This is a genomic window from Brevibacillus sp. RS1.1 (assembly GCF_013284365.1).
In the GTDB taxonomy this organism is placed as follows: domain Bacteria; phylum Bacillota; class Bacilli; order Brevibacillales; family Brevibacillaceae; genus Brevibacillus; species Brevibacillus brevis_D.
The window spans coordinates 1-112,203 of the sequence record NZ_JABSVA010000012.1 but is presented as its reverse complement, the minus strand read 5'-3'; the positions used below and the strand labels follow the sequence as shown (position 1 = coordinate 112,203).

125 protein-coding genes, 1 pseudogene, 2 riboswitches and 3 other annotated features are annotated in these 112,203 nt (G+C 45.6%); of the genes and pseudogenes, 78 read left to right on the top strand and 48 right to left on the bottom strand.

From position 1 onward, the window contains the following. Nucleotides 1-10 precede the first annotated feature (10 nt). Nucleotides 11-796: a class I SAM-dependent methyltransferase gene (locus HP570_RS26010; protein WP_173627621.1), complete on the bottom strand. Its 786-nt coding sequence runs from the start codon at nt 794-796 to the stop codon at nt 11-13. A gap of 149 nt (nt 797-945) precedes the next feature. Here HP570_RS26010 and HP570_RS26005 point away from each other — a divergent pair, with 149 nt between their 5' ends. Then, complete coding sequence (locus tag HP570_RS26005; protein WP_173627620.1) at nt 946-1,608, top strand: futalosine hydrolase; 663 nt, start codon at nt 946-948, stop codon at nt 1,606-1,608. Continuing rightward, entirely contained in the window at nt 1,605-2,450 is an 846-nt protein-coding gene (locus HP570_RS26000) for a 1,4-dihydroxy-6-naphtoate synthase (RefSeq protein ID WP_173627619.1), read from the top strand. The genes HP570_RS26005 and HP570_RS26000 overlap by 4 nt, the downstream gene beginning before the upstream one ends. A 62-nt stretch (nt 2,451-2,512) precedes the next feature. Here HP570_RS26000 and HP570_RS25995 read toward each other — a convergent pair whose 3' ends face one another. Together HP570_RS25995 and HP570_RS25990 are read right to left on the bottom strand one after the other, a co-directional pair. After that, nucleotides 2,513-3,049 (bottom strand): superoxide dismutase family protein, encoded by a 537-nt coding sequence (locus HP570_RS25995; protein ID WP_173605767.1) that lies wholly within the window; start codon nt 3,047-3,049, stop codon nt 2,513-2,515. A 63-nt stretch (nt 3,050-3,112) separates the two neighbouring features. Continuing rightward, nucleotides 3,113-3,355 (bottom strand): GNAT family N-acetyltransferase, encoded by a 243-nt coding sequence (locus HP570_RS25990; RefSeq protein ID WP_012684688.1) that lies wholly within the window; start codon nt 3,353-3,355, stop codon nt 3,113-3,115. A gap of 262 nt (nt 3,356-3,617) precedes the next feature. Here HP570_RS25990 and HP570_RS25985 point away from each other — a divergent pair, with 262 nt between their 5' ends. The 9 genes from HP570_RS25985 to HP570_RS25945 all read left to right on the top strand — a co-directional run bounded on the left by HP570_RS25985 (nt 3,618) and on the right by HP570_RS25945 (nt 13,866). Further along, nucleotides 3,618-4,295: a response regulator transcription factor gene (locus HP570_RS25985; protein ID WP_173627618.1), complete on the top strand. Its 678-nt coding sequence runs from the start codon at nt 3,618-3,620 to the stop codon at nt 4,293-4,295. Beyond that, the gene (locus tag HP570_RS25980) at nt 4,292-5,695 is read left to right on the top strand and encodes a sensor histidine kinase (RefSeq protein ID WP_173627617.1); all 1,404 of its coding nucleotides are present in this window, start codon (nt 4,292-4,294) and stop codon (nt 5,693-5,695) included. Before HP570_RS25985 ends, HP570_RS25980 begins: the two co-directional genes overlap by 4 nt. 150 nt (nt 5,696-5,845) lie before the next feature. Then, the gene (locus HP570_RS25975; RefSeq protein WP_173627616.1) at nt 5,846-6,934 is read left to right on the top strand and encodes a Fe(3+) ABC transporter substrate-binding protein; all 1,089 of its coding nucleotides are present in this window, start codon (nt 5,846-5,848) and stop codon (nt 6,932-6,934) included. A 2-nt stretch (nt 6,935-6,936) separates the two neighbouring features. Further along, nucleotides 6,937-8,592 carry an ABC transporter permease gene (locus HP570_RS25970; protein ID WP_173627615.1) on the top strand — a complete coding sequence of 552 codons (1,656 nt, stop codon included), beginning with the start codon at nt 6,937-6,939 and terminating at the stop codon, nt 8,590-8,592. After that, nucleotides 8,589-9,230: an ABC transporter ATP-binding protein gene (locus HP570_RS25965; protein WP_142498280.1), complete on the top strand. Its 642-nt coding sequence runs from the start codon at nt 8,589-8,591 to the stop codon at nt 9,228-9,230. Before HP570_RS25970 ends, HP570_RS25965 begins: the two co-directional genes overlap by 4 nt. A 135-nt stretch (nt 9,231-9,365) precedes the next feature. Beyond that, nucleotides 9,366-10,091: a DsbA family oxidoreductase gene (locus HP570_RS25960; protein WP_173627614.1), complete on the top strand. Its 726-nt coding sequence runs from the start codon at nt 9,366-9,368 to the stop codon at nt 10,089-10,091. 161 nt (nt 10,092-10,252) lie between these two features. Then, nucleotides 10,253-11,779, top strand: coding sequence for a YcdB/YcdC domain-containing protein (locus tag HP570_RS25955; protein WP_173627613.1), 1,527 nt, complete (start codon nt 10,253-10,255; stop codon nt 11,777-11,779). Continuing rightward, entirely contained in the window at nt 11,754-12,335 is a 582-nt protein-coding gene (locus tag HP570_RS25950) for an RNA polymerase sigma factor (RefSeq protein WP_173627612.1), read from the top strand. The genes HP570_RS25955 and HP570_RS25950 overlap by 26 nt, the downstream gene beginning before the upstream one ends. Then, nucleotides 12,319-13,866 (top strand): YcdB/YcdC domain-containing protein, encoded by a 1,548-nt coding sequence (locus HP570_RS25945; protein WP_173627611.1) that lies wholly within the window; start codon nt 12,319-12,321, stop codon nt 13,864-13,866. The genes HP570_RS25950 and HP570_RS25945 overlap by 17 nt, the downstream gene beginning before the upstream one ends. 84 nt (nt 13,867-13,950) lie before the next feature. Here the strand turns inward: HP570_RS25945 and HP570_RS30085 are convergent, their stop codons facing one another. Then, nucleotides 13,951-15,339 (bottom strand): aminoglycoside adenylyltransferase domain-containing protein, encoded by a 1,389-nt coding sequence (locus HP570_RS30085; protein WP_375138867.1) that lies wholly within the window; start codon nt 15,337-15,339, stop codon nt 13,951-13,953. A gap of 354 nt (nt 15,340-15,693) precedes the next feature. Here HP570_RS30085 and HP570_RS25930 point away from each other — a divergent pair, with 354 nt between their 5' ends. Both HP570_RS25930 and HP570_RS25925 read left to right on the top strand, forming a co-directional pair. Continuing rightward, on the top strand, nt 15,694-16,620 hold the full coding sequence (locus HP570_RS25930; protein WP_173627610.1) for a GNAT family N-acetyltransferase: 927 nt from the start codon (nt 15,694-15,696) through the stop codon (nt 16,618-16,620). Nucleotides 16,621-16,786: 166 nt separating this feature from the next. Then, nucleotides 16,787-17,530 (top strand): suppressor of fused domain protein, encoded by a 744-nt coding sequence (locus HP570_RS25925; RefSeq protein ID WP_041749266.1) that lies wholly within the window; start codon nt 16,787-16,789, stop codon nt 17,528-17,530. A gap of 533 nt (nt 17,531-18,063) precedes the next feature. On the opposite strand, the gene HP570_RS25920 is transcribed toward HP570_RS25925, so the two are convergent. From HP570_RS25920 to HP570_RS25880, 9 genes are all read right to left on the bottom strand, one after another. Continuing rightward, a complete protein-coding gene (locus tag HP570_RS25920) occupies nt 18,064-19,152 on the bottom strand; it encodes a hypothetical protein (protein WP_173627609.1) in 1,089 nt (362 codons plus the stop codon). Then, nucleotides 19,139-19,669 (bottom strand): RNA polymerase sigma factor, encoded by a 531-nt coding sequence (locus HP570_RS25915; RefSeq protein ID WP_173627608.1) that lies wholly within the window; start codon nt 19,667-19,669, stop codon nt 19,139-19,141. Before HP570_RS25915 ends, HP570_RS25920 begins: the two co-directional genes overlap by 14 nt. Before the next feature lie 478 nt (nt 19,670-20,147). Further along, nucleotides 20,148-20,549 carry a hypothetical protein gene (locus tag HP570_RS25910; RefSeq protein ID WP_173627607.1) on the bottom strand — a complete coding sequence of 134 codons (402 nt, stop codon included), beginning with the start codon at nt 20,547-20,549 and terminating at the stop codon, nt 20,148-20,150. 276 nt (nt 20,550-20,825) lie between these two features. Next, on the bottom strand, nt 20,826-21,626 hold the full coding sequence (locus tag HP570_RS25905) for a TatD family hydrolase (RefSeq protein ID WP_375138866.1): 801 nt from the start codon (nt 21,624-21,626) through the stop codon (nt 20,826-20,828). 148 nt (nt 21,627-21,774) lie between these two features. After that, complete coding sequence (locus tag HP570_RS25900; RefSeq protein WP_173627605.1) at nt 21,775-22,167, bottom strand: DUF1259 domain-containing protein; 393 nt, start codon at nt 22,165-22,167, stop codon at nt 21,775-21,777. Nucleotides 22,168-22,297: 130 nt separating this feature from the next. Next, nucleotides 22,298-22,738 carry a hypothetical protein gene (locus HP570_RS25895; protein ID WP_012684710.1) on the bottom strand — a complete coding sequence of 147 codons (441 nt, stop codon included), beginning with the start codon at nt 22,736-22,738 and terminating at the stop codon, nt 22,298-22,300. Between the two features lie 153 nt (nt 22,739-22,891). Then, nucleotides 22,892-25,216, bottom strand: a complete 2,325-nt coding sequence (locus tag HP570_RS25890) for an ABC transporter permease (protein ID WP_173627628.1) — start codon at nt 25,214-25,216, stop codon at nt 22,892-22,894. 2 nt (nt 25,217-25,218) lie between these two features. Next, entirely contained in the window at nt 25,219-25,923 is a 705-nt protein-coding gene (locus HP570_RS25885) for an ABC transporter ATP-binding protein (RefSeq protein ID WP_016738976.1), read from the bottom strand. A gap of 124 nt (nt 25,924-26,047) precedes the next feature. After that, nucleotides 26,048-26,755 (bottom strand): DNA alkylation repair protein, encoded by a 708-nt coding sequence (locus HP570_RS25880; RefSeq protein ID WP_173627604.1) that lies wholly within the window; start codon nt 26,753-26,755, stop codon nt 26,048-26,050. Between the two features lie 152 nt (nt 26,756-26,907). Between HP570_RS25880 and HP570_RS25875 the strand changes: the two genes are divergently transcribed. The 4 genes from HP570_RS25875 to HP570_RS25860 all read left to right on the top strand — a co-directional run bounded on the left by HP570_RS25875 (nt 26,908) and on the right by HP570_RS25860 (nt 29,552). Then, nucleotides 26,908-27,717, top strand: a complete 810-nt coding sequence (locus HP570_RS25875; protein WP_012684714.1) for a TrmB family transcriptional regulator — start codon at nt 26,908-26,910, stop codon at nt 27,715-27,717. Nucleotides 27,718-27,799: 82 nt separating this feature from the next. Then, complete coding sequence (locus tag HP570_RS25870) at nt 27,800-28,534, top strand: AzlC family ABC transporter permease (protein WP_012684715.1); 735 nt, start codon at nt 27,800-27,802, stop codon at nt 28,532-28,534. After that, nucleotides 28,525-28,857 carry an AzlD domain-containing protein gene (locus HP570_RS25865; protein ID WP_173605791.1) on the top strand — a complete coding sequence of 111 codons (333 nt, stop codon included), beginning with the start codon at nt 28,525-28,527 and terminating at the stop codon, nt 28,855-28,857. The genes HP570_RS25870 and HP570_RS25865 overlap by 10 nt, the downstream gene beginning before the upstream one ends. A gap of 113 nt (nt 28,858-28,970) precedes the next feature. Beyond that, nucleotides 28,971-29,552, top strand: a complete 582-nt coding sequence (locus tag HP570_RS25860; protein ID WP_173627603.1) for a type 1 glutamine amidotransferase family protein — start codon at nt 28,971-28,973, stop codon at nt 29,550-29,552. An 81-nt stretch (nt 29,553-29,633) separates the two neighbouring features. Here HP570_RS25860 and HP570_RS25855 read toward each other — a convergent pair whose 3' ends face one another. Together HP570_RS25855 and HP570_RS25850 are read right to left on the bottom strand one after the other, a co-directional pair. Beyond that, nucleotides 29,634-30,203 (bottom strand): SF0329 family protein, encoded by a 570-nt coding sequence (locus tag HP570_RS25855; RefSeq protein WP_173627602.1) that lies wholly within the window; start codon nt 30,201-30,203, stop codon nt 29,634-29,636. Nucleotides 30,204-30,259: 56 nt separating this feature from the next. Beyond that, nucleotides 30,260-30,481 (bottom strand): annotated as a pseudogene (locus HP570_RS25850) (hypothetical protein); the annotation flags it as partial. Between the two features lie 156 nt (nt 30,482-30,637). Between HP570_RS25850 and tnpA the strand changes: the two are divergent. The 5 genes from tnpA (at nt 30,638) to HP570_RS25825 (ending at nt 35,084) form a co-directional block, all read left to right on the top strand. Beyond that, nucleotides 30,638-31,042, top strand: coding sequence for an IS200/IS605 family transposase (gene tnpA / locus HP570_RS25845; RefSeq protein ID WP_173627601.1), 405 nt, complete (start codon nt 30,638-30,640; stop codon nt 31,040-31,042). 2 nt (nt 31,043-31,044) lie between these two features. After that, the gene (gene tnpB / locus HP570_RS25840) at nt 31,045-32,136 is read left to right on the top strand and encodes an IS200/IS605 family element RNA-guided endonuclease TnpB (RefSeq protein ID WP_173627600.1); all 1,092 of its coding nucleotides are present in this window, start codon (nt 31,045-31,047) and stop codon (nt 32,134-32,136) included. Further along, nucleotides 32,075-32,377: a DUF2992 family protein gene (locus HP570_RS29840; protein ID WP_256436277.1), complete on the top strand. Its 303-nt coding sequence runs from the start codon at nt 32,075-32,077 to the stop codon at nt 32,375-32,377. The genes tnpB and HP570_RS29840 overlap by 62 nt, the downstream gene beginning before the upstream one ends. 254 nt (nt 32,378-32,631) lie before the next feature. Next, nucleotides 32,632-32,901, top strand: a complete 270-nt coding sequence (locus HP570_RS25830) for a hypothetical protein (protein WP_173627599.1) — start codon at nt 32,632-32,634, stop codon at nt 32,899-32,901. Nucleotides 32,902-33,587: 686 nt separating this feature from the next. Then, nucleotides 33,588-35,084, top strand: a complete 1,497-nt coding sequence (locus tag HP570_RS25825) for an ATP-dependent nuclease (RefSeq protein WP_173627598.1) — start codon at nt 33,588-33,590, stop codon at nt 35,082-35,084. A gap of 165 nt (nt 35,085-35,249) precedes the next feature. Here HP570_RS25825 and HP570_RS25820 read toward each other — a convergent pair whose 3' ends face one another. Both HP570_RS25820 and HP570_RS25815 read right to left on the bottom strand, forming a co-directional pair. Continuing rightward, on the bottom strand, nt 35,250-36,041 hold the full coding sequence (locus HP570_RS25820; protein WP_173627597.1) for a LexA family transcriptional regulator: 792 nt from the start codon (nt 36,039-36,041) through the stop codon (nt 35,250-35,252). Nucleotides 36,042-36,306: 265 nt separating this feature from the next. Beyond that, entirely contained in the window at nt 36,307-36,492 is a 186-nt protein-coding gene (locus HP570_RS25815) for a hypothetical protein (RefSeq protein WP_173627596.1), read from the bottom strand. Between the two features lie 81 nt (nt 36,493-36,573). Here HP570_RS25815 and HP570_RS25810 point away from each other — a divergent pair, with 81 nt between their 5' ends. From HP570_RS25810 to HP570_RS25785, 6 genes are all read left to right on the top strand, one after another. Continuing rightward, the gene (locus HP570_RS25810) at nt 36,574-37,641 is read left to right on the top strand and encodes a replication initiation factor (RefSeq protein ID WP_173627595.1); all 1,068 of its coding nucleotides are present in this window, start codon (nt 36,574-36,576) and stop codon (nt 37,639-37,641) included. A gap of 26 nt (nt 37,642-37,667) precedes the next feature. Beyond that, nucleotides 37,668-37,865 carry a helix-turn-helix domain-containing protein gene (locus tag HP570_RS25805; RefSeq protein ID WP_064203026.1) on the top strand — a complete coding sequence of 66 codons (198 nt, stop codon included), beginning with the start codon at nt 37,668-37,670 and terminating at the stop codon, nt 37,863-37,865. Nucleotides 37,866-37,877: 12 nt separating this feature from the next. Further along, nucleotides 37,878-39,029, top strand: a complete 1,152-nt coding sequence (locus HP570_RS25800; protein WP_173627594.1) for a site-specific integrase — start codon at nt 37,878-37,880, stop codon at nt 39,027-39,029. Between the two features lie 107 nt (nt 39,030-39,136). Then, nucleotides 39,137-39,442, top strand: coding sequence for a hypothetical protein (locus tag HP570_RS25795; protein WP_173627593.1), 306 nt, complete (start codon nt 39,137-39,139; stop codon nt 39,440-39,442). Then, entirely contained in the window at nt 39,439-39,693 is a 255-nt protein-coding gene (locus HP570_RS25790) for a hypothetical protein (RefSeq protein WP_137030629.1), read from the top strand. The genes HP570_RS25795 and HP570_RS25790 overlap by 4 nt, the downstream gene beginning before the upstream one ends. Before the next feature lie 181 nt (nt 39,694-39,874). Continuing rightward, nucleotides 39,875-40,156, top strand: coding sequence for a hypothetical protein (locus HP570_RS25785; RefSeq protein WP_173627592.1), 282 nt, complete (start codon nt 39,875-39,877; stop codon nt 40,154-40,156). 384 nt (nt 40,157-40,540) lie between these two features. On the opposite strand, the gene rlmD is transcribed toward HP570_RS25785, so the two are convergent. Then, nucleotides 40,541-41,923: a 23S rRNA (uracil(1939)-C(5))-methyltransferase RlmD gene (rlmD, locus tag HP570_RS25780; RefSeq protein ID WP_173627591.1), complete on the bottom strand. Its 1,383-nt coding sequence runs from the start codon at nt 41,921-41,923 to the stop codon at nt 40,541-40,543. Between the two features lie 171 nt (nt 41,924-42,094). Between rlmD and HP570_RS25775 the strand changes: the two genes are divergently transcribed. From HP570_RS25775 to yhfH, 3 genes are all read left to right on the top strand, one after another. After that, complete coding sequence (locus HP570_RS25775) at nt 42,095-42,436, top strand: hypothetical protein (protein WP_007721585.1); 342 nt, start codon at nt 42,095-42,097, stop codon at nt 42,434-42,436. Nucleotides 42,437-42,588: 152 nt separating this feature from the next. Further along, nucleotides 42,589-42,848, top strand: a binding site (T-box leader). 98 nt (nt 42,849-42,946) lie between these two features. After that, a complete protein-coding gene (gene ilvA, locus HP570_RS25770; protein WP_173627590.1) occupies nt 42,947-44,194 on the top strand; it encodes a threonine ammonia-lyase IlvA in 1,248 nt (415 codons plus the stop codon). Nucleotides 44,195-44,375: 181 nt separating this feature from the next. Next, complete coding sequence (gene yhfH, locus HP570_RS25765) at nt 44,376-44,537, top strand: protein YhfH (RefSeq protein WP_173627589.1); 162 nt, start codon at nt 44,376-44,378, stop codon at nt 44,535-44,537. Nucleotides 44,538-44,626: 89 nt separating this feature from the next. On the opposite strand, the gene HP570_RS25760 is transcribed toward yhfH, so the two are convergent. Beyond that, nucleotides 44,627-44,992 carry a hypothetical protein gene (locus tag HP570_RS25760; protein WP_254495469.1) on the bottom strand — a complete coding sequence of 122 codons (366 nt, stop codon included), beginning with the start codon at nt 44,990-44,992 and terminating at the stop codon, nt 44,627-44,629. A gap of 96 nt (nt 44,993-45,088) precedes the next feature. Between HP570_RS25760 and HP570_RS25755 the strand changes: the two genes are divergently transcribed. The 3 genes from HP570_RS25755 (at nt 45,089) to HP570_RS25745 (ending at nt 47,770) form a co-directional block, all read left to right on the top strand. Continuing rightward, nucleotides 45,089-45,661, top strand: coding sequence for a hypothetical protein (locus HP570_RS25755; protein WP_173627587.1), 573 nt, complete (start codon nt 45,089-45,091; stop codon nt 45,659-45,661). A gap of 94 nt (nt 45,662-45,755) precedes the next feature. Then, nucleotides 45,756-46,319, top strand: a complete 564-nt coding sequence (locus HP570_RS25750; RefSeq protein WP_173627586.1) for a biotin transporter BioY — start codon at nt 45,756-45,758, stop codon at nt 46,317-46,319. Nucleotides 46,320-46,429: 110 nt separating this feature from the next. Further along, complete coding sequence (locus HP570_RS25745) at nt 46,430-47,770, top strand: cytochrome P450 (RefSeq protein WP_173627585.1); 1,341 nt, start codon at nt 46,430-46,432, stop codon at nt 47,768-47,770. 191 nt (nt 47,771-47,961) lie between these two features. On the opposite strand, the gene HP570_RS25740 is transcribed toward HP570_RS25745, so the two are convergent. From HP570_RS25740 to HP570_RS25730, 3 genes are all read right to left on the bottom strand, one after another. Then, nucleotides 47,962-49,347, bottom strand: a complete 1,386-nt coding sequence (locus HP570_RS25740; RefSeq protein ID WP_173627584.1) for a sensor histidine kinase — start codon at nt 49,345-49,347, stop codon at nt 47,962-47,964. Beyond that, the gene (locus HP570_RS25735; protein WP_012684732.1) at nt 49,348-50,067 is read right to left on the bottom strand and encodes a response regulator transcription factor; all 720 of its coding nucleotides are present in this window, start codon (nt 50,065-50,067) and stop codon (nt 49,348-49,350) included. 214 nt (nt 50,068-50,281) lie between these two features. Then, nucleotides 50,282-50,803 carry a C40 family peptidase gene (locus HP570_RS25730; protein ID WP_012684733.1) on the bottom strand — a complete coding sequence of 174 codons (522 nt, stop codon included), beginning with the start codon at nt 50,801-50,803 and terminating at the stop codon, nt 50,282-50,284. A 4-nt stretch (nt 50,804-50,807) separates the two neighbouring features. Then, a riboswitch (cyclic di-AMP (ydaO/yuaA leader) is annotated at nt 50,808-50,947 on the bottom strand. A gap of 319 nt (nt 50,948-51,266) precedes the next feature. Between HP570_RS25730 and HP570_RS25725 the strand changes: the two genes are divergently transcribed. From HP570_RS25725 to prpE, 7 genes are all read left to right on the top strand, one after another. Continuing rightward, on the top strand, nt 51,267-51,671 hold the full coding sequence (locus HP570_RS25725; RefSeq protein WP_012684734.1) for a LiaF transmembrane domain-containing protein: 405 nt from the start codon (nt 51,267-51,269) through the stop codon (nt 51,669-51,671). 64 nt (nt 51,672-51,735) lie between these two features. After that, nucleotides 51,736-52,431 (top strand): PspA/IM30 family protein, encoded by a 696-nt coding sequence (locus HP570_RS25720; RefSeq protein WP_016742807.1) that lies wholly within the window; start codon nt 51,736-51,738, stop codon nt 52,429-52,431. 94 nt (nt 52,432-52,525) lie between these two features. Beyond that, on the top strand, nt 52,526-53,104 hold the full coding sequence (locus HP570_RS25715) for a class I SAM-dependent methyltransferase (protein ID WP_012684736.1): 579 nt from the start codon (nt 52,526-52,528) through the stop codon (nt 53,102-53,104). A 14-nt stretch (nt 53,105-53,118) separates the two neighbouring features. Next, nucleotides 53,119-54,006, top strand: coding sequence for a cell wall-active antibiotics response protein LiaF (gene liaF, locus HP570_RS25710; protein WP_173627583.1), 888 nt, complete (start codon nt 53,119-53,121; stop codon nt 54,004-54,006). 13 nt (nt 54,007-54,019) lie between these two features. Beyond that, nucleotides 54,020-55,168, top strand: coding sequence for a HAMP domain-containing sensor histidine kinase (locus tag HP570_RS25705; RefSeq protein WP_173627582.1), 1,149 nt, complete (start codon nt 54,020-54,022; stop codon nt 55,166-55,168). A 7-nt stretch (nt 55,169-55,175) separates the two neighbouring features. Further along, nucleotides 55,176-55,805 (top strand): response regulator, encoded by a 630-nt coding sequence (locus tag HP570_RS25700; RefSeq protein WP_016742803.1) that lies wholly within the window; start codon nt 55,176-55,178, stop codon nt 55,803-55,805. A gap of 174 nt (nt 55,806-55,979) precedes the next feature. Beyond that, on the top strand, nt 55,980-56,804 hold the full coding sequence (prpE, locus tag HP570_RS25695; RefSeq protein ID WP_173627581.1) for a bis(5'-nucleosyl)-tetraphosphatase PrpE: 825 nt from the start codon (nt 55,980-55,982) through the stop codon (nt 56,802-56,804). Nucleotides 56,805-56,818: 14 nt separating this feature from the next. Here the strand turns inward: prpE and HP570_RS25690 are convergent, their stop codons facing one another. Beyond that, nucleotides 56,819-57,595 carry an N-acetylmuramoyl-L-alanine amidase family protein gene (locus tag HP570_RS25690; RefSeq protein WP_012684741.1) on the bottom strand — a complete coding sequence of 259 codons (777 nt, stop codon included), beginning with the start codon at nt 57,593-57,595 and terminating at the stop codon, nt 56,819-56,821. 161 nt (nt 57,596-57,756) lie between these two features. Here HP570_RS25690 and HP570_RS25685 point away from each other — a divergent pair, with 161 nt between their 5' ends. Continuing rightward, a complete protein-coding gene (locus tag HP570_RS25685) occupies nt 57,757-57,987 on the top strand; it encodes a YneF family protein (RefSeq protein WP_012684742.1) in 231 nt (76 codons plus the stop codon). 21 nt (nt 57,988-58,008) lie between these two features. After that, entirely contained in the window at nt 58,009-58,188 is a 180-nt protein-coding gene (locus HP570_RS25680) for a hypothetical protein (RefSeq protein WP_012684743.1), read from the top strand. A gap of 49 nt (nt 58,189-58,237) precedes the next feature. Here HP570_RS25680 and HP570_RS25675 read toward each other — a convergent pair whose 3' ends face one another. After that, nucleotides 58,238-59,119 carry a LysR family transcriptional regulator gene (locus tag HP570_RS25675; RefSeq protein WP_173627580.1) on the bottom strand — a complete coding sequence of 294 codons (882 nt, stop codon included), beginning with the start codon at nt 59,117-59,119 and terminating at the stop codon, nt 58,238-58,240. 149 nt (nt 59,120-59,268) lie between these two features. On the opposite strand from HP570_RS25675, the gene HP570_RS25670 reads away from it, so the two are divergent. The 5 genes from HP570_RS25670 to HP570_RS25650 all read left to right on the top strand — a co-directional run bounded on the left by HP570_RS25670 (nt 59,269) and on the right by HP570_RS25650 (nt 66,789). Next, a complete protein-coding gene (locus HP570_RS25670; RefSeq protein WP_173627579.1) occupies nt 59,269-60,636 on the top strand; it encodes an MFS transporter in 1,368 nt (455 codons plus the stop codon). Between the two features lie 81 nt (nt 60,637-60,717). Then, nucleotides 60,718-60,987, top strand: a binding site (T-box leader). A 42-nt stretch (nt 60,988-61,029) separates the two neighbouring features. Further along, nucleotides 61,030-61,264: a binding site (T-box leader), on the top strand. A 64-nt stretch (nt 61,265-61,328) separates the two neighbouring features. Continuing rightward, nucleotides 61,329-62,873 (top strand): 2-isopropylmalate synthase, encoded by a 1,545-nt coding sequence (locus HP570_RS25665; RefSeq protein WP_173627578.1) that lies wholly within the window; start codon nt 61,329-61,331, stop codon nt 62,871-62,873. Nucleotides 62,874-63,107: 234 nt separating this feature from the next. Then, on the top strand, nt 63,108-64,637 hold the full coding sequence (locus HP570_RS25660) for a YcdB/YcdC domain-containing protein (RefSeq protein ID WP_173627577.1): 1,530 nt from the start codon (nt 63,108-63,110) through the stop codon (nt 64,635-64,637). Nucleotides 64,638-64,703: 66 nt separating this feature from the next. Next, complete coding sequence (locus tag HP570_RS25655) at nt 64,704-65,261, top strand: RNA polymerase sigma factor (RefSeq protein WP_016742795.1); 558 nt, start codon at nt 64,704-64,706, stop codon at nt 65,259-65,261. Then, on the top strand, nt 65,230-66,789 hold the full coding sequence (locus tag HP570_RS25650; RefSeq protein ID WP_173627576.1) for a hypothetical protein: 1,560 nt from the start codon (nt 65,230-65,232) through the stop codon (nt 66,787-66,789). Before HP570_RS25655 ends, HP570_RS25650 begins: the two co-directional genes overlap by 32 nt. Before the next feature lie 58 nt (nt 66,790-66,847). Here HP570_RS25650 and HP570_RS25645 read toward each other — a convergent pair whose 3' ends face one another. Together HP570_RS25645 and HP570_RS25640 are read right to left on the bottom strand one after the other, a co-directional pair. After that, entirely contained in the window at nt 66,848-67,153 is a 306-nt protein-coding gene (locus HP570_RS25645; protein ID WP_375138868.1) for a c-type cytochrome, read from the bottom strand. 533 nt (nt 67,154-67,686) lie between these two features. Continuing rightward, nucleotides 67,687-68,457, bottom strand: coding sequence for a sulfite exporter TauE/SafE family protein (locus HP570_RS25640; protein WP_173627575.1), 771 nt, complete (start codon nt 68,455-68,457; stop codon nt 67,687-67,689). A gap of 191 nt (nt 68,458-68,648) precedes the next feature. On the opposite strand from HP570_RS25640, the gene HP570_RS25635 reads away from it, so the two are divergent. From HP570_RS25635 to HP570_RS25620, 4 genes are all read left to right on the top strand, one after another. Next, on the top strand, nt 68,649-69,257 hold the full coding sequence (locus HP570_RS25635; protein WP_012684750.1) for a superoxide dismutase: 609 nt from the start codon (nt 68,649-68,651) through the stop codon (nt 69,255-69,257). Between the two features lie 172 nt (nt 69,258-69,429). After that, nucleotides 69,430-70,224 carry a dioxygenase family protein gene (locus HP570_RS25630; protein ID WP_173627574.1) on the top strand — a complete coding sequence of 265 codons (795 nt, stop codon included), beginning with the start codon at nt 69,430-69,432 and terminating at the stop codon, nt 70,222-70,224. Beyond that, nucleotides 70,224-71,111, top strand: coding sequence for an RNA polymerase sigma factor SigJ (sigJ, locus tag HP570_RS25625; protein WP_173627573.1), 888 nt, complete (start codon nt 70,224-70,226; stop codon nt 71,109-71,111). The genes HP570_RS25630 and sigJ overlap by 1 nt, the downstream gene beginning before the upstream one ends. A 72-nt stretch (nt 71,112-71,183) precedes the next feature. Beyond that, nucleotides 71,184-71,630, top strand: coding sequence for a carboxymuconolactone decarboxylase family protein (locus HP570_RS25620; protein ID WP_012684753.1), 447 nt, complete (start codon nt 71,184-71,186; stop codon nt 71,628-71,630). A 57-nt stretch (nt 71,631-71,687) separates the two neighbouring features. Here the strand turns inward: HP570_RS25620 and HP570_RS25615 are convergent, their stop codons facing one another. Both HP570_RS25615 and HP570_RS25610 read right to left on the bottom strand, forming a co-directional pair. Then, nucleotides 71,688-72,233 (bottom strand): pyridoxamine 5'-phosphate oxidase family protein, encoded by a 546-nt coding sequence (locus HP570_RS25615; RefSeq protein WP_064203195.1) that lies wholly within the window; start codon nt 72,231-72,233, stop codon nt 71,688-71,690. 143 nt (nt 72,234-72,376) lie between these two features. Then, nucleotides 72,377-73,366, bottom strand: coding sequence for a metal-dependent hydrolase (locus HP570_RS25610; RefSeq protein ID WP_173627572.1), 990 nt, complete (start codon nt 73,364-73,366; stop codon nt 72,377-72,379). A 159-nt stretch (nt 73,367-73,525) separates the two neighbouring features. Between HP570_RS25610 and HP570_RS25605 the strand changes: the two genes are divergently transcribed. After that, nucleotides 73,526-73,807, top strand: a complete 282-nt coding sequence (locus tag HP570_RS25605; RefSeq protein WP_012684756.1) for an MFS transporter — start codon at nt 73,526-73,528, stop codon at nt 73,805-73,807. A gap of 31 nt (nt 73,808-73,838) precedes the next feature. Further along, the gene (gene mutY / locus HP570_RS25600; protein ID WP_173627571.1) at nt 73,839-74,945 is read left to right on the top strand and encodes an A/G-specific adenine glycosylase; all 1,107 of its coding nucleotides are present in this window, start codon (nt 73,839-73,841) and stop codon (nt 74,943-74,945) included. A gap of 41 nt (nt 74,946-74,986) precedes the next feature. On the opposite strand, the gene HP570_RS25595 is transcribed toward mutY, so the two are convergent. The 3 genes from HP570_RS25595 to HP570_RS25585 all read right to left on the bottom strand — a co-directional run bounded on the left by HP570_RS25595 (nt 74,987) and on the right by HP570_RS25585 (nt 76,331). Further along, the gene (locus tag HP570_RS25595) at nt 74,987-75,763 is read right to left on the bottom strand and encodes a Cof-type HAD-IIB family hydrolase (RefSeq protein ID WP_173627570.1); all 777 of its coding nucleotides are present in this window, start codon (nt 75,761-75,763) and stop codon (nt 74,987-74,989) included. Between the two features lie 119 nt (nt 75,764-75,882). Continuing rightward, nucleotides 75,883-76,041, bottom strand: coding sequence for a hypothetical protein (locus HP570_RS25590; protein ID WP_012684759.1), 159 nt, complete (start codon nt 76,039-76,041; stop codon nt 75,883-75,885). 137 nt (nt 76,042-76,178) lie between these two features. Next, nucleotides 76,179-76,331 carry a hypothetical protein gene (locus HP570_RS25585; protein ID WP_012684760.1) on the bottom strand — a complete coding sequence of 51 codons (153 nt, stop codon included), beginning with the start codon at nt 76,329-76,331 and terminating at the stop codon, nt 76,179-76,181. Nucleotides 76,332-76,369: 38 nt separating this feature from the next. Here HP570_RS25585 and HP570_RS25580 point away from each other — a divergent pair, with 38 nt between their 5' ends. Both HP570_RS25580 and HP570_RS25575 read left to right on the top strand, forming a co-directional pair. Continuing rightward, nucleotides 76,370-76,645 carry a hypothetical protein gene (locus HP570_RS25580; protein ID WP_173607245.1) on the top strand — a complete coding sequence of 92 codons (276 nt, stop codon included), beginning with the start codon at nt 76,370-76,372 and terminating at the stop codon, nt 76,643-76,645. Nucleotides 76,646-76,861: 216 nt separating this feature from the next. Then, nucleotides 76,862-78,829: a methyl-accepting chemotaxis protein gene (locus HP570_RS25575; protein WP_173627569.1), complete on the top strand. Its 1,968-nt coding sequence runs from the start codon at nt 76,862-76,864 to the stop codon at nt 78,827-78,829. Nucleotides 78,830-78,878: 49 nt separating this feature from the next. Here HP570_RS25575 and HP570_RS25570 read toward each other — a convergent pair whose 3' ends face one another. After that, nucleotides 78,879-79,103 carry a hypothetical protein gene (locus HP570_RS25570; RefSeq protein WP_012684762.1) on the bottom strand — a complete coding sequence of 75 codons (225 nt, stop codon included), beginning with the start codon at nt 79,101-79,103 and terminating at the stop codon, nt 78,879-78,881. A gap of 195 nt (nt 79,104-79,298) precedes the next feature. Between HP570_RS25570 and fabL the strand changes: the two genes are divergently transcribed. The 6 genes from fabL to HP570_RS25540 all read left to right on the top strand — a co-directional run bounded on the left by fabL (nt 79,299) and on the right by HP570_RS25540 (nt 85,604). After that, a complete protein-coding gene (gene fabL / locus HP570_RS25565; RefSeq protein ID WP_012684763.1) occupies nt 79,299-80,057 on the top strand; it encodes an enoyl-[acyl-carrier-protein] reductase FabL in 759 nt (252 codons plus the stop codon). Nucleotides 80,058-80,175: 118 nt separating this feature from the next. Continuing rightward, nucleotides 80,176-80,589 carry a GNAT family N-acetyltransferase gene (locus HP570_RS25560; protein ID WP_007729804.1) on the top strand — a complete coding sequence of 138 codons (414 nt, stop codon included), beginning with the start codon at nt 80,176-80,178 and terminating at the stop codon, nt 80,587-80,589. Nucleotides 80,590-80,637: 48 nt separating this feature from the next. Continuing rightward, complete coding sequence (locus HP570_RS25555; protein WP_012684764.1) at nt 80,638-81,174, top strand: DUF402 domain-containing protein; 537 nt, start codon at nt 80,638-80,640, stop codon at nt 81,172-81,174. A 57-nt stretch (nt 81,175-81,231) separates the two neighbouring features. After that, nucleotides 81,232-83,013, top strand: a complete 1,782-nt coding sequence (locus HP570_RS25550) for an ABC transporter ATP-binding protein (protein WP_012684765.1) — start codon at nt 81,232-81,234, stop codon at nt 83,011-83,013. Between the two features lie 24 nt (nt 83,014-83,037). After that, complete coding sequence (locus HP570_RS25545) at nt 83,038-84,258, top strand: MFS transporter (protein WP_012684766.1); 1,221 nt, start codon at nt 83,038-83,040, stop codon at nt 84,256-84,258. A gap of 116 nt (nt 84,259-84,374) precedes the next feature. Continuing rightward, nucleotides 84,375-85,604 carry an MFS transporter gene (locus HP570_RS25540; RefSeq protein WP_173627568.1) on the top strand — a complete coding sequence of 410 codons (1,230 nt, stop codon included), beginning with the start codon at nt 84,375-84,377 and terminating at the stop codon, nt 85,602-85,604. Between the two features lie 272 nt (nt 85,605-85,876). Here HP570_RS25540 and HP570_RS25535 read toward each other — a convergent pair whose 3' ends face one another. From HP570_RS25535 to HP570_RS25520, 4 genes are read right to left on the bottom strand one after another with little or no spacing between them, the layout of a single operon-like run. Further along, on the bottom strand, nt 85,877-86,500 hold the full coding sequence (locus HP570_RS25535; protein ID WP_173627567.1) for a TlpA family protein disulfide reductase: 624 nt from the start codon (nt 86,498-86,500) through the stop codon (nt 85,877-85,879). 34 nt (nt 86,501-86,534) lie between these two features. Further along, the gene (locus HP570_RS25530; RefSeq protein ID WP_254495466.1) at nt 86,535-87,155 is read right to left on the bottom strand and encodes a MauE/DoxX family redox-associated membrane protein; all 621 of its coding nucleotides are present in this window, start codon (nt 87,153-87,155) and stop codon (nt 86,535-86,537) included. After that, a complete protein-coding gene (locus HP570_RS25525) occupies nt 87,112-88,914 on the bottom strand; it encodes an ABC transporter ATP-binding protein (protein ID WP_217364826.1) in 1,803 nt (600 codons plus the stop codon). Before HP570_RS25525 ends, HP570_RS25530 begins: the two co-directional genes overlap by 44 nt. Before the next feature lie 20 nt (nt 88,915-88,934). Then, on the bottom strand, nt 88,935-89,462 hold the full coding sequence (locus tag HP570_RS25520; RefSeq protein WP_173627565.1) for a TlpA family protein disulfide reductase: 528 nt from the start codon (nt 89,460-89,462) through the stop codon (nt 88,935-88,937). 122 nt (nt 89,463-89,584) lie between these two features. Here HP570_RS25520 and HP570_RS25515 point away from each other — a divergent pair, with 122 nt between their 5' ends. Continuing rightward, nucleotides 89,585-89,740 (top strand): hypothetical protein, encoded by a 156-nt coding sequence (locus HP570_RS25515; protein ID WP_173627564.1) that lies wholly within the window; start codon nt 89,585-89,587, stop codon nt 89,738-89,740. Nucleotides 89,741-90,023: 283 nt separating this feature from the next. On the opposite strand, the gene HP570_RS25510 is transcribed toward HP570_RS25515, so the two are convergent. From HP570_RS25510 to HP570_RS25500, 3 genes are all read right to left on the bottom strand, one after another. Further along, complete coding sequence (locus HP570_RS25510; protein ID WP_173627563.1) at nt 90,024-90,377, bottom strand: MoaF-related domain-containing protein; 354 nt, start codon at nt 90,375-90,377, stop codon at nt 90,024-90,026. Nucleotides 90,378-90,526: 149 nt separating this feature from the next. Beyond that, nucleotides 90,527-90,745 carry a hypothetical protein gene (locus HP570_RS25505; protein ID WP_254495465.1) on the bottom strand — a complete coding sequence of 73 codons (219 nt, stop codon included), beginning with the start codon at nt 90,743-90,745 and terminating at the stop codon, nt 90,527-90,529. 40 nt (nt 90,746-90,785) lie between these two features. Then, nucleotides 90,786-91,133, bottom strand: a complete 348-nt coding sequence (locus tag HP570_RS25500; protein WP_012684775.1) for a cupin domain-containing protein — start codon at nt 91,131-91,133, stop codon at nt 90,786-90,788. 166 nt (nt 91,134-91,299) lie between these two features. Here HP570_RS25500 and HP570_RS25495 point away from each other — a divergent pair, with 166 nt between their 5' ends. Continuing rightward, nucleotides 91,300-91,569 (top strand): hypothetical protein, encoded by a 270-nt coding sequence (locus tag HP570_RS25495; RefSeq protein ID WP_483862096.1) that lies wholly within the window; start codon nt 91,300-91,302, stop codon nt 91,567-91,569. Between the two features lie 46 nt (nt 91,570-91,615). On the opposite strand, the gene HP570_RS25490 is transcribed toward HP570_RS25495, so the two are convergent. From HP570_RS25490 to HP570_RS25475, 4 genes are all read right to left on the bottom strand, one after another. Beyond that, entirely contained in the window at nt 91,616-92,431 is an 816-nt protein-coding gene (locus tag HP570_RS25490; protein WP_173627562.1) for a pyrroline-5-carboxylate reductase family protein, read from the bottom strand. Between the two features lie 96 nt (nt 92,432-92,527). Further along, nucleotides 92,528-93,208, bottom strand: a complete 681-nt coding sequence (locus HP570_RS25485) for a zinc metallopeptidase (protein ID WP_173627561.1) — start codon at nt 93,206-93,208, stop codon at nt 92,528-92,530. Nucleotides 93,209-93,431: 223 nt separating this feature from the next. Continuing rightward, entirely contained in the window at nt 93,432-93,572 is a 141-nt protein-coding gene (locus HP570_RS25480; protein WP_012684780.1) for a hypothetical protein, read from the bottom strand. Between the two features lie 79 nt (nt 93,573-93,651). Continuing rightward, nucleotides 93,652-94,938: a glutamate-1-semialdehyde 2,1-aminomutase gene (locus HP570_RS25475; RefSeq protein WP_173627560.1), complete on the bottom strand. Its 1,287-nt coding sequence runs from the start codon at nt 94,936-94,938 to the stop codon at nt 93,652-93,654. Between the two features lie 150 nt (nt 94,939-95,088). Here HP570_RS25475 and HP570_RS25470 point away from each other — a divergent pair, with 150 nt between their 5' ends. The 4 genes from HP570_RS25470 (at nt 95,089) to HP570_RS25455 (ending at nt 98,619) form a co-directional block, all read left to right on the top strand. Next, nucleotides 95,089-95,931: a protein phosphatase 2C domain-containing protein gene (locus tag HP570_RS25470; RefSeq protein WP_254495464.1), complete on the top strand. Its 843-nt coding sequence runs from the start codon at nt 95,089-95,091 to the stop codon at nt 95,929-95,931. Between the two features lie 89 nt (nt 95,932-96,020). Continuing rightward, nucleotides 96,021-97,031, top strand: coding sequence for an ABC transporter ATP-binding protein (locus HP570_RS25465; protein ID WP_012684783.1), 1,011 nt, complete (start codon nt 96,021-96,023; stop codon nt 97,029-97,031). Beyond that, nucleotides 97,024-97,818: an ABC transporter permease gene (locus tag HP570_RS25460; protein WP_012684784.1), complete on the top strand. Its 795-nt coding sequence runs from the start codon at nt 97,024-97,026 to the stop codon at nt 97,816-97,818. The genes HP570_RS25465 and HP570_RS25460 overlap by 8 nt, the downstream gene beginning before the upstream one ends. Before the next feature lie 3 nt (nt 97,819-97,821). Beyond that, a complete protein-coding gene (locus HP570_RS25455; RefSeq protein WP_375138865.1) occupies nt 97,822-98,619 on the top strand; it encodes an ABC transporter permease in 798 nt (265 codons plus the stop codon). A gap of 180 nt (nt 98,620-98,799) precedes the next feature. Here the strand turns inward: HP570_RS25455 and HP570_RS29725 are convergent, their stop codons facing one another. Beyond that, complete coding sequence (locus tag HP570_RS29725; protein ID WP_012684786.1) at nt 98,800-98,895, bottom strand: putative holin-like toxin; 96 nt, start codon at nt 98,893-98,895, stop codon at nt 98,800-98,802. Between the two features lie 138 nt (nt 98,896-99,033). After that, nucleotides 99,034-99,189: riboswitch (FMN riboswitch) on the top strand. Nucleotides 99,190-99,422: 233 nt separating this feature from the next. Here HP570_RS29725 and HP570_RS25450 point away from each other — a divergent pair. Both HP570_RS25450 and proS read left to right on the top strand, forming a co-directional pair. Continuing rightward, nucleotides 99,423-100,034 carry an ECF transporter S component gene (locus tag HP570_RS25450; RefSeq protein WP_012684787.1) on the top strand — a complete coding sequence of 204 codons (612 nt, stop codon included), beginning with the start codon at nt 99,423-99,425 and terminating at the stop codon, nt 100,032-100,034. A 313-nt stretch (nt 100,035-100,347) separates the two neighbouring features. After that, on the top strand, nt 100,348-101,814 hold the full coding sequence (proS, locus tag HP570_RS25445) for a proline--tRNA ligase (RefSeq protein ID WP_173627558.1): 1,467 nt from the start codon (nt 100,348-100,350) through the stop codon (nt 101,812-101,814). Nucleotides 101,815-101,865: 51 nt separating this feature from the next. Here the strand turns inward: proS and HP570_RS25440 are convergent, their stop codons facing one another. Together HP570_RS25440 and HP570_RS25435 are read right to left on the bottom strand one after the other, a co-directional pair. Then, complete coding sequence (locus tag HP570_RS25440) at nt 101,866-102,504, bottom strand: HAD family hydrolase (protein ID WP_173627557.1); 639 nt, start codon at nt 102,502-102,504, stop codon at nt 101,866-101,868. A gap of 63 nt (nt 102,505-102,567) precedes the next feature. Beyond that, nucleotides 102,568-103,185, bottom strand: a complete 618-nt coding sequence (locus HP570_RS25435; RefSeq protein ID WP_173627556.1) for a winged helix-turn-helix domain-containing protein — start codon at nt 103,183-103,185, stop codon at nt 102,568-102,570. 156 nt (nt 103,186-103,341) lie between these two features. On the opposite strand from HP570_RS25435, the gene bcp reads away from it, so the two are divergent. From bcp to HP570_RS25415, 4 genes are read left to right on the top strand one after another with little or no spacing between them, the layout of a single operon-like run. Next, complete coding sequence (bcp, locus tag HP570_RS25430; protein ID WP_048031450.1) at nt 103,342-103,812, top strand: thioredoxin-dependent thiol peroxidase; 471 nt, start codon at nt 103,342-103,344, stop codon at nt 103,810-103,812. A 35-nt stretch (nt 103,813-103,847) separates the two neighbouring features. Beyond that, the gene (locus HP570_RS25425) at nt 103,848-104,900 is read left to right on the top strand and encodes a M42 family metallopeptidase (RefSeq protein ID WP_173627555.1); all 1,053 of its coding nucleotides are present in this window, start codon (nt 103,848-103,850) and stop codon (nt 104,898-104,900) included. A gap of 9 nt (nt 104,901-104,909) precedes the next feature. Beyond that, nucleotides 104,910-105,671: a class I SAM-dependent methyltransferase gene (locus tag HP570_RS25420; RefSeq protein WP_142498337.1), complete on the top strand. Its 762-nt coding sequence runs from the start codon at nt 104,910-104,912 to the stop codon at nt 105,669-105,671. Between the two features lie 25 nt (nt 105,672-105,696). Further along, nucleotides 105,697-106,245, top strand: coding sequence for a cob(I)yrinic acid a,c-diamide adenosyltransferase (locus HP570_RS25415; protein ID WP_007728750.1), 549 nt, complete (start codon nt 105,697-105,699; stop codon nt 106,243-106,245). 39 nt (nt 106,246-106,284) lie between these two features. Here the strand turns inward: HP570_RS25415 and HP570_RS25410 are convergent, their stop codons facing one another. Beyond that, nucleotides 106,285-107,196 (bottom strand): SDR family oxidoreductase, encoded by a 912-nt coding sequence (locus tag HP570_RS25410; protein ID WP_173627554.1) that lies wholly within the window; start codon nt 107,194-107,196, stop codon nt 106,285-106,287. 118 nt (nt 107,197-107,314) lie between these two features. Here HP570_RS25410 and nth point away from each other — a divergent pair, with 118 nt between their 5' ends. From nth to HP570_RS25395, 3 genes are all read left to right on the top strand, one after another. After that, complete coding sequence (nth, locus tag HP570_RS25405; RefSeq protein WP_173627553.1) at nt 107,315-107,998, top strand: endonuclease III; 684 nt, start codon at nt 107,315-107,317, stop codon at nt 107,996-107,998. A 154-nt stretch (nt 107,999-108,152) separates the two neighbouring features. Further along, nucleotides 108,153-108,587, top strand: coding sequence for a peroxide-responsive transcriptional repressor PerR (perR, locus tag HP570_RS25400; RefSeq protein WP_012684796.1), 435 nt, complete (start codon nt 108,153-108,155; stop codon nt 108,585-108,587). 272 nt (nt 108,588-108,859) lie between these two features. After that, entirely contained in the window at nt 108,860-110,593 is a 1,734-nt protein-coding gene (locus HP570_RS25395) for a glycosyl hydrolase family 18 protein (RefSeq protein WP_173627552.1), read from the top strand. A 93-nt stretch (nt 110,594-110,686) separates the two neighbouring features. Here HP570_RS25395 and HP570_RS25390 read toward each other — a convergent pair whose 3' ends face one another. Then, nucleotides 110,687-111,061 carry a YgzB family protein gene (locus tag HP570_RS25390; RefSeq protein ID WP_012684798.1) on the bottom strand — a complete coding sequence of 125 codons (375 nt, stop codon included), beginning with the start codon at nt 111,059-111,061 and terminating at the stop codon, nt 110,687-110,689. Between the two features lie 117 nt (nt 111,062-111,178). On the opposite strand from HP570_RS25390, the gene HP570_RS25385 reads away from it, so the two are divergent. Then, nucleotides 111,179-112,039 carry a hypothetical protein gene (locus tag HP570_RS25385; protein ID WP_012684799.1) on the top strand — a complete coding sequence of 287 codons (861 nt, stop codon included), beginning with the start codon at nt 111,179-111,181 and terminating at the stop codon, nt 112,037-112,039. Nucleotides 112,040-112,203 lie beyond the last annotated feature (164 nt).

Here is a 112,203-nt window from a genome sequence, read left to right as displayed (position 1 = left end):
ATAAGACGAATTAAACAATCGCCCGAACGAGGTAATACATATGCGTAGTGGGCAGACCGTCAGAAGTCGCATAATGGTCAAAAATCGGCAGAACACTGTCCATGTGTTGTTCGATGGCGGACGTGAGAATAGTGGGACTTTGCCCGAAGCAACGCATACGAATGACATCAAGTGGGGTCTGAAAATACTCGGTGGCAATCACCGTCTGAATATCCACTCGCTGGAAAGTAGCTTGTCTAAGTCTCTCCTGCAGATTTTGCAGGATCGGGGTGTCTGCTGGACGTGAACCAAATAAATGAGGAAACCATTCGAATAATTCGGCGAAAAATTGATCGCCCGGATGTAATCCGATGAACGAGCCTCCTCTTTTGACGACACGTGCTATATCTGGATAGGCGGAGGTAGGTCCCTTGCGATTGTAGGCGCAATCGAACGTATCGTCATGGAAGGGGAGGGTATATTTCGTATTGGTAACAACGAAGGAGACGTTTTCGGGTGTTTGCATACGGGCCTTTTGCACAAAGTTTTCTGTCACATCCAAGCCGACGATTTCTTTGGCAGAACGGCTCCAGTGCAGTGTGAATGCACCGTGCCCGCAGCCGATGTCGAGAACGGATTGATTCGGAACCTGACGACTAATTTCTTCCATAAAAAGCGACTCGCCATTCGGTTCCGTAATGGTAGAGCGCCATGGGTATACATATTCACCAGTCATTTTGCTCAACTGCGTGTACCAGGCCAAAGAGTGGGGGGAGAGCCAGTCAGGATGGGTGTTCGGATTCGGTGGATAAAGCATGATCGGTCACCTCTCATCTAGCGAAAATGCACAACAGGATTCATTGTAAGTATTTTCCTGTCTTTTGACAAACTCTTTAAACGGCTTTACACGAACGAAAAGTAGCGATAACGTGGAAGGTGGAAAGCGATTGAAGGGAGACAGGGCAAATGATTTTGTCACAACAATATAGAAGCATTCTGGTCGTGACCTCCGTTGACGCAGAACGGGATGCAGTGATGCGCGGCATTCAAGGAGATGAGCGATTCACTGTCATCGCTGGGGGAGTAGGGCCCGCAGCAGCCGCAGCGAGTACAGCCAGAGAGCTTGCTTGCGCGGATTACGATCTGGTCATTTGTGCAGGAATATGCGGTGGATTCGTAGGGCAAGCAGAGATTGGGTCACTGGTTGTCGCAACAGAGATTATTTGTGCAGATTTAGGGGCAGAAACCCCTGAGGGCTTTTGCAGTGTGGACGAGCTGGGATTTGGATCAGCGAAAGTAAGTGTTGACCAGGAGTTGGTGGAACAGCTGACCAATTCGATGAAAGCGGCAGGCTTGGTTGCCAAAAAAGGCATCGTCCTTACACTATCCACCGTGACGGGAACAGCGGAAACAGCGGCGGCTTTGGCGCAGCGGATGCCAGACGCGCTAGCTGAAGCGATGGAGGGGTATGGCGTTGCAACTGCTGCCCAGGCTGCCAGACGACCTGTTCTGGAAATTCGCACGGTATCGAATGCAATTGGACCGCGGGATAAATCTGCTTGGCGGATAAAAGATGCGTTGGAATCTCTAGAAAAGGGAAGCTCTGTACTACTGGAGGTACTATCATGAAAATTGCATTTTCACCATGTCCGAATGACACTTTTGTTTTTCATGCCTGGGCACATGATTTGATTCCGGGAGCGCCAAAACTCGATATTATGTACGCAGATATCGATATTACGAATACACTTGCTGCACAGGGAGAAGGCCCTGAAGTAATGAAAATCTCCTATGCGGCATTGCCATGGGTGATGGACAATTACTCGCTGCTCCCTTGCGGCGGTGCACTGGGCAGAGGATGCGGGCCACTCGTTTTGACCCAAGGAAATTCTGGCGAGAGTGCGAACGATCCAGCACGCCTGTCCAACAAACGTGTAGCGGTTCCAAGTGAGCGCTCCACAGCTTATTTACTGTTCAGGCTCTGGGCTGCACAAAATGTCCCAGGTGGTGTAGGGGAGATCGTCGTCATGCCGTTTCATGAGATTATGCCTGCTGTACGTGACGGCAAGATCGATGCAGGACTCGTGATCCACGAGGCGCGTTTTACGTATCAAAACTACGGGCTGTCGCTTATGACTGACTTGGGCAACTGGTGGGAAGCTGATACCAGCTTGCCAATTCCGCTGGGTGCCATCATCGCGAAAAAATCAATGGATATCGAGGCTCTGACCAATTGGACGCGCTCCTCTGTGGAATATGCATGGGCGAATCCGACCGCATCACAAGAATATGTCATGTCCCATGCCCAAGAGCTATCGCTGGAGGTAGCGCAAGCGCATATTAACTTGTACGTGAATGAGTTTACGAGAAATTTAGGAAATGATGGTTATGCAGCTGTAGAGGCATTGCTCGGTCGTGCAGCCGAAGAAGGGCTTGTCCCAGCATTTGATTTGTCGACATTACGACGCTAGCTAATTCAATAATGCGAGGGGGCAGCTTTCAGAGTTGCCCCCTTTTTCTGTTCGAGTGAAGCTTATCCAGCGTAGATCAATCCACATGCCAGGCGTTTTCCGCTATTTCCTGCCGGCTGTGAATGGAAATCATCCGGACTTTGATGGATGATCACGCTTCTACCGACCACATCGGCTGCACTGATTTTGTTTGTGAAAAAAGTCATTCGTGCATAGCCGTCATTGGAAAACAGTACGGGGAAGTCACCAACATGGTTGCCATGTGGTTGTTGTGTAGGGTTCCAATGACTGCCTGCAGCCGTAAAGGGATCTTTCGGATTTCCTACCGTGCAGACGCCATGCTCATGCAAATGAAAACCAAATGGCCCAATTTGCGGCTGATTGCCAGTGGCCGGCTGGAAAGCGGGGAGGCCACTGACTTCCACGAATACGTCGGTGCCGTAGGGGACATCGGTAAACACAATGTAGCCGTGCAGATCCGGTGCCAGTGGACCACCCTGAATTTCGGCAAAAGATTGTCCCGTTCTCCGTCCATGTTGTGAGGACACGGCTTGCAAGTCATATTCATAGGGGTATTCATAAGGCTGATATCCGTGCATGCTATACACCACCTTACTTCATGAACCAGTTTGACATATTCTATGTAAGTGGTGGGCGGATGGTTACTGGGCTGGGTAGGAAAACCAAGCGATTTCATAACGATGCGAGAGATGCAGTCCAGCCTTTTCAGCCGTTTTTTGCGAAGCGATATTCGAATCCATACAATCCCACCACACAGTGGCTGCTTCCTGATGAAGCCGATTTTTCAATTGATAAGCCAGCGTACTAGACAAGCCTTTTTGACGATAAGGCTCTAGTGTTTCAACGCCGATGGCATGAGTCGACTGTCGGGATGATCTACCCAAAGCAACCCGGGATGATTGCCTGCGACCACACCTGCAAACATCACATCGTTTTTATCATGGAGAAGCTGCCCTGCCAACTGTTGGTTTCCTTTTACGAGGTACAAGTGAATCCACTTCCTTTTAAAAAGTTCTACATGAGCATAAGTAAGTATTTACCAAACGAAGAGGAAGTTCCTTTTCCCGCCTGAACATTGACGCTGATAATTATTTTCATCTACAATCAGGTGGAATTCCCCAGAATGGGAAAAAGGGTGGGCAAAACGTGAAAAGAGTGTTGCTGATAGAAGATGAGATCAATATGGCCCGATTTATTGAACTGGAGCTTAGCTACGAATCGTTTGCGATTACAGTCGCGCATGATGGACATAAAGGACTCGAGCTCGCTTTACAGGAAGACTGGGATGTCATATTATTGGACGTCATGCTTCCGGGGCTTGATGGTATTGCGGTTTGTCAAAAAATACGCAGCGTGAAAAAAACGCCGATTATTATGCTGACAGCCAGAGACAGTATTACGGACCGCGTCTCGGGCTTGGACAGTGGGGCCGATGATTATATTCCGAAGCCCTTCGCGATCGAGGAGCTGTTGGCACGTATTCGCGTTGTGTTTCGCCGTCAGGAAGAACAGGAGAATGTCCCCCGAACCATGCTCGCGCACAGAGGGCTGGTGGTCCAAATAGAGGGACGTATCGTAACCAAAAATAATCAACCTGTTGAGTTGACCAAAAGAGAGTATGATTTGCTCGTGACGTTCATGAAAAACATCAATCGAGTCCTGCCTCGTGACGTGCTGCTCGATACCGTGTGGGGATTCGAGGCGGCTGTCGAGACCAATGTTGTCGATGTGTACGTTCGATATTTGCGCAATAAAATCGATTCCCCCAATGAGGACAGCTATATCTCGACTGTACGCGGGATTGGCTATGTAATGCGAAAATGAAAGGACCATCGAGATTTTTACAGCTCCCGATCAAATGGAAGCTGACACTCTGGTCGTCGCTTCTGCTTTTTCTTGTATTCATCGGCTATAATAGCTTTCAATATTTTTTTGTAGAGAAGTGGATGTTTAATCAGGAACAGCAGGTTGTGCAACAGACAATGCGAGAATTCCTCAACTACGCGCTGGAAAAAGAGCAATCTTTTGAGGGCGAGGACCTCACAGAGCTGCGCAGCTTCTTGGAGAAAATTAATCAACGAAACCAGATGATTCGCATTCTGGACGAAGAGGGTAAACCGATTGTTGTCGTATCGGAAAATTTTCAAGATATCACACTGCCACCGCTTCCACCTGTTCAGTCGATTCGCACCCAGACCCAAGAAGTGCGTGGTGACCTGTTGATCATGAGCAGTCCGCTTACGATCTTTCAATTTAACGGGACAGTGATGATTCTGAAGAATATGAAAGAGTTTGAGCAGTTGAGTGGTGCGCTCTTTCAGGTCATGGCAATCGGGTGCTTGACCGCTGTGATCATAAGCGGTCTGGGTGGAAGATTGCTCGCGAGGCAGTTACTTAGGCCCCTGCAATCGATGAATGAAACAATGAGCAACGTCCGGCAAAAAGGATTCCATGAACGTGTGCAGTTTCACGATAATCAGGATGAGATTGCGACCCTGATGAAAATGTTCAATAAAATGATGGATCAGGTGGAGCGTTCCTTTTTGCAGCAGAGACAATTCGTCGAAGATGCCTCACATGAGCTGCGGACGCCGATCGCGATTATCGAAGGGCATCTGGGAATGCTCCGGCGCTGGGGCAAAAATGATCCGGCTGTTTTGGAGGAATCCTTGCAAACATCTGTTCAAGAGCTCGCCAGACTAAAAGGACTGGTGCAGGAGCTGCTCGTTTTGACGAGAGCGGAGCATGTGGAGGTAGAAGAGGATGTTGCGCTCCATGATCCGGATCGAGCCGTCTGTCACATGGTCAAGAAATTTGCCATGATTCAGCCGACATTTACGATTGAGCAAGAGCTTGGTCCTTTGGGCGGAGAAACCTTAGCCATATCGGAAGAACACCTGGAGCAAGTGCTACTGATCCTTTTGGATAATGCGGTCAAGTATTCCGGGGAGAGCAGGAGAATCTGTGTGAGGGCCAAGTTGCAAGATAAGGTTGCCTGTATGGAAATCATTGATGAAGGAATCGGCATACCCGAGCGGGACTTGCCGTATGTCTTGGACCGATTGTATCGGGTAGACAAAGCAAGAAATAGCGGGGAGAGCGGGTATGGACTCGGGCTTGCCATCGCCAAACGATTGCTGGCACGTTACAACGGAAGTATAACGATTCAGAGTGTGGAGCAGAAAGGCACGACTGTGACTGTTTTTGTGCCGCTTCGTCGGTGAATTTCAACCGATCCACATCTCGCTAAAAATAATTGGGGATGTTTTTTTATTTTCACAGCATTTTCTCATTTTTGTTCGTTACAATAAGCCTTGTCAATTGGCAATGATATTCATTATCAACAATCAGTGCGATAGAGAGGGAGAATCAAAATGAGAAAAAAATCGATGCTGGCGGTCATGCTGAGTACGATGCTGACGCTGCCAATACTTGCTGCATGCGGAAACGGTGCGAATACTGCCCAGCCGCAAACAGAAGCGCCAAAGGCACAAGAGCCGGCTGCTACAGAGCAAGTCGTCAACGTATTTACTGCGCGCCATTACGATATTGATAGCAAACTGTTCGCAGAATTCACGAAGCAAACAGGCATCAAGGTAAACGAAGTGAAGGGTACAGCAGAAGAGCTGGTTGAGCGTTTGAAGCGTGAAGGAGAGAGCTCCGAAGCGGATTTGTTCATCACGGTTGACGGTGGTGTTCTGAACTACGCGAAGCAAAATGGCGTTCTGCAACCGATTCAATCTGCTGAAGTAGAGAAAAACGTACCGAAAGAGCTGCGTGATCCTGACAATCAATGGATCGGTATGGCTACCCGTGCGCGTGTAATCGTCTATGCAAAGGATCGCGTAAAGCCAGAGCAGCTGTCTACGTATGAAGATTTGGCTACAGATAAATGGAAAGGCAAAGTATTGGTACGCTCTTCTTCCAATCTGTACAACCAGTCACTCGTTGCTTCTTTTATAGAGCTGAATGGCGAGCAGGCTGCTTTGGATTGGGCAAAGGGTCTGGTAAACAACTTCGCGCGCAAGCCTGAAGGTGGAGACCGTGATCAGGCAAAAGCTGTCGTTGCCAAAGTCGGTGACGTTGCGATCATGAACACCTATTATGTTGGACAAATGCTGAATTCTAAAGATACAGAGGAAGTAAAAGTCGCGCAAAACATCGGCGTTTTCTTCCCGAACCAAGAAACGACAGGCACACACTTGAACATCAGTGGTATTGGTTTGACCAAGCACGCGAAAAACAAGGACAATGGCGTGAAATTGATTGAGTTCGTCACAGGGAAAGAGGCTCAAACGATGCTGACAAACGGAAGCTACGAGTTCCCTGTCAATGCAGAGGCTGACAAGCCTGCTCTTTTGAAAGAGTGGGGAGAATTCAAAACGCAAAAGCTCGACTTTGCTAAGCTCGGCGAGTATAACAAAAAAGCGGTAGAACTGCTAAATCAAGCAGGTTGGAAATAAGCATGACGGGAGCACTTTTGCGTAGAAGCCTGAGACGAAAACTGAACGGGTGGGTAACGCTGAGCGTGATAGGGGCCTTTTTGGCCCTTCTCCCGTCTCTTTATATTTTTTTCGGACTCTTTCAAAAACAGAATGAAAACTGGCAGCATATTCAAGAGTATATGTTGCTGGATTACGCGCTGCAGTCGCTATGGCTCGTGCTCGGTACCGGAGCCTGTACGATCATCGTAGGTGTGAGCTTGGCTTGGCTGGTCGCTGCTTACGATTTTCCATTGCGTCGCTTCTTTTCATTTGCTTTTGTACTGCCGCTGGCGATTCCTCCGTATATCGCAGCATACACGTACGGCTCCATGCTCAGCTACACGGGGAGCATTCAGACGACTTTGCGTGAAACATTCGGGTTGACGCTCGATCAACGCTACTTTGACATCATGTCGATGAAGGGCGCTATTTTTATATTTACGCTCTTTTTGTTCCCGTACGTCTATTTGATTACGAAAACCTTTCTTGAAAAACAGAGTGCGGTGTTCATTGAAAATGCCAGATTGCTCGGAAAAAACCAAGCGCATATCTTTTTTCGCATCGTCCTGCCTATGTCACAGGCAGCTATTGTGGGTGGCGCGAGTCTGGTGGCATTTGAAGTGCTCAATGATTTTGGAGTGACGAAGCATTTTGGGATTCAGTCTTTTACAGCGGCGATTTTCAAGACGTGGTTTGGCATGTATGACGTAGAATCGGCCATTCGTTTGTCCGCCTGGCTCATGACCTTGATTATCGGGATCTTTATCGTCGAACGACTCGTGCGTAAGCGGAAAAAATACAGCTCGCCTACGAACAGGAGCACGCCGCTCACACGCAGAAAATTGCGCGGAATCCCGATGTTCGCTGCTGTAATCTTCGGATTGGTTATTGTTACATTTTCATTTGTGATCCCTGTTGGGCAGTTGATTGTCTGGGCAACGTGGACGTATGGGGAAGTGTTGAATGAGACCTTCTGGAAGCTCTTGAGCAATACGCTGTTCATCTCCTGTATCTCAATCACTATCTTGATGCTGCTCGCCGTAACTGTAGCGAATGTCATCCGATTCTCCCGAGGCTCGATATTCGCTGTGGCACTGACGCGCTTGATTTCCATGGGCTATTCCATTCCGGGCGCAGTCTTGTCCATCGGGGTGATGGCGGTGGTGATGTCCGTAGATAAAGAACTGGGTTCCTTCTATAGCTGGCTGGGCTTAGGCGCCAACAAGCTGGTACTCAGCATGTCCTTGTTCATGCTGACGTTTGCCTACATCATCCGCTTCCTTGCTGTCGGATTTAATGCAGTCGAAGCGGGGTTTGAGAAGACGGGAAACCGTTATTCAGAAGCGGCACGTATGCTCGGGATGAGCATGACACGAACCTTTTTTAAGGTGGATTTGCCATTAATCAAAGGGGCTGTGTTCACTGGTTTTATCTTGGTGTTCATGGAAATCGTGAAGGAATTGCCGCTTACCTTGCTCCTTCGTCCCTATAACTTCGAGACGCTGGCGACCAAAGCTTATCAATATGCGAGCGATGAACAAATTCATCAGGCCGCGATTCCTTCGCTCTGTATCATTGCAGTGGGGATCGTCTCCGTTATTTTCTATCACTGGTTAGGAGAGAGACAGGCAAAATGACTTTTTTTGAAGTGAAAAACCTGACGTTTGGCTATGCAAGCGGGAACGGCAGCGTTATCCGGGATTTTTCCTTGCAGATGGAGCAGGGGGAAGTAGTCGGGCTGCTCGGGAATAGCGGTTGCGGAAAAAGTACATTGCTTCGCTTAATAGCCGGACTGGAGTCCCCGAAGAGCGGACGCATCCAGATCGATGGAAAGGTGTTGGTCGATCAGGGGCAGTTTGTGGAGCCAGAGCAACGCGGGATCGGCATGATTTTTCAGGATTATGCGCTGTTTCCGCATTTGACTGTTGAGCAAAACATCTTGTTCGGTCTGCATCGATTGTCCAAAGCAGAGCGTATAGTTCGATTGAAAGAGATGCTGGTACTCGTGCAGCTCGAAGGCTATGGCAAGCGATATCCACATGAGCTGAGCGGGGGACAGCAGCAGCGTGTCGCATTTGCGCGTGCACTGGCACCTAGACCGGCTATCTTACTGATGGATGAGCCGTTCAGTAATCTGGATGCCGAGCTGAAAACGAAAATACGCGATGACTTGAAGCAAATGCTGCGAGCTGCCAAGATGACTTCGATCCTTGTCACGCATGACAAAGCAGATGCGGAAACGATTTGTGATCGCATCATTCGCATGACTCGCTAAGGGAAATGTGCAGCTTTCAACCTCCAAAGTGCATAGTCGTACCCAACGTTGTTGTATAATGTGCATACGACGAATTTTGCAGTGTGCGGTCTGCTGTCTTTTGGTCAGCACCGTTCATATAGAGGAGGATGGAACATGAAAATTGAAATTTGGTCTGATTTTGCCTGCCCGTTTTGTTATATCGGAAAGCGCCGTCTGGAAGGAGCGCTGTCTCAATTTCCGCATAAGGATCAAGTAGAGGTCGTATATCGTAGCTTCCAGCTCGACCCGCAGATGGAACGCGATACCGATATGGACATGCATGAAGTACTGGCAGCCAAGTATAGCATTCCGCTCGAACAGGCGAAGGGGATGAATGACCAAGTTACCCAAATGGCAAAAGGTGTCGGTCTCGACTATCATTTTGACACGATGATTCCGACCAATACATTCGATGCACATCGCTTGACGCACTTTGCCCATGCACAAGGAAAAATGAAGGAAATGAAGGAGCGACTGCTGAAGGCGTACTTTAACGAGTCGCTCCATCTCGGAGACCACGAGGTGCTGGCACAGCTTGCTTCTGAGGTAGGCTTGGACAAGGAAGCGACGCTCGCCATGTTGGCAGGAGACGAATACAGAGAGCAAGTACAGGAGGACAAACAAAGAGGCAACGATTTGGGTGTCACGGGTGTACCGTTCTTTGTCATTAATAACAAATATGCAGTCTCTGGCGCGCAGCCAGGTGAAGTCTTTTTGGGTGCATTGAACCAGGTATGGGAAGAAGAAAGCGCAACTCCTGCTCTGAAATTCGTACAGAACGACGAGAATAAAGACGAGCAATCCGGCGACAATTGCGCAGATGGCTCCTGCAAAATATAAGGTTTAACCAGACTGCAACCGATTCCAAATAAGGAGTCGGTTTTTTTATGGGAAAAATTTCATTTATCCTGAAACAAAAATCGACCTCATTCGAATAATGGTCAGAGAGTAAACAACGGAGATACCAGCTACCTAAAAATAGAGCGAGTGAGGGATAAAACATGAATAAATGGACGAAAACCGTATTTGCAATCATGACAGCGAGTCTGGCTGTAACGGCACCGATCAGTTCTATGGCGGCAAAAGAATCGAACGTAACGGTTCTGGGGGAGAGCAAAGGTGATGGCGCAATCGATGAGAAGCTGATCAAGAAAATCGAAAAGTCTGTTGAGAGACTCGTTCAAATTGTGCCTTATCTAAAGAACTATCCAATCACCGAATTGGAGATGAACGCAGAGACATCCCGGATTGAAGTGAAAAAGTATCAAACGAAGGAAAAGAAAGCCCCCTTTGTGAGCTTGCATGTCGATCAAAACACAGGTGAAATCAAATTTTTCAGCCACATCACAGGCAAAGGAGGTTTCTCCTCCACCTATCCCTTAGAAGATGCGAAGAAAAGGGCAACGGAGTTCATGAAGCAATGGTATGGCGAGGACATGGCAGACTATCAGTTGGACGAGGAAGCCTCCAATCGGAATTCTTCCATTTTGTTTCGCAAAAGGGTAAATGGGATTCCGTTCCGCAATGACACACTGAATTTCGCCATCAATAGCGAAGGACAAATTCAGCATCTGGCAAGAGGCGACGGGTATGCGGAGCCAGTGGAAATGGAACAGGACATCAGCAAAATTCAATTCGCTGATCCCAATAAGGTTCATCCAAAAGAAAAGGTTGAAGCGATGTTTGCATCTGCTATGAAGCCTTACTACGGACAAAGTGCAGATGGGCAAAGCTACAGGTTCTTGTACGCTCCTTCTCACGAGGGAATTAATGCGAGCCGCGGAGCTGAGCTGTCCGCCAAACAAAACGACAAAATCATTCAGTTCCAACCAAAAGCGAAGCAAACGATCATCAAGTCAAAAGAGGAGGCAGCAGCTTTCTTGGCAGCTCAGACAGGATACAATCCCACAAAAGGGCGTGGAACTTTTCAAGAAGAAAGCAATCCGAAAACTGGAATCACCAACTATTTGTGGATGACGGAGGATGAGGTCATCGCCAATATCTTCTTCGAAACCAAGACAGGAAAGGTAACGAATTATCAAGTATTGGATACAAAGCGGAAAAGTGCGGCAGACAAAAAGCTGAACGAAGAGCAGGCGCTAAAAGCAGCCGTGGAAGCCATGTCTGAGTTCCTTCCTCTCACCGATAAAGAAATGGTCATCACTGCTAATCGATATGAGCGCGATCAAAATTTGTTCAAATTTGATTTCACCATGCTTCATCAGGGGTATCCGGTAGATGGTATGCTTCGACAGGCGCACGTAGATGCAGCCACAGGAAAAGCGACTTTACTGGATTTGAGAGTCTCTCAAACGATCAAGCTGCCGGATATCAAGAACGCCATGACAAAAGAAGAGGCAGCTAAGAAGTTTCTTAAAAAATATCCAATGAAGCTGTATTACTCCTTGGATGAGGAAAATAAAAACATCGCCGAGCTCGTTTATATTTCTCCACTCGTTTCTAACGAAGAAATCGATGCGCTAACCGGGGAGTTCTATACCTATGGAGAAGAGGGAGAATCCGAGTAAGAAAGGGGGAAGCCTGTTGTCTGGGGAGTTAACGGAACAAATCGGGGTTATTTATGAGGCTCACTATGATGACATCTACTACTTCTTGCTCTACTTTACGGGCAGACAAGAAGATGCAGAAGACATGGTGCAGGAAGTATTTTCACGACTATTAAAAATACTGCCGAGGTATGATGGTCGAGTCGCAATGAAGACATGGCTTTTTTCCATCGCAAAGCATGTCGCGATTGATCATTACCGCAAGCAAAAGTGGCAGCGCTTGTTCTCAGACAACTGGTTGGCCCTCATGAAGTCTACGGAGGGTCTTCCAGAAGAGGAGTTTGCCACAAAAGAAGAGATGCATAGTATTCAACGGGCTTTGCAAAAGCTAAAGCCCGATCAGCGTATTATTGTGATTTTACGATACATAAAGGAGTACAGCGTCAAGGAAACAGCAGAGATTTTGGGGTTTCCGGAGACAAAAGTGAGAGTGGACTGTCACAGGGGACTAAAGGCGTTGCAGAAAATACTTGGCAACGCTTGCGAGGAGAGGATTGCCAATGAGTTTGCCAGATGAAAACCACGTGATCGAATTACTGAAGCAAGTCAGGCAGGAGAGCATCCCACCTCGTCAAGTGTGGAAGCAGATGGGCAAGGAAAGGCTCATTCGTGAGGCGTATCACAAGCAGCAGTCAGCGAAGATCAAGCGAGTTGTGGCCGGAGCAGGTTCTCTTGCAGCAGCCGTATTCATGGGTGTTTGGCTGAGCTATGATTCACCGCTGAAGTCATCTGTTGATAGGCAAACAACGATCTCACCTCCAGCCGCCATATCAGCTACGCCTTCTCTGCCAGTTGAAAGCAAGGCCAAGCCACAGCAGGAGCAGGAAGCTACCCCAAAGGTAGACAACAAAATCGTTCAGAACCAAACGGTTACACGTGATGCTTCACAGCCGCAGTCCGTAGCCAAGGAGTCTGCAACGAACTCAACAGATAGGAGCCAACCCACAACAACACGAGAGAAATCACCATTGGAACATCAGGCAGAGGCATATTTGCAAAAGAAGCTGGGAGCACAGAGCAAACAGTTTGAAGTAGATTATATTCACTCGAATTTGGCACAAGGAGAAGTAGCTTTTCGCAAAATCATCAATGGCATTCCTCTTCAGGAGAATAGCGCGACGGTCCGTATCTCCCCAAAAACAGGGGAAATGACCTTGTTTCTTTACCCTGATTTCGAAGATAGTGGGGGAGCATCTCAGTCTGCCAATCGGGACGGGATGATCGACAAAAAGAAGGCCGCCCAACAGCTGGGGAGTACGCTTCGCCTCGTTTATGCAGGAAAGAAACAACCAGGGCTTCAATATGTAGTAGTATCAGATGTTTATGTGAACGCGAAAACAGGCACGCTGATCAGCCAAGCGAGAGCAGAGAAAAAGTCCGTTGCTGTTTCGGGACAAGGAAAACCACTCATACTGAAAACTTCTAATGAAGTGGCAGAGCTGCTTGAACGCAAGTTGGGCATAAAGGTGGAACAAAAAGCATTCATCGGTGTAAATCCGCGTGGTATTTCATACTCTTGGAACGATGGGCAGGGCAACGGCATTTCCGTTGAGACAACAGATGACGGAGCGTTCCTCGGGTTTTCACGGATGGCTGCAAATGAACGTAAGAACCAACGTGAAATGACCTACGAACAGGCACAAACACTGGCGATAGCCCACCTGGAGAAATTCCTCCCCACCGATGTTCGTGAGCTGTCATTGGAAGCGTCGCAAGAGTTACCTAGCACCATTCAGTTTACCTTTGCTCCGAAGGTCAACGGGATTCCCGTCATGGAGCATCCTTATAAAGTGTCGGTCGAGCTGGCTAGCGGGCTTGTTACCGAGCTTACGGGCAACTTTTCGGATTTATCATGGATACAGATTGATCAGACAGCAAAAACGCTCTCCAAGGAAGAGGCACTGGATCAATTTGTGCAACATGCTCCACTGGAACTCGTGTACTTGCCAGCAGAAAAAGGGGCGGAGCCAGTGCTTGCTTACCAAATCCGCCGGGATTCAGAACAGCCATGGGCAATAGAAGCCACGACAGGTGAGGTCATCAACTAAAAAGCCCGCAACGAACCTCCATGAAAAGATGCTTCATGGAGGATTTGCTTTTTTACTGGTTCGAGAACGGTCAATGCAAAGCCTTTAGCGGGAGAGCAGGGGATAACTCGCGTGAACATGCTGTTTGAAGCTCTCATAGTCTGAGGCATGTATATGAGAGTCGTGGTCGCTTATGCACACATGCTTCATGCCAAGGCGCTGAGCGAACCGATTGCCTGCTTCTGTGATAGTATCCATGATGATCGATTGAATGCGGTAGCCACTCTGTTCGACATGAGCCAGTACATCGAGATAATGATGCAGCATCATGGGCAAGGCAGGGCTTTTTCGATAAGCTTGATCGACAACGACACAGGACAGAAAATAATAGACTTGCTCGGGAGAAGTAGTTAAATCTTCGATATCCGCGGTCGTCATCAGGCTGTCGTTAAACGTCCCTTGCGCAATTTGCAGGTAAATATGCGGCTTGACGGGAAGCAGGTTCATAAAAGCGATGATGCGCCCATTCTCTTCGATCGCAACGACCGAATCGGGACGAAACAAATACCAATTGTAGCTCTCTTGGTACGGTGTAATAAATTCAGCATCATAGTATTGAAGCTCGAGTTGTTCCATTTGTCTAAAATGCTCAAGGTGCAAATGCTCCATGATCTTCATAAGCAAATCTCCTTCTTTACGCAAAGCTGCTTTGCGGTAGAGCTTCGGCTCGCAAATATAGCGAATAAATCTTTGGGTTTCCTTTGCCCGCTTAATTCTGTTCGAAAATAAAGATGGATCATTTGGTTGGTAGCGTATTCGCAACGATTCTTGCAGTAAGAGATGCCATTCGCTGGGAAGCTCTTGCAGAGCGTGCTCTACGGCTTTTCTCTTCGGAATAATGTCTTCATGGTTGAGCGCGTAATCGATTCGGCATAAGGTGAAAACGGCGAATTCCACCCACTCATCGAGCATGAATTTCATCATGCTTTTTCCTTTCGGTGACCAATAATCATGTATGTTGTATTTCATCGTTTCCCCAACATCAAACCACTGGGTAGGGATGTGTAATGCTTCAACACTTTTCCCCATAACCGTAATGCCCCGTTGCTTGAGGATCCACCACGTCACATGATTGATATCATAGTGGCCGGATGATTGGAATGTCCCACTGTCAACATAAGGATACGGCTCCAAGGATGGATTGGTTTTTCCGATGTCATCCAGCTGGATATACATGCCGTCCATTCTTTTAGAGAATGGGTTGGTGTTATGAAGAGCCTTATGAATATTCTTGAGCATTTCTATTTCTGCATTCGTTAACCCTCTATTCAAAAGTGTCACAAAATCAATATCACTGTTATCTTCCTCGAAGCCAGACAGAGCAATAGAACCATACAAATACACACCATAGATGACATTCGGCAGTTCTGTCATAAGCCGTTGCGTATAGTCGTGTAATAAAGGTCTAACGCTTTCCGGGATTCTCGAGTCCATAAGCAAGCTCCTTTTTGGTAATCAAGATTCGCGTGATGTTCATCCTGCAACCATCACGTTTGCATGGTCGATCATGGCTTGAACACGTTGGGGGCTTCCATAATTTTCATAGCCCGGGTAAATGAGATAAAGTTTACTTGGTTTTTGATTTTCTCGCAAGATAAATCTTGTGCTTGATTGGAAAATGGTTTGATAGCTGATAAGGGACACGGTATGATTATTTGGATGGAAACAACTGTTAAAGGAGGCGTTTATTGTGATTGAGCAAATGCTGACAAAGGGCAAAATTTTGAGGGGGAACTCGCGTAAGTAGCCCGCAAACCCGTGATCTTCCCTGATTTTGAAAGGGGTATAATGGTGAGTCAATTATCAACGGATATAATTGTTCGGAATTTTCAAAAGGGAGACTTCCCGTTACTTGGCGAGCTATATCAAGCTGTTACTGCAAAAGAAAACGCGACGTTTTGGTGGGGCGGTGAAGAAGCAAATTGGTGTAATGTCTATTGTGCATTTGAAAATGGAAAAATGATTGCGAAGGGGCAAGTCAGTATCATAAATACGATCCCTCCCGGACGTTCAGAAGAAAACAAGCATTCGATCTTCGTGAATCTAAAAACACTCCCGGAGCGAGACAATGACGCCGATTTGCTAGAAAAGGTGTATCAGCATCTTCTTCAAAGAGCTCTGGAATTAAAAGAAACGTTGCCAGGTACGCACCAAACAATGCTATGTGTCGGCAACGATTCTTCCGAAACCGCGAACAACCAATTTTTCACTCAAATGGGCTACAAGCATTTGAATAGCTTGTATCAGATGAAGCGAGATTTACTGGAGCCTATTCCCGTGTTAACGCTGGACGAAGACTTTGACTTTTCGTATTGGAAAATGGAGAGCCCAGAGGAAGAAAAAGATTACTTGAATGTGGAAGCCACGATTTGGCCGGATGCTCCATTAGGACTTGAACGATTGTCCGAATACAAAAGGAAAGCGCTCTGGACATCGATGGTGATTCGTCATAACGATACGATAGCTGCTAGCTCGATGGCATGGAGAGAGGAAGACGAGGGAGTAATCGAGGATGTTTTCGTACAAGAACCTTGGAGGAAGCGTGGGTTTGCGAAGTTTTTACTGGCACAAGCATTGGAGTATCTAAAATCGCATGAGCTGAAATCCGCGTATCTCATGGTTGAAACGACGAATCTATCAGCCTTGTCTCTATACAAATCGGTTGGATTCGAGGTAGAGAAAGAAGAGATCAGATATTATACAGAACTGAAATAAGAAAGACGAAAAGAGGGAGCGCTAGAGAGGCTTCCCTCTTTTTTATGCAGATTGATTCGGAATTCTCTTGCAAGAAATGAAAAGTTAAGGTAAAAGTTGGATGTATCTCATGCCGATACAATAGAGAGGACCACGCACCTGAAGGATAAGAAGGGAAGGAACAGCGATGAACTTTTTCAAAAAGCTATTCGGCGGTACGAACAACGGAGAAAAGTCAAAGGACGGCACTACCATTTACACATATGACCAGCAGGCAACGTATGAACCCCCAGCTCCAATGGAATATGTAGAAGAAATCGGAAACCACTTTCAAACAGTATTTGCGGGAAGAGAAAGCAGTGTTTTTCACGAGATTATTTCCGATACGATCCATATTGATGTGAATGTGATGAGCCCTACAGAAGAAGAGCCATTTTGGGTTCTGTATACGAATGGGATGAGTGATTTACCGATGACGATCCCGGATGAAATACAGGAGCAGATGGAAGAGAATATCGAGCGAGCAGAACTGATGATATTCTTGCCAGCTTCCTGGGAGCTGACACAAGAGTCGCTACAGGATGAAAATAACTACTGGCCAATCAGACTGATGAAGATGCTGGCGCGGTTTCCCCATCACTACAATACATGGTTGGGATACGGGCATACGATACCGAATTATCAGGAATATGAACCATATGCGGATGGCACGGGTTTAAATGGAGTCGTTCTGTTTCAGCTATCAGAAGAAATCAGTGTCATTCCTACCAAGGACGGAAACAAGATTCATGCCTATTTCTTACTTCCTTTGTATAAAGAAGAGATGGAATATAAATTGGAGCATGGCATGGATGCGCTATTGGATAAATTGTTTGAGCTGGAAGATGACGCGCTGATTTTGAATCCGAATAGAAGAAATACGTGTAAATAGAAATGTAAGAGAAATACCAAACCCCCTTTAAGTGTAAAGGGGGTTTACCAGTTCCTACAACCAAAGTAAAAATGTGTTTTGGTTTCTGTGGTAATGGGTAAGGAAATAGGATAATGGCTTTTTGTGGAATTCATAATAGTTTTAGGAGGATCATTTCTTTGCAATTGTTATTACTAGTTGTTGTAGGCAGTTCTTTTTATTTTGGCTATAAAACTGTTCAAGAGTATTTTCATCGTGCTGATACATTTTTAGGAAAATTTTGTATTTAACTTCAGTTTTAGGTATTATTATTTATTTAACTTTTCCTATAAGCGTCGTTGCGGGTGGATTTTTTATATATATGGGGGATAATTTTTATGCAGGATTGTGCGGTGTAGCTTTTATTGTTTCAGCATTACTTATCACTGTTATTCATAAATATTGTTAACAAGTGGACTGGCCAATCAGTCATTTTCATGGCTTCGGGTTTGACAAAACGGGTTCCATATACGATTTATAGAACCCGTTGCTCCTTTGCTGTGACCACCCCCGAGTCAATCCCGTTCAATACCGATCCCATAAATCGTTCCAACATCTCTGTCAAAAAGCTTTATGGATAAACGTGGTTTCCCAGGAGTGTCACTTCTCAATATATAGCCGCCCCAATCCTTGCCGCCGTAAGCCTTATACCCAGTGGTGTCTATGCCAAAAATATCTTGAATAAGTGGCTTTGTGACGGGAAGTGCTTCATCGATTGATTTGACGATAATTTGCTCCGTCACATACTTCATATCATTCACATCATATACTTGGCCTGTTTGTGCGCCGACTTCCACCGAATATCTCTCGTGCTCGTTGTGAAACGTCCATCTATCTTCTTCCTCATCCGATGATTTGATTGCAAGGGTGAAGGAGAGATCATTTTTATTAGAGAAGCGTGTCAAAGCTTTTTGCGCGATGTCCAGAATCTTTTGATCCACATCCTTGGGGTTGTAATTCAAGGTATAATCAATGACCTTGTTTGTGGATAGATTAACACTGACACTCTGATCTTCTTCCATATCAAAGCTAAGCTGGGTAAAGTTTTTTCTTTGATAAAATTCGGCTGTTGCAAGATTAGCCGGTTGTTTCGTAACCCTATAGGCTTCACGTGCAGTCTCTACATATTTATGATAAGGCTCCGTCAATTCATGGATGGAAAAAGTTGCTTTGAGGGCAATAACTTCTGCCGTATCAGGCTTAAAAAGCACCCATGTTGCGTGATCCTTTGTCTGTACATAAAAGGACTCTTCGTTTTTCTCGATCTCTTCAAAAGCAAAGTTCTTCTCAATGCCAGTCGCCGTAGTGATTGCCTTCTGGGCAGCCGTAAAATACTTTTGCTCTTCGGGAGTTAAAGCGGCACTGCTCGTTGATTCTGCCGGGGGAGAAAATGGTTTTATCCAGAAAAAACCGAGTAACAGGCCGCAGGTGATCAGCCCTTTTGCCATCCATCCATAGTACATTCTTCGTTTGTTCACTTTTTGAAGTCTACCTCCTTCTTCTCGCACACCCTTTAATATTGTTTGGCTTCGTTCTCGGGAAAGGATTTGCTCAGGGAATTGATTCAATTCCTCCAGAATGATCTGCTCATCACGTGATGGCATCGTTCATCACCTCCGCAATTGAAACATGCCTTTTGTTTTGAATCGCTTTTATTGCTCTATGCAAAGTAAGATTGACCTTGGCTTCTGTCCATCCCAAAACCTCTGCAGTCTCCTTGCTTGATAATCTCTTGATCCCTCTGAGTATCAACACGTCCCGATAAGAAGACTTTAACTGATTGATCATTTCATAGAGCAGACGCTTGTTTTCATTTAACATTAGCGACTCTTCCGGTGTTTTGTCGTGCGACACGAAATGTTGTAAAAAGATATCCGGCAACCAGTTGATTAGTTTTGTTTTGCGTCTTTCATCAATGGCTATGTTTCGTGCAATGGCAAACAGCCATGTTTTGGGATTCTCGACCTCTGTTTCCTGCATGGCTTTGAGGGCACGAATAAAGGTCTCTTGAACCAGATCGTCGATATCTGTTCGTCCCGTGTAATAGACGAGAAACCGATATACATCCTGGCTGTATGTAAGAAACCATTGCTCAATTCGTGCACCAGAATGATCATCCACTGTGTTCCACCTCCTTGTCACTGTATAGACGGAGTAGCTGCTGACAATCTTTCACTTTCATGAAAAAGAATGAGACACCCCGGAAGATCAGTCAGGTGTCTTTGCTCTACCTCATATCCGTCAACTTCTATGTTCCACTGCTTGTAGATTTCTTTTATTGAGCTCATTGATTGGAATTTCATCGTCGATAATTAGGATGGTTGCGACTTGGATCACCTTTCGTAAAGCATAGCATGGGGATGGAATAGAGTTGTAAATAAAAAAGCGGAACGCAGATTAGTCGCGTCCCACTCCAATAGCGGTTCTAGCCCATAAAAGTGATTTCAATTCGTGTTTTAAACCGATCGGTAACAACCCCATGCTGGAATCTGTTGATTATACCTGATCCACATTATAGGGAATGTTTTAGTTATACCTGTTCGGACGATATCTTCTTGAAGAGAAAATGATCACTGTAATTAACTCAGATCTGCTTGTTTCATTTTTCTACAGAAGAAGTATTTATTTTGCTTCCGTGTCTATCCTTAGAACCAATAAGGTAAATTACTATTCCTAAACTTAAATAAACTAGTGAATCAGTTATAACTTTTAGAAAAGGAGTATTCCATTTAATGGGGAAAAATGGAACTACTATTATAGTCATTATTGATAAAAAAAGGGTTGCTACCCGTAAATATGATAATGTGTTTGTTAATGCTTTTTTATCTGACTTTTCAACAAAATGACTAATAAAGTCGAATAGTACAAAGAAAAAACCAGCTAGCGAAAGGCTGAAAATATTTTTGAACTCTATGGTTATTAACCCTACCATTTTTAAAGCTCCTAAAATGATAAAACCTATACCAAAGAATTTTATGATTAACGAAAAAATATTCATCATGATGCTCCTTCCTTCTTAAAATACTTGAGTTAAACAGGCATCTCACTCATTTTCTTACGATGATTAAAGAATTGTATGATCCCCCAAAATTTGTCTATAGAACACCACCTTATTATTACTAGGTTCATTTGTTATTTTACAAATATACTAATAAATTACATATATATTCAAACCAAAAGAGGGCACTAGTCCCTCTTGCGAATAACTAACTATGATATGTCCTTCGTGATCAACATCCGGTACATTTTCCACATGTGCTGATTAATAAAGGAAGACCTATACGTTAAAAAATTCTTTCGCAGTCTTGGTAGTACCGCTGGCTACTTTCTCAGGGCTTAGTCCCATACACCCCGCGACCGCGTGCAATATATGCCTCAAATACATTGGCTCATTCCGACCATCCACAGGCTTTTCTTGCAAATCACGAGGAGTTAAAAATGGCGCATCCGTTTCAATCATCAAACGGTTCAAGGGAATCTTTTTGACAAGCTCCCGAAGATGTTTCCCACGTCTTTCATCACAAATCCATCCCGTAATCCCGATATGGAAGTCCATTTCTAAATAGGCTTCCAATTCCTTGGAGGTTCCGGTAAAACAGTGTACAACCGCACGATTGATAGTTTGACGATGCTCTTTGAGAATTGAGACAAAATCAAGATGAGCATCGCGTTCATGCAAAAACAACGGCAGTTGAAGTTCTGTGGCCAGGGAGATTTGTTCGATGAACCACTTTCTTTGAACATCACGGGGGGAGAAGTCACGGTTATAATCCAGCCCGCACTCTCCAATCGCTACCACATGGGGAAGCGATGCGAGTTCTCTTAATTTTTTGATCGTCGATTCATCACAGCTTTTTGCATCGTGAGGATGAATACCTGCCGTAGTGTACAGTTTTCCTTTGGAGCGACTCGCATATCGGGAGGCATCCATACTGTTTCTCAAGCTTGTCCCTGTCAAAATTAATGGGGATATTCCTTGTTTCTCTGCTCTGGCAACGACTTCATCGCGGTCTTGTTGAAAGGAGCGGTGCATCAGGTTTACGCCTATATCGATGATCTGTGTATCCAAGAGAATCAATCCTTCCTAGTAACAGGTATGAGTGTGTGCTGATTTTCACTAAAATTCCTATTTTTGGTTGTTTTTCATTATAGCTGATGGAGCTGTTTAGTTCTATAGATGAAAAATCCTCCCTGCTGTGACAGAGAGGACTCGTTTCTTTCTATTCTCATGAAGGAATGGCATCCAATGCTCTCCTTACTTTTCTTGCGAAAGCCAGAGGTCTATCGACTGCTTCCATATTTACATAAATCAAGCGGGGACGATCGAATAACCATTCATTACGGATGGACGAGACTCTTATGCCTTGCTTCCGGATGGCTGAAATGAATGGATTGACTTCTTTCTGCAAGAACGCAGCTCTCCCTAAACAGAGTGCTTTGCCCGTTTTTGGATTCAAGGATTCGAACGAAAATGAAGACGTCACACGAAATCTTTTCCCCAAAATGGTCGCTTTGATTTGATTACGATTGATGGTCGCGACGCATTTTCCGCCGGCAAAGCCGGATTGCCCCCTGATAATTCTGGAGAACTGCTCACAAAGCGAGGCTTTTTTGGGCATTCCTCGTTTCCTCCCTGTTTTTGTTTATCGTATGAAGACAGGTACAGGACGGAAACGGATGATGGCCTATTCTGCTGAGGTGGAAACGAGTAAGGACAGAGTGTCAGAAGACAGCTCCGTCCTTTTGCAATCACCCAAAAATCTGCTTATAAATCAAATCAGCATTCTCTTTCTTTACAAACTTTCGAACCTTGCCTTCTTTATCGATAAATGCCCAACGATAGCCCCATTGTGCATCTTCCTCTGGCGTTGGTTTGTACGCAAACACTCCTTTGTTGGAGCCTTTCCAATCAGAGTCGGGTCCATATTGATTGTATTGCATCAATGCATGTTCTTTATAAACGTACTTTCTAAGAGTCTGTTCCTTATCCAAAAAGGCCCATCGGTAACCCCATTGCGCTTCTTCCTCTGGTGTTGGTGTGTAAGCAAATACTCCAGCTGGATAAAGATTTAGATGACTTGTAGATTCACTTATCTTTGCTTCTGCTGCTGTAGGTACTGTATAGCTTACGACTCCTGTTGCTACCATCGTAGCTAGGAACATAGCGCTCAGGGATTTTTTGTTAATCATAGAAATCCTCCTTTGTTGGTAAGTGTAAAATATTAGTCATATATATAATGTAATGGAAACCGAGGGTAATTTAAACAGATAAAATTATATTTTCTAGTAAATCAGACATTTATTGAATCTACTGGAGCAAAGACAAGCAGTTGGCCGGTAATTTTAGTCGACCCCTTTTAATGATTCAATCATATTGATGTTGGTTACTTTTCTTTGAAGTAGCAAATTGGACAGAATCGTTAGCAAGTAGGCAAGAATAACAGAAACCAACAGGATAGGAATCGTTAATTGATCCGGGATTTGTTGATGGGTACTAGACAGTGCTTTGACAATCACGGAATAAACGTAACTGCTTATCGGTAAAGCTACAAGGATCGCAAATGTAGTGAGTATCAGGTTTTCAAAAAAGATAAGTCGGTTTATTTTATGTTTTTGATAGCCTAATACCTTAAGGGTTGCAAGCTCGCGATTCCTTTCATAAATGTTGATGGAAGAGATCGAGTATATCGCGCCAAAAGAGAGGATGACGGCGCAAACAATAAACATAATAAATACGAAATTGTTTTGTTTCAAAATATATTCCGCGGTTTTCTTTAGATCATCTCTATCTGCAAGGGCTTCTACATGAGGGTCTTGTTCAAAGAAGTTACGAACACTTATAAGATCTGCAGAGCTATTTGCTTCAACGAAAAGCGAGGTTGGGCTGTAGTCTATGCCAAAGCTCTTTAAATAGTCTGGTGTGAGATAAAACGAAGGATTCGAATACTGCGTAGATATATGTAAAACCTTCATATCTACAGATTTGTTTTGAAGCGCTGGTGCTTTGAACGTGATAGGGATCGTATCTCCTGCTGAAATATGATATTTGTCGGCATAGGATTTCGGTACCAGCACCCCATTATTTTCTAGCGTGATCCGATTATTATTTTCGTCAAAGAAATGAATGAGAGTGTTTTCTTTTTCAGTAACAACGAGAGTGGCATTATCTTTTTCATCACCTTTTATGAATTCAACAGGAAAGGTGGATAAAGAATAACCATTTTTTATCCCGGAGGGGAGCTTTACCGTATCAATAGATGTTCCCAGCATATAATCTACTCGTAAATCATACGTATAAACCTCTTCCATTTGACTCGCTACTTTTTGCAGGGCAGATTGAGTACCAAAAGCAGTGATCAATAAGACGGTGCTTACAACAACACCAATGGAGCTCGCTATCGCTTTTTGTTTATTTAGGAAAATGTTTCTTAGGATGAGTTTATAGCTATAGGAAATATGACTCCAAATACCTGGAATTCTTTCTATCAATAGCGTTTTCATCTTTTTTGGCGGTTTGGGACGCATAGCCTGAGCCGCACATTCTTTTAATATGCTTCTACCACTTAAGTAACACGCCAGGATTCCAAAAGCACTGGAGCAAATAATGGGAGGAATGAAAGTGTAAAAAGAAAGGGAGTATGTAATGCCAGGCAGAGAGTAGGCTCTTGCACTCGATGCCGTTACGAATGGAACAAATACGAGTGCGGCAATCACACAACCAATGATTGAGCCGATGATGCTAGCCAGCACAGGGTATCCCATGTAATGAAACATGATGCTTCTGTTTTTGACACCTAAAGCCTTCATAATCCCTACTTGGTTTCTTTGAGAATCAATCATTCTCGACATGGTAAGAAACAGGATAATGGCGACAATCAAAAAGAGAACGAACGGGATAACCATACTCATCAATTTATTGTTATGGATCGTTTCATTCATTTTCGAATAGCTGAAAGTCCGTTCTTTCCTGACTTGATTTACATAAGGAAGGTGCTTGGATTGTGCTTCAATGGATTGACCTAATTTGTCTATATCGTAACCTTCTGTAGCATCGATCATGATCTCATTATAAGAAAGGCCACCTAAGATTTCAGAGAGGGTCTCTTCGGCTATATAAGCGACTCCGTAGGTTTTATGGTCTTGTATTTCGTTCTTTTTGGCATGTTCGACATTCTCACCCAAGCCGCTAATGGTAAATGTAAAATTTCTTTCATTCGCACGAATGCTGATCTCATCACCGACTTGAAAAAGATGTTCTTTTGCATAACGCGAATCTACTACTATCTCATTCTTTTTGGACGGGATTTTGCCCTCAATCAGAGTAATGGTGTTAATCTCGTTTTTGACAGGGATGGAATGAATCTTCAATGTAGCTTTTTCGCCTTTAAAGGCTTGCGTGGCATCAAAGGTATAACGTGCTTCTATTTTTTTAATGCCTTCTATTTCACTTAAAACAGCGACATCATTTTGGGAGATTTGATTGTAAAATACATACAGGTCGCTTATGTTATGTTCTTGAAAATAACCTTCTGTATAAGTACTAAGATTATTGCTATAAGTTACGAGCCCTCCATAGAAAAAGGCTCCTACTGCGATAACCAAAACAAAGGCGATAAATTGCCCGATTGATTGTTTGATATCCCTTCCTATTTTTAAAAATAATTTCATGATCACCACTCAATCCCTTCCACACTTTGCTTTTCCTGATTAATGGTAACGCTTTCAATCATTCCGCTTTTCACCTTAATAACCTTGTCAGCCATTGGAGCAATGGCGGAATTATGTGTGACCAATACGACGCATTTTTTCGTTTCTTTGTTCAAATCCTGGAGAAGCTTTAAGACGGACTTACCTGTTACATAATCCAATGCTCCGGTTGGTTCATCACAAAGTAAAAGCAAAGGATTTTTGGCAACAGCTCTCGCGATCGCAACTCTTTGTTGTTCCCCACCAGAGAGCTGAGAAGGGAAGTTCTTCATGCGATTTTGTAATCCAACTTTATGTAAAATCTCTTTCGCATCCAGATGGTTTTTGCATACCTCTGTGGCAAATTCAACATTTTCGAGAGCGTTTAAATTCGGAATTAAGTTATAGAATTGAAAGACAAAGCCAACTTTCTCACCGCGGAATTGCGTTAATTTTTTTTCGTTGAATGTGGTGATTTCTTGGTCGCCAACAAATACTTGACCTGAGGTAGCCGTATCCATTCCGCCTAGCAAATTCAAAATCGTACTTTTACCAGCGCCACTTGCACCCAAAATAACGACGAATTCTCCCTCCGCTATGGAAAAATCAACACCATTAAGCGCCTTGATTGGCACTTCTCCGATTTTGTATTCTTTCGTTACTTTTTTGAATTCGATTAACGTCTTCACGGATTATCATCTCCTCGTATCTTAATTTCGAAGCTTACCTACCATAATATACCAATGGGGAGTGGTTACATCCCGCAGTCGATGTATTTTGACCTCGGTCTCCAGAAGGAGTTTGTTCGCGCTGTTAACACCTCACATGTTTCCGTTTGAAGCCAAGCTGACCTTTACTTACTGCCTTTTGAATATGATCGAAAGCGTTTAGGAACTTGCTTTTTGCTTTGTCTTTTTGGACTTCTACTGGACCTACTTCCTTCGCGATTTCGACCGCCTTATCGTGGAGTGGCAAATAGGAGGTTCCCACGGTGTAAATAAATTGATTCATAGCGTATTTCGTGCGTTCGGGAGCATCGTGAATCGTTTTTTTCACAGTTTCAAGCATATTGCTAAGTTTGGTTTCAGAAAATTCATGATCGGGGCGATTACCCAAAAGCCAGCAGTAACAGCTCCAGCCCGCAGACATTCTGAGCTCTTCGCCGCTTGTGATCCATTGATCGGCAACTTCTTGGGCAATATCTGCTTCCGATAAGGTTACGGCAACCACATAATCGGACAGCATATAAAAATAGGCGGAATCCATCCACCGATTAAAATCCGCCTTGGTCATTGCTTTTGGGTCTGCGATCACACCAGCAAAGTACATGGCGTCGTAGTTCCCGGTAGCGTAAAGCTGCTCAGCCAAGGGTTGATTGATCTTGATTTTTCTCGCCATGGGCTTCATAGCGCCTGTAGCCACGCCAAAAAGTGGTTCGTGAGCGCCATTGGATAGATAAATTTTTTTGGTTCGTTCCTTGCCGAGAGCTTCAAGCTCTTGCATGACCATCTTTACATCCATCGTATAACCCTTCTTTCGTTGTTTTCTCTCAAAGTATCATGAAAATGATTGACGAGATTATTAGTGATTATTATAATAACTACCATAAAACGTAGAGGTTATTATCATAACCACGAAAGACTAAAGGTAAGCATGAAAGGTGCTGGCTTTCTTTGGATGAAATCTATAAAGAGCTTCAGAAATTGGGATTCTCACAATATGAGTGCAAAGCATATATCGGGCTTTTAAAGCAGTCTCCCATAACTGGATATGAAATTAGTAAAAGATCGGGTGTACCGCGTTCCATGATTTATGAGGTATTGGGGAAATTGTTAGATAAAGGAGCAGTTTATACGGTACCGTCTGAACCTCTGACCTACTCTCCTTTGCCAGCAAAAGAATTAATCACGCGATTACGTAATTCCTTCGAGCAATCATTTGATTATCTTGAAAAAAATCTATCTGCATTAGAAAGTGAACAGCAAGTAGACGTAGTTCGACGCATTAGTACCGATGAGTTGGTTATCACAGAAATGGTCGATATGATAAACAAAGCCCGAGAAGAACTATGGTTATCGATTTGGCAACCACAGATTTCTTTTATTAAACAGGACGTAGATAAGCGGGTAAAAGAAGGTGTTCCTGTATTTTCTATGTTGTTTGGAGCACCCGATACGGAGTTAGGGGCAACCACTCATCATGATTACATGTCTCCGAAAGTAGCAGAGGAACGTATGAGTGGTCGTTTAACTATTGTCTCCCGGGACAATGAAGAAGTATTAATAGCAAATTTCGCTCCAAATACCGCTGCATGGGCGATAAAAACACAAGACCCAGCACTTGTATTAGTAGCAGTGGAGTACATCAGGCACGACATTATGTTTGCGCAATTAGTTAAGGAAGTTGGCCCCGAGAAAGCCGAAGCTGTCTGGATTAACCATCCTGACCTGTTCCACGTGGTTACAGGAAAACGGTTCAAGTAATTTGAACCGTATTTTCTTTCACTTTTTCATAGTAGTTATCACAATAACGTCCTGAATGTAAATAAGACGAAGGAGGGATAAAATGGGACTGGCAAATGACCAAATCGAAACGGTGGCAGATTCAAGAGATAAGGATACTTTTCTCCAAGGTGTAAAGGATTGTGTCCCTACGTTACTCGGTTATTTAAGTATTGGATTTGCTGCTGGTGTTATCGAAAGGACAGCGGGTCTGAGTATAGCTGAAATAGCCCTGATGAGTTTAATTCTTTATGCTGGCTCCGCCCAATTTATCGCTGCCGGAATGATGGTAGCAAGCAGTTCGATTACTACCATTATTATTACCATTTTCTTTGTTAATCTTCGGCATCTTTTACTTAGTGCAGCCCTGGCACCATATTTTCGACATCTTTCTCCGCTTAGAAACATGCTGGTAGGGTCACTACTTACCGATGAGTCGTTTGGTGTTGCGATCAACGAAGCTGCAAAAAAGAATTACATTAGTGAAAAATGGATGCACGGTCTAAATATAACGGCTTATCTAAACTGGTGCGCAGCCAATATAGCCGGAGCATTCTTGGGGCAATGGATTTCAAATCCTGAAAGATTAGGTTTGGATTTTGCTTTGACAGCGATGTTTATTGGACTTCTGGTACTTTCGATGTTAAGTCGCAAAAAAATTGCACGTGATGTGGTTGTTGCGATAATCGCAGTTGTTATTGCTGTGGGAGCCAGTTCAGTGTTGTCTAGCAGTATGGGAGTTATTGTTGCTACAATTTTTGCTTCAACGATAGGGATGGTGATGGAAAAATGGAAGTAAGATGGGATGTTTTTTTGATCATTGTAGGAACAGCTATTGTTACATTCATCCCTAGAGTCCTTCCTCTTATGGTACTGAGTCGTTTTCAATTGCCAGAGTGGGCAACAAGATGGTTAAGCTATGTCCCCATATCTGTTATGGCTGCTCTAGTAGCGCAAGAGATATTTAAAAATGGTGAAAATATTTCTTTTTCTACGAATCATGTTGAACTTTTAGCAGCCATACCCACCTTTTTCATAGCGATAAAAACACGTAGTTTATTGGTAACTGTTCTCGCAGGCATTATTGTCGTGATGGTATTACGTTTTTTGTTTCCGGCTTGATCGCTTCAATTTGTTCATTGTTCATGTGATTTCCGTTTTCTTTCCTGACCATAACTGTCAGTGAAGTTGTTTTACAATTCATTTGTACATGAAGTTACAGGGAGGGAATCACTTTGAAGGAAGTGTTGATTTTTATTACGGATGGTTTTGCTGATTGGGAGGCAAGTTACGTCAGTTCAGAGCTGAACAAGCCAGGAACAGGATATCGTGTAAAGACAATCGCTATTGATCAGGAACCTAAAGTTTCGATGGGTGGGTTAACGGTCCTTCCAGATTATAGCGTAAGCGAATTCAATCCGAATGTGGATATCGCCATGTTAATTATCCCTGGAGGAACGGGATGGAGAGAAGAAAAGAATCAGCACGCAAAAGTAGTAGTTGATTATTGTGTGAACAAGAATATTCCTGTCGCTGCCATCTGTGATGCTACGACTTTTTTGGGGAATCACGGATTTTTGGACAATCATAAACATACAGGCAATACGTTAGCTTATTTGAAGGAAGGGGCTCCGAACTACAGAGGAGATCAACATTATGTAGAGGGTCAGTCAATCTGGGACGAGAATCTCATCACTGCGAATGGAAGCGGTGCATTGGAGTTTTCAAGACATATCTTGGAGAGGTTGGGCGTATTAGAAGGCGATGAATTGAATCAGTGGTACGAATTATTTAAAAAGGGCTACTTTCCCTCCTAACAGTTTGGTTTGATAGGAAAGCACGAGAGCATTCACGCTTGGGTGCTTTCCTTTTTTATTCAGATACTCATGGTCTTCGGTTCATAATGTACTAAGCCGTAATTCATAGAAATACTGCACAATTGGATGCTTTAACTTCATCTTCTCGGACATATTTAAAATCCTCTTTTTTCCAATCCTTCTGTCCACCAAGGCTAGAATATTCAATAAGATATCATTGCTCTCTATGCTTTCCTCTATCGAAGTAGATAAAAATTGATTAGCAACAACGATAAAATTTGATTTACTTAATGATGACTGTGCTGACAAAAGCTCCTTAGCATATTCAGAGATTTTTCTATTTCTTGCAATTACTTTTAGACGATCCTCCGGAACGGTCCCCTTGGTATCTTTTCTGACTGCTTCCATTTCTTCATCGTTGATAGGAATTTGGATTTCTGAATCATTCTTAATTTCCTGCTCCGTCTGATACCATTTAATTGAGCTAGTTATATCTTTCATATTAAGTATGTTCTTTTTATCTACGGCAATATAACAAATTCCGGCTTTATCAGGTAAATAACGGTAAGCGGTTGCACTGTATTCGACCCTTCCATCTAACGCAGGACAGAGAAAGCTCTCCAGTTGTTTCTTCAATTTGCTCCAGGACATGTATCCTCCTATGTTCTCAAGGCCTTCTGCCAGTATTTACGGCAGTTACTCTTTTATTAACAATTATGCGTAACTTCTAGCTCATTATTGGCATAGATTGTTCCGTAAGTAGCACAAAGTAACATACCACCACAAACCTCGCTGCTCACTTGAAAGTTTACGTTATCTTCGTATGTGTCTATGCTATCAGCTCTAATTGTATCGACAAGCTTTTTGAAATGAAAGACCGGTAAATACTTCGCTATCATATCATAACTTGATAAATTATCTTTATCACTCGTGCCGTAAAACCCCTTGCTTTAGCTATGGGGATATAAGGCACTTTGCTCTGCATCCCCTGTAGGGGGTGCTAAGAGCAAACGAAAATAGTTCTTTTTTTTGTTAGATATTTCCTCTATCTAACGAAGTGGTATAATTAACCATGGGTGACGGTTTTGAATAGATCAGTGGAAAGTAACCACAATGTCGTATTTGACTGTAAATATCACGTTGTTTTTTGTCCGAAGTATCGTAAAAAGGTTTTGATAGAGCCAGTAGACATTCGATTAAAAGAGTTGTTTCTTGAAAAGGCAGTGGAACTACGTGCGGAAGTTGTTGAAATGGAAATCATGCCTGATCATGTTCATTTGCTCATCAAATGCGATCCGCAATTCGGAATCCACCGAGTCGTAAAACATTTGAAGGGCTATACCTCTAGAGTGTTGCGGATGGAATTTAGACATCTCAAAAGTAGACTTCCCTCGCTATGGACAAACTCCTACTTTGTAGCAACGGTTGGCACGGTGCAACTCGATGTGATCAAGAACTACATTGAGTCTCAAAAAGAAAGGAATGATTGAGCTTGCATAGAGCCTACAAATTCCGATTGTATCCAAACAAAGAACAAGCAACACTCATCAACAAGACAATTGGATGTACTCGCTTTGTATTCAATCACTTTCTTGCGAAACGAAAAGATGCTTACGAACAAGAAAACAAAACGTTGAATTACAACGACTGTTCTGCTTTGCTTACACAACTAAAAAAAGAAATCGAATGGTTGAAAGAAGTGGACTCCACTGCCCTGCAATCAACCTTAAAAGATTTGGATTCCTCCTACAAAAAGTTTTTCAAGGAGAAAAAAGGTTATCCCAAATTCAAGAGCAAGAAGAACCCAAAGCAATCCTATACATGCAAGATGAACATCAAAATAGAAGGGAATCGCATCAAACTTCCTAAGTTGGGATGGGTATCGTATGCTAAATCTAGAGAAGTTGAAGGGCGAATCCTATCAGCTACGATAAGATGCAATCCTTCAGGTAAATACTTTGTATCCGTATTGTGTGAAACGGAGTGTAAATTACTCCCACAAGTAGAACGAACAGTTGGGGTTGACCTTGGAATCAAGGATTTCGCCATTCTCTCTACTGGTGAGAAGGTGGCAAATCCAAAATACTATCGCAAGTATGAAAAACAACTGGCGAAGTGGCAACGGATTCAATCTCGTAGAAAAAAAGGCAGCAACAACCGGAACAAGGCGCGTACCAAAGTAGCTATACTCCACGAAAAAATTGCAAATACTCGTAACGATTTCCTACATAAGCTGTCAACCAAGCTGATCAACGAAAGCCAAGTGATCTGTTTGGAGGACTTGCAAGTGGAAAATATGGTCAAAAATCACAAGTTAGCCAAATCCATTGCAGATGCTTCGTGGTCTATGTTTCGTACGATGTTGGAGTATAAGGCAGAATGGTATGGAAGAAAAGTCTCTATTGTTGGAAAACAATTTCCTTCAAGCCAGCTCTGCTCAACTCCAAACTGTGGATACCGCAACAAAGAAGTGAAAATTCTCAACTTGCGCAGTTGGATATGCCCGCATTGTGGCGTACAACATGATCGTGACCAAAACGCTGCGATCAATATCGAGCAAGAAGGACTTCGATTGTTGGCGTAGTCAACTAAACTGTGGGACACACAGGGATAGCTTGGTAAAATTCACTCCGCTAGGAGTGACTACCCAAGAATCCCCCGCCTTTAGGCATGGGGAGTGTCAAGCTCAAGAGGCTTTGAGATTGGAGCATGAAAAGAGAAAAAAAGAGAAAAAAGTATACACTCGTCAGCAAAGAGACGAAATGAAGGAACGAAAAAGAGAATTAAGACTTCAAAAAGCTAAAGCTAAGCATCGTGGTAAATAATTTGGATAGTTTTTTATTCAAGTACGTGGGCTATCATCATCTTTTTTTAGTGGTGATAGCCCCACTTCTTTTTGTTATATAAAAAGTTCTGTTCATAAAGCTTGTTAGAAAGGAGAATTTTGAAATGTAGGGGGAAACAACTCCTGTAATTGTCCTTGCCTTGTACTTCTGTAGACTGTCTAAAAGGAGGGGTTCACCTCCTATGACTTAACTTCTGATGTAATGAAAAGATAATTTTAAGGAGGAAGAAAGTGGTGAATAATCAATGTAATTTAAAATGGGCTGATTTAAGCGATCCAGTTAAAACGATAATAGAACACATTGATATTAATTGTTGTGATGAAGATTTTCAAGTTGGAACTAAGCTAAATATACCGTATTTTAAGGGGAGATTCACTCAAGAAATGGCAGATGCAATTCTCGAATATCAATATTCGACTGAAAATTTAAACGAAAATTGTTATTCTGCCGAACAGCAAGATGGTGTATTGATGATAAAGTTCGTTAAGAGTTCAGAGAGATAGCTCGTTATGTCCAATTTCATTAGAGTGCAGTTGTAGAGATGTATTTCTGATTACCCATTTTTACCTCCTGAAAAACGAAACTATTTTGTAGCTAAGTAGTTCAAAATACCTTATTTCGCCAAATTATTTCCAAAACATCCGAAAAGCGACAAAAAAGAAATCTACTATTTCAAATGAGAAAGGCTAAACTCCCATTAATCAAGGGAATTTAGCCTTTTCTTTAACACCTATTTCAACGTCAAGAGCGTCACTGACTCCACATGCGCCGTTTCGGGATTGCTGTAACTTTAGGTGAACATGTTTTATTAAAGTGCTCTATAGTGTAGCTAATTGCATCAGCAATTCATCCAAGCCTATCAATGATCATATTAAATAATGCAATTGTGTGGTCAATAATGTGGTCAATGTCATCCTCTTGACAATCTAATATCTGAGTGGATGTGAGATGATAGTGAATCGGAGCAGGTACTTATAGGGATGCCTTGCGTACTGAAATGAAGTAACGCATAAGAGGGCGTGAGGGCTTTACCCTGCGCCTCTTACCATATTGTATTGTGTAGTATGTTGTAATTGTATGATATTACATACTACGCAATACATCTAGATGTGTATTTTATTACCAGATGTATGGAATTTCCTGTGGTATAATATCCCAGAATATTTAATTCAGACGGAGGTTGTTAACTTTGTACTATAGTGAAATAAGAGACAGCGAGAAAAATGGGCTATTAGAGAAAGTAAAAAAGAAAAACTACGGAAAATACTTGTATTCGATCAATTTATCTAATCTAAGACAATTTAAAGATCAAAAAATCACTTTCGATTTTCCTGTAACGGCTCTTGTAGCTCCTAATGGCGGAGGAAAAACCACGGTGCTTGGTGCGGCTGCTTTAGCGTATAAGGAAGTAAAGCCTGGAACATTTTTCACGAAAAGCGGGAAGTTTGATAACAGTATGGCGAACTGGAAAATCGAATACGAATTGGTAGATAAGAAGGTTTTTTCATCAAAATCAGATTCAATTCGAAGAACCGCCGCCTTCAAAGATCTTAAGTGGAAACGAGATAAATTTCTTAGCAGGAAGGTCATCGTTATGGGGGTGGCCAGAACTGTACCCGCCGTGGAACGTACCGAGCTTAAGAAGTGTGCCACAAACAAATTTACTGTGAAGGAAGCTCAAATTTCAACGTTTGCTAAGTCCGTATTAGAAGCTGTTGAAAAAATCCTTGGGAAAAGTGTTGCCGGTTATCAACGCATTCAAGTTGACAATAAAGGCAAGGTTTCCTTGCTTACCGGCCTAAGCGACTCTGGTAGTGAGTTTTCGGAATTCCATTTCGGAGCTGGCGAGTCCAGCATAATTCGGCTAATCATGCAAATCGAAGCCGCAGAGGAAAATTCTCTCGTGTTAATTGAAGAAATCGAAAACGGACTTCATCCAATTGCTTCTGTTCGACTGGTTGAGTATCTTATTGAAGCAGCAACTAGACTGAAAATACAAACTATATTCACGACACACTCTGACTATGCTTTACTGCCTTTACCAGGAGAAGCCATATGGGCTTCTTTAAACGGTAAACTAACTCAAGGCAGGCTAAAAATTTCTTCGTTGAGAGAATTGCGTCATACTCTGGAAACTCGATTGATTATTTATACTGAGGACGAGTTTACCAAACTGTGGGTTGAATCTATGCTGAGGTATTATGGTGCAGACCTGCAATCTATTGAAGTTCATTATATCGGTGGAGACGGAAACGCTGTTCAAATCAATAAATTTAACAATCAAAATCCAGGACAAAAAGCTCCTTCAGTTTGCTTGATTGACGGAGATTCGTCACAGTCTGAGTCAGAATTAGAGAAGGTATTCAGATTACCTGGCTACTATCCGGAAGAGTATGTGTATGATTCAATTAATAATGCATTCTCAGATGTCGGTGCTATGTTATGTATTGCATTGGGGTGGGACACCAATAAACAGAACGAATTAAAGAGACAAATGGAGGGTGTAAGGACAACAAACAGGGATTATCATTTATTGTTCAACCAGCTTGGCATGAAGCTAAGCCTAATCTCGGAAGAAACAGTGAGAACAGCATTTTTAAATATATGGTGTCACCACTTTAGAGAAGAATTACAAAAAACACTTAATCCTGTTAGTAAACTTCTCCCTGTTATAGAAACAGTATGAAACATTCATATACGGTTGTGTTGTGATGAAAGTGATTGGAGCAGGGAGAAGCAGAATGCCTTACAAGATAGTAAAGCGTAACGCAATAAGATGGCGCGAGGGCTTTCCCACGCGCCCAACTTGTATGGAAATAGTTATACAGTTCTACTTAGTGCTTAGTGCCACCTATAATTGTAGATTTGTGGTAGAGGTGATTGAAATAACTTTACTTACAATTTCAACGTCAATAATGGTTTCTATAATCGGTTTGTAATTAGGGTTATCACTGGTAAAAATTATTTCCCGATCAATTCCAGGGTCAAACCCTGGTTCGTAGTCCATTGGATAATACCTTTTAATAAAACCCTCAGATTTGTCAAATCTAGATACGGCAACAACAATATCTCCGGGTTTGATTTGAGCAGTTTTGTCACAACGCACAATAGAACCCTTAGGAATCGTTGGCTCCATCGAATCATCTTCCATTTCTAGGATATATTCGTTCGGAGTAATGCTCTCACCTTCATGTTCTTCATTAAGCGCAACTTCGTTTGGTAATCCTATGTTCAACCCTGAATTATAAGTGTGTTGACTGAGGTGCTTCGAAAACTTTAAGTCTGATAACTGATTATAATACACTTCTAACATTGCATATTCTTTTTCACTAACCTTATTTCTATAGCTAGTAACTATTATTTCTTTGGTTGTTTTTACTAGGTTTTTGATAAAAGTACTAATATAATCTGGTGCTTTCTCCAAATAAGCCTCGTATAAAAGCTCCTCAATCATTGAAGAATCACATACTTTTGCAATTGCTTCATTAACTTCATCCGAAGCTGGAGGTAATTTTCCGGTTTTTAGTTTACTAATATATGACTGGTCAATTTTTACACCGAATTCATTACATTTTTCTGCAATCACTTTCAACGTTAAGCCACTTTCCTCGATCATTTTACTAAGCATTTCACTATAACCCATAATAAACTCCTTCTATTTAGACTTTGTTATAAAAACTCATAACATGATTTCTAATTACATAAAAGTATTGACAGTAGCCTTGGTTTGTTATACCTTTTTGTTGTAATAAAAAATCAAAACTTGAATTCTAATTACAAAAGAGGTGATTGATATACAGAACAAGTCTAATTCTTCTTCAGATATTTTCTACAGTGAAATTGAGAACTATCTCCAAATGTTAGCAAAATCAAGAGCCATTCAAATTCAGTTTGAAAAAAGGATTCTTTCAAAGATCGCGCAAGCCCGGCAAGCAGCGAAGTAGCGAAGCCGATACCAGCATGGAGCGAAGCGGAATGGTGGCTTCGGTCTTGATAAGGAGATGCGAGATGTGCCAGGCTGGTTTAGCGGACAAGCCCGCACTTGGCTTGACCGCTAAGCCTTGTCCTGCACACTCGTAGAGGCTCCATGTCAAGACTGAGGCGTTAGCCTCTCGCCTAGGGCGCACCAAGATAACATGCGCCCCTCAAATTACAGCACAAAGGTGGTAGAAGTATTGATCTTAAAAGGTTTTGACACTCTTGAATTTGGTTTGAATGTTGAAAGCTACGAATCTAGTCTCAGGCCGCATTTAGACATGTTTAAAAATTTTAAGGAGGAGGCACAAGAGACAGGAGTAGAGAGGACTATATTTTTGAACAATGTTTCATTAACCGTTCATCGTACGGGTAAACGATTCTATTCATACAGATTGTCTTGTGATGACTTTACCATTTTTTTCGCCGATAAGGAATTGAAAACGAATCCTCCTGTTTTTGTTCATTTTTCATCAGGTTACATATGGTCGTTTGGTTTGGCTGGTGCTTACAAAAACTTTGCAGGATGGTTTGAATCGTTGACGGATTCCTACTATCGAAATCAAGTCTCACGTGCCGATATATGCGCCGATAGCGATTTGGTAACATTTAAACAAATCGATTCCAAAGGGGTGATAACTAGAGCGAGGAAAAAGGAAGATTGCTTTGTTAGTGGAGAACACATGGACGGGCGAAAGTTCAGTGGCTTCAGAGTTGGTACAGGTGGTCCATTGCTCGCACGAATCTACAATAAAACGTTGGAAATTAAAAAGTCAGGGAAGGACTGGTTTAAACAAATTTGGCGAGAGTATGGTTGGAACGAGGATAAAGATGTCTGGAGAGTAGAATTTCAATTACGGAGGGAGGTGTTAAAAGAGTTTGCGATACACACTATTGAAGATTTATTGGAAAAGGAGAGTGGTTTGTGGGCTTATCTGACACGTGAATGGTTTACGATAAGGCAGCCATCACAAGACAATGTTTCACGCTGGAAAATAAAACGGAAGTGGAGTGTAATTCAAAGGGCTGGAATGGAATATGAAGCCTCGCCGTTGACCAGAGAACTTGTGAAACAAGGTAGTTTAAAGCAGTTATTAGATCAAGGTAGAGGGATATTACTTTCAATAGCTGCCATAGGAAACCACGATTCTATTGAAGACACTGCTAAGCTGTTTCAAACCTGGACTGAGATTGGTTTAGATAAAAAAAATACGTCTTTCCAAGAAGAGAAAGAACGTAGAAGAAAAAAATTCTTATTCAATGACTAGCATATACAGATTTGGAGGAAAAATCAATGAGCAATAAAACGACAACAGTTGATGAATATCCTTTGGTTTTAACTGCGACTCATATTGCTGAAATCATCGGTGTTTCCAAAAGAGTGGCTTATGAAATCATGGAGAAATCGGGTTTTCCGTTAATTCGCATAGGTCGATGCAAGCGAGTTACAAGAGAAGCTTTGTTCAAATGGTTAAATGAGCAATATACCTAGAAGGAGTAGGTCATGAAAGGTTACTTTCGCAAGCGCGGTAGTCATTGGTCATTCACAGTGGATATTGGGAGAAAGCCGGACGGCACAAGAAACCAGAAGACAAAAGGCGGTTTCAAAACCAAGAGAGAGGCTGAACAAGCGTGTGCTGAATTGATCACGCAACTAACTAAGGGAGATTATCTGGAACCGAGTAAAAAGACGGTACAGGAAGCTATGGAAGCATGGCTACAGACTATATTACAGTCAACCTTGCGTATCTCAACTTATGAGAACTACTCTAAGGCAATATTGAAACGAATAATCCCTGCATTGGGTAATTTGAAACTAAAAGACGTTCAAGCAGATCATATTCAATCGTTCTATTTGACGTTGGTGAAAGAAGGCCTGTCTCCAGAATATATTCGGTATCTGCATTCCATATTAAAGAGTTTTTTTACTTATCAAGTCAGATTACAGAACATTATGAAAAATGTAGTAGCACTTGCTGTTCCTCCTAGGATCGGACGTAAAGAACAAAGGACGTGGTCAATTAAAGAAGCCGTCCGTTTTTTAGAAGTGGCTAAAGAGGATAACCAGACCTACTACATTGTGTATTTATTAGCTTTGTATACAGGGCTTAGAAGGGGAGAGATATTATCACTACGTTGGAAGGATTGCGATCTGAATCAGGGGAAAATTAGCGTTTGCCACACGCTGTATTACTCTAACCAGCAATTTCATTTCTTAGAGCCTAAAACGAGCCGTTCAAATCGATTGGTGTCCATACCTGACACTGTGGTCGGGGTATTAGAGTCTTATCGTTTACAACAGGAGATACACAAAAGAGAAATGGGGAGTGCATACGAAGATTATGACTTGATAGCTGCAAATGAAATTGGTCAACCAATTAATCCACGAAGTCTAACAGGGCATTTTCGACGAATGATACAGAAGGCGAGTGTACCAAAAATCCGTTTCCATGATACTAGGCATACTCACGCAACGATTCTCTTGAAGCTCGGGGAGCATGTCAAAATCGTTTCAGAGCGTCTAGGACACTCAAACGCAGCAATGACGATGAATGTATATAGTCATGTGACAAGTGACATGCAAAAAGACGCAGCAAGGAAATTTGAGACAGCGTTAAAAATCAGTAGTGGTGATTTGGAGGTAACAGATGGCTAAGAAAAAGAGAGGTCGTCAAAAGCATATGAAGTAGGAACACATCTGATTTGGTGTTTGGTTTGTAAAACATTCCATGAGATGAACAACAGTCATATGAGAATGGAGGATTGAAAATTATTATTCAATTATCGAGGGAGCAAGCGATTTTTTTTGAAACAATGTTGGATCTAAATTATGAATTTGAGCTTGAACTGCTTATTTTAGCCTACCATGATTTTTCACGTCTTGATTTTTCTTTACTTAGTGACAAAGACGTACATAGTAGGGCGAAGCATCTAATAAAGCATTACGAAGCATTGGGAAAGGGTGTCGACCTGTACGATACCAGGTGGGCAATTTTAGAGAAATTAGATTTAGATGATGCGGAATGGGAGTATTTAGATTTAGACGAAGAGAAGGGAGTCTTTATATGAGAGAGATGTTATTTGAAACAAGTGAAGGACATAGGCTCATTGGGGTATCTACTCAACCAACGGATGCTCAGATAGAAGAAATCTTGGAAATTCAGAGAAAAATGAGGATGGGTGCATTTGATGCAGTGTTTATTCTAAGAACTCGATTGAATAGAGTTACAATTGTAAATAAGGAAGAAATTGTACATATTCGCCCAGTAACAGTATTCGATAAAGAATATGATCCACATTTAGGTATTGGAGTAGAGTAATAAAATCTATTCATCCCGAGAATGAGAATACTAGCTCGCGTATTACTTTTTAAAAGGCTTCTTAATGGGGTTCCCTGCCGAGGCCCTAGGCGTCGGCAGGGACGCATTAGAGTGATGAATAGAGTTTATAGGCAAAGAATTATATGTTGTCCACATCAACCAATGAAAGGAAGAACAATAGATGGATATTTTTTATAACACGAACTTTAAAGAAAGAAATGGACAGATAACAGAATGCGAAGTCCAAAAATTCGAACATGGGGTAAAAACGCAGAGTGTGACACTCAAAGTGGGAACGATTTGCAAAATGGAAACAAGCAACAAGGCGGAATCAGAGAGTCAATTTAGAGAGGGAACCATTGAAGAATTTATTCGTGATGATATTGGAAATCCAATGTGGGCAGCTATACGATTTTTTGATACGGATCGTGTTATGAGGGTTGAACTAACTACGCTGATATAGATTTTTTATATCTACAAAGGGGCTGACCTCGAATGGCTAATCCACAAAAACAAAGCTTCATTCATTACTATATGTATTTCAGACGTTACCTTTCTGCCAAGCAATCATACGATTTAGCACTACAGAAGGTACCCGGTTTGACTCTTACAGTAGACTACTTGGAACAAGTCAGACGATCTAAAGAAGGCAATGCCAAAAGCAAAAGAAAGAAGCAAAGGGAGAAAATGCTTAGCGAAGTCCGTGAGCAAAAAAGGTCATTTTGGCATCGAGTGTGGTCAAAATGTGGTCAGCGCCTGTTTTCTTCCTAAAAGAGTCATCATCTAACGTAAAATGAAAAAGGCTAAACTCCCGATCAACAAGGGAATTTAGCCTTTTCTTTAACACCTATTTCAACGTCAAGAGCGTCACTGACTCCACATGCGCCGTATGCGGGAACATATCCACCGGCTGCACACTCTTCAACTCATACCGCTGCATCAGCTTCCCAACATCCTTTGCCAGCGTAGAAGGATTACAAGACACATACACAATCTTCTTCGGCAGCACATCCAACAAGGAACGAATCAGCGCATCATCCAGCCCAGTCCGCGGAGGGTCGACTACGACGACATCTGGTCGAGTCCCTTGCTTGGCCCATTTCGGCATCAAGACCTCGGCACGCCCCACGTGAAAGCTGGCATTCGCCGCTTGGTTACACTCTGCATTGCGATTGGCATCCTCGACAGCCTCAGGAATCAGCTCGATCCCGCGTACCTCGCGGGCATAAGGAGCGAGCCATAAGCCAATCGTCCCTGTCCCGCAATACAAATCGAGCACGAGCTCTTTTCCAGTCAGTCCAGCCGCGGTTTTCACCTGATTGTAGAGCTTTTGTGTCTGCTCGGGATTCAATTGGAAGAAGGCACGAGCCGACAAGTCGAAGGATAGCTCACCTAGCTTTTCAGCGATGGAGGCCTTGCCCCACAACGATACGGTCTTGTCGCCGAAAACGAGTGACGTTTTTTGGTTGTTTACGTTTTGTGCGATTCCTACCAGCTCAGGCAGTCTCGTGCGGAGCTCCAAAAGCAGCTCTTTCACCCGTGGAATTTCTGATGTAGCCGTTACAAGTGTTAATTGCGTTTCACCCGTAGCAAAAGCAACACGAGCTACGATGGTGCGGATGACGCCCGTCCGTTTTTTCTCGTCGTAGATCGGAATCCCGAGCTCCTCAACGATTTGCTTCGCTGTTTGGACGATTTTCGTTGTCGCTTCATGCTGCACCTGACAGCCTTCCAAGTTGACGAGCTTGTGGCTGCCTGTTTGATACAGTCCAGCGATGAGCTTGCCTTTTTCCTTGCCTACCTGAAACTGTGCTTTATTTCGATACGACCACGGGTTATCCATACCAATCGTAGGGGCGACTGGTGGCTGATTCAGTCGAGCGTACTTGCGCAGTGACTCGATGACGATTTCCTGCTTGCTTGCGAGCTGTGCAGCATAATCCATGTGCTGCAAGCTGCATCCGCCACACTCCGCATAGACCGGACAGGGGGGCTGCGTGCGAGATGCTGATTTTTCAACGACTCGTAAAAGACGTGCGGCCGCGTATTTTTCTCTTGCCTCGGTCACCTCTGCATGGACGACCTCGCCAGGGAGGGCACCCTCTACGAAAACGATTTTTCTTTTAAAATAGCCGATCCCTTCGCCATTAATGCCCAAGCTCTTGATCGTGAGCGTCATTTGCTGGCCGACACGGATGCTGGCGTCTTGTTCTTTTTTATGCGTTGTCATCTGTTCCGTTCTCCTCAAGCAATTCAGTATTTCCCTATTATAGAGCATTACGAGAGACGTTGCATGTATCGAGAAGATGCCTCGAAAAGCCTCTCAGATAATGGAAACTTCCTGTCCAGCTATGTTTTTGTTATAATAGTGCGGAGAATAATGAGGGAGTTGTGACGCTAGATGCAAGATCTATTTGAAAAAATGAAAGAATATCTCAACATGGATACTGAGATTTCTTTTGACGAGTTTGATGGCTACTACAAAAAGGTAACTGCGTTTCTAAACGATAGCTGGGAAACGCTAAACGAGGAAGATACCATGCACATGCTATTCATCCTCGACAACCTCAAGTCAAACGGTGAAGATCGCTCCAAACGCAAAGTGAAGGAAGCGAAAAAATACGCGAAAATGGCACAGCGCACTGAGATTTGGGCGAATGCTCTGATTGGCCGTCTGCGTGAAGCTGGTTTGACTGACGAAGAAATCGGCAAGCGTTACGAAGCGATCTACGAAGCAGTATAGGATGTAGCGAAAAGAAAAACGGGTACCGATTTGAGTGCATTTAGCTCGAAAGGGAACCCGTTTTTTTGTCATTGCTTCCTGCCAAATAACAAGAAGATTGACAACTAGTGGGTTTCGGCGTAGAATGTTTAACTAATTCGAATAGTTCGTATCTATGAGCGTTGAAAAGGAAGAGTAGAAACAGAAAGCAGCGTGCAGAGAGCCGTTCCCCGTGCTGAAAGAATGGCCGCCAGCCTGTTTTGAAAATCACCTTGGAGCATTGTCCTGGAAAATCAGCTTGTGTAGCCAGTGAGTATAGGACAACGAATTCGTCCTCGTTATCGGACGGGAGTTTCATAGTGAACTGCCAAAGTCTGTTTTTCGTGAGGAAGACAGAGAAGCTGAGTGGTACCGCGATGCCCTCGCCTCAGCCAGCCGTGCGTAATTTGTGCGTAGCTGGTTGGGGCGGGGGCTTTTTGATTTGGTCTGGTCCTTATTACAAAAGAGAAGGAATTTAGGAGGAACATATATATGCATACGGTCAGAGTGGAAGACATCGTAGTAGCCAATCATGCATTAAAAGACGTGGTGGAGAAGACGCCCTTGCAAAAAAACAAAGTGCTGTCTGAGCGCTACGGCTGCAACGTGTATTTGAAAAGAGAAGACTTGCAGATCGTTCGTTCCTTCAAAATCCGCGGTGCTTATCATTTTATGCGGAATCTTTCCACAATAGAGCGGGAGCGTGGTGTCGTCTGTGCGAGTGCAGGCAATCATGCGCAGGGTGTAGCTTACTCGTGTAACCATTTGCAAATCAAGGGCACGATCTTTATGCCAGCGACCACCCCGCGCCAAAAAATATCGCAGGTCAAACTGTTTGGCGGCTCCTATGTAGAGGTTGTATTGATCGGGGACACCTTCGATGATTCATTTGCAGAGGCGATGAAGTATTGCATTCAGGAAGATCGGACCTTTGTTCATCCGTTTGACGATCCATTGGTGGTAGCTGGACAAGGAACAGTTGGTCTGGAAATTATGAATGACATGGAGGAACCGGCTGATTTCGTCTTTATGAGTATCGGCGGTGGTGGATTGGCAGCGGGTGTGGGAACGTACGTAAAAGGCATCAGCCCGAACACCCGGATCATTGGCGTGGAGCCGGCAGGAGCAGCCTCAATGCAAGCCGCTCTGGAGCAAAACGATGTTGTCACCTTAGATGAAATTGACAAGTTTGTCGATGGTGCAGCCGTCAAGCAAGTAGGGCAGCTAACGATGAGTATTTGTCAGGAGCTGCTGGATGACATCGTACTGGTCCCGGAAGGCAAGGTATGCACAACCATTTTGGAGTTGTATAACAGCAATGCCATCGTCGTGGAACCTGCGGGTGCCCTGTCGATTGCCGCTCTCGATTACTACCGGGATCAAATCGCCGGGAAAAACGTAGTGTGTGTCATCAGCGGGGGAAACAACGACATTGACCGGATGCAAGAGATCAAGGAGCGCTCCCTGCTGCATGAGGGCTTGAAGCACTATTTTGTTATCAATTTCCCACAGCGTGCCGGAGCCTTGCGAGAGTTCATGGAAAAAGTATTGGGGCCGCACGATGATATCACCCGGTTTGAGTATACGAAAAAGAACAACAAAGAAAATGGCCCGGCACTGGTTGGCATTGAAATGAAATGCAAGGATGACTATCAGCCATTAGTCAGTCGGATGAAGCAGCATGGTATCCGCTATGTAGAGATTACGAATGATCCGTATTTGTTCAATCTGCTGATTTAGGTCGTTGTGTTACAACAGATGCGGAATTTACAAAAATGTATGAATACAGCGAAAAAAGGAGCAATAAAGAGAGAATGAGCGAGAGAGAAAGATAAATCGGCGTAATGTATTATAACAAACTTTTATAAAACAGATGCTGTTGTAATACAATACAGATAATAACACACGGGGGGTTTTAATCATGACGCCGATCACTTCTTTCTTTCGCAATCTCGAAGCAAAATGCTGTGCTGCTTGCGGTCAGATGATCCACGAACAAGCTGAATCGTATGCAACAGAATGCGTACCTTGCCAAGAGCAAGCATCCTTTGACGCTTACAAATACTATCATCAAAAACGCTAAGCCGAGCATAAATACTGGATGAAGCAGGTATACCTGTTTTTTGATTCAAAGAAAAAGCCGCTGTTCCATAACAACGGCTTTTTCGCATGTCAGCGCGGTTTATCGGCGTGCTTTGCAGCTTCCTGCTTGACGTAATCAATCAGCCCCAATTGAAAGCCTTCTTGTGTAAGGAGACGTTTGGCTTCATACGTACTCGCATAGTAGGCTTGGACATGCGGATCGTTGTCAAGAACGGAACGACATGCCTGATCACGAGAAAGCTCCTGGTACCAGTCTGCCTGTTTGATTTGGGCGACGAGATCCTCATATGCAGGTTCTGGTTTTTTCCATGGATTCAAACGATGAATAATTTCACCAAGGATTGCAACAACGATTAGAATTCCGATTAAAAACATGGCTGTCACCTCAAAGGTTGGATCACTCTCATGGTACCATTCTCCTGAAGACGCCGCCATGGGGAAGTCGGTCTGCTTGCAAAACAAGGAGAAAGCAGGCATGCTATATACTGTAAAAGAAAGGGCCGGAACGCCTGGGAAAAAGGAGGGCGCGAGATGTTTCATCCGCTTGTTTTTGACAATATCAGGGTTGTTTTGGAAGGTGCGGTATACGACCGGGACTTCGAAGGGGCAATCACGATTACGAACCGCTCGGATGTCATGGATATGGCTACGTTCCATCGACAGTTTCAGATCGAGTTCAAACTGGCTGATCAACATGAGCATACCACAGCTGTCCGTGCTGAGATGCAGCTTCGTACTCAGTTAGCTGATATTGCAGCCGAGCAGCTAGAACAGCCATTGACAGATCATATCGGATGTACGATTTGCATCCATTTTTTCTTGCAGATGGAAAATTACAGAGATGTGCCCGCCGAAGCGAGAGAAATCACATCGATTCTCAATGACATCTGGGGGCAGCGACCGTATATTACGCAGAAAGTATCGGCTAAGCTAGAAGAGCATCGAATCGATTGGCCGCCGAAGCAAATAACCAATCAGGTGACGCTGGACTTTCATCGGAAAATTGATGAAGGCAACATCGATGACTTGAACGAATTAATCGATCATACGGTTCAGTCACTTCAAAAGCTACAGTTATACATGGATCAACAAACAAAAAGGTAAGCGGACAGAACGGGGATTTACAAAAGGGCAGATGCGTATTATTATTTTGTTAACCTTATATTATTTTTAGTTAACAAAACGGAGGCTAGTACGCATGAGAAACGAACGCTTGAGATGGCTATTGCTCTCTGCCATCTTTGCTGCAATGACTGCGGTATTGTCGCAGGTGACGATTCCTTTGCCGTTGATTCCGATTACCGCGCAGACGTTAGCGGTAGGGCTGACGGCGACTATTTTGGGAAAACGATACGGGACACTTGCTTTGGTTATTTATGTTTTGCTCGGTGCAGTCGGATTGCCTGTGTTCAGCGAGGCAAAAGGCGGATTGCAAATATTGGTCGGAAAATCCGGCGGGTACATATTTGGGTTTATTGCAACCGCTTATGTGACTGGGCTCTACTTGGAGAAAACAAGATTCACCTTGAAAAACGCCATCATCGCCAATATCATTGGCATGTTTGTCACACTCGCTTTTGGTGCTGTACAGCTCAAATACGTCATGGACATTCCATGGGATAAAGCTGTCGCTTTTGGTATAACACCTTTCCTCATTGTAGGGGTTGTCAAAGCAGTTCTGGCTTCTCTGATTGGCATCAAGGTGCGCGAGCGACTGATTGCTTCTCGTCTGTTGCGCACAGATCAGCCTGTTACACGATAAACAAAATGATTTCGTCAGCCACCCGAAGTTCGGGTGGTTTTTTTTCGCATAATCTCCTTAACGTGCCGGATACTATCGGTAGGATTTTGCATGTAAAAAGGAGGAGACGCATGAATATCACGACCACTGGCCCAAAAGGTCTTCCAATCTCAGGGAACTTGATGGCATTTCGCCGATCGCCGCTTCAGTTCATCCGCGACGCGGCAGAAGAGCATGGAGAAGTCGTCCATTTTCGCTTCGGTCCTTCCCGCCATATTTATCTGTTAACGAATCCGGATCACATCAAAGAGGTTTTGGTCAGCAAACAGGCGCATTTTCGAAAAGGGAAAGGACTACAGGTTGCGCGAGCTGTTGTAGGAGATGGAATTCTTACCAGTGAAGGGAAAAAGCATTTGCGACAACGGCGGCTTATGCAGCCAGCTTTTCATCGAGATCGTATCGCCACCTACGGAGACGTGATGGTCCGGCAAGCAGTTGATCTCATGTCGGATTGGAAAAGCGGGGAGCTGCGCGATATTCACTCGGACATGATGAAAGTAACGCTTGCGATCATTACGGAGACGATGTTTGGCAAAACCGTCAAGGAAGGCGCCGATCAGATTGGACATGCCATCGATGTCGGTTTGAAATATGTGGCAAACAAAGGCTCCTCGTTTATCGACATTCCGTTGTCCGTACCTACCAAAAGCAATCGGGAGTTCCTGGAGTCGAGTGAGCTACTGGACAAAACGATCTACTCCTTGATCGAAGCGCGGCGTAATAGTGAAGGAGAAGAGCACAAGGACTTGTTGGGGATGCTTTTGGCTGCGCGTGATGAAGATGATGGGGAGGGAATGACAGACGAGCAGGTGCGCGACGAGGTCATGACCATTTTTGTAGCTGGCCATGAGACGACTGCGAATACCATGTCGTGGATTTTCTATTTGCTGGCTACTCATCCCGAGGTGGAGAAAAAGCTGCATGACGAGCTGTCGACCGTGTTGTGTGAAAAGCTGCCGACAGTCGAAGATCTTCCGCAGCTGAAGTATACGAATCTCATTGTACAGGAAACGCTGAGGCTCTATCCTGCGGCTTGGACGATTAACCGGGAAGTGGTAGATGAGGTTGAGATCGGCGGTCACACGTACAAGCCTGGGGAAACACTGATGATGAGCCAATATGTCATGCACCGTGACCCACGCTATTATGAGCAGGCTGAAGAATTCATTCCAGAGCGTTTTGACAGCGACCTCTTAAAAAGAAATCCAGCCTATGCTTATTTCCCGTTTGGCGGCGGGCCGCGTGTTTGTATTGGGAATAACTTTGCTTTGATGGAGGCAGCATTGCTACTGGCGACGATTGCACAGCGATATCGACTACGACTGGCTGAACCGAACCAGACAGTGGAGCCCGAGCCGTTGGTCACCTTGCGTCCCAAGAACGGACTGCCGATGCGTTTGGAGAAGAGATAGAAAAAAATGGAAGTTAGGGGGCAAAAAAAGAGGCATCTTATCACTACGGTTTCGCCGATTGTGTCAGATACCGAACTGGGGGTTATTTATCACTGAAAGCAACATGCTTACAAAAATGATTTTACAAGTAAAATATTAAGAAATAATTAACTGAGAATAAATCTATATAAAGTAAGGGTAGCTTGAGAAAGCTACCCGTGGAAGAAGGGGATGGTGAAGGAGAAACTGCTTCCCATTCCCAATTCGCTGTTTACCATCAGATCTCCGCCGTGAAGCCGGACGATGCTCTTACAAATCGTTAAGCCTAAGCCTGTACCGCCACTGTTGCGATTTCGTGATTTTTCCGCCCGATAAAACTTGGTGAAAATCTTCGTCAAGTCTTCAGCGGCGATTCCTTCTCCTTTGTCGATTACAGTAAAAAGGACATGTCCTTCTCGCTGATCACAAGTAAGGTAAATGGAGCCATCCGGTTTGTTGTAGTGAATGGCGTTGTTCAACAAATTTTCCATGACACGGCGCAGCTTAGTCTCATCCGCTTCGATGTGTAGTTCATTGGAGATTCGCAGCTTCCATTGAAACGTGAGGCCTGCCTCTTTGATTCTTGGCAAATAGTCCTCAATGATTCCTCGCAAGAAGCTTTTGACATGAATGCGGTTAATGCTGAGTCGAACTTCGGAGCTTTGCGTGGTGAAGTCCTGCAGCTCGTCCAGCAGCTTTTCCAAGTCCGTCGTTTTTAGCTCGATTTTGCCCATCTGTTTCTGTATTTTGGTCATATCCGTCACGCGACCAGAGCCGATATATGAGGCATACCCTTTGATCGTGGTGAGAGGTGTACGGAAGTCGTGGGCGATCGAAGCAATCATTTCAGCCTGTCTTTCTTCCGCTAAGCGAAGCTCATCCACCATTTCCCCGAAATATCGAAAGAGTTGCCCGAATTCATCATGCGATCGATACGTAAATGTGACCAGCCGCTTCCCTTCCTGGATTTCTTGCGTGACGCGCGATAATTCGTTAACCGGACGTAGTATCCAGCGAACGAACAAAGCGAGCAGAACCAATCCTACCAGACTAATGCTTCCGTAAATAAACCAAAGCATCATGGAAACCCCTGTCGTAGCCATCATGTCGTAATCATCCGTGTAGAAATAAACAACAATCTCCCCTGTACGCGGTGGCTCCTGCTGAAAATGGTACTCAGCGACCACTTTGAGGTCATTTTGCTTAGCAGAATCGCCACGGCTTGATGAGGAGGGGGAAGGCATTTTTAAATTATAGGCGCTTGATGTTTTGCTGTAGATAGTGTTTCCATTGGCATCCTTCACGAGCATGCGGTACATCACGTCGTCTGGCAACTGCTTCTCAAGCTCCATGCGTTCGATTGGGTCCTTGAAATTACTGACGAGAAGCAGTTGATTGAGCATGACCTTCTCTGCGGCTTCCTTCTCAGCCTGGTACTGATTATGCCGGTCATTTTTGAGTTGAGCGACAATAATGTCTTGAAAAACAAATTTAAACAACAAAATGGTGAGTGTGAGCAAGGCAATGAAGGAGAGAAAAATTTTATTGCGCAAGCTCATTTAAAGCTTCTCCCCGATAAATACGTAGCCTGTCCCCCATTGTGTTTTAATGAATTGACGTTCCGTTTCCAGCTTCTCACGGAGGTTTTTAATATGGACCGTCACTGTATTGAGCGAGCCATAACCATATCCCCAAACACGGTCATAAATTTGCTCTCTTGTAAAGACGATGCCCGCATTTTCTGCGAGGAAGGTGAGTAGTTGGAATTCCTTGGTAGAGAGCTCGATCTTTTGGTTACATACATATACGGAATACGTTTCTTTATGAATTTCCAAGTCCTTGAATTTCAAAACCGTAATTGGAGAAGAGGCTGTTTCCTTCTCAGGCTGCTCTTCGGTATGCTTGCGAATGCGCTCATAGCGACGAAGGTGGGCACGAATGCGAGCGAGCAGCTCTTCTGTATCAAAAGGCTTCGTGATGTAATCGTCTGCGCCGATTTCAAAGCCGACTACCTTATCTACCGCTTTTCCTTTTGCACTGAGAAACAGTATAGGCAAATCCCACTCACGGCGAATTTGAGAGCAGAGCTCGTAGCCACTCATGTTGGGCATCATAATATCCAAAAGGATCAGGTTGGGACGCTCACCTTGGCTGAGCAGCGAGAGTGCGTCTTCTCCGCTTTCAGCAGAGGAAACGCTGAAGCCCTCGTTCTCCAAAATGTCTTCTAGCAGTTCAATAATCTCCAGATTGTCATCGACAATTAAAATGTGATCTTTCACCGGAACAACCCCCAGTTACTTCTATTAATAAGGAATACCATTCAAAGAATGGGTCTTGTCTATCATAACATGCTTTGCCCCTATCAGGGGAAGAAACCCCGTAAGTTATTAAGTTGTTCTAATATGTGAGGGTACCTCTTTAGACCAGGTACTAAATTTCGTCAGAAAAAGCCAGAGACGTAGTGTCCCTGGCTTTTATTATTTTGCCGAATGACTATTTTTTAGCTGGTTTTTCCGGCAACGATGCAGCTTGCACCGCTTTTTCCTTATTCGGAGTTTCTGCTTTCGCTAGAACAGGAGCACTGAGACGCTTGGCGCCTACATAACGCTTGCTCCAGTAGTATGGATCGTTCAACTTGGTGTTGACGACTCCACGACCAGATTCCGAGTGCACGAATGTGCCGTCTCCGATGTAGATACCCACGTGAGAAATGCTGCGACCGTTCGTATTGAAGAATACGAGATCGCCTGGTTGCAAATCTTTTCTGTCTACCTCTGTACCTAATTCGTACTGGGAAGCAGAATTGTGAGGCAGGTCTACACCTAACGCATCAAATACGTAGCGTGTGAAACCGGAGCAGTCAAAGCCTTTTTTGGACGAGCCGGAAGATTTGTAAGGGGTACCGTACAAGTCGCTGACAACTTCATGGAGAGTATTCTCCTCAGCAGCCTGTGCAGCGCCTGCCCCCATAGCAAGCAATCCAGCCATAAATAAAGATAAAACCATCTTGCGCAAAAGAAACTGCTCCCTTCGTGAGCCTACGAGGTTAGCTGAAGGGTTCGGTCGAAAGGACGCCCTAGGCTGCTAGGAGTAGCAACCATTCACCCCAAAAACGTGGTTCCCCCGTTTCCGCTAAGCGGAATTCGGCTATTTTTCGATGTTTTTTTACACGCACTCTTACGAAGATTCTACGCCAGTCCTTTTTTTCCTTCTTTTTATCTGTTCATTCACATATTCGTCACAAAGATAGCGTCAAATGCTGTAACGTTTTCGTTCGACAGTGCAAGCCGCCTTTCGACGTGGGCTTATTCCTGCCTTGCGGGAGAGCTCGTCCGATTAAGGCAGGAAAATGTCTCCGTCCAAGGACGGAGGGAAAAACCAACCGCACGCCCGTTATGGGAAGCCTATACCGAGGGCTACAATAAGGGCATAACGTTCCACAAGCACCACATGCAAAACGAATGGAGGTAAGCGAGTAATGAGCGAACGGTCTGGCAAAGTACTACTCGGGCTGGTTCTGCTGCTAGTCGGTGGGTTGGTTCTTCTCGATCTGGTGGGTATCGATATCGGAGACTTGCTCGGGTTTATCATTCCCGGCGTGATCATGATATACGGTGCCAAAAAGATCATGGGACAAACCGGTTCACGATTTTGGGGAATCCTGGTCTTCCTATTCGGGTTCCTGATGTTGATTGGCAAGCTTGACCTACTGTTTCACGCGCTTCTGGCCATTGGGGTGATTTATCTGGGATATCGCTTACTGCGTCCCAGCCAAGAACCTAAACAAGCGCCACCTGCTTGGGAGCGTGAATGGGCCCAAAAAGTATTAAAGGAAGATACGCTGGACACTTGGGAGAGAGATGTAAGAAGACGCCCACAGTAACGCCAATGTCGCAAGAGTCTTTTGGATGAACAATATGATGTGATATGATGAGGAGGAAAAAATAATGAGTATCTTTAAACGTTTGCGTGACCTGACAGTAGCTTCGGTAAATGATGCATTGGATTCGATGGAAGATCCGGTAGTAATGCTGAATCAATATATGCGTGACATGGAAGTAGAAATCGGACAAGTTGAAGTAGCGGTTGCCCGTCAGGTTGCACTGGAAAAGAAATTCCGTCAGCAATTGGACGAAGCCAATGCTCTGATCGAAAAACGTGATCGCCAAGTCAAGCTCGCCTTGACTGAAGGAGAAGACGAGTTGGCTCGTCGAGCACTCGCTGACAAGAAGCAGTACGAAGGCCGTGCAGCGGAATATGAAACGCTGTACCTGTCAGCATCCGAGTCAGCTACGCAAATGCGCGAGAAGCTGGCTGAGCTGAAGGAAGAGTTCTATAAAATGCGTGCGAAAAAGTTCACACTGATGGCACGTGCACAAGTAGCTCGTACACAAAAGCAAGTCAATCAAGCAGTTGTCGGTATCGGCAATCAGTCCGCAGGCCGTGGCTTCGCTCGCATGGAAGAGAAAGTCATGCGCATGGAAGCAGAAGCGCAAATGAGCGGGCAATGGCGCCAAACGAACCGCGCTTGGGAAAACGCTTTGTCTGAGCTGGAAAAGGATGATCTCGATGCAGAACTTGCTAGCATCAAAGCATCCATTAAGGAAGTAAAAACACCGGTAGCCAAACCAGTACAATCCTAATTCAACAGGAACTGGGGGACAAGGTGTAGAATAGAGTGTGTCAATTCGGCAGCCTGTGTACATCAGGCTGCTTTTCCCCTAGGAGGTACGATTCTTGCAGGACTTCTTGGTCTTTTTGCGGCGGTTTATCGCTGAGCCTGGACGCGTCGGTAGTATCATCCCTAGCTCTCGTTTTTTATGTGAGCAAATGTTGAAAAGCGTCGATTGGGCTTCAACCGATGTGATCCTGGAGCTGGGACCTGGTACAGGGGCATTTACCCAAACGATCTATCAGCGCTTGCATCCCGGCACACAGTACGTGCTCGTGGAACGAGATTCCCAATTTCGCTCTATGCTTCAATCACGTTTTCCCGATCTTCCTATCAGGGAGGAAGCGACTAAACTTAGGTCTTACTTGGAGGAGCAGGACCTTGCAGGTGCAGATGTCATTATCTCAGGTCTGCCATTCGCCAATTTTCAACAAGAGCTGCGGGCAGCAATTCTGGACGAAGTTCAATCTGTACTGAAGCCAGGGGGCCTATTTATTACATTCCAATATTCGCTACAACTCCAAGCTGAGTTGCAGGATCGTTTTCCCTGGGTCAAGATCGACTTTACCCTGTTGAACATTCCGCCTGCATTCATCTATACATGTCGTAATGGACAAAGTGAAAACGATCAGCGTGGGGCGTGAGAGAGGAGACTTTTGTGAAACTGTCCCGTTTACACAAAATGTTGGCTGGTGTCCTGATTATTTTTACGGGAATCGGTCTTTTGTTAGACAGTTTGGGTATCATATCGTTCGGTCTGTTTGATTTGTGGCCGATGGTGCTTATTTATTTTGGCCTTCGTTTGTGGGGGAATAAAAATCGGATTGGCGGAGGGATTCTATTCTCTCTGGGGACCATCATCGCGACGGACATGTGGTTTGGTGTCGGGATTGATGATCTGTTCCAGATTGCAGTACCAATCGTGTTTATTTATTTCGGCTTTCAGTTGATTCGGGGCAAGAACAGCAGACGAGATCGCCATGTGAATCAACCATTGGGAGAGAGTGGGACCCCATCTGCGGAGACGATTTTGACTAGTGATGCGAGTGCCCCGAATGACGTGAACGTTTCAACAGCGGAACGCCCTTGGCAAGACAACTGGAACAAATGGAAGCATGTTGGTGGCAAAATTCCTCATCACGAAAAAATGTCTTCATCACCTGACGACATGTTGCCAAAAGATTCCCGCAGTTCTCTGATTGGGGATTATCACCTGACTTCCGGGCGTTTTGAACTGAGTTACTTGCATGTCTGGCATGGAATCGGGGATGTTGTGATTGATCTTTCTCGGGCAGTGTTGATGCGGGATGAGGCGTTTCTTGTCGTAGAGGGCTGGGTAGGCGATGTGACGATTTATGTGCCTATCGATCTTCCTGTATCGGTAACGGCAGGCTTGAGTATTGGTGACCTGGAGGTGCTAAGCCACCGGCAGGGAGGTATCAATCGCAGTGTTAAGATTCGTTCTGATCAGTATGATGAAGCATTGCAAAAAGTAAACTTGCATATCTCGCTGCTTGTCGGCGATATAAAAGTCAAGTACATCTAGGAGGTACTGGCGGATGCGTCGACAGCGATTGGCAAGTATTCAGTGGCAATACGTGCGCTATGGCATGTTACTGGCCGTCAGTGCAATTACTGCCGCGTTTATTTGTTTCTTTTGGCTATACTTTTTATGGAAAGATCACCCCGGGATTCATCGGTGGTACAACGAAATAATTAGCGACCGCAACCTCGTGAAGTGGCTGGCAGAATATATAGGCATCAATCTGCCTACCGATCCAGAGGGCTTGATTCAGCTTGCTGCTTTTGTTGTTTCTTTGCCGGCAGGTGTCTTAGTGGCATTGATCATTTCCTATATCATCGGCAATTTGTTGAAAAAGAGACTCAGTGTACTGTGGGAAGCTGCTATGAAGCTTGGACGCGGGATGCTGTCATATCGGGTTCCCGAATTGGGCGTCGATGAAGTCGGCGAATTAGGATGGCAGATCAATCGCTTGGCTTCGCAATGGGAAGAGCAAGTAGCATCTTTGCAGCGGTTGTCGAACCACAATGCGGCTCTCGCAGAGCAATTGAAGCATGCAGCAGTAACTGAGGAGCGACAGAGATTGGCGAGAGAACTGCATGACGCAGTCAGCCAGCAGTTGTTCGCCATCGCCATGACGACTGCGGCGATGAAGCGGCTTGTAGAAAAAAATCCTCAGCGTGCAGCCCAACAGATTGAATTGGTCGAAGAGATGGCAGCAGCTGCACAAGCAGAGATGAGGGCATTACTCTTGCACCTTCGCCCGGCTACGTTACAAAACAAGTCATTGAAGGAAGCTATTCTGGAACTTTTAGATGAGCTGACGCGTAAAAATACCATGCAGCTGACTTGGGAGATTGAAGACGTCGAAGGCTTGCCGAGTGGAATTGAGGATCATTTGTTCCGTATTTTGCAGGAGTCCTTGTCCAATACATTGCGGCATGCCAGAGCTACCCAGATTGCAGTGAAGCTATTTACACTGCAAGAGCAGGTTCGCCTGCGAGTAACGGATGACGGTGTTGGTTTTGATCCAGATGGGGAGAAAATGACGTCCTACGGTTTGCGCAGCATGCAAGAGCGCGTAGCAGAGGTTGGAGGCTCCATGGAGATTTACTCGGCGATTGGGAAGGGGACGCAAATTGAGGTGCGTATTCCTATAGTGTCACAGACGGAACGGGAAGGGTGAAGGCTCGGTGATTCGGGTACTACTGGTAGATGATCACGAAATGGTTCGGATGGGTCTGGCTGCTTATTTGTCTACAGAGGACGATATTGAAGTCGTAGCAGAGGCAGGCAGTGGGGAAGAAGGCGTGCGAATGACGCAAGAACTGCTCCCAGATGTCGTTCTGATGGATTTGGTCATGGAAGGCATCGGCGGTGTGGAAGCGACTCGACGTATTCGTGAAAGCTGCCCTTCCAGTAAGGTAATTGTCTTGACTAGCTTTATTGATGACGAAAAGGTATATCCGGTCATTGAAGCGGGGGCATTCAGCTACTTGTTAAAGACTTCGCGTGCAGCCGAGATTGCAAAAGCAATTCGCTCTGCTGCGGCGGGTGAACCAGTTCTGGAATCGAGGGTAGCAGGAAAAATCATGGCCCGTTTCCGTCACGGTCAAGAGTCTCATCCACATGAACAGCTGACGCCGCGCGAGTTAGAGGTTTTGAAGCTGATCGGTCAGGGCAAGTCCAACCAAGAAATTGCTGATGAGCTGATTATCGGGATCAAAACAGTCAAGACTCATGTCAGCAACATTCTTGCCAAGCTGAACGTGGAGGATCGCACGCAAGCGGCCATTTACGTGCATACACATAGCTTAGGTTAATCACATAGCATCATGTATAAGTAAACGCGCCAAATAGCTCCTCAGCAAACAGGGGCTTTTTCGCGCGTTTACTTGTTTAAACCGTTTTCTTGTGTGCAAACCGTGAGTTTTTTTCGTAGATGTGGTAAAGATAGTAAGTAACGAATGAGAGATTACGGAAAGGAGGGACGGGCTATGAGGCACAAACCTCAAACACGCTCCAAGGTGCTTTCGGCTGACAATGGTGTGGATATCGTTGGGGATGTTCACGGCTGTTACGACGAATTTATAGAATTGCTCAAACGCTTGGGATATGAACGAGCCCCAGACGGTACATATCGCCATCCCCACGGCCGAAAGCTCCTTTCCCTCGGTGATATTACGAGTCGTGGACCTTACTCAATCAAAATGCTGCAATTTTTTCACCAGCATGTCACGACAGGCCTGGCTGAAATGGTAGATAGTAACCACGGGTGGAAAGTAGCCCGCTGGTTGGATGGCAGACCAGTGACATTGGCTCACGGAGATGAAAAGGTAGAAGAGGAGATTCGGTTGTATCAGCAAGAATACGGACCGAAGAAGGCCTCCTTGCTGCGTGAGCAGAGCCGTAGATTACTATTTTCTTCTCCTTCGCACATGATCATCAAACAAAATGAAAAAATAGTAGCGGTCGCCGTTCATGCGGGGATTCGCGATGATTACATAGGGATGGATTCGCCTGCGGTCTACACGTTTTGCCGATATGGCGATGTAGCAGGGACGGGGCCGGATGGGCGCCCGATCCGCAGAGAATGGGCAAAAGAACGAAAAGTGACTTCGCCCATCATCGTATGGGGACATGATCCGCATCCAGAACCAAAACGAAAAAATGGCACCATCAACATCGACCAAGGATGTGTGTTCGGCGGAAAGTTAACCGCCTACCGCTATCCAGAGGACGAATTGGTGAGTGTGCCAGCAAAAAGAAACTATTCGGGTTTAACGGATACGCCGCTGACCCGTTTTAAGGCAGATGATTAAACGGAGACGTTATGTTACGGTTTGAGCTTTTCGAATAAACGCTTCAGGATGACAGCATGTGCCCAGAGCGGCAGAGGTTGGTCAGGCTGCTGACGCCATTGTTCGTCTGTCAAAAAGCCTTGATCATACAGCCAGTTGACGGCTTCCTGCTTCCAGTCAGCGCCGTTTCCGGGAGAAGTGGTAGGAGCAAGGGTAGGTGCTGTAGTAGGTTTTGGATTTGAAGTAGGAGTCGTAGGGGGCTGGTAGGGAAGTTTAGCGTACGTGCAAAATGCCCGGACTACCCCTTCCGCGAGATCTCGCCAATCCTGTTGTAGTTTATTTGCGTCCAACGCATTGTCGGCAAAGCCATACTCGACGATGACCGTCTCCACGCTACCAGTCTCCCGGTGCATGAAGTAGTAATCGAGCCGCGGATTATCTGGCAGAGTCCGCGTAAAAATGCGCCGATTTGGCATCCCTTCCGCTGTTAGGGCATCCTGGATCAATTGGGGAAAGGTGGGGGAGCCATAAATCGAGTAAATGACCTCGGAGCCCCGGCCGCCACCTGAGTTAATATGGTTGGATATGCAGTAGCGAGCACTGCTGTTTCGAACCAGAGCAGTCCGAGCCTCACTTGTTAGAGTCACATCGGTTGTCCGTGTGATCGCGACAGGAATATTTAGAGCCAAAAAGCGATTATATTGGTAAAGCGATATTTGCAAATTCATATCTTTCTCGGTAAATTGCGTGTTGTTACCTCCGCCTGGATCGCTGCCACCGTGTCCAGCGTCCAGAATCACAATTGGAGTCATGGTTGTTTCACCTCTTGCTATTAGAATATGCTTGAGACAAGGATGTTGTTGAGGGCAGTGTTCTCATTTTCCAAGTTTTCTAATCACAATTTACAGAAGATAGCTCAACTATGGTACAATAAAAGAGTTCATAATTACGTATAGAGGATGGTAATGTATTGATGGCTTGGTACAACTGGGTAATTCCAATTGTTACATTGTTAATCGGTCTCGCTGGTGGATTTTATGGAGGGACTTATTTATTGAAAAAACAAATGTCCAACATGCAAATGGACGACAAGCAGCTTCAAGCCATGGCCCGCTCAATGGGGATGAATCTAAACCAAAAGCAGCTCAAACAAATGAGTCGTACGATGAAAAACATGAAAATGCCAAATAAATTCGGGAAGTAGCGTGAAAGGGAGTGTCGTTTGATGGGGGCGACCCGGCTGCGCTACACGATGATCGGTTTTATTGTCGGTGTGTTTATCGTGTACTTGAAAGACCTGCCGCTTGCTGAAGGAACTCGGTTTGCGGCCCCTTTTTACGGAGCGGGGATTGGACTGCTCATTGACGGCATTATTTTACGTATGAAAAAAAGAAAACAAGAGTAGGGGAAGAGCCTGGCGAAGGATGCCAGGCTTTTTTCTGTTGGAGAGGGGATTATTTTTCAAGAGAATCAGCAAAATACTGGACGATAAAATCACAGAACTGGCGTGCTGCCAGGGAGAGGTATCTTTTTTTGTGGCGAATCATTTGAAAATATCGCTGGCAGATCGGGTGTTTGATCGGAAGCATGACAAGGTGAGGGTCTTCCTCTCGACTGATACAGCCATAGAGAGCGATACCAAGACCTGCCCGGACCAGCTTTTGGATAGAGCCGGGATCATCTACCCGACAAGCAAATTTGGGGGTAATCCCCGCTTTTTGAAAGAACTGATCGTACAGCATTTGGATGGGAAAGTCCTCCCGGTAGCCGATAAAGGACTCTTCAGCCAGCTCGCTTAGTTGAATGCTGGTTTGCTTGGCTAAGTGATGCGTGCGTGGGACAGCTACATGAATATCTTCTTTCAATACGGGCGTTGTCAAAATATCCGGTAGCTTGATCGGCAAATGCGTGAAGCAAATATCCACTTCGCCTGATTCCAAAAGGAGTGCCATTTCTTCCATGGTGGCTTGCGTGATCTGGAAATGCACATCAGGATGGAGTGCGAGAAACTTGCCCAACGGTTCTGATAATAGATCCAAGGTCGACGTTGCCAGATGAATACGACCATGCTCCATTCCGGCTAGATCCGATACGACTTTTTGACCTTCCTCCAACAAGTTCAGTGCTTTATCTACACGCTCCAAATACGCCTTCCCAAATGTATTCAGCCGAATACGTCCCCGCTCGCGATCAAATAACGGAACCCCGACATCCTCTTCCAACCGAGCAATGGTTTTGCTTAGAGCAGGCTGAGCAATCCGCAGCTCTTGGGCGGCTTTCGTCATATGCTGCCACTTGGCCACTGTTCGGAAATAGTGCAATTGCAACAATTCCATTCGATTCAACTCCATATACTCAGGTATATCAACTACATGTCAAAAGATATATTTTTGTTTATTTTAAAATCATTATAAACTACATCTAGCAAGGCCAACAATCACCTTCCCGGGAAGAAATCGGTGATAACGAGAGGTGTCTTTCCAATATGCAAACCGAACCACAACAACAATCTGCTGAAAAAGTTCTTCGCGTACTCGTGTTTACGCTCATGATTACGGTGATGAGTGCTACGATGTTCAATATCGTTTTACCGCAAATCAGGACGGAGTTTCATTTATCCTTTAGCCAAGTAAGCTGGGTGACGTCTGCCTTTTTGTTAATCTATGCGGTTGGAACCGTGATGTACGGAAAGCTAGCTGATTCCTACAAGCTCAAGCATTTGCTTACATTCGGATTGATTCTATTTGCCATCGGCTCCGTTATCGGTTTTTTCGCCGATAATTATGGCATGGTGCTTTTGGGGAGAATTGTGCAGGCGGCAGGGGCGGCTGTTGTTCCGGCGACGTCTTCCATTATTCCAGTACGTTATTTTCCCCCAGAGAGTAGGGGCCGAGCTCTAGGGATCTCCATGACCGGGATGGCAATCGGTAGCGCATTAGGTCCCGTTCTTTCCTCTTTGCTGGTCAGTCTGCTAGATTGGAGATGGCTGTTCTGCATGCCGTTGTTCGCGCTTTTTGCCGTGCCTTTTTTCCGCAAGTATTTGGAGGAGGAGGAGCGGGAAGCCGTCAAAATGGACTGGATCGGTGGTGGGCTTCTCGCCGTAACGATTGCATTGCTTTTGCTCGCTATTACGAATCAGAGCTTGTTGCTCGCACTGGGGTGCATCCTCTCATTCCTTCTGTTCCTGTTAAGGATTCGGACGACTGCAGAACCATTTATTCGCCCTGGCTTATTCCGGAGTAAACGCTATTCGCTCGGGCTGGTCATTGCCTTTTTGATGATAGGGAGCGGCTATTCGTTCGCTTTTCTTAGTCCACAGTTGTTGGCCAATGTGAATCATCTGGCACCGGGGCTCATTGGCTTTGTCATGGTACCAGGAGCAATTGTGACCGCGTTCTTGGGGAAAAAGGCTGGGATTCTTGCAGATAAGAAAGGGAATTCGTATTTATTTTACACAGCGTCTGCGCTACTTTTGAGCAGCTTTGTCCTTTTCTCTTCCTTTGCGGGGGGTTCCCCGTTCTTCATTGCCGTTTTTCTGATTTTTGGCAATGTCGGACTATCGTTTATGATGATTTCGATGTCAAACGCAATCTCACAGTCGTTACCAAAGGAACAGATCGGCGTCGGGATGGGACTGTTGGCAATGCTGAACTTTATTGCAGGTGCACTTGCAGCTACCTTGTACGGCAAGTCGATTGATGGAGGAGCTGCTGTAAGCTGGAATCTGCTCAATAGCTATCCAGGAGCGTCGGTCTATAGCAATATTTACTCCGCTTTAGTGCTCGTGATACTGGGTCTCGCTTGCCTTTATTACAGACAGTTCAGCCGCAGATCGGTGAGAGAGGTCAATTAATTTGCTTATTAAAATTATTTTTATTGCTAGCCGCCATTGACAATCAGATATAAACCGAATAAAATTTCAAACAATAATAACAATAACGCGAAGAACGGGAACAGTAAGTGGTCTGATCTGTTTAGAGAGCTGCGGGATGGTGCAACGCAGTCAGAGAAGCCAGTGAAGCTCGCCCGGGAGCGGCAGGACTGAACTAGATGTAGCGCTGCATCGAGTAGTAAGTTCTGACGGTTAACCTCCGTGATCGGGTTGTGCTGATCGACTAGGATCAGTACATAGAGGTGGACTTCTGGCGAGTAGCTGGGGTCAACGAGAGTGGTACCGCGATAGACAAGGTCTGTCGTCTCTTCGATAGAGATGGCAGGCCTTTTTTGATTTTCACAACGACATAGAACAAACGCGAAGAACGGGAGCTAGTAAAGCGAATTTCTTGTCCAGAGAGCTGCGGGTAGGTGCGACGCAGTCAGGAAATGCTCGAATCTCACCCGGGAGCGGCAAGGTTGAAAAAGTTCAGTAGACCTTGACGGATCGTCCCACGTCATCGGGACAGCGAGGTGGATTCTCTTCTGAAAAAAGAGGGGATCAACGAGAGTGGTACCGCGACAGCGAAAAGCCTGTCGTCTCTTGTATATGGAGACGGTGGGCTTTTTTTATTACGAAAAAAACGACTAAAAATTGAGGAGGCATTACCCATGACAAAACGAATCCATATTTTTGATACGACACTGCGTGACGGAGAACAAGCGCCAGGAGCGTCTCTTTCGCCTGAGCAAAAAATCGTGATAGCAAAGCATTTGGCAGACCTCGGTGTGGATGTCATCGAACCGGGCTTTCCCATCTCCAGTCCTGGTGACTTCATGGCGGTGCAACGTATTTCGCAAGAGGTGCACGGCGTGGAAATCTGTGGCTTTGCTCGTGCGGTGAAAGAGGACATCGACGCTGCCGTTCGGGCTACACAAGCGGCAGAGCGTCGCAGACTCCACATGTTCCTGTCATCCTCCAGCATTCATCTGGACTTCCAACTCCGCAAGTCGAGAGAGCAGGTGATTAAGATCGCCCGTGAGATGATTGCGTATGGCAAACAGTTTGTAGACCGGTTCGAATTTTCGCCGATGGATGCGACTCGTACAGGTGATGAGTTCCTGTTTGAGATGATTGAGGCAGCGATTGAAGAAGGGGCAACCATTATCAACATCCCCGATACGGTAGGTTACGCGCTTCCGGAAGAGTACGGAGCTATGTTCACTCGTGTCATGAAAAACGTCCGTGGCAGCGACAAGGTAGAGTTCAGTGCACACTGCCACAATGACCTGGGACTCGCGGTTGCAAACAGTTTGGCTGCGATTCGTGCTGGGGTCACTCAAGTCGAAGTAACGGTCAACGGGGTCGGTGAGCGAGCAGGGAACTGCTCCTTGGAAGAGCTGGTGATGGCCATTGAGACGCGCAAAGAAGCACTGGATGCCGAGACTGGCATCAGACCGGAGCACATTTACACCACTTCACAAAAGGTGAGCCGTGCCATGAGCTTCCCGATTGCTTTCAACAAACCAATTGTCGGTCGCAATGCCTTTCAGCATGAAGCGGGTATTCATCAGGATGGTCTCTTAAAAGAGCGCAGCACCTACGAAATCATGGACCCGGAGAGCTTGGGCGTGCCTCGCAACATGATCATTCTCGGAAAACATTCCGGTCGCCATGCCATTAAGCACCGTGTAAATGAATTCGGGATACAGCTGACCGATGAACAGATGGAGACACTGTACGTCCAATTTAAAGAGCTGGCTGACAAGCAAAAAGTTGTTCAGGATCATCAATTGCTTGAACTCGTGGGACATACCGTGAACGCAGTACTGGAGCCATTCACACTCGTAAATGCGCAAGTGCTCACCGGAACATCCGGACATCGCATGGCTTCCTGCACGATTACGAACAATGTGACAGGAGAAGAACAAGCATACTCTGGCACGGGAGAAGGACCTGTTGAGGCATTGGTGGCAGGCATCAAGCAGGCACTGCCGTTCGACGTGGAGTTTACGGACATGGAGCTGTATTCATTGTCGTCGGGAGAGCATGCGACAGGCGAAGCGATCGTGACGGTCAGCGCCAACGGAAGTCATTTTAAAGGAGTTGCCGAGCATCGAGATGTACTGATGGCGGTCGCGCAGGCGTTTATGGCAGCGAGCAATCAGGCGGTGCGTGATCATCAAGCAAAAGCTGTAACAGCCGGGGCTAGCTAAAAGCCAAAACATAAAAAGTCAGCCTGAAAACCTTGCTGTTTTATCACCATAGCAAGGTTTTTTTGTATGTTTGTAACCATAGTTTGACCGGGGAAACCGATTGTTTGACGGATAGTCGCTGTTCAGATGATTGTCTTTTTGTGGAGGAAACTGGAAATAAATTGTAACCTTTTGTAAGCTCGTGCGAATAATGCAAATGAGAAGCAGGAAACAAATCTGAGGAGGAAAGAATAGATGAAAAAATGGAATCGGGCAGTTATGTCAGTCATGGCGGCAACTCTTCTGACAGCCACGCCAGCATGGGCGGCTCAAGCTGAGAAAACTTCAGCCAGCCATACGGGAGTGGCGGTGGATGCGACAGCGCAGGCCATGGCCCAAAAAACAATCGACAAGCTGTCAGAGCTACTGCCATATATGAAAGAGCTCACTGTTCAGAAAATGGACATAGGAGAAACAAGCGATGCTGTCATGGTAGAACGAAAAAAGGGAGACGGTAAAAAAACTCCCCGGATGGTCATTTTTCTGGACAAGAAGACAGGGGACATCGACAGCTTTGGTTATAGGACAGATGAACCGGATGACAAGGAGCTTCCGTTGGACGTCCAGAAGGAAAAAGCGGATGCATTTTTGAAAGCTTTACTGGGAGACGCGGCGAAGATGTACCAATATAATCCGCAAAAGTCAGAGCAATTGGGCGGTCCCGCATATCGGTTAGTCATAAACGGAGTTCCGCATCATGATGAAAGAATGTCTTTGGGTCTGAATGGGAAGGGGGAGGTCGTCTCTCTGATCAGCAACGTTGGGCAGATCTCCAAGCAGATTGATCCTGCTTCCCTTCCGAAACCAGAAGAAGCGATGTCTTTAGAAGAGGCAGAAAAAGCAGTCGTAGGACTGATGACACCTGTTTATCGTTCGAATAAAGACCGCAGTGGCTTGATGTTGACCTATCAGGTCTCCTGGTCCGGATTCTTGGATGCCAAGTCGGGCAAATCAGTCGAGACCGAACATGCGAGATTTTACCGAGAACCCAATCTTTCAGCTCCTGCTATTCCAGTTTCGCCGCAGGGCCAAAAGTTGACTGCAAAGGATAAGGATGAAGCTGCGAGCCATTTGAAAAATCTTCTTGGCTTTGACACAACGGGAGCTACTTTTACTGAAAAGGTCCCCGAATATGAGCCACATGGGGATAGGAAGGAGTTTCAATGGAAAAAAGGGGATCAAGTCGCCACCTTACAGGTAAAAAACACGAATGGTCAAGTCGTTGCTCTGTATTTGGAAGACGATTCTAAAGAGCCTAGCAAGAAGGTATCCATCGAAGAAGCTCAAAAGACAGCCCTGCAAGTGCTACAAACTTATTTGCATACCGATACAAAAGCTGTGGCAATGGACAAGGATTTCCGACTGAAGCAATCCGATCATTACATCTTCAATTTTTTCAACACGATAAAAGGCATCCCGGTTGGGGATCAATCCTATAGGGTTGAGATTAACAGTGAGACAGGCAAACTCATGGGCCTGTTTGGAGAATTTGACCCCAGCGCAGTCACTTATCCCGATCCAGCCAAGGCAGTCTCACCAGAGAAAGCTGCCAAAGAGTATCTGAAGCATCACCCATTGGAACTGATGTACTATGCTCCGGTCATAGACCGTGAAAGTTCGGAGTCCACGATACTGGTTTACAAGCCACAAGAGAATGACTATATGTTAGAGTACGTAGACGCCCTGACTGGGGAGTCTATCCAAAACCCAAGAAAGAAGAAATAAGGGAGTGCCGTGCTTGCTTTCAATAATGGAGCAAGCACACTTGTTTTGTGTAAAGGAGGGAAGCGGATGTATGGGAGCTATGAAGAGCGGATTCATGATCTTGTCGAAACCTATTATCAGGACATCTATTATTTCCTCTATCATTTTATCGGGAACAGAAACGACGCGGAAGATATCACCCAAGAAGTATTCACGCGGGTGTTGCAGGCATTGCCTCGGTATGACGGAAGAGTGCAGATAAAAACATGGATATTTTCCATTGCCAAGCATGCTGCCATTGATCTTTATCGACGCAAAAAATTCCAGAGAATATTCGCGGATATTTGGTTTAAAGAGCTTCCAGCCAAGGATGGCTTGCCAGAAGAGATTTATATGGAAAAGGAGAGAGACCGCCAGCTTAGAGATGCGATTCTCTCGCTTCCTCCCAAGTATCGCATGGTGGTGATTTTACGTTCTATTGAGGGGCACAGCGTGAAAGAGACAGCAGAGCTCCTGGGTATCTCTGAGTCCAAAGCCAAGGTAGACTATCATCGGGCCATCAAACTCGTTCAACAAAAGATGGAGGAAAGGGGACGGAAGGAGGGGGGAGCACATGTATTGGAAAGACGTAGATATCCTACATGAGAGAATGAAAGAATTGAATCAATATGCTCCAAAACCGCAAATGGAAGCAAAGGAACGGCTAAGAGTGGCTTTGGCGGCAAAAGCAAGGAAAATGGATCAGCAGTCAATCGCCAGCAATCGAATGATCAAGAGTGTTCAGGCTGTTGCCTTTTTACTGTTGGTTGCCTGGGGAGCTTCACTCGCTCTTCCTTCAACTGACGTAGAAGAACCAAGGCACTCGTCACCAGAACAGTTGTCTCCTCCGAGTTTTGAACCGATGACTGTTACAAAAATAGCTCCTGAAAATACGAAGGAAAGTGTACCGGTACCTCCTGCGGTTGGGGTAAAAAAAGAACAGATAGCGGGGCCAGAAAAACGAGTCACTGCAAAAGAGTCGAGAATAGAAGAGAAATCTCCTAAGGAGAGCACTGCTATGACAACAACGGCTCCCTACAGCAAAACGACCTCGACTACCCTGCATGACCAAGCAGCTGCCTATCTGGAGCAAATGGTTGGAGAGGATAGTCGCTCCTACCAGTTTGTAGATTCCTTGTCGGATACAAAGCAAAAGCAATTTGTCTTTGCGCGGACCGTAAACGGGATTCCGTTCATCAATGATCACTACATCGTGATGCTGGATGAAGCCAACAACGGAAAATCTGTACTTGCTAGCCAGATTCAGATAAGAGAACGAAATGAACAAACCTTTCCTGATCCATCCCGTACGATTTCTAAAGTAGAGGCGGAGTCCATTCTAGCCGACGTCATGTCGCTTTTCTATTCAGACACGCAGAACATCAGCTACAATCCTGACCTGATGGGTTTTGTAGATGCCAAAGATGGTCAATTGATTGGAGTCGAGAGGGAATATAGCCAATTGCGTGGCAAGAATTACAAGGTGAGTGGCGTTGGAACGAGAATGATTGCTATGAATAAAGAAGAGGCCATGAGAATATTGGAAACGAATTTTGATTTCACGGTAGAAGGAGAAAGCTTGTGGAAAGTGGAGGGCGACCAGGGTACGACTACCTATCATTGGAAGGTGGCCAAGAACAGTTCTGTTTCTCTTCAGGCGAATGATTTGACAGGTGAGGTCACTGGATTCGAGTATGTGAATCCGCCAACATCTCCTTCTGCTGAAGCGAAGGATGCTACTGTTGTGACCGATACAGCCGTTTCATTCCTTCAAAAATATCTGGATTCCGAAACGACGGGGCTGCAAGTGATCAAAGTTGAACTCGATTCACTTACATACCACATCTATTTCAAAGCTCTGTCTGGAAAAAAGCGTCCGGAGAATCATGTACAAGGGTACACGGTTGACATCGACTCCAAAACCGGAAAGGTGATCGGCTTTCAGAAGGATTTATCCAGCAACACTTCAAGTGCGCAGACTGACGAGCAAGAGCTGCAGCCAGAAAGAGCAGCGAGAGCCTACTTGAAAAACTATTCTGTACAGCTGGCTTATATATGGGTGAAAGGTCAAGAGACCCCTTCGCTAGTCTATGTGCCTTTGGAACCAAAGGCAATGGCGAGCTATCTTGATTAAACAAACGGTGCAGGATAAGAACGCGCCATGATCTCCATTGCGGGACGAATCACACATGCTAGGCGAAAAAGGTCCCCTTTGTGCAGGTGACCTTTTTCGCTATGCCCGTATCACTTTTCATGAGCCAGGGTCGATTTGTAGCGATGTAAGTAAGATGAGCGACCATTGCCCGCATTTCATCACTGTTGCATGGCAATGGTTTACCATTCATGCATCGTTGAAAAAAGCCGTTGATCCGATCCTCAATTGTCAGTACCTTGTCAGAGCGGGCGATGTACTGCGGATCGACGGCGGTAACTCCTGTCAATGACGAGGTCGAATCCAGCCCGGCATTGCCATGGCAGCTTGAGTAGGAGAGTTTGATATCACTTGCTTATGGCTGTAGTGGGGAGAAGAATATTTCCAGTCTAGGCTCCAGGCTCCGTCCTGCTGAGGGTTGGGACTGTCCGCTCCGAAGGGATTCACGGGGAAACGCAAAAGTGGTAGCCGCTACGTCGCATGGGCACGGTTGCGTTTCTTTTTCCCGCGAATCCCTTCTCCGCTCGGTAGGACTCCACAAGTCGCTACGTCTGGAAATATTCTTCTCTGGCGTAACAGATGAGATTCTTCAATTTTTCAGGGAATTTAAAAAGCGGATCACACGGAAAGCTCGTAGAGGAAACAGGAGAAATAAGCGAAGATCTTAGGGACGCCGACCGAGACGGAATGCAAAAAGCGAAACACGCTCTTAAGCGTCCACCTCTGAAAAACCTCCTGAATGGACTACTTTGGACGCGGTTTCGCTTTTTGCATGGAGTCGTGCAGTCAATCCCCCAGGGGGTGGCCCTAGAAGCTGAGCGTTTTCTCCTGTTTCCTCCCCACCACTACAGCAACGTACAAATGTTTTTTCCAAGCTGATCAAACTGTAAAAATCAACTCATACACCATCTTCACAATCAAGGTAATGGATACAACCAAGAACAACGGACGGACATAACGTACCCCCGTTTTGATGGCCATTTTGGCACCAAGGTTCGCACCCAACAGCATCGCAATCCCCATGATAAGCCCAGTCATGAAAACGACCTTGCCCTCCATTGTGAAGACAAAAAGCGCAGAAATGTTACTGGCCAGATTCAAAATTCGGCCATTGCCAGCTGCAATCACAAAATCATAGCCAAACAAAAGCACCATCAGAAAAACAAAGAACGAACCGGTTCCCGGCCCGAAAAATCCATCGTAAAATCCGATTAAAAAGGTAAAAGGAATCCCGATGCCAAGCGTAAATTTGGTCAGCCCTTTGTAGTTGGAATCTTGACCGAATCGTTTGTTGAAAAGGGTGTAAACAAAAATGAGTGCCATCATAATAACGACAAGGACTTTCAAAAACTCCTGAGGAACGAACAGAACTGTTTTCGCTCCGAAATAGGCGCCGATCAAGGAGACGGGAAATAAGATCAGCATGAGTTTCTTGTCAAATTTACCGTTCTTGATAAAGGTGTAGGAGCTGGTGGCAGATGAAATCGTGCCAGCCAACTTATTCGTGCCAAGAGCAAGGTACGGTGGCATTCCTAGACCGAGCAGAGCGGGGAGAGAGATGAGTCCACCTCCACCAACAGTACTGTCGATGAATGCTGCAACGAATCCAAAGACGGCGAGAAGTACGATCGTTGATAAGTCCATTTCCACTAGTAATCACCTGATTCTCTTCGTTTGTAATAATCCAAGTCTAGCACGCTCCTTTTCGTTTGCAAGATAGAAATCTTTGAAATAATAAATAGATTAATATACTTTGCATACCGATTTGTTGAAAAACTGTTTGGCTTACAGTATAATGAAGTCGTAAGCTTGACCTACATAATTTGAGGAGGAATGTTACAATGGCACATCAACTTCCTGCATTGCCTTATGCACACAACGCTTTGGAACCACATATCGACGCGCAAACCATGGAAATCCATCACGGACGCCACCATGCTACTTATGTTAACAACCTGAATGCAGCTCTGGAAGCACACGCTGACCTGCAAGGTAAAAGCATTGAAGAGCTGATCAGCAATCTGGATGCTCTGCCTGAGTCTATCCGCACTGCTGTTCGCAACAACGGTGGAGGCCATGCTAACCACACACTGTTCTGGGAAATCATGAGCCCGAATGGCGGCGGCGCACCAACTGGTGAACTGGCTGACGCAATCAACGCGGCTTTCGGAAGCTTTGACAACTTCAAAGCAGAATTCGCAAAAGCAGCTACTACTCGTTTCGGTTCCGGATGGGCTTGGCTGACTGCAGAAGGCGGAAAAGTAGCAATCAGCTCTACGCCTAACCAAGACAGCCCAATCATGGAAGGTAAAACACCTATCCTTGGTCTGGATGTTTGGGAGCATGCATACTACCTGAACTACCAAAACAAACGCCCTGACTACATCGGTGCGTTCTGGAACGTAGTAAACTGGGATGAAGTTAGCAAGCGTTTCGCAGCAGCGAAGTAATTGTAACTTTGCCAGCTATAAGGCTTGTCGTTCTTTAGGAACGGCAAGCTTTTTTTGTTCAGAGAAAAGAAACGGCATCAATTTTGGATACACTTGTAACCGTGATGATTATGCGATATAATACTTACAAAAAGTAACTAAGTTTAAAAAGTATAGAGGAGAGTGTACGCATATGATGCCGTCTTTTTTCATTGCACATGGTGCCCCGTTACTTGCTATAGAAAACAATGCCTATACAGAAGCACTGAACCAATTGCCTGGCCTGCTCCCGCGCAAGCCCCGTGCTATTGTCATTTTTTCCGCTCACTGGGAAGCCACTGATCAAATGGTGGGAACCATGGACACCTTCCCGACCATTCACGATTTTGGCGGTTTTCCGCAAGCGTTATACGAAATCGAGTACCCGGCAAAAGGAGAGCGTGAAGTAGCGGATGAAACCATCCGACTTCTTCAGGAAGCGGGTATTCCTGTCGCTTTGAATACGACAAGAGGCTTGGACCATGGACACTGGGTTGTTTTGCGCCATATTTATCCAGATGCAGATATTCCTGTTGTTGCCTTATCAGTTAATCCAAATCTGACTGTGAAGGAGCAATATCAGATCGGTAAAGCACTCAGTCCGCTCCGCGAAAAAGACGTTCTGATCCTCGGAAGTGGCGGAACTGTCCATAATTTTTCCTATATGGACCTGAGAGAGTCTGGTAGTAATACCTTTGAGTGGGCGGAGCAATTCGAAGACTGGCTGCAAACAACATTGACTGACTGGAATGTCGAGGATCTCGCCAACTATCGCGAACTTGCTCCACATGCAGAAAAAGCTGTTCCCGCGTATGGAACCGAGCATTTTGTCCCACTCGTGTACGTCATGGGTGCTGCCGACGATGAACGTACAGCGAAGCGTCTGCATATGAGCATCCGCTATGGAAGTCTCACGCACACCCTTTGGCAGTTTGGTGATCCAAAATAATGACCGTGCACATGGAGGATGTTTATCGGGAGTATAAATCATTACTGTTTTCCCTTGCGTACCGGATGACTGGCTCGGTAACGGAAGCGGAGGACATTGTTCAGGATACTTTTCTTGCATTGGCAGGTACCGACATCCAAGACATTCACCATGTAAAAAGCTATCTGTGCAAAGCTTTGACCAATCGTTGTCTGGACGTATTAAAATCAGCCCGTTGGAAGCGGGAGCAGTATGTAGGGGAATGGCTGCCAGAGCCGATGCTGGACGCTTCGGAAACTAATGATCCCTTGCAAACGGTGATTGCCGAAGAAGCCGTCTCGTATGGCTTACTTGTTCTATTGGAGAAACTACCGTCGACGCTGCGGGCCGTTTTTGTGCTCCGAACAGCACTCGACTACGAATACAGCGAAATTGCTGCGATGCTCGGAATGACCGAAGTAAATTGCCGTAAGAAGTTCAGCCTTGCGAGAAAAAAGCTGGCTGAAGCAGGTTATCAGGCGATCGTCCCTCAGTCGAGTCGGACTTCGAGTTTGGTAGAACAGCTGATGCAGGCCATCTCCAAGTCAGATGCGAAGTCGTTGATCGGACTTTTGACAAAAGATGCCGTGTTTGTCAGTGATGGTGGCGGGAAGGTCCGTGCGGCCATTCATCCCATCTTCTCAGATGAGCGGATTACTGCCTTCTGGATGGGGGTATGGCCGAAGTGGGCTTCTCATGCTACCATGCAGATTCGCTCGATCAACGGCCAAGATGGAATCGTCGTCTACTCCGAGGGTCAGCTGAAAATGATCATCCAGATCACTATGAATGAAGCAGATCGCATTGCATGCCTGTACATGATGGTCAATCCAGATAAGCTTGCCCATTTGCAAAAAGAAAATGGATGATTCGTCACAAGAACGACGCTTCACTCGTCTTTGAGGGTGAAAGCAAATTCGAGTGGAGAGGACAGATGAATCATGCAAGCTAGAATCAATCATCGTGCAGTGAATCCCGAAGCGTATCAAACTATGCTCAAGCTGGAAAAATTCGTGAATGAGAGCGGCTTGGACAAAAAACTGATTGAGCTGATCAAAATTCGTGCCTCCCAAATCAACGGCTGCGCTTTTTGCATGGATATGCATACGCAAGATGCGCGCAAGCTAGGTGAGACAGAGCAACGCATTTACTTGCTCAGTGTATGGAGAGAATCCGCGGTTTACACAGAGGCAGAGCGCGCCGTCCTTGCTCTGACAGAAGCAGTCACTGTCATTACAGCTAACGGTGTTTCTGAAGAGCTTTATCAGCAGGTTCGTGAGCATTTTGACGAGAACCAGTACGTTTCCCTGATTATGGCAATCAATACGATCAACTGCTGGAACCGAATCGCGATTTCGACAGGAATGAGTGCTCCGTATAACAAGTAAAGATCAGTCAAGCAAAAGACACGCCTCTTATAAAAAGGAGCGTGTCTTTTTTCGTTGCTATACATCCATCTCGACTTTTCTGCCGGGATAGAACTGATTCTCTTCGGAAAGTGGGTTACCTTTGGCGGTCAGTGCAGTAGGCGTAATCCGGAAGATGGCGGTTGTACTGCCCATCGAAGAACGATACTTGATGACATGCTGCAAAGGCAACGGTTCTGAATAGTAGCCGGGTACGTACTTGTCGATCATGGATTGCATCGCATCGCGCATCTCCTCAGGCTCAGAAACACGCTCAATTGTTCCGGCGATAAACACACTCATGTATGCCGTATCGATATGCGCAGGCACAGGTGAGGCGATTGTGCCGTACTCCTCGCAAACACTGAAACATACGCGGTTGTTGCCATTGATCATTTCGATTTTTCTGCCAGAATCCGCGCCGTGAAAATAAATACAGCCATTCCACCAAGCAAAATTCAAAGGCAGAATGTACGGCTCGATTTCATTGGACAAGCCGAGATGGCCGACCTTTGCCACTTGCAAAAATTGGTCAATTTGCTCCTGATCAGTAATGGTACGCTTGGAATAACGAATTGGTATCATGTCGAGTCCCCCAGTCTGTCGTTGTTATTTTGATCGTAATGGGTATTTGACTAGGAGAACAGGTGCAATTTTGGTAAAAATGAACGGGTCAGATGACCAAAAAATAACCGCCCTCTTTTAGCAGGGGCGGGAGTCTCGTCTTATTACGAGCGTTTGGAATCCAATTTTTTAGTGAGCTGTTCTTCTCCGCTGTGGATCCAGCCAACGAAGGAATCGCGGATGGTCAGATCAAAATCAAGGTAGACCACGGCGACGAACATGTAGTGACTTTTCCCTTGAAAACGCGAGCGGTAGCGCAGATCAATCCATTTGACCTCATAGCCAAAGGAACGCTCCTTTGTTTCTACATGCACATGATGAGTAAAAGCGAGGAAGGATTGGACTTTGTAACTTTTCTTGGCTGCCGCAATCCGCTCATTTTCCGGTTTGATGGAGAAGGTGTCCAAGACGACGACGTCCCCGGAAATGACTTCACCTACATACCAATGCTGCTCTGTCTTTGCGACGAAGGTCCAATACGTCCAGGAAAGAGTAGGGATGATGGTGAAGGTACCAGCTTTGCCGATTCGTTGGCGAACCAGCTCCGTCGTACGTCTTTGCACCTGACAACGCCAGTAGTAGTATCCGGCAATGATCACGTATATCCATAAAAAGACGTGTCCAGGATGCGCGCCTGCCGCCCATAGCATAAAGCCGACGAGATGAGCAGCGAAAATGAACGGATCGAAAATGAAAATGGCGTTGAGCGCCACCCATTTGTCGCGAAACGGGTACAGGCCCTTTGTGCCATAGGAATTAAACAAGTCAACGAATACGTGTAAACAGACGGCCAGGAATATCCAGCCGAGCAAATGCAGCCAATGGGGCTGTGGCATCATGGCCTGGATGAGAACAAAAATGGCTCCAGTCCAGAGAAATAAAGCGGGAACCGAGTGAGAAACGCCTCGGTGGTTGCGAATGTAGGCAGCGGTACCACGAAGGCGGACTAAGCCATCCAAATCAGGTGCCTGCGAGCCAATGACCGTACCAATCATGACGGCCATTGCAAGTGACGGAGTAGAAGCTACGACAGGATCAAGATAGGCGAGCCCGGCCAATCCAAAGCCCATGGCAAAATGTGTGGCTGTATCCATGGAATCGTTGTCTTCCTCCCTTCCTTCCACTGTTATTGTTTATTATAGCGTTTGCCTAAGGTTAATTCCCGCCCGTTCTGAAAATATTTGTGTGCTTGTTCGTACGGGGTGGGAAAGGTATGATGAAAGCGTTGAATCGGTAAAGGAGGAACACGTCGCATGCTAACGGTTTTCATTGAATACAAGCTAGATACTGAAAAACGAAGTCACGCTCTGCGATTGCTCACCTCGATGGCTGGGCGAATGGAAGCGATGGGTGCACATCAGTATCGCTTAATGGAGGGCCTGGATCAGCCCGGTCTGTTTGTCGAAACATTTGAGGTCGAGACTGTTCAAATATACGAAGAAATCAAGGCAAACCGATTGGCAGATCAAGACTTTTGTGACTGTATTTCCGGCGGAGCTGCAAAACTGCATGTGTGGGCGTTTCGTCCCGCTTAAACTGGGTTGAAAAGGAGTAGAGCAAACGGAAATGGCGAGAAAAAAAGAAAGCTTGAAATATACACTTCCTGAACAATTTCATGTGTTCGGCTTTGCTCAGGATTTGCTGGCCTGGTACGACTCACAAAAGCGGGATTTGCCTTGGCGGATCAACAAAGACCCATATCGTATCTGGGTATCGGAGATTATGCTTCAGCAAACACGCGTAGAGACCGTTAAACCTTATTATGCGAATTTCATGGAGAAATTTCCGACAGTGAGTGAGTTAGCGAAAGCACCCGAGGAGGATGTCTTAAAAGCGTGGGAAGGACTCGGTTACTACTCCCGCGCGCGCAATCTTCAAGCTGCAGCCCGCGAGGTAACAGTTCGCTATGGAGGCGTTGTGCCGGATACACCAGAAGAGATTGCTACACTAAAAGGTGTCGGGCCGTATACAGCAGGTGCCATTCTTAGCATTGCCTATGAAAAGGCGGAGCCGGCTGTGGATGGAAATGTTATGCGTGTTTTTTCACGCCTGCTGTATTTAACCGATGACATTGCCAAGCCTGCCACAAGAATCAAAATCGAACATCTCGTACGCCAAGTCATTCCAGAGGGAAGAGCGGGAGATTTCAATCAGGCTCTAATGGAGCTGGGAGCGATGGTCTGTGTTCCACGCACTCCGCAATGCTTGACCTGTCCGGTGTTTGACTACTGTATGGCGCGCCAAGAAGGAGTGGCAGAAGAGCTGCCGGTCAAAGGTAAAGCTAAACCTCCACGTCCTGTTGATCTGCAAGTAGGCATTATCATTCGCGACGGCAAAGTATTGATGAACAAGCGTCCCGATCAGGGGCTACTCGCCGGCATGTGGGAATTCCCTACTATTGAAATCGAACAGGAAAGTGATGCTGCCAAACAGGAGGCACTTGCAGCTGGTTTGCGTGAACGATTCGGAATCGATGTAGAAGTCATGCAACCGCTTGGTACGGTTCAGCACGTCTTCTCCCATTTGCAGTGGAACATGCAAGTATGGTCCTGTGACTGGATCGAAGGGGAAGAGCTCCCCGCTCATGCAAGATACGCAGCTTGGGAGGAATTAGATGCTTACACCATTCCGATGGCGCATCAAAAAATTCGTGAGCTGTTGGGACAAAAATAACAGGTAGGCAAAGCTGTCGGGCATTTCTCGGCAGCTTTTATTTATTTCATCAGACCGATGTGACGCAAGCCGTGAGATATCCCGCCATTATCGACGTGGCGCGTGACGTAATTGGCATGCGGCAACAAAGCTTCATGCGCATTACCCATGGCGATTCCCATCCCGACATAAGAGAGCATTTCTTTGTCATTCAGACCGTCTCCAAAAGCAACTGCCTTGCTTGGAGCAAGCCCGATATGGGAGAGAAGCGCTTCAATACCAAGCGCTTTTGAACCGCCTTTCGCAAAAACATCCATACAATACTCATGCCAGCGTATAAACGAGAGAGCGGGAAGCTCTTCTCTGTATTGCTGCTCATGCGCATCTGGTGTAAACAACAGCGCTTGATAAATATTTTCAGAATGGGCGAAATCCGCATTGTGATCAGGGGAATCAAGCTTCAATTGCTGAAAGGTCCAATCCAAATACGGATGCTCCTTATGGGTAGAAAAGCCCGCCGTACTGCCTTGAAACAGGATAGGATGGTCGTGCTGGGCCGCGATCTGTTGCAATTGATCGAGTGTTTTGGTCGGGATGGGACGATCATAAATGGTTGTTCCTTGATAGACGACATATGCGCCATTGCAACTGACATACGAGTCGATGCCGCACTGTTTGGCAAGCTCGTCAAAATAATAATGAGCTCTACCTGTTGCTAAGACGACCTCGATCTTGTTTCTTTGCAGCTCTTGAATGGCTTCGAGTGTATCCGGTGGTATGACTTTCTCTTCGTTGATGAGTGTCCCATCAATGTCTAAAAAGACGATTTGATACTCCATGATTTCACTCCCCACTTTTCTCTTTTGAATCCATTATAAAGCTTCGAGAGAGAGGAAGAGCAGTGGAAAATAAAAAGATCATGCCCCCGCAGACATGATCTTTGTGAAACTGTTACTTTTTATCGAATCAAAAACTCTGGAAATTGTGTCACGATCTGATGCTTTTGTTCTTCGATGCGTTTCAGCGCTTGTTGTTGCATGTATTTTGCTTCAAGCTGCTTCGGTGTCAATTTCCGTTTCTCAATAATGATTGTGAAGAAAATCATTGGAATGTACATGAGTGTATCCCTCCCATCCCGTTAGTTTGGTGCAGTCAGCTACCGTCTATCGCTTTGACTCCTGTAAACCTCATCATCTGACGCCGTTGTTTGTTTTTCATACTAAAATCCCTCCTGTAGTCAAGTAGTGGTGTCCATTAAATGCGGCTCACAAATTGTGCAGCTTCAAAAGCGTGTTCTTCGGCGCGTTCTTCGAGATAGCGACAGCGAGCAGATTCTGCGAAAAGTTTCTCTGCTTGTTCCTTATTGCGTTCAATCTTGACAGTGAAAAGCAAAAAGTTCAGTACCATTACCAATCACCCCCTTTCAAGGTGGAAAATGTTAATTCATGAGAAAGAAAAAGACCACGGGCGAAAGCCTGCGGTCTTCTGGCAACAAAAACGGACATGCCGTTTTGAAGGGCATAGAAAGACCACAAGCAACAACGCCTGTGGTCGGTAATAGACGAAAAGGAAATGTTGAAGAGTACGAATACTACTGGAATTCGTCGACCCAGGAGGCGCTGCTATATTCAGTTGTAACATCCACAAGACGATCCATAAGAGCTGGTTTCAGGTTCATTGCTATCATCATCATGGTGCTGCCTCCTTTCTTTCAGAAGTAGTAGTGTGAGTGGAACGTACTCTTAGAATATGGCATTTTTTTCTTGTTGTAAAGCGATTTTTTACCTATTTCTAGAAGAAAGTATATTCTGAATATAATAAAAGATAATAAAAAATAAACAAATATGTAGTCTGGTGGGCAATGGAAAGTTTACAATGAGACATATATCGGGTAACCATATAGGACAATCATGACACCAGAAAGGTGATGCTAGCGAATGAAAACACCCAGACTTACTGTGAAATCCAAGCTGATCGCTACATTTTCCACGATATTAGTGGTCCCCATGCTTTTGCTCGGGCTGCTCTCTTATCAGAGTGCCAAGACAGAGCTGTCAAATGAATTGCTGACGACTGCCTCTGAAAATGTTCGGTTGGTAGACGCGCTTTTGAATCGGACACTGATGGAGCAATCAAGGAATGTGGGGTGGATCGCTGCTGATATTGTACGCAAAGACATTCAGGAAGAGAACAGGATGATCACCAAAAAGAAATTGCAGCGTTTTCTCGCTTTAAACTCGGAAGTGAGTGAAGCGTATATCGGGGACGAGAATGGCGGCATGATGACTGCAACCGACTCCAAGCTCCCGGACGGTTTCGACCCGCGAAAGAGAGATTGGTACATAGCAGCCATGAAGCAGCCAGGAAAGACCATCATTGTGGACCCGTACATAGATGCCATTACCGGCAAAATCGTGGTAGGAATGGCGATGGCATTGCCTGATCAGTCCGGTGTTTATGGAATTGATATTCAACTGTCAGCGCTGGACGCGACGGTCAAGCAAGCGAAAATCGGTACCCAAGGATTTATGACGATTTTGGATAAAAACCGAAAAATGCTAGTCAATCCAAATGGAGAGTCTGGCGTTGAGGTTGCAGAGTCTTGGGTGGATACTGTATATGCAAAAGAGTCAGGTCGATTACAGTTTCAGCACGAAGGAAATCCCGTCCAAGCCGTGTTTACTACGAATGAAAATACGGGTTGGAAGCTGGTTGGCGTGATGTATGAAAGCGAAGCAGGAGAAGCAGCAAATCCGATTTTTTACACGATGCTCGTGATTATAATTGCTGCGCTGGTGGTAGCTGGCGGAATCATTTACGTGATTTTGCGATCCTTACTCCGTCCTCTGCGCATGTTGACAGAAGCAGCGGAAAAAATGAGCCAAGGCGATGTAACACAACAAGTACATATACGAAGTGACGATGAGTTGGGTACGTTGGGAAAAGCCTTCAATCATATGGCGGAATCTCTTCGTTCCTTGCTCCATTCTGTGAATGATTCTGTTCAGCAGCTGGCTTCTTCGGCAGAGCAGCTCTCTGCAAGTGCGGACCAGACAAGCAAAGCGACAGAACAGATCGCAGAGACCATGCAAGAAATGGCGGAAGGAACCGAGCAGCAAGTCTCCCATACGCAGGAGGGCAACGCAGCAGTCGAACAAATGTCGGCAAGACTTGGTCAGATCGCAGAGCATACACAAAACGTATTCATCGCAGCTCGGGAATCGTCAGACTTGGCGGTGACCGGAAACAAATCCATTCAATCGGCTGTGCTTCAAATGAATGCATCCAGCGAATCGATTCACGGTCTGGCAAAAGTCGTGGATAACCTGGGTACGCGTTCACAGGAAATCGGAAACATCGTGGATGTGATCACTGCCATCGCAAACCAAACCAACCTGCTTGCACTAAATGCGGCAATTGAAGCTGCTCGAGCAGGGGAGTATGGACGAGGCTTTGCTGTGGTGGCTGATGAGGTACGCAAGCTGGCAGAGCAATCCGCAAGTTCGGCACAACAAATTAGTCAGCTGATCACCGCGATTCAAGCGGAGACAAACCATGCTGTGCTTGTGATGGATCAGAGCAAGCGTGAAGTCACGCAAGGTATTGAAAAAGTGAACGAAGCTGGTCAGTCCTTCGAACAAATTCAATCAGCCGTCAATGAAGTGGCAGAGAAAATCGGTCAGGTATCTGAAGCGACACGTGATTTCTCCACAAGGGCACAGAAAGTAGTTGAGATCATTGGTCATATTTCCGAAGTGACACTGCAAGCGTCTGATGGAACACAAAGTGTATCCGCAGCTGCCCAGGAGCAGCTAGCCTCTATGGAAGAGATCGCTTCCTCAGCTGTTTCTCTCGAACATCTCGCGGAGGAATTGCAAGACCAGATTGGCAAATTCCGTATCTAAAAATAAGCCCGGCGCCGTGTTTACATACACGAGCAGCCGGGCTTTTTACTTAATCGTAAATAGGTGACGAGGAATGATCCCATCCCCCGCTGTCTCCATTCACAGGCCCTCTGGATTCAAGCTCATGGATGACTTTGACGTGAAGAGAGGCTCCTTCTGCACTGAGGTAAGCTGCCAATTGCGAAAAATTGTGATGGTAATAAAGCAGCTCATTCATTTCCCAATCAGCTAGTGGCACCATGGTTAATTCGGATAATTCCCGACCTATGTACACCCTGCCATTCCTCCTTATGTGGTAGTGGTTGCCTGATACCGCGAGCTTAGTATGGCTATAGTTGAGAGGATCAAGTCATGCCGGGATTTTTTCCGTAGGTAGAAAAAGCGCAGGTGGAGTTGTATAATGAAAAGGTGATTTTTACATATTAGTACCTGCTATTAATAGTTGGTCAGGTTGGGAGGTAATCTTTTTATGAATACAACGAAAAAAGTTGCACTGGTTACTGGCGGGACCCGAGGGATCGGAAAAGCGATTGCTCTTCAATTGGCGGAACAGGGTTATGACCTGGTGCTGAACTATTTGCGTAACCGCACTGCGGCAAGAGAAGCAGCAGCAGAGCTGGAAGCAAAGGGCGCTCGTGTCCATCTGATCAAAGCCAATGTAGGGGATGTAGCAAAAATCAAAGAATTGTTCGCAGAAATTGACCAGGAATTCGGTCGCTTGGATGTCTTTGTGAACAATGCGGCATCGGGTGTATTGCGTCCGCTGATGGAGCTGGAAGAAAGCCATTGGGACTGGACCATGGAAATTAACAGCAAGGCGCTGTTGTTCTGTGCGCAAGAAGCGGCAAAACTAATGATCAAGGGTGGCAATGGCGGAAAAATCGTGAGCTTGTCCAGCCTTGGGTCCATTCGCGTACTCGACAACTATACAGCGGTCGGCGTATCGAAGGCAGCTGTAGAAGCGATTACTCGTTATTTGGCAGTCGAGCTCGCACCGCATAATATTGTAGTAAACGCTGTATCTGGCGGAGCGGTGGATACGGATGCACTCAAACATTTCCCGAATCGTGAAGAATTGCTCGGAAGCTCAGCAGAGCGTACGCCAGCAGGACGCATTGTGGAGCCGGAAGATTTGGCTAATGCTGTGATGTTCTTGCTCTCCGACAAAGCGTGGATGGTTCGCGGACAGACATTGATTGTAGACGGCGGTATTTCTCTTTTGACATAATTATTTATGGAAGATGGAGTATGGAGTATGGAGTTGGAGACTTTGTGGTGTTGCGACACAAGACAAAGTTGTCCATGTGTTGTACAATAGAGGAAGAAGGTTACGAAGGAGGCAACACATGCTGATTCGTCCGTTTCGACTCGGTGACTATTCGGCTATCACACGTATTTGGCAGGAGACGGGGTTGGACCAATCGGACAAAGAGTCATTGAACGATTTGGCCCAGCATTTGGCTTGGGACAGCGATCTGGTAATGGTTGCAGAAATTGAAGGCAAAGTGGTGGGGGTCGTGGTTGGCACGATTGACGGCGCTCGTGCCTATTTCTACCGATTGGCTGTACTTCCAGAGATGCAAGGCTCAGGTATTGGTCGCGAACTCGTTGAAGCAATTGAAAAGCGTTTCAAGCAACGAGGTGTCAATAACGTCTTGATCATGGTCAATCAATCAAATCCGGAAGTCCTTCCGTTTTACCTTTCACTTGGCTATGAAGTACAAAAATATGTTACACTTTCCAAAAAGCTCTCTTCTTAAAGGAGGCTTGTCCCCATTCAAATAGAGAAGAGAAGAAAGGGGAGAGTCATGTCACCAGCTCCGGGCTCCAATATCCGCATAGAAAGTTATAAACACGACCATTCGCTGCACCGCATATGGGACAAATCTACGTTGATTCATACCAGTGATGCGGTGGTGATTGGGGGAAATGATCGGGTCAAGGTGACAGAAGCAGACGGGCGGGAATGGCGTACGCGTGAACCGGCCATTTGTACATTTGGTAGAGGCCAGTGGTTCAATACCATTGCCATGATTCGTGATGACGGTATTTATTATTATTGCAACATTGGTTCGCCCTTCAGCATGAAGGGACAATTGCTAAGCTACATAGACTATGATCTCGACGTAAAAGTGTTTCCCGATATGACGTACTCGATTCTCGACGAAGAGGAGTTTCTTTTACATAGCAAACAGATGAACTATCCTCCATTTGTTGTGGAAAGAGTGCAAACAGCATTGCGAGAGGTGCTGGATTGGGTAAGCGCACGACGTGGCCCTTTTCAAAACGGCTTCGTCCAGCGCTGGTACGAGCGTTATCTTTTAGTACGAGATGATGAGGAATAATCCCTTTCCCGAATGACCGGGGGAGGGATTTCCTTGTTTGCAAAGGAGGTATGATGCTTGAGCATACGCCGCTACTTGGCTTATGTCCTGCCCTATTGGAAACAAATATTGGGCACTATATTTATTGGAATTATTAAGTTCGCGATCCCACTTGCTCTGCCACTTCTTATCAAATACGTCATTGATGACCTATTGCCAAGTCCGCTTCCTCAAGAGGAAAAGCTGAAACAGCTATTTTGGCTGATGCTCGGGGCCTTTTTGTTATTTACCGTCGTTCGCGCCCCTGTTGAGTACATCCGGCAATACTATGCACAGTGGGTATCCAGTCGTATCTTGTTCGACATTCGCAATCAATTGTTTTCTCATTTACAACGACTGTCGATGCGCTACTACAACAATACCAAAACGGGTGAGGTCATCTCTCGGGTCATTAACGACGTGGAATCAACCAAAAGCTTCGTGGAATCGGGATTGATGAATCTTTGGCTGGACCTGATTACGATTACATTGACGATGGGGATCATGCTCTATATGGACGTGGAGCTGACGATTGTCGCCATTATCGTTTTCCCTTTGTACAGTATCTCCGTCAAGTTTTTCTACAAGCGCTTGCGTCAATTGACAAAGGATCGTTCAGCTGCACTGGCGCATCTACAAGGGTATTTGTACGAACGTGTAAACGGCATGTCGCTCATCCGCAGCTTTGCTTTGGAAAAGCAGGAGAGCAAGGAATTTGCCAAGGAGAACAATCAGTTTCTGGATAAGGCACTGGCACATACGCGGTGGAATGCTCGAACCTTCGCTGTGGTTAATACGGTGACGGATATCGCACCGCTTCTGGTTATTGCCTATGCTGGTTACCAAGTCATCGGCGGGAGCATGAGCGTAGGGACGCTCGTTGCGTTTTATGCTTATTTGGAGCGCTTGTACACACCACTGCGACGTTTGGTCAATTCCAGTACGGTACTGACGCAGGCAATTGCTTCGATGGACCGGATGTTCGAGTTTATCGATGAATCGTACGATATCGTTGATAAGCCAAACGCAGGAGAGTTGCCTGTAGACCCTGCAACCAAACGCATTCGCGGCGAAATTCGCTTTGAGAACGTGTCCTTCCGCTATCGGGAGGAAGGCCCTCTTGTCTTGAACAACGTGAATTTGAACATCTCTTCTGGTGAAACGGTTGCGATTGTCGGGATGTCAGGCGGCGGAAAATCTTCGTTGATTAGCTTGCTGCCGCGTTTTTGGGACGTGACAGAAGGGAAAATTACGATTGATGGCCTCGATATCCGCGATGTGAAGCAGCAAAATTTGCGTCACCACATCGGGATGGTGCAGCAAGATAATATTTTGTTTAGTGAATCAGCAAAAGTGAATATTTTAATGGGCAATCCTGATGCAGATGACAGTGCTGTGCAAGAAGCTGCGAAGGCGGCCAATGCCCATGACTTTATTAGCGAATTACCGAATGGCTACCATACGGAGCTGGGGGAGCGAGGCGTAAAGCTCTCTGGCGGGCAAAAGCAGAGAATTGCGATTGCGCGAGTTTTCCTGCGTGACCCAGGTATTCTGATTCTGGATGAGGCGACGTCTGCCCTCGACTTGGAATCAGAGCACACGATTCAGGAGTCTTTGTCCAGATTGGCAAAAGGAAGAACCACGCTCATCGTGGCCCATCGACTTTCAACGATTACCCATGCGGACAAAATCATTGTCATGAAAGAGGGACAAATCGTTGAGGAAGGCACCCACGAGCAATTGCTGGAGAGAAAGGGAGTATACTATGGCCTGTGGAGTGTGCAAGATTTAGGAAGTACATCCGACCTGCAACAGGGATAAGCAGATGGGATTGGAGGAAATCCGATGGAGATATGGCGCCGTAATTTATATGTGCTCTGTGGATCGCTGTTTTTCGTCATGGTGGCGATGAGCATGATCATGCCTTTTTTACCGCTTTACATTCAGCAGGATTTCGGAATTGAAGACCCTCATCAAGTCACGGCTTGGGCGGGGATTATTTTTGGAGCCAACTTTTTGACGGCGGGCCTCGTCTCGCCTATTTGGGGAAATTTGGCCGATAAGCACGGGCGCAAGATTATGATTCTGCGTTCGGGATTTTTCATGTCCATTACCATGGCAATGACTGGTTTTGCGGGAAGTCTGTGGCAGCTTTTGGCTCTTCGTCTGCTCAATGGACTCGTAGGCGGAATCATCCCTGCCAGTACCGCATTAGTAGCATCCTCTGTCCCAAAAGAACGAATTGGCTATGCAACAGGGTTGCTTCAGTCTTTTATTACGGCCGGAACCATTATGGGACCGCTGTTTGGCGGTGTTCTCGCGGAGAAGATCGGCTTTCGGATGATTTTTGTAATTACTGGTTGCGTATTATTACTGGCGACCTTGGTCATTACGTTTACGGTGAAAGAGAACTTTGTTCCACCTGAAAAAAAGGAACAATCGAGTCTACGCGAAGACTTTCAGATGATCTTTTCTTCCAAAGAACTCCCGGCTCTCTTTTTTGTAACCGTAATGATCCAGTTTGCGTTGTTTAGCATTATCCCTGTGCTGCCGATTTACATTTCGCAGTTGCTCGGTTCAGAAGGGGCAAAGGTAGCGTTGTGGGCCGGAATTGTCCAGGCATGCATGGGGGTAGCAAATGTCTTTGCTTCCCCACAGCTGGGGCGTTTAGGAGATCGGTTCGGCTCGCAAAAGGTGCTTTTGTTCTCGCTTTTGGCTGCCGCAATCATCTTCATTCCACAAGGTCTCGTACATACGGTATGGCAATTGGTCGCGCTCCGATTTTTGTTAGGCTTGTCCCTGGGAGGATTACTCCCATCCGTCAATGCTTTGCTACGGCGAGCAACACCTGTACATATGGTCAGTCGCGTCTACGGCTATAACAATAGCTTCGTCAGTATTGGCAGCATGCTCGGACCGATGATTGGCGGCTTTTTGGCAGGTTATGTGAGCATTAGCGGAGTTTTTTACATGACGAGTGCTTTCCTGTTTATTAACGCAGGCTGGGTGTACTACAGCTTTTTCCGAAACAAATCTGTACAGCATCCTGATTCTGGAATAGAATAAAAGGTAATTTTCGCGAAAAGAGGTGCACCTCCATTGTGACGGCGAGTCGGTGTGAATAACTTCATATTCCATCAGGACGTATAGGCTGGTCCTGAACCGACAGGAGGGTGTGCTTTATGTGGCATCGACGCTTTATTTGCCTCTGGGCGGGTCAGACATTGGCCAACCTTGGGGATGTATTTTATATTGTCGCGTTTATTTCGGTCATGTACGCTGCAACTGGTTCTGTCATGTACACGGCGTTCATACCGGTTGTCATCGTAGCCTCGCAGTCTGTGAGCAGCTTGTTGGCTCCGTTAGTGTTTCAGCGTTTGTCGTTGACGGTCATGCTCGTGCTGTCGCAAGGCTTGAAGACGATACTTTTGGCTTTAGCCTCATTAGCTGTCAGTAGCGGTGTGGGAGAGCAGGGAGAGTGGATCTGGCTGTTGTTCGGATTGGGGTCAACCATCGCCTTTATGGATGGATGGGCAAACCCTGCAAGAAACGCCATGGTGCCGCAGTTGGTAGGACGAGAAGATCTCATGCGAGCGAATGGTTTGCTTGCCACCTCAGATCAAACGGTTCATTTTGCTGGCTGGGCCGCAGGAGGATTACTCGTTTCCTGGCTGGGAGCGGGTGTTGTTCTGTGGGGAACGGTTGGTGCCTATGTAGTGGCAACGATCGCGATGACAGGCATTGCACCGGCAAGCGAAAAGCTGCGAGAAGAACACGCAGCTGGGGCGACAACAAACTGGCTCACTGGATGGAAAGCCATTCGCGATGTACCTGTCCTGAGACTGCTGGTCGCGATGGATGTCGTGATCGACTTGTCCGGGGGTGTGTGGATCGCTGCGATTATGTTGCCATTTGTCCTCGATGTGCTTGGACAAGGGGAAGAATGGTGGGGCTATATTAATGCCGGATACATGCTCGGAGCCATTGCGGGTGGGACGCTGCTATTGATGTATGCGGAGCGGATGCGGCGTCATTTATTTCGTTGGATCATTTGCGGTACAATTGGCGTCGGATTTTTTACCTTTTGTCTTGGCAGTAGTACGAACGCTCTGGTGGCACTGTTGTTTTCGTTTGCGTTAGGACCGTTTTTGGAAATGGTGCATGTAAGCAAGCAGACGCTTTTGCAGCAAGAGACGGAGGAATCAGTACTGCCCTATGTCCTGTCAGCAAAGGGGACGATTGATTTACTCGTTTTTGGCACTTCTGCCCTAGTGATGGGTGCTATCGCTGAATGGCTGGGAGTCCGGGCTGTTTATTATGTATCTGCTGGATTGTTACTCATCGCTTTCCTTTTGGCATTGCGCTTGCAAAAAAAGCAGACGGTGCATTCTAGTGGGGTTTCCGTAAATTAAACATGAAACAGGCTGTCTTATCTGTAGATTTTTCTACTGGTAAGGCAGCCTTTTTTGAAGATATGCTTCTTGATCATATTCAGTATGTGTTTTCTTTTGTAAGCATACGATCTGCGGGCTATGTCATCGGGGAAGGCAACAAACCCGGTGATGTATATTGACAGATCAACGGGTAGTAGAGGAAGCGAAGGTTTTTATGAGTAGCTGAAATGAAGTCACCTGCGTTAATTTACTGTAATATTCTTAAAATATGAATGGTAGGTTTTCTACAGTCATGAATATGGCTGAGGGGCAATTTTATTTGCTTTATTTTCTCCTGGATTTGTTGAGAGCGACGCAGGAGTGAACTCCGAGGTGTCCGCTTCGATAGGCACATGTTTTTCAAGCAATGCCAGTAGATAATGAATGGTAGGAACCGCTTCTTTGGCAAGGATAATTCCTTTTTTGTCGATCAGGACAGCAGATGGCATCGCATCGATTTGGTACATTGAAAACGAAATGGTAGAGTCGATATACTGAATATCGTCCTGGTTTTGGGTCTCGTGAGTGAGCTTTCCTGAATAAACAACTAGTAATTTAAGCTGAGGAAATCGTAGTTTTACCTTCTCTAAATGCGGAATGATTTGCTGGCATATGGGGCAACCTTCTGCCGTGAAAAGTACAAGTGTAGAGTGGCTTTTCATCTCTGTAAAATCAATGCTTGTTCCAGATGGACTGTTATCGATCAGAACCGGGGCTCTGGAGCCTATCCAGTTGTCTACACTCGGTTCTTTTTCTTTTGCTTGTAATTTATTGATAAAATCTGCTACTAGTTTGGTTAGCAGGTAGATAACAACGAATTGCACAATGACAAATACCCATAACGCAATCACAGACCATTGTATAAACGTTTCCACAGAGGATCTCTCCTTTTTCGTGAGGGAATGATATTTATTTTTCTGCGACTAGCTCGTGCACTTTCTTCCGAATGCTCCCTAAATGTTGACCAATCAGAATCACAAGTGTGGACAACAATGCGATGATCATTAACGTCCAGTACTCTTCTCCATATACGGTTCTGAAATTTCCTGTTTCTAACGCCCATGAGAGATTCCCATAGGTGGTCGGTATTTGATAGACCCAGAGACACATCGCAATGAGCAAGACGTTTCGGCTGACCAGTATCCATGATAGATTGTGATTGCCGACGATGCCACCGCAACCACATGATATTTCTCTTCTTCCGCGCAATAAATTGACCACAATAGCCACGCTATACAGGAGTAGTAAACCACTACCAGCCAGAACTGCCCATGAATCGTACAGCCCGAAAATGAGTAGCAATCCAATCAGCAATTCAGAATAAGTGTCGAGGACGGCAAAAAATCTAATAGATCGTTCAGGCAGTATTTTGTAGTCTTTTACAATTGAAGCATGAGTCGTGCTGTTTTTGATTTTTGATACAGACGAACTTATAAACAACAGTGCTAGAATCATGCGAAAGATAAAGGTCGCGATTTCCAATTTTTCACCTGCTTTCCACTGGTGTTGCATACCATTGTGCTTGAGCATGATACATCTGCGCGTATTCTTTATTAAGTGAAATCAGTTCATCATGCGTTCCAGACTCGACTAACTGACCATCCTTCATCACGATAATCCGATCTGCCATTTTAGCGGCAGCCATACGGTGTGAGACAAATAGGGTTGTTTTATTTTCGGTCAAATTTCGAACGAGTTGGTATACAGAAAGCTCAGTCATAGGATCAAGAGCTGCTGTTGGCTCATCTAAAATCACAATATCACTATTTCGAAACAGAGCACGAGCCAAGGCAATTTTTTGCCATTGTCCCCCAGAAAGATCGGTTCCCTCTTGCAAATAGCGACTTAAATAAGTTTGGTAGCCATCTGGAAGTTTGGAAACGATTTGATCCACGCCAGATGTAGCGGCAATTTCTTGCATCCATTTTAGATCGTTTATTCGTTCGGCATCACCAAAACCAATATTTTCCTGTAATGTATAGGCATATTTGATGAAATCCTGGAAGATCACAGTCATATTTTTGCGTAAATCATCAGGTTTGATCTGGCTAATACTGAGGCCATCGAAGGAAATGTCACCTTGTGATATGGGATACAACCCCATCACACATTTGACCAAGGTTGATTTACCCGAGCCATTTTCACCGACGATTGCGATTTTTTCACCAGGCCGTATGTGCAAATGAATATCCCTTAGAACAGGATTTGTCGTATTCACGTAGGTAAATGACAATCCTTTTATAAATATGCCCTGTTGTAGCGGTGCTGGAAAGAGAGCCGAGCCTTCGTCGCTTGCATCCTTTTCAGGGTGTTCATATTCGATGAAATTAAAAAAATCGTTTATATAGAGAATCTCTCCAAATATTTTTGCTGACTGGTTAGATAGCTGATTGGTCAATCCTTGTGTTCCCTGCACAGCTTGTCCGATTGCTACAAACTCACCGATTTGCATAGAGGTGGTACGGATTAACCAGATGATAATTCCAGCTGTCCCAAAGTACAAAAGTGCGGTAAACCCATCTAGGCCGACCTCAGTTGCTTGTTGCTTTCGCAGCACCTTTAATGTCTCAGTGAACTGGTGGGTCATGGAGGTTGACCATCTTTTCAGTAGCATTTGACCTAAGCCAAATAGTCGAATTTCCTTGGCTGACTGCCGGTCTTTCAATAAAAAACTGGTATATTGTATGTCGCGAATTAAGGGGGTTAAGCCGTATCTGAGCCAATAATTGATACTGCCAAATCGAATTTGAACAAAGAAGACGGGAATTGCCGCGATCAGACTTAAAATGACGAGGCTCCAGTGAACGGTAAGCAAAAAGAGCAAGAAACTGAAAATAGTAATGCTGGCTCTAACGATCTCTAGTAGGATCGTGAATGGTGATAAAAAGCGTGCGCCCACATTCAAGTGAACTCTCTCTAAATGATTGTAAAAATCGGGAATATCAAAATAGAAAAGCGGTACCGATTCTACCTTTTGAAGTACAAGTGATTGTGCCGCGAGTTCCAAAACATTTTCAAGCTTTCCATTCAGGTATTGTTGGATATTGAGAAGCACAGATGTAGCCATCGCTATTAAAAATTGAAGTGAAAGTAAGAAAAAAGCATAACGATAATCACCCACTTGGAGTTGAATGATTTTCGCGACCTCATTAATCATTTCTTTGGATAGCCAAAGGGTGGCTACTGGTAGTAAACCAATCATGATTGTTAAGCAAACTAAAAGCGTGAGAAGTAGCCGGGCATGTGCCCATAAGAAAGAGAACAGCTTGATAAATGATTGAACAATCATGAGGAACACCTTTTCTAGTTTTATTGGATGTTGTGAAGCTCTTGCTTCTTCTTGTGCTTCAAGATGTCTACTAGCTCACCAACTGAGCGTCCTACATATCGAATGATCCCCTGTGAGTCAACAATAAACAGGCTTGGGAAGTTGATGATGTGTAATTCGCTCATGGTTTTTTTGTCGACGGGAACCATCGTAATTTTTCCGCTAAATGTGTCGATAAAGTGCTGATAGCCAGAATCATCCTGCTTAACCGCACATAAGAAAGGAAGGTTGGTTGTTTTTTTCTTGATATGGGTTAAGTATCTTTCTACTTCATGATGGCATGTATCACATGAGGGGGCAGCGAACATGACAATGGTTGGTGTTTGTGATAAATGCGTGGGGAATATAAGTGACTCTTTGAGATTTACACCGATAAAATATTGATTTAGAAGTGAAAAAATAGAATCTTCTACAGAAAAGAGAGTAACGATATTCCTGAACTTTCGGTATGAATAGAGTTGCATGCCTAATAAAGCAATTGCTACCGTTAGTGGAATGAGAACGTACACAGAAGCCTCCATCAAACTATTTTTGGTAACTATTTGTAAATAATGTATCATTTGACAGTGAGTGTTGCAATTCTTATAATTGAATTGAAAGTAAAAATTGTAAAAAAATGGAGGTTATGACTATGTTAGATCAATTTTCAAAGTTAATTGGTGTCAAGAAAGATTCAACAATCGGTTTCTTACCTGATCCTCCCTGCACCGTTAATGTGTTTTGTATTTTAGAAAAGGGGACAGCAAAACATAACTGGCAGAACCCTCTCAACTTTACCTGCTGCTAGGGAAAAGAATAATTTAGGGGATGAGTGTACCAGCATTACACGAAAAATTTGCTAGGATGCTAAATCATCCTCTACAAACAAACCTTCAAAACCACTAGAAATGTGGAGCTGAAGGTTTGTTTTGCATTCACAAATATTTGCCAGCTCTTTACGTTAATCGTTATTATTCCCACGGATAATCATAATGAAAGAAACCACGAAAAAATGGAGTTTCTCTACAGTCTTAGACCGGCAATTCCGGTCTTTCGCTTTGTCATCTTTCACGAATTATGAGGTGAAGATATCAAAGTTCGGTTATGGTACCAGAATGGAACAGACTTCTTCGAACACCCTGTGCATCATAGGTATAATGGGTATAGACCAGCATTCGATTAAAATCAGCAACTTGGCTGACCGTGTAGACTTCTTCCAGCCAATACATAAAGTAAACGCAAGGAGCTATTTCTACGTAATTGAATGTATAGTAACCATGGAAGCCTTTATGCGGTCCAGCAATCCCTTCATCATGTCGATGAGTAGCGTCAAAGAAATGAATGATAAATACATTGCCATCATCATAATCATAGCGAAAGGTCTTACCAGCGTATAAAGGGAGTCGATGACTGTATTGTACATTTTGAAAATTTGGATGATGCATATCATACTCCTCCTTTTGTATGCAATATATGTAAAATGTAGGCGTATGCTCTGCGTGGAATGCAAAAAAACAGCGGCCAGTCTAAGACGTTATTTTCAGGTCTTAGGTAGCCGCTGTTATTTTATGTAGGGTCAGTCTAACCACGAAAACTATTTTCCACCGAGGTGACGCAGGATCGCCATCAAATCGAGCTCTCCCAGCCCTGATTCCAGTGCATGACGATAGGTGGCATTGACGGATTCAACTAATGGGGGAGAGACGCCTGCTTCATTCGCAAGGCGAAGGTCCTTGGCCATATGCTTCAGGGCAAAGGCAGCTGGATAGGCGTAGCGGCCTGATTTCCCATTCCTTGCTTCAAATGTTTGCAAGTTTCATATAATGCTCATAACCGGCATCTACACAAGCTGTTCATTTTTGCTTTTTCAGCTTTGTATTGTACCTATCCTTTTGATTAAAAAAAGTAATATCAGCATAGCCCGCAAATATTTTTCCGGAGTGTTTTACATCTTTTTCAATAAAGTACCTATCGCCTTTAGTATAAATATTTTTTACACCATTTATGGTTAATTCAATCTTGCCTTCAAGCACGATGCCCCATTGACTTTCGTGCGAGTGTTCTGGCAAATCAATATCCTCATTAAATTGCATAAAAATTATTTGGTGATTCTCTCCTTGAGAAAGGTATGCTTGATAATTGGAAAAAGGCATATCTGCTTCTGGAAGGTTGCTAATCGGCTCTGGAAATAAATTTGACATATGTTATCCTCCTTGCAATTCTCATTAAATTCGGATTATATAAATAATTCTTAGTTCAACCCAGCTCTACAATTTTCTGTTCCCTCTTAATACTCATTCTACCACATAAATCCAACCCTGTCATTTCCGTTTCATCCTTCGCTTGCCTTTAGGAATATTCAGATGCTTGGTGGACAGCCTTACCGGGGCAAACAATGTCCTGCTCTCCTATGTGAATGTGAAGATAGCGGAACTGGACAGCCACAAGCAATCTCTTGTCAAAGAGATTGCGGAATTGACGGTGGAAACCATCAGCCCGGAACAGGTACAGCAAATTTCCGGGTACTTGGACACATGGGAAACCGTCAGCTTTGACGATAAGCGGCGAGTGCTGGATTTGCTGGTTACTACTGTGGAAGCCACCAGCGACAAGATGAACATTACATGGAAAATCTGACGGGCAGTATACCTCCCGTCACACCGTTACCCTGTGTAGTCCCTTGTTAAACTGTACTTTGTTGTTGGACAAGTATCTTCAAAGCAGCGTGCTTGGATTCTGTCATCGCAAACAACTCGTCAAATCCAGAAGGAAGCGTCTTGTCCAGAACACGCAAGCCTTCCTCGGTAATGCCACCTTTGGTAGCAACACGTTCGATCAGCTGGTCGAAGCTAAGCTGTTCGTTTTTGAGCAAAAGAGCGGTTCCCAGCATCGTTTCCACCAGCATGCTTCTCGCAGTATCCAAGTCAAGCTCTGGTGTTTTGCGAACGGCTGCCTGCGCGAACGAATCAAGAATCCCTGCGATCAGTCCTGGGGCGCTGCTGGTGAGGATCGTCGCTGTTTCGATCTCGATCTCGGATACGTCCTGTGATTGACTAATGGAAGACAGGAGGGTGAGAAGCTCATTGCGATCCCCTGTACTTGTTCGACTGCTGCATGTAAATAGAGATACACCATGCAGCTCTTGCGAAGTGACGGTAGGAATTACCTTGCTCACGGCACCTGCATGGACGGTTTCCAAATCATTGATGCTAACACCTGCTGCTACAGAAACGATATGTACACTTTCAGGGATAGACAACTCACGCAATACAGGCAGGATATCCAGTGGCTTTGTGCAGAGAAAGACCAGCTTTGCCTGGTCGCACACCTCTTGCGCACTTTCGGCTATGAGAATGCCATGTGATGCTTGCAGATTTTCAGCCTTTTCTCTTGTTCGATTGAAGACGGTGATATGCTCGGGCTGGATCACACCGCTTTTACAGAGTGATTTCACCAGCATTTGACCCATACTGCCTAGTCCAATGATTCCAATTCGCATGTGAAAAACCCCCTGTTTTATTGTAACGTAGGCTCATGAAAAAAGGTACAGCCTCCCATGTGAGAGAGCTGTACCTTTGCTGTTTCATTTAACAGATTAGTCGTCAGAGCTTCGGAAAATCATGATGTACTTCGCCAACTCTAGAACAGAGATTAGAGCGGCAGCTACGTACGTCAGAGCGGCTGCACCCAGTACTTTGCTTGCGCCACGTTCTTCTTCATTGCGGATGAAGCCCATTTGGAGCATCAGTTGTTTCGCACGGCTACTTGCGTTAAACTCGACAGGCAATGTGACGAGTTGGAAGGCAACTGCTCCGGAGAAGAAGATAATCCCGATGAGCAAAAGCCCAGCCATTTTAAAGAAGAAACCAGCCAACAGCAGCAATGGCGCCACACCGGACACCAGGTTGACTACTGGGAAAATGCGATGGCGAGCTACCAGCATCGGGTACGAGACCTTGTGCTGAATTGCATGGCCGACCTCGTGACAAGCAACGGACAGAGAGGCAATCGAGTTGCCGAAGTATACAGGATCAGACAGGCGTACGACACGGTCAGTCGGGTCGTAGTGGTCGGTCAATGTACCTGGGATGTGTTGAACAGGAACGTTCGTCAAGCCGTTGGCATCGAGCATGCGGCGGGCGGCCTCTGCACCGGTTAGACCGGAGGAGGTAGGAACTTCGGCGAATTTGTTAAAAGTTCCTTTCACACGGAACTGTGCCCAGAGCGACAGTCCGAATGCAATCAGAATCAGGAAATCCATAGGATGGAAAAACATTCCACACTCACTCCTCGTTGTAATCTATGAAAACGAATGTTGCTAAGCCATACATGTAACCTTACTACTACATTTTGTCCCATATTCATGTATACGAATAAGTCCTATGGCAGTTTCACTAATTTATTGTACATTCTCTGACCATTATTGACAATGTTGCCGCATGCCAAAAAAACAGACACATTCCTCGTCAGTATGATTGGGAATGTGTCTGTTTTGATACTTATCTGTCGTGATTTTGGGTTTTATGATGCTCGGTTTTTCGCGGGGTTTGAAAGCCCTTCACTTCGAGCATTTTACTGCTCATTTTAGAATCCAACGTCTTTTCAGGAGCCTGCGGATATGATTTTTCACCTTTGGACACCGAAATATCCTCCTCGAAAACATAATCGTGAACAGGCTTATTATTTCCACAGATGGATGCGGAAGGACGTGGGAATGGTTTACAGCTGAGAAAAGGCGCGGTCTACAGCTGCGATGGTGAATTGAATATCTTCTTCTGTATGAGCTGTTGTCACGAACCAAGCTTCATATTTGGATGGTGCAAGGCATACACCTTCGTTCAGCATCAGCTGGAAGAAGCGAGCAAATACTTCCCCATTCGCTTTCTGAGCTGCATCGTAATCGTGAACAGGCTCGTCCGTAAAGTAAACAGCCAATGCACCTTTTACACGATTGAGCTGGATGGTTACGCCGTGTTTGTTTGCCGCTTCGATGATTCCGTTCGCAAGCATAGCGCCCAGTCTCTCGAATTCATCGTACACGCCCGGCTGCTTCAATACCTCCAGGCAGGCAATTCCCGCACGGATGGAAGCAGGGTTACCAGCCATTGTTCCTGCTTGATACGCAGGTCCGAGTGGGGCGACCTGCTCCATGATTTCCCGACGACCGCCATAAGCACCGATTGGCAGACCACCGCCGATAATTTTGCCCAATGCAGTCAGATCAGGCTCAACTCCCAGGAGGTTTTGTGCGCCGCCATAGCAGAAGCGGAAGGCTGTAATCACTTCATCGTAGACGACAAGTGCGCCCACTTCATGCGTAATGCGGTTAACTTCTTCCAGGAATCCAGGCTCAGGCGTTACGATACCGAAGTTGCCGACAATCGGCTCAACGAGGACGCAAGCCGTTTCGCTTCCCCATTTACTCATAGCTTCTGCGAAAGCCTCGATATTATTAAAAGGTACCGTAATGACTTCGCTGGCAATGCTTTGTGGTATACCTGCACTGTCCGGAATCCCTAGGGTAGATGGCCCGGAGCCAGCAGCAACCAGCACTAAGTCAGAGTGGCCGTGGTAGCAGCCCGCGAATTTGATGATTTTGACACGTCCGGTATAAGCACGTGCTACACGAATGCAAGTCATGACTGCTTCTGTACCGGAGTTGTTGAAGCGAATGCGTTCCATCGAAGGAATTGCTTCGCGGATCATGTTTGCAAAGGTAATTTCCCATGGAGTAGGCGTACCGTAAAGGGTCCCGTTGGTAGCCGCTTCGCAAATCGCGTTGGTCACATGTGGATGTGCATGGCCAGTAATGATGGGGCCATATGCTGCTAAATAGTCAATATATCGATTGCCGTCCACGTCCCAGAAATACGCGCCCTGGGCACGTTCCATCGTTACGGGTGCTCCCCCGCCTACAGCCTTGAAAGAGCGGGAAGGGCTGTTTACCCCGCCTAGAATGACGTCGAGTGCTTGCTCGTGCAGTTGCGCGGATCGTTCACGTTTCATGCATGTTCCCTCTTTTCTTTTGGAAAAAGTCCTTCATTATCTTACCACAGCAGTTCAACAACTGGATATGAACGGAGAGCTATAGATGAAGGAAAGGAAAAATGATACAATTTTCAAGCAAATCACTCCATGGGTAAAGGCGGGAGCATCATGAAACTTGAGTGCATCTCCATGAAAGGAAGCGGCAAAAGCAATGAGGACGCCTATGTGATTCAGCAGGTCAAGCATGTGTATGCGGTCATCGATGGCATTACGTCGCTGGTCCCGTATGAGAACGCAGCAGGACAGACAGGCGGAGCTATCGCGGCTGAGCTTGTAAAAAAGCAGCTGGAAGCAATCCCTGAGGATGCAGTTTTGCACGATTATATGGAGATGATAAACGAAGCACTCCGGGAGCAGATGAGGCAAAGCGGCATCGATCTTGAGAAAAAGGAAGAATTGTGGGGAGCGGCCTGTGCAGTCGTCCGTGTAAAAGATGCCCAAATCGAGTACGCGCAGTTGGGAGATTGCATGATATTTGCCGTTTATGATGATGACATGGTAAGACCCCTGACGCATACGCAAGTCAGCCATTTGGAACAGGCGGCTTTGGCGAAGTGGGAAGAAGGAATCACCGAAGGATTGTGTACCCGAACAGAGCTGTACGAACGATGTATGGACATCCTGATCCATAACCGCTATCAGGCGAATGGACCAGGGGGCTACGGTGTGTTGAATGGCGATGCTGCCTGTCGGGATTTTATCGAGTATGGACGCATGAATCGGGTTGGCGTGAAGGCGTTGGTGCTGGCAACGGATGGTCTGTTCATGCCGAGAGCTTTAGGGGGAGCACAGCCGGAGTGGGAAGAAACGGTGCTGCCGATCGTACATAAAGGGCTGCAACGTTATACAGACGAGCTCATTTCTCTAGAAAACAACGATCCCGAATGCATCCACTATATTCGCTTCAAAAAGTCTGACGACAAAACGGGCATGATCCTTTATGTTCATTAACAGTTTGGTGCAGTTTGCCTTTTGCACAATTCGATTAGCTCATATACACTACAAATGGTATTTAAGCGAAGAAAAAAGGACGGTTTTCCATGATTCAAGTAAATCATTTACAAAAGGATTTCCGCATCCATCAGTCCAGACCGGGCCTTGGTGGTGCTTTTCGTGATTTGTTCAGTCGGGAGTACAAGACGGTAAAAGCAGTGGATGACCTTTCCTTTACAGTAGAGGAAGGGGAAATGTTCGCGCTGATTGGGGAAAATGGTGCTGGGAAATCGACCACGATCAAGATGCTGACCGGTATCTTAACTCCGAGCGATGGCGAAATCGTCATTAACGGCTTTGTACCTTTCAAGCAGCGGGAAGAGTATGTTCGTTCTATCGGAGTTGTTTTCGGGCAGCGCTCTCAGCTTTGGTGGGACCTATCTCCACTAGAGTCCTTCCGCCTATTGAAAAGCGTTTATAAGGTTGACGAAGCAGAAGGAGAAAAGTGGCTGGAGCGTTTGATTGAGGAACTGGAAATTACTCCGTTCGTCAGTCAGCCAGTGCGCAAGCTGAGTCTCGGACAGCGGATGCGCTGTGAAGTGGCTGCTTCGCTGATTCATAAGCCACGTCTGCTGTTTCTCGATGAACCGACAGTTGGACTCGATGTGCTCGTTAAGCAAAAAATCCGTGAGTTTCTCCGCAATCTGAACGAGACGGAAAATATGACGATCTTGTTGACGACTCACGATATGTCAGACATCGAAGCTCTCTGTAAACGTGTGCTTGTCATGGACAAAGGGAAGCTGATCTTCGATGGCTTGCTGAATGACCTCAAGGAAAAATGGGGCAATGGCACTGAGGTGTCCTTCCAAATGAAAAAGCGCACTTCCACAGCCGCACTCCGTCAGGCATTGGGAGAGATGCCTTGTGAGATCGAGCAAATCAATGATTTTACCCTCAATGTAAAAGTAGCGCGAAGTCAGGAAATGCTGCCCTTTGTTTTGTCGACGGTCATGTCATCGTTTGAAGTCAGTGACGTGAAAATCGAGGAGACGAGCACAGAGGATATCGTTCGCAACATTTATTCCTCAGACCAAGAGGTAGCCAGCCATGCGTAAGCTTTATATGGAACTTATCCGCATGAGGTTTTTGACGATGCTTGCCTATCGTGTGAACTATTACAGCGGGATCATTATCTACGCGATCAACATCGGTGCGTACTACTTTTTATGGGGAGCGATCTACGGAGGCCAGCAGCAGTTGGGCGGGCTAACGGTGGAACAGATGACTTCCTACGTTGCGATTGCTTGGATGTCGCGGGCGTTTTATTTTAACAACATCGATACAGAAATAGCCCAGGACGTCCGAGAAGGCAAGGTCGCGATCGAAATGATACGCCCCTATAATTACTTGTCCGTGAAAACGGCGCAGGCGTTTGGGGAAGGGATCTTTCGCTTTCTCTTTTTCGCGGGTCCAGGAATCTTTCTTATCAGCCTGATCATTCCGTTCAGCTTCCCGGCTACAGCGACCGGATGGGGGCTTTATTTGCTGAGCTTGATGTGTGCGTTTTTGATCAATACACAAATCAATTTGGTGACAGGCTTGTTGACTTTCTTCCTGTTCCGAAACGATGGCATGATGCGCGCCAAGCGGGTCGTGGTGGATCTGATGTCTGGTCTCGTGCTGCCGATCAGCTTTTTCCCCGGTTGGGCGCAAACGGTAATGGGCTATCTTCCATTCCAGGCGGTCAACTACTATCCGAGTCTGATCTTCACAGGTGCGATTTCAACGGAACGCTCTTGGGAATTGATCGGTTTTCAGTTCATCTGGATGTTTGTCATACTGGTCCCCATCTTGGTGATGTGGCGTCTTGCCCGCAACAAGCTGGTTGTGCAGGGAGGGTAGAGCATGCAAAACATGAGACATATTTTTAGTATTTTTGCCGACTACCTAAGCCAGTATTTCAAGACGAGACTTGCCTATCGAACGGATTTTCTCGGAGATTTTGTATCCAATCTGGTTTCTGAGTTGATCAATCTCGTCTTTATTATTGTTGTGTTCACTCATGTTCCGCTGATGGGGGATTGGACGCGTGACGAGATTATCTTTATCTATGGTTTCTTTTTGGTTCCATACGCATTGTTCTCGATGTTCTTCGGTTTTTGGGACTTCAATGAACGGTATATCATCCGTGGCGAGATGGATCGCATCCTGACGAGACCGATTCACAATCTGGCGCAGGTGTGCCTCGAGTCGATTGCGCCTGACCGCATTTTTGGCGTCATAACCGGAATCATCATCATGGGGTACGCTGCCATTCAACTCGATTTGTCGTTTTACTGGTACGACGTGTTCATCTTTATCGGGCTCTCGATCAGTGGGGCACTGATTTACGGTGGCGTGTATACTGCGATTGCTGCGGTTAGCTTCTTTTCCGACTCGCGAACAGGGATTGCCCCGATGATTTACAACATCCAGCAATATGGGCGCTATCCGGTAGATGTGTACAACAAGGCTATTCGCTTTGTGCTCACCTACGTGCTGCCGTTTGCCTTCGTGGGTGTTTATCCAGCGGCTTACTTTTTACGCAAGGAAGTCTGGTATACGTATGCGGCAATGACGCCGGTAGTTGCTGTTATTTTCTTCGGGATTGGGATTCTCGTTTGGAACTGGGGTGTTACGAAATATCGGGGAGCTGGTTCTTGATGATTTATAATCCGAAATCGATGTTGTAATATTAGATGTAACGAGATATAGAAGCATAAAGTAAAAAGCGACCGTCCCGGCTGCAACCGGAACGATCGGTACAATAGGCGCTTCCCGCATAGGGGGCGGCTCAATTCTTGGTGTGAAATAGACCGCAGAGCTGGTGAACTCAAGGGCGGTCTATTTCTTTTTGGTCAAGGTAACAACCAAGCCGATTAAAGCGACCAGGAACAACCCAAACTGGAAAAGCAGTCCGAGTGTTTCGTTCGTTACCACAGGCCTCACCCCCTTTCAAATGGGGATGAGCCTTATTCACATTAAACTCATCGGAAAAATAAACAAGAAGTGTCGAGCTGGCAGTTTCCTCTATTGTCAAATCAAAAAACAGCAGTATAATATGCTGTATACAACTACACATTCCTTCGGGGCAGGGTGAAATTCCCGACCGGCGGTGATCATGCTTTATGCATGTTAAGCCCGCGAGCCTCCCGAGCTGATAGGTAGCGACGGAGTGCAGGATCTGGTGTGATTCCAGAGCCGACAGTACAGTCTGGATGGGAGAAGGATGACGACAGTACGTTTATCACACGTGCTTGTTTGCCTGTGCAAACGGGATGAGAACGTAGAGGCCAGCCCTCTTGTTTCTTGTACCTTTTATTTGCGCATGGTTTGTCATACGCTTGCAAATGCCCTGTGGAACTTTTAGCCACAGGGTTTATTCTGTTTGTGTAACAAGACGTGTGAGCTTACAACGACTGTTGCCATTCCTCAAGAAGGAGTAGAACAATGAGGAGATGGTAAACATGAAAGAAACAGCGCTGCATTCTTCGCGCACACGTGCAACCCAAAAGCTGGTGACGATTCCCATGCTGGCGGCGGTTGCATTTATTCTGCAGTATCTCGAGGTTCCTGTTCCGCTGATGCCAAGCTTTTTGAAGCTCGACTTCAGTACACTCCCGGCATTGATCGGGGGGCTCATGTACGGACCTGTAGCTGGCGTTATTATCGAGGTACTGAAAAATACACTGCATATGCTCTTCAAAAATACAGACGGTCTGTTGATCGGTGAGCTCGCAAATGTCGTAGCAGGATCAAGCTTTATTTTTGCGGCTGTCTACATGCAGCGTCTCGGCCAAGGCAAAAAGGGCTTCCTGACTGGTCTGGCTCTAGGGACGATTTTGATGACGATAGTCATGGCTGTAGCGAATGCTTATGTGCTGTTGCCTGCGTACGCTGTGCTATATCAAATGCCGATTGAACAGCTCTTGTCCATGTTCAATGCGACAAGTATCTGGTCATTGGTTCTGTACGGAATCGTACCATTCAATCTTTTCAAAGGTGTTATGATTTCAGTGGTTGCATATCCGATCTACGTGAAGCTCGGCTCCCGAATCGCTGCGCGAACCAACAATTGACAACCACGACATGACTCGCTAATATGTTTACTTAATAGAAAGTCAGAAAAGGCTATGAAAGGACCCGCAGCTATACCCACGTGACAGAGAGTCGGCCCTAGTCTGGAAGGCTGATACGTAAAGGATAACTGCACCCCATCCTGAAGCCGCTGGTGAAGAACTGAGCCGGATGCCCACCGTTATCGGGTTATTGAGAGGGCTATGGCGTATGCTGTAGTCAATCAGGGTGGTACCGCGGAAGTTAATCCTCCGTCCCTTTTTGGGATGGGGGATTTTTTGCATTTTACGTAAGAACAAAAAGGAGCGTAGACGGATGAAAGAGGACAAAGCGTTTGTAAAAGAAATTACACCGCAATCGGAGGATTTTTCGCGTTGGTACATTGATGCCATCAAAAAGGCGGACTTGATGGACTACACACCAGTACGCGGCTGCATCGTGTTCAAGCCGGATGGCTTCGAGCTATGGGAGCGAATTCAAGAGGCGATGAATAAGCGCTTCAAGGAGACAGGGCATCGCAATGCCTATTTCCCGATGCTAATCCCCGAGTCTTTCTTTCAAAAAGAAAAAGAGCATATCGAGGGCTTTAATCCCGAGCTGCCTTGGGTAACAGAGGCCGGAGGTGAGCCGCTAGAGGAAAAGCTCGCGCTACGTCCAACCTCAGAGACGATCATCGGACATATGTATAGCCAATGGATTCAGAGCTATCGCGACCTGCCTGTATTAATCAACCAGTGGGCAAACGTGTTTCGTTGGGAGAAGCGGACGATGCCGTTCTTGCGGACATCAGAATTTCTTTGGCAGGAAGGCCACACGGCACATGCGACAGAGGAGGAAGCTCGTCAGGAAACGATGCAAATGCTAGAGATTTACCGAGAGGTCGTCGAGCAGGAGCTAGCCATTCCGGTTTGGAAGGGACAAAAAACACCAAGTGAACGCTTTGCTGGTGCTGTCGACACGTATTCCATTGAAGCGATGATGAAGGATGGCAAAGCAGTGCAAGCGGGCACCTCGCACTATTTGGGCGATAAATTCGCACGCGGCTTTGAAATCAAGTTTTTGGATCGTGACAATCAGTTCAAGTACGTTCACACCACATCATGGGGAACCTCTACGCGACTGATTGGTTCGATGATCATGGTGCATGGCGATGACCGCGGTCTCGTGTTGCCACCTCGCATGGCTCCGACACAAGTGATTATGATCCCAGTCGGTCCGATGAAGCTGCGCGAGAAAGTCATGGAGGCGTTTGATCCACTCTTTGACGAGATTAAGGCTGCAGGTGTGCGTGTCCGTGCTGATCTTCGCGAAGAAACGCCAGGCTGGAAGTTCAATGAATGGGAAATGCGCGGGGTTCCTCTGCGTCTGGAGCTCGGTCCGCGTGACGTGGAAAATGGTCAAGTAATTTTGGCTCGACGAGATACAGGAGAGAAGGTGACGGTTTCACTTGAAGGTATCGCGCAAACAGTTGTTCAACTGTTGGAAGAGATTCAGCAAAATATGTTCCAAAAAGCGCTAGCCTTTCGGGATGAGAACTCCCATTTGAGGATCGATACACTGGAGCAGCTATCCGCTCATATTGCCAAAAACGAGAGCGAAAACAAAACGAGTGGATGGGTGTTAGCTGGCTGGTGTGGGGATGATGCTTGTGAATCGAAGATCAAGGAAGAAACGAAGTTCACCTCCCGCAACATCCCGTTTGAGCCTCCTGTACAAAAGAAAGCCTGCATTTGCTGCGGCAAAGAGTCACAGCATAGTGTCTGGTTCGGTAGGGCGTATTAATCAAACAAAGGGTGTGTCCACGCTTTGGCGCAGGGCATACCCTTTTTTCATCTAGCGTCCGAGTATCCAATCAGTAAAAGCTCGAACATCCGTAAAGTGGTAATCAGGCTCGGGAGCGAATTTTCCCGACTTTTGTGTAACCAAAAGCCAATCCACACCGACTGTTTGCAAACCAGCGGCACGACCAGCCAACACATCGGCATCACTGTCACCAACAAAAATGGTGTTCTCCGGTGTAGCGCCTAGTTGTTTCATAGCGGTAAAAATCCCCTCTGGGTGTGGCTTCGGATCAGTGACCTCATCCCCTGTGATTACGACGGAAAAATACTTGTCTAATCCCCATTCTCGGAGGGAGATATCAGCGCTTTTGCGGCCTTTTCCTGTCACGATCCCCATTTGGATACCGGCTGTGTGTAGTTCATCGAGCATGTTTCGGATATTTTCCGGGTTTTGTATACGGGAGTGTTCATCTGTGTATACACGATAAAAATGAGCGAGGGCGTTGTCATGCACATGGGAGGGCAGCTTGTTTTGCAAAATGCCTGTCTCTGTGGGGCCAAAGAGAGCTACAATTTGCTCGTCGGTATAATGCTCTTGTAAAAACTGCTGAAAGGTAGAGCGAAAAGCGGTGAAGATCAAGGGGAGAGTATCGGCAACTGTGCCGTCGAAATCAAACAAGATTGTCCGCATGGGAGTCCTCCTTTGATTAGAAAATAAAAGAAAACCATCGTATCTGATGGTTTTCCTGGTGACTTACTCATCCGAATCATCAAAAGGATCATCTGAATCATTTGTTGGGTCAGCTGGAGTCAATGGGAACAGGGTGTCGAAAAACTTGAATTTTCGACGACCAGATTCCTTTTTGAACCCTTTGTACTTTTGCAACAGCTCAGAGATGTCTTCGACAAATTGATTACGTTCATCTTGACTTAAATAAAATTCAGTCAAATTATAAGCGAACGTATTTTTATACTCTTTCCTAACATCTTGGTCGCTTGCGACGAAGCGATTGAGAGTTCGCATGAGGTCCTTTTCCGTAGTACGAAACGGAGTGAACATGACATCACTTAATTGTTGAGCGTTTTCTTCGATCATCAATTGGAGCTTGACCTGAATGACCTTGGCAACAGGCTCATAATATTTCTCCACAATGGAGCCTTTTACCCGGGTATCCACTTGCTCGAGCAGCCCAACACGCACGAGCTCCTTCACATGGTAATGTAGCCGTGCAGCATTTTCGCCTAGTTCTGTAGCGATTTGTTTGGCCGTTCTGGGCTCCAAATCTTCAAAGAGTTCCAAAATTTTAACCCGTTCCGCTATAGCAAGCGATTTTAGCGCTTCTGGATCTGTTACTTCATAAAACTCTTTCATGCGAATTCACCATCCAACTGACTAGGCCAAATTTTATTTTTTTTTATTCTATCCTTTTCTGAATCAAAGCGCAACTTGTATGCGGATGAAGTCACTACTAGATTGTGGTAAAATGGGACCAGCAAAAACAGGATATTATCGAGAGGAGGGAAAAGTTTGACGGCAGTAGGACAAGCTGCACCTGCATTTACTTTGCAGGCGAGCGACAATCAGACCCTCTCACTTTCCCAATTTCATGGTCAAAATGTAGTACTCTATTTTTATCCGAAGGACCAAACGCCGACATGTACCACAGAAGCATGTGATTTCCGTGACTTCCATTCGGGCTTTGCTGAGCTGAATACAGTTGTTCTCGGAATCAGTCCGGATTCTGTGAAATCGCATGATAAATTTATCGCGAAGCACGAATTACCTTTTCCACTTTTGGCCGATCCGGATCACCAAGTGGCTGAGGCTTATGGTGTGTGGGTGTTGAAGAAAATGTACGGAAGAGAGTACATGGGTATAGAACGCACCACGTTCGTCATCGACAAAGAAGGCAACATCGCAAAGGTATGGCCAAAAGTAAAGGTCAAAGGACATGTGCAGGAAGTGCTTCAATTTATTAAGGAAGAGCTTCAATCCTAACGTTTATTTCGCAATGAGCGAATGGAGGAATACAGATGAGTGTATCCACGGAATATGTTGTACAAAGCTTTTGCCAATTGGCGAACATCCCAAGTCCATCCGGCAATACGGAAAAAGTAATGGCTTGGGTTGCACAAGAGTTAGAAAAGCTTGGCGTCTCTTGTAACCGGACAAACAAAGGGGCAATCGTTGCAACAGTAGCGGGGGCCAATAACGAAAAGGCAAGACTCTTGACCGCTCACGTCGATACGCTGGGCGCGATGGTAAAGGAAATAAAGAGCAACGGGCGCTTGAAGCTGACCTTGATCGGCGGCTTTGCATTCAATGCGATTGAAGGAGAGCACTGCGTTGTAGAGACTAGCAGCGGTCGTCTTGTAACCGGTACCATTTTGTCCACCAAAGCTTCCGTGCATGTTTACAGCTCAGAAGCGGGGAAAGCAGAGCGCAATGAGGCGAACATGGAAGTTCGACTGGATGAAAAGGTCACAAACAAAGAGCAAGTCCTTGCGCTTGGGATTTCCGTTGGAGATTTCGTCTCCTTTGATCCGCGAGTGACGGTAACGGATAGTGGCTTTATCAAGTCCCGCCATATTGACGACAAAGCAAGCGTAGCTGTGCTGCTGGGGGTTTTGAAAGAACTGAGTGAATCCGGCTTGAAGCTGCCTTACACCACGCACTTTTTTATCAGCAATAACGAAGAGATCGGCTACGGTGGCAACTCCAGCATCCCTGACAACGTGGTGGAGTACCTGGCTGTTGACATGGGAGCGATTGGGGACGGTCAGACGACAGATGAGTATTGCGTGTCCATATGTGCGAAGGATTCCACAGGACCTTACCACTACGGATTGCGTAGCCATCTGACCAAGCTCGCACAAGCGAACGGTCTGAACTACCAAGTGGACATTTATCCTTACTATGGTTCTGACGCAAGTGCTGCGCTGAGAGCCGGATATGACGTTGTCCATGGCTTGATTGGACCGGGAGTAGATGCTTCCCACTCCCATGAACGTACACATAAAGAAGCGCTCGACAACACGGCAAAGCTCGTGATGGCCTACCTTCAATCGAAAGAAATGCAAGCATAGGAGGACCAGATGAGCAATATGTATCAATGGGCTGACTACTATGATCTCACGCAACGCGGTGTTACGGGTGATGTTGAGTTCTATCTGGAGCAAGCCAAGCTGGCAGGCGGAAAAGTACTGGATCTCGCTTGCGGCACCGGAAGAATCAGCATTCCGATGGCGCAGGCTGGCATCGACGTTACCGGAATTGACCTATCCCAGGATATGCTGGCAAGGGCTCAGGTAAAGGCTGAGGAACAAGGTGTGACATCCGGCTTAAAGCTATTGCAAGGGGATATGCGCGCCTTTGATCTGCAGGAGTCATTTTCACTGATTATGATTCCTTTTCGGTCGTTTTTGCACCTTTTGCATGTTCAAGAGCAAATGAAGGCATTGACGTGCATTCGCAAGCATCTGGCTCCAGGCGGGAAGTTCATCATGAACGTGTTTGTACCCAAGATCCATCATTTTTACGAGGAAAATGAAAAAATGTCCTTGCGTGGCACCTATCCACTCCCGTCAGGAGAAGAGGTTGCGATGTGGGATTACACCCGCTATGACCACTTTCAGCAACTGTCCGAAGTGACACGCATATACGAGCGTACGGATGCACAGGGAGTTGTGACGGAACGGGTGAAGGGCCGATTTACCCTCCGCTACATTTTCCCCGCGGAGCTCCATCATCTGCTTCGTTTAAACGGCTTGAAGGTCACACAACGATACGGTTCTTTTGCAAAGACGCCTTTTGATGCAAATAGCTCAGAATTGATTCTAGTCGCAGAGGCTTTGTAAACGGAACCTGTGGAGGGGATATGGAATGAAGATTTATACAAAGTCAGGGGATAAAGGTGAGACGTCACTGGTTGCAGGTGTCCGCGTGCCTAAGTTTGCGGACCGTGTAGAGGCATACGGTACTTGCGATGAAGCCAACTCACAGATTGGATTGGCACTGGCTCTGTTGCCTGCGACAGAAGAATGGAAGGAATTGCAGGATGTGTTCCATGTCATTCAGACAAAGCTGTTCCATGTAGGAGCTGAGCTTGCGACGCCAGAAGGCAAGAAGGTCGGTTGGCCGATTGCGGAAGAGGACGTTACTTTTCTGGAAGAGCAAATTGACATGCTAGATGCAAAGTTGCCGCCGCTCACCAATTTTATTTTGCCTGGCGGACATCCAGCTGCGGCTGCCTTCCATGTTTCGCGTACGGTCGTCCGACGTGCAGAGCGCAAAGCTGTTCATGTGGCACAGCAGGAGCAGGTAAACCCGTCCGTGGTCAAATACCTCAACCGTCTGTCCGATTATCTGTTCGTTGTGGCTCGTCATATTAATAAAGAGACAAGTGCAGTAGAAAAAACACTGCATGAATAGGCAAAAGCCCCCTGGGATCAAGCAGGGGGCTTCCGCTTTTTATTTGGTACGCAGGTAAGTGGTGATTCCCGGCAGAAAATCGATTTTCTCTGTATGAAAAGTGTCGTAGAGAAGCTTTCCATCCTTACATGCGTTTCCTTCTAGCAGCATAGTGAGCTGCGTGTTGGTAATCGGGAAAAATGGAAATCTCTCCATCATATTTACCACAGGCTTCATGAGAGCGAGGGGAATGTGGATTTTATTGACCTTTCGTTTTCCAATGGCCTCGCCAATCGTATCGAGAATTTGTCCGTAGGAGAGCCGTTCGGGTCCACCTGTTTCGTAGGTTTGATTGGTTGATTCCGGTCTGCTCAAGGCTTGGACGAATACATCCGCCACCGTCTTGCGAGCAACTGGCTGCAAAGGATAGGAGCCATCACCAATGACTGGTGTGACAGGTAACCGGACCAGATCGGCGAGCATGTTCACGAATTCATCCCCAGGGCCAAAAATAACAGATGGACGGAAAATGACGTATGGAATACCGCTTGTTTGCACAAGCTGCTCTGCTTCGTATTTGGTTCGGTGATAGGCGCTCGTGGCGTTTTTGCGTGCACCAAGAGCACTCATATAGACAATGCGCTTGATTCCAGCTTGCTTGGCGGCGTCCAGTACATTTTTTGTACCTTCTACATGGATACGAGAAAAGCTAATGCCTTTCCCCGGTTGTTCGCGAATAATTCCAACGAGGTGGATGACAGCGTCGCAGCCATGCATCGCTCTCATCAATGATTCTTTATCAAATAGATCGCCAGTTGCTTCCGTAACACGTGGATTGGCGGTTTCGGTGAAGGGAAGCTTACCTGTTGAACCAGCTCTGGTGAGGCAAACCGTCTCATATCCTTCTGCCTGCAAGCGCTCGAGTATACCCTGTCCAACAAAACCTGTGGCACCAGTCAGGAATACTTTCATGGAAAACCTCCTCCCGTTAAATACTTCCAGATTCATTGTACAACAGTTGCAGTCTGCGGTGCTATCGATCGCTGTGTTGACCAAGGCGGTATAATGTAGGGAAAAGGGGGATATATTTATGGCACAACGCAAAGTACCTGTGGCCGACATTTTGGATAATTTGCAGCAGCTTTATCCGGATGCGCACTGTGAATTGAATTATACAACCCCGTTTGAACTTCTCATTGCGACCATTCTTTCGGCCCAATGTACAGATAAACGGGTGAATGAGATTACCGCACCCATGTTCCAGCAACTAAACCAGCCGGAGCATTATCTTCATTTGACACAGGAAGAAATGGAAGAGCATATAAAAGGGCTTGGGTTGTATAAGAATAAGAGTAAAAACATTTTAGAGACCTGTAGAATCTTGTACGAAAAATACAATAGCGAAGTTCCACAAACGCATGCCGAGCTCGAAGCATTGCCGGGGGTAGGGAGAAAGACTGCAAATGTCGTTTTGTCTAATGCATTCGGGATTCCGGCGATCGCGGTGGATACGCATGTATTTCGCGTAGGAAACCGGTTAGGCCTTGCGAATAGCGACAATGTGGACGAAGTGGAGCGGCAGCTTATGAAGCGCATTCCGAAAGAGAAGTGGACGGATGCCCATCATTGGCTAATCTGGCACGGCAGACGCATATGTTCGTCGCGCAATCCACAGTGCAGTAGCTGTACACTTCAATCCAAGTGTAAGTTTGCACAGGCTGAAGCCAAAAAAGCCAAAAAACCTGCAACCAAAAAGCCTGCAAAAGCAAAGTAAAAAACTTGATTTTCCACTTCTTTCTGTTCAAATCGAATGAATGGATATTGACAGTTTTCGCCGACTAGACGTACACTTATTTATAGTAATTCTAATCAATGACATTAGAGAAGCTTGTTCTTTTGTCTTGCGAAAGACTGTGGGGTGTAACAAGATGGTACAACGTGTGGAGAAAGCTGTTGAAATCCTGAAGAATACCGGGGTTCGCATGACACCACAGCGCCATGCAATTTTGACCTATTTGCTGGAAACGATGACTCACCCGACGGCTGACGAAATATATAAAGCCCTTGAAGGCAAATTCCCGAATATGAGCGTTGCAACGATTTACAACAATCTACGAGTCTTTAAAGATGCTGGATTGGTTACAGAGCTCACTTACGGGGATGCGTCCAGCCGATTCGATGCCAATGTGGAAGAAGATCATTATCACGCGATCTGTACCACCTGTGGGGCAATCAGTGACTTCCACTTTCCGTATTTGCGGGATGCAGAAGTAGCTGCTTCCAAGGACATCGGCTTCAAAGTAACCGGACATCGTATGGAAGTTTATGGCGTTTGTGATTCCTGTCAAAAGAATCCCCACTAAGAATGTATTTGATGGATGAGCACCTCCTGCTTGAATCGGATAATCCCGGTGATGCAGGGGGTGTTTGTTTTTGGAGGACATAACCCTTTCTGTCGATATCTGTAACCTTTTGGCTTCTCGTACGTCTTCTTTTTGGTAGAAGCTTGTCCGTGAATTACCAGAATACAAAAGGTTGTGAATGTATTGAACCAACGCTATGATCGAAATAATGAGTCAAATCATACAGCCCAAGTCAGAAGACAGGCTTATGTACCGGGAAGCAGGTGGAGATTATGAGCAGGGAGTCAGGTAGAGCTCTGCGACCAAGACGAAGAAAAAGAAGGGCTTTTGGCAGGCTGTTTTTGTTAAGCTTTTTCTTGTTGGCTATTTTTGGCAGCATTTACTGGTTTTTTGTACTCCGTGCCTCAACTGAGCATGTGCAGCCGTATGATGGTGATAAAAATGTGATTGTATACGAAGGCTCGCGGAAAGAGTCTACGTATATATTGGAATCAGAGCAAATATTGTTGCCCTTTGATTTCATTAAAGAAAACATTGATCCAGCGATTTTTTGGGATGAACCTACACGTTCCGTTATCGTCACGACGAAGGATAAGGTGCTTCGGATGGAGAGCGGAGAAGTTGTCGCTTATCTGAACAAAAAACCTGTGGATTTACTCGTTCCGGTGAAAGAGGTCGACGGCACACGCTATGTCCCTTTAGATCCTTTGGAAAAGCTGTACCCGTATTCTTTTGAGCGAAAAGCAGACACGGGTGTTCTGGTCGTCGAAAAAGAGGGCTATGAAATTCAGCAAGCGAAAGTAATCGCTGCGGAGGAAAAACAAGCAGTCCGTACTGGTGCTTCTCACCGAACTCCGATTGTAGCAGAGCTGTCTGCGGGTGAAGTTGTCGACGTTCTTGGCAAAAAGGAAAACTGGTATCACGTTTTGACGGCTTCGGGAGTAGGTGGATTCATTTCAGAGAAAAGTATTGGAATGACAGATGTGCGCAAAGTCCAGCTGGAGCACACGACTGCTACCGGACAACAACACGCTGCTTGGAAGCCTGAGGGAAAGATCAACCTCGTATGGGAGCACGTCGTCAGTAAAAATCCGGATGTTTCAAAAATTGGTGCATTACCAGGGGTAAATGTAGTTTCACCTACTTGGTTTGAAATGAAGGATGCAGAAGGAAAACTATTGAATAGGGCCGACCCTGCATACGTCAAATGGGCCCATAAGAGAGGCTACAAGGTTTGGGGGCTTGTTACAAACGGGTTTAATCCAGATTGGACCAAGTCCGTTCTCAGTAGCTATGACAAGCGAGATCAATTAATTGCCCAGCTTCTGTACTACGCTCATCTATACGATCTCGATGGCATCAACATCGATTTTGAAAACGTGTATTTAGAAGAGAAAGAGGAGCTCGTACAGTTTGTTCGCGAGCTGACGCCGTATCTCCATCAGCAAGGACTGACTCTTACCATAGATGTGACGATCAAGTCAAACGCGAAGCAATGGTCCATGTTCCTGGATCGGAAAGCGTTGGCCGAAGTCGTCGATTATGTTGCAGTGATGACGTATGATGAGCATTGGGCAGCGAGTCCAAAAGCTGGTTCCGTCGCATCATTGCTATGGGTGGAGCGGGGCTTGCAAGGAGTGCTGGAAGAAGTCCCTAACGAAAAACTGTTGCTGGGTGTGCCGTTTTACACACGCTTATGGACGGAAGCGAAGCAGGCCGATGGAACCGTGAAGGTGAGTTCCAAAGCTTATTCTATGACGAAAGCGCAGGAATGGATCAACGAACGCAAGCTGACGCCAGTTATGGATGAAGCTTCAGGTCAACATTACGTGGAGTATAAAGACCCGAATGATGGCAATGTCTATAAAATGTGGATAGAAGATGTGACGTCAATGAAGAAGCGTATGGAGATCGTTAATAAGTATGACTTGGCGGGTGTGGCTTCTTGGCGCAGAGGTTTTGAGGTGCCGGAGATCTGGCAAGCAATTGACGAGACTCTGAAATAAAAGACAGACAGCTTTCACGAAAGAAAGCCACCTGCACCCCGAATGCTGGGGAATTGGCAGGTGGCTTTTTACGTATAGTTGAAAGGAATCATATTATGTCTGGTTTTGCTGAGGATGTCCGTCTTCTAGGCGTAAAGGTTGTCCACAAAACATACAGGCGTCTTCTTTTCCCAACATCTTCGTGACTTTTTGGCATGAAGGGCATTGCACCTGTGGAGCTGAAGTGGAGACCATCCCGGAAATCATAAACAAGACTGTACTGCCCATTGTCAGAATGAACCCGATGATCAAAAGCAGCGTCATAAAAATGTAAGAGCCTTTTAAGAGGTTTCCAAGTAAAGGAATAAAGTCCAAATAACCTGCAAAAAATGCGTACCCTGTATACATCAGCAAAATGCCGATTACCATGCTCCAGTTGCCCCATGTGCGCATGCGTTTGATCTTGCTCAGGCGTTCTGTATTTTTCATGATCATTCCTCCTACCCTATAGTATAGCATACAAAGGATTTGTCTGTTGACAAGCAGGAAACCGACAAGACTTGTAGAATCCATAAGTTCAACCCAGGGGGCAGGGAGGAACAGGGCATGACTTTAAGGCAGACGTATCTGGAAAATCTCCAGCAGCGTTTGGATGTGCAAGCGGTGCTTGTTTTAAATGATTCGGATATGCTAGTCCCATTTCGCGAGGGAATCTTTTATTTCGTCGTAGTAAATGAGCCCCAAGCAGATGGTAAAATCCGTCGCATGCTATTTCAGGAACAAGTGATCATCGAGCAGCAAATCAGCACGTGGCAACTGGAGAAGGGAGCCATTTGCGGTTTGGATGAACGACTTGCCGAGATGCTTCGAAGGGCAGAAATTGTTTGGGACAATGAGCATTATATGAAACAAATGAAGCTGCGCCTGGCTAGTTTGTCATCTTCTCTTCAGAAAAAACATATCTGTAAGGAGTATTCCCAAATCCTTCGTTTTTTTCACGAGACAAAAGAGTTTTTGCAGCAAGGTATGATGCTGGATGCACATCACTCTGCCATTCAAACGATTCACTATTTGGCTCGTCTCATTGTGTATGAAGCGGGAGATCATCCTCAGCCAGCTTTATGGACGCAAGTCAAACAGATAGATCCTTCTATATATAAGTTGTATGAGGAGCTGTCTTTTAATGCGGAAGCATTGGAGAAGCGAATTGAACTACTTGTGCTGGCAATTGAATTTTGGATCGCATCCAGAACAAAGGAATCTGTTCGATACCTGGTTGAGCTCATGGAGACGAAATCAGGGCCTTGGCGTTTGGAAGAGCTGATGAATCATCCAATGATTCAAGAAGCAGAAATCGAGATTCCTCTTGTGATAGATAAGATGCTTCAGCGCTTGTTGATTCAAGAGATTGTATGCAAGGATGGGGAAAAGGGCGACAGAGAAACAGGTTTTATTTTAATGGGATAAAAAACTTTTCAATTAGTGTTGACTTTCGTTTGTGATCCGTGCTATATTAACAAACGTCGCTGCTGCGCTAACGCAGTAAGGCTGAGAAAAAGTTTTAAAAAACACTTGATTTTATAAGTGGTTATGTGATAAATTAAGAAAGTCGCCTCTGGGCGTTGAAACAA

What these genes read in the sequence shown, in the direction of transcription:
- HP570_RS26010 (WP_173627621.1), bottom strand. Translation starts at nt 796, where the DNA reads ATGCTTTATCCACCGAATCCGAACACCCATCCTGACTGGCTCTCCCCC.
- HP570_RS26005 (WP_173627620.1), top strand. Translation starts at nt 946, where the DNA reads ATGATTTTGTCACAACAATATAGAAGCATTCTGGTCGTGACCTCCGTT.
- HP570_RS26000 (WP_173627619.1), top strand. Translation starts at nt 1,605, where the DNA reads ATGAAAATTGCATTTTCACCATGTCCGAATGACACTTTTGTTTTTCAT.
- HP570_RS25995 (WP_173605767.1), bottom strand. Translation starts at nt 3,049, where the DNA reads ATGCACGGATATCAGCCTTATGAATACCCCTATGAATATGACTTGCAA.
- HP570_RS25980 (WP_173627617.1), top strand. Translation starts at nt 4,292, where the DNA reads ATGAAAGGACCATCGAGATTTTTACAGCTCCCGATCAAATGGAAGCTG.
- HP570_RS25975 (WP_173627616.1), top strand. Translation starts at nt 5,846, where the DNA reads ATGAGAAAAAAATCGATGCTGGCGGTCATGCTGAGTACGATGCTGACG.
- HP570_RS25970 (WP_173627615.1), top strand. Translation starts at nt 6,937, where the DNA reads ATGACGGGAGCACTTTTGCGTAGAAGCCTGAGACGAAAACTGAACGGG.
- HP570_RS25965 (WP_142498280.1), top strand. Translation starts at nt 8,589, where the DNA reads ATGACTTTTTTTGAAGTGAAAAACCTGACGTTTGGCTATGCAAGCGGG.
- HP570_RS25960 (WP_173627614.1), top strand. Translation starts at nt 9,366, where the DNA reads ATGAAAATTGAAATTTGGTCTGATTTTGCCTGCCCGTTTTGTTATATC.
- HP570_RS25955 (WP_173627613.1), top strand. Translation starts at nt 10,253, where the DNA reads ATGAATAAATGGACGAAAACCGTATTTGCAATCATGACAGCGAGTCTG.
- HP570_RS25950 (WP_173627612.1), top strand. Translation starts at nt 11,754, where the DNA reads ATGGAGAAGAGGGAGAATCCGAGTAAGAAAGGGGGAAGCCTGTTGTCT.
- HP570_RS25945 (WP_173627611.1), top strand. Translation starts at nt 12,319, where the DNA reads ATGAGTTTGCCAGATGAAAACCACGTGATCGAATTACTGAAGCAAGTC.
- HP570_RS30085 (WP_375138867.1), bottom strand. Translation starts at nt 15,339, where the DNA reads ATGGACTCGAGAATCCCGGAAAGCGTTAGACCTTTATTACACGACTAT.
- HP570_RS25930 (WP_173627610.1), top strand. Translation starts at nt 15,694, where the DNA reads ATGGTGAGTCAATTATCAACGGATATAATTGTTCGGAATTTTCAAAAG.
- HP570_RS25925 (WP_041749266.1), top strand. Translation starts at nt 16,787, where the DNA reads ATGAACTTTTTCAAAAAGCTATTCGGCGGTACGAACAACGGAGAAAAG.
- HP570_RS25920 (WP_173627609.1), bottom strand. Translation starts at nt 19,152, where the DNA reads ATGCCATCACGTGATGAGCAGATCATTCTGGAGGAATTGAATCAATTC.
- HP570_RS25910 (WP_173627607.1), bottom strand. Translation starts at nt 20,549, where the DNA reads ATGATGAATATTTTTTCGTTAATCATAAAATTCTTTGGTATAGGTTTT.
- HP570_RS25900 (WP_173627605.1), bottom strand. Translation starts at nt 22,167, where the DNA reads ATGCCCAAAAAAGCCTCGCTTTGTGAGCAGTTCTCCAGAATTATCAGG.
- HP570_RS25895 (WP_012684710.1), bottom strand. Translation starts at nt 22,738, where the DNA reads ATGATTAACAAAAAATCCCTGAGCGCTATGTTCCTAGCTACGATGGTA.
- HP570_RS25890 (WP_173627628.1), bottom strand. Translation starts at nt 25,216, where the DNA reads ATGAAATTATTTTTAAAAATAGGAAGGGATATCAAACAATCAATCGGG.
- HP570_RS25880 (WP_173627604.1), bottom strand. Translation starts at nt 26,755, where the DNA reads ATGGATGTAAAGATGGTCATGCAAGAGCTTGAAGCTCTCGGCAAGGAA.
- HP570_RS25870 (WP_012684715.1), top strand. Translation starts at nt 27,800, where the DNA reads ATGGGACTGGCAAATGACCAAATCGAAACGGTGGCAGATTCAAGAGAT.
- HP570_RS25865 (WP_173605791.1), top strand. Translation starts at nt 28,525, where the DNA reads ATGGAAGTAAGATGGGATGTTTTTTTGATCATTGTAGGAACAGCTATT.
- HP570_RS25855 (WP_173627602.1), bottom strand. Translation starts at nt 30,203, where the DNA reads ATGTCCTGGAGCAAATTGAAGAAACAACTGGAGAGCTTTCTCTGTCCT.
- HP570_RS29840 (WP_256436277.1), top strand. Translation starts at nt 32,075, where the DNA reads ATGATCGTGACCAAAACGCTGCGATCAATATCGAGCAAGAAGGACTTC.
- HP570_RS25820 (WP_173627597.1), bottom strand. Translation starts at nt 36,041, where the DNA reads ATGGGTTATAGTGAAATGCTTAGTAAAATGATCGAGGAAAGTGGCTTA.
- HP570_RS25805 (WP_064203026.1), top strand. Translation starts at nt 37,668, where the DNA reads ATGAGCAATAAAACGACAACAGTTGATGAATATCCTTTGGTTTTAACT.
- HP570_RS25800 (WP_173627594.1), top strand. Translation starts at nt 37,878, where the DNA reads ATGAAAGGTTACTTTCGCAAGCGCGGTAGTCATTGGTCATTCACAGTG.
- HP570_RS25790 (WP_137030629.1), top strand. Translation starts at nt 39,439, where the DNA reads ATGAGAGAGATGTTATTTGAAACAAGTGAAGGACATAGGCTCATTGGG.
- HP570_RS25785 (WP_173627592.1), top strand. Translation starts at nt 39,875, where the DNA reads ATGGATATTTTTTATAACACGAACTTTAAAGAAAGAAATGGACAGATA.
- rlmD (WP_173627591.1), bottom strand. Translation starts at nt 41,923, where the DNA reads ATGACAACGCATAAAAAAGAACAAGACGCCAGCATCCGTGTCGGCCAG.
- HP570_RS25775 (WP_007721585.1), top strand. Translation starts at nt 42,095, where the DNA reads ATGCAAGATCTATTTGAAAAAATGAAAGAATATCTCAACATGGATACT.
- ilvA (WP_173627590.1), top strand. Translation starts at nt 42,947, where the DNA reads ATGCATACGGTCAGAGTGGAAGACATCGTAGTAGCCAATCATGCATTA.
- yhfH (WP_173627589.1), top strand. Translation starts at nt 44,376, where the DNA reads ATGACGCCGATCACTTCTTTCTTTCGCAATCTCGAAGCAAAATGCTGT.
- HP570_RS25760 (WP_254495469.1), bottom strand. Translation starts at nt 44,992, where the DNA reads ATGGCGGCGTCTTCAGGAGAATGGTACCATGAGAGTGATCCAACCTTT.
- HP570_RS25755 (WP_173627587.1), top strand. Translation starts at nt 45,089, where the DNA reads ATGTTTCATCCGCTTGTTTTTGACAATATCAGGGTTGTTTTGGAAGGT.
- HP570_RS25750 (WP_173627586.1), top strand. Translation starts at nt 45,756, where the DNA reads ATGAGAAACGAACGCTTGAGATGGCTATTGCTCTCTGCCATCTTTGCT.
- HP570_RS25745 (WP_173627585.1), top strand. Translation starts at nt 46,430, where the DNA reads ATGAATATCACGACCACTGGCCCAAAAGGTCTTCCAATCTCAGGGAAC.
- HP570_RS25740 (WP_173627584.1), bottom strand. Translation starts at nt 49,347, where the DNA reads ATGAGCTTGCGCAATAAAATTTTTCTCTCCTTCATTGCCTTGCTCACA.
- HP570_RS25725 (WP_012684734.1), top strand. Translation starts at nt 51,267, where the DNA reads ATGAGCGAACGGTCTGGCAAAGTACTACTCGGGCTGGTTCTGCTGCTA.
- HP570_RS25720 (WP_016742807.1), top strand. Translation starts at nt 51,736, where the DNA reads ATGAGTATCTTTAAACGTTTGCGTGACCTGACAGTAGCTTCGGTAAAT.
- HP570_RS25705 (WP_173627582.1), top strand. Translation starts at nt 54,020, where the DNA reads ATGCGTCGACAGCGATTGGCAAGTATTCAGTGGCAATACGTGCGCTAT.
- prpE (WP_173627581.1), top strand. Translation starts at nt 55,980, where the DNA reads ATGAGGCACAAACCTCAAACACGCTCCAAGGTGCTTTCGGCTGACAAT.
- HP570_RS25690 (WP_012684741.1), bottom strand. Translation starts at nt 57,595, where the DNA reads ATGACTCCAATTGTGATTCTGGACGCTGGACACGGTGGCAGCGATCCA.
- HP570_RS25685 (WP_012684742.1), top strand. Translation starts at nt 57,757, where the DNA reads ATGGCTTGGTACAACTGGGTAATTCCAATTGTTACATTGTTAATCGGT.
- HP570_RS25680 (WP_012684743.1), top strand. Translation starts at nt 58,009, where the DNA reads ATGGGGGCGACCCGGCTGCGCTACACGATGATCGGTTTTATTGTCGGT.
- HP570_RS25675 (WP_173627580.1), bottom strand. Translation starts at nt 59,119, where the DNA reads ATGGAATTGTTGCAATTGCACTATTTCCGAACAGTGGCCAAGTGGCAG.
- HP570_RS25670 (WP_173627579.1), top strand. Translation starts at nt 59,269, where the DNA reads ATGCAAACCGAACCACAACAACAATCTGCTGAAAAAGTTCTTCGCGTA.
- HP570_RS25665 (WP_173627578.1), top strand. Translation starts at nt 61,329, where the DNA reads ATGACAAAACGAATCCATATTTTTGATACGACACTGCGTGACGGAGAA.
- HP570_RS25660 (WP_173627577.1), top strand. Translation starts at nt 63,108, where the DNA reads ATGAAAAAATGGAATCGGGCAGTTATGTCAGTCATGGCGGCAACTCTT.
- HP570_RS25655 (WP_016742795.1), top strand. Translation starts at nt 64,704, where the DNA reads ATGTATGGGAGCTATGAAGAGCGGATTCATGATCTTGTCGAAACCTAT.
- HP570_RS25650 (WP_173627576.1), top strand. Translation starts at nt 65,230, where the DNA reads ATGTATTGGAAAGACGTAGATATCCTACATGAGAGAATGAAAGAATTG.
- HP570_RS25635 (WP_012684750.1), top strand. Translation starts at nt 68,649, where the DNA reads ATGGCACATCAACTTCCTGCATTGCCTTATGCACACAACGCTTTGGAA.
- HP570_RS25630 (WP_173627574.1), top strand. Translation starts at nt 69,430, where the DNA reads ATGATGCCGTCTTTTTTCATTGCACATGGTGCCCCGTTACTTGCTATA.
- sigJ (WP_173627573.1), top strand. Translation starts at nt 70,224, where the DNA reads ATGACCGTGCACATGGAGGATGTTTATCGGGAGTATAAATCATTACTG.
- HP570_RS25620 (WP_012684753.1), top strand. Translation starts at nt 71,184, where the DNA reads ATGCAAGCTAGAATCAATCATCGTGCAGTGAATCCCGAAGCGTATCAA.
- HP570_RS25615 (WP_064203195.1), bottom strand. Translation starts at nt 72,233, where the DNA reads ATGATACCAATTCGTTATTCCAAGCGTACCATTACTGATCAGGAGCAA.
- HP570_RS25610 (WP_173627572.1), bottom strand. Translation starts at nt 73,366, where the DNA reads ATGGATACAGCCACACATTTTGCCATGGGCTTTGGATTGGCCGGGCTC.
- HP570_RS25605 (WP_012684756.1), top strand. Translation starts at nt 73,526, where the DNA reads ATGCTAACGGTTTTCATTGAATACAAGCTAGATACTGAAAAACGAAGT.
- mutY (WP_173627571.1), top strand. Translation starts at nt 73,839, where the DNA reads ATGGCGAGAAAAAAAGAAAGCTTGAAATATACACTTCCTGAACAATTT.
- HP570_RS25595 (WP_173627570.1), bottom strand. Translation starts at nt 75,763, where the DNA reads ATGGAGTATCAAATCGTCTTTTTAGACATTGATGGGACACTCATCAAC.
- HP570_RS25590 (WP_012684759.1), bottom strand. Translation starts at nt 76,041, where the DNA reads ATGTACATTCCAATGATTTTCTTCACAATCATTATTGAGAAACGGAAA.
- HP570_RS25585 (WP_012684760.1), bottom strand. Translation starts at nt 76,331, where the DNA reads ATGGTACTGAACTTTTTGCTTTTCACTGTCAAGATTGAACGCAATAAG.
- HP570_RS25580 (WP_173607245.1), top strand. Translation starts at nt 76,370, where the DNA reads ATGAGAAAGAAAAAGACCACGGGCGAAAGCCTGCGGTCTTCTGGCAAC.
- HP570_RS25575 (WP_173627569.1), top strand. Translation starts at nt 76,862, where the DNA reads ATGAAAACACCCAGACTTACTGTGAAATCCAAGCTGATCGCTACATTT.
- fabL (WP_012684763.1), top strand. Translation starts at nt 79,299, where the DNA reads ATGAATACAACGAAAAAAGTTGCACTGGTTACTGGCGGGACCCGAGGG.
- HP570_RS25560 (WP_007729804.1), top strand. Translation starts at nt 80,176, where the DNA reads ATGCTGATTCGTCCGTTTCGACTCGGTGACTATTCGGCTATCACACGT.
- HP570_RS25555 (WP_012684764.1), top strand. Translation starts at nt 80,638, where the DNA reads ATGTCACCAGCTCCGGGCTCCAATATCCGCATAGAAAGTTATAAACAC.
- HP570_RS25545 (WP_012684766.1), top strand. Translation starts at nt 83,038, where the DNA reads ATGGAGATATGGCGCCGTAATTTATATGTGCTCTGTGGATCGCTGTTT.
- HP570_RS25540 (WP_173627568.1), top strand. Translation starts at nt 84,375, where the DNA reads ATGTGGCATCGACGCTTTATTTGCCTCTGGGCGGGTCAGACATTGGCC.
- HP570_RS25530 (WP_254495466.1), bottom strand. Translation starts at nt 87,155, where the DNA reads ATGCTCAAGCACAATGGTATGCAACACCAGTGGAAAGCAGGTGAAAAA.
- HP570_RS25525 (WP_217364826.1), bottom strand. Translation starts at nt 88,914, where the DNA reads ATGATTGTTCAATCATTTATCAAGCTGTTCTCTTTCTTATGGGCACAT.
- HP570_RS25515 (WP_173627564.1), top strand. Translation starts at nt 89,585, where the DNA reads ATGTTAGATCAATTTTCAAAGTTAATTGGTGTCAAGAAAGATTCAACA.
- HP570_RS25510 (WP_173627563.1), bottom strand. Translation starts at nt 90,377, where the DNA reads ATGCATCATCCAAATTTTCAAAATGTACAATACAGTCATCGACTCCCT.
- HP570_RS25500 (WP_012684775.1), bottom strand. Translation starts at nt 91,133, where the DNA reads ATGTCAAATTTATTTCCAGAGCCGATTAGCAACCTTCCAGAAGCAGAT.
- HP570_RS25490 (WP_173627562.1), bottom strand. Translation starts at nt 92,431, where the DNA reads ATGCGAATTGGAATCATTGGACTAGGCAGTATGGGTCAAATGCTGGTG.
- HP570_RS25485 (WP_173627561.1), bottom strand. Translation starts at nt 93,208, where the DNA reads ATGTTTTTCCATCCTATGGATTTCCTGATTCTGATTGCATTCGGACTG.
- HP570_RS25475 (WP_173627560.1), bottom strand. Translation starts at nt 94,938, where the DNA reads ATGAAACGTGAACGATCCGCGCAACTGCACGAGCAAGCACTCGACGTC.
- HP570_RS25470 (WP_254495464.1), top strand. Translation starts at nt 95,089, where the DNA reads ATGAAACTTGAGTGCATCTCCATGAAAGGAAGCGGCAAAAGCAATGAG.
- HP570_RS25465 (WP_012684783.1), top strand. Translation starts at nt 96,021, where the DNA reads ATGATTCAAGTAAATCATTTACAAAAGGATTTCCGCATCCATCAGTCC.
- HP570_RS25460 (WP_012684784.1), top strand. Translation starts at nt 97,024, where the DNA reads ATGCGTAAGCTTTATATGGAACTTATCCGCATGAGGTTTTTGACGATG.
- HP570_RS25455 (WP_375138865.1), top strand. Translation starts at nt 97,822, where the DNA reads ATGCAAAACATGAGACATATTTTTAGTATTTTTGCCGACTACCTAAGC.
- HP570_RS25450 (WP_012684787.1), top strand. Translation starts at nt 99,423, where the DNA reads ATGAAAGAAACAGCGCTGCATTCTTCGCGCACACGTGCAACCCAAAAG.
- proS (WP_173627558.1), top strand. Translation starts at nt 100,348, where the DNA reads ATGAAAGAGGACAAAGCGTTTGTAAAAGAAATTACACCGCAATCGGAG.
- HP570_RS25440 (WP_173627557.1), bottom strand. Translation starts at nt 102,504, where the DNA reads ATGCGGACAATCTTGTTTGATTTCGACGGCACAGTTGCCGATACTCTC.
- HP570_RS25435 (WP_173627556.1), bottom strand. Translation starts at nt 103,185, where the DNA reads ATGAAAGAGTTTTATGAAGTAACAGATCCAGAAGCGCTAAAATCGCTT.
- HP570_RS25425 (WP_173627555.1), top strand. Translation starts at nt 103,848, where the DNA reads ATGAGTGTATCCACGGAATATGTTGTACAAAGCTTTTGCCAATTGGCG.
- HP570_RS25420 (WP_142498337.1), top strand. Translation starts at nt 104,910, where the DNA reads ATGAGCAATATGTATCAATGGGCTGACTACTATGATCTCACGCAACGC.
- HP570_RS25415 (WP_007728750.1), top strand. Translation starts at nt 105,697, where the DNA reads ATGAAGATTTATACAAAGTCAGGGGATAAAGGTGAGACGTCACTGGTT.
- HP570_RS25410 (WP_173627554.1), bottom strand. Translation starts at nt 107,196, where the DNA reads ATGAAAGTATTCCTGACTGGTGCCACAGGTTTTGTTGGACAGGGTATA.
- nth (WP_173627553.1), top strand. Translation starts at nt 107,315, where the DNA reads ATGGCACAACGCAAAGTACCTGTGGCCGACATTTTGGATAATTTGCAG.
- perR (WP_012684796.1), top strand. Translation starts at nt 108,153, where the DNA reads ATGGTACAACGTGTGGAGAAAGCTGTTGAAATCCTGAAGAATACCGGG.
- HP570_RS25395 (WP_173627552.1), top strand. Translation starts at nt 108,860, where the DNA reads ATGAGCAGGGAGTCAGGTAGAGCTCTGCGACCAAGACGAAGAAAAAGA.
- HP570_RS25390 (WP_012684798.1), bottom strand. Translation starts at nt 111,061, where the DNA reads ATGAAAAATACAGAACGCCTGAGCAAGATCAAACGCATGCGCACATGG.
- HP570_RS25385 (WP_012684799.1), top strand. Translation starts at nt 111,179, where the DNA reads ATGACTTTAAGGCAGACGTATCTGGAAAATCTCCAGCAGCGTTTGGAT.